This window comes from Allobosea sp. BK604 (assembly GCF_004341515.1).
Classification (GTDB): Bacteria; Pseudomonadota; Alphaproteobacteria; order Rhizobiales; family Beijerinckiaceae; genus Allobosea.
On sequence record NZ_SLZF01000007.1, the window covers coordinates 277249 to 388051 of the forward strand.

Sequence of the window (110803 nt, forward strand, 5' to 3'; positions counted from 1 at the left end):
GCAGCGTGCGCGGCAGCGAGCCGCGCGCCGAGAACAGGTCGACCTGGAAGATCAGCGAATTCAGCGTGTCTTCCTGCGCCAGCAGATGCTGCAGCGGCGTGTTCGAGACGATGCCGCCATCCCAGTAATGGTCGGTGCCGATCTGCACCGTCGGGAAGGCCGGTGGCAGCGCGCCCGAGGCCATCACATGCTCGGGCTCGATATGCTCGCGCATATTGTCGAAATAGACGAAATTGCCCGAAAGCGCGTTCACGGCGCCGACCGAGAAATGCACGCTGCGGCTGTTGATCAGCTCGAAATCGACGAGATCCAGCAAGGTCTCGCGTAGCGGCGCGGTGTCGTAGAAGCTCGTCGCGTCGCTGGCGCCGGCCAGCGCGAACCACGGATTGGTCTTGCGCGGCTCGAAGAAGCCGGGCTGGCCGAGCAGCATCGTGTAGAGCGAGCTCGTGGCATTGCGGGCCTGACGGAAGACGTCGCCCTCCGGCGTGTACCACCAGACCTTGCGGTCGGTGATCCGGTTCCAGAAGCTCTCCAGACGTTCCAGCCGGCGCTCGCGCGGGTTGCCGGCGATGATCGCCGAGTTGATCGCACCGATCGAGACGCCCGAGACCCAGTCCGGCTCGATATCGGCCTCATGCAGCGCCTGATAGACGCCGGCCTGATAGGCGCCGAGCGCTCCGCCGCCCTGCAGCACGAGGGCGACGCGGTCGCAGCGCTCGGGGCGCCAGCCCAGATAGCGGCTCGCGGACAAGGATGCTTTCGGCGGAGCATTCATGACGCAAGTATCCTTGAGTTATCGCACTGCGGCAAAGACAATTGGAGAGGACTGCGAGGTGACAGCCATGTGACGCGGGCAATTGGCGCAGCGGTTGTCATCTTTCCGTCAGACAAGCTTCATCGCTGCGTCAGCTTGCTCTTCCACGCCAGAAGGCATGGTTTTTGCGCCGCACACAAGTGTTCGCCGCGCAACTCGGAGGAGAGCAGGATGCTTAAGGGCAAGACGGCCGTCGTCACGGGCTCGACTTCGGGGATAGGGCTCGCCATCGCCCGCGCCTACGCCGCGCAGGGCGCCAATATCGTCATCAACGGCTTCGGCGCGCCTGAGGATATCGAGAAGGAACGTGCCGGCATCGAGAGTGAGTTCGGCGTCAAGGCGCGCTATTCCGCCGCCGACATGGCCCATGGCGGCGCGATCGCGGCGATGATCGCCGAGGCCGAAGCCGAATTCGGCTCGGTCGACGTGCTCGTCAACAATGCCGGCATCCAGTTCGTCTCGCCGATCGAGGAATTCCCGATCGAGAAATGGGACGCGATCATCGCGATCAACCTCTCCGCCGCCTTCCACGCCATTCGCGCCGCGCTGCCCGGCATGAAGCAGCGGAAATGGGGCCGCATCATCAACACGGCCTCGGCCCACGCGCTGGTCGCCTCGCCCTTCAAGAGCGCCTATGTCGCCGCCAAGCACGGCATTGCCGGCCTGACCAAGACGGTCGCGCTCGAAGCCGCCACGTTCGGCGTCACCGTCAACGCGATCTGCCCCGGCTATGTCTGGACCCCCCTGGTCGAGAAGCAGATCCCGGACACGATGGCGGCGCGCGGCCTGACCCGCGAGCAGGTCATCAACGACGTGCTGCTCGACGCCCAGCCGACCAAGCAATTCGTCACCAGCGAGGAAGTGGCCGATCTCGCCGTCTTCCTCGCCTCCGACTCGGCCAAGTCGATCACCGGCGTCATCCTGCCGATCGACGGCGGCTGGACCGCGCATTGAGGATCTGACGATGAACCGCCAGCAGATCCTCGACCTGCCTTCGATGCCGCTCGCCGGCCCGAGCTACCCGGCCGGCCCGTATCGCTTCATCGACCGCGAATACATGATCATCAGCTACGAGACCGATCCCGAGCTGATCCGTCACCATCTGCCCGAGCCGCTGGAGCCGATCGATACGCCGGTCGTCCATTACGAGTGGATCAAGATGCCGGATTCCTCCGGTTTCGGGAACTACACCGAGACCGGCATCGTCATCCCCTGCAAGTTCGGGGACGAGGAGGTCAATTTCGTCTCGCAAATGTATCTCGATGTCGAGCCGCCGATCTCGGCCGGTCGCGAAATCTGGGGCTTCCCGAAGAAATACGCCCATCCCAAGCTCGAGCTGGTCAAGGATACGCTCACGGGCACGCTCGAATATGCCGGCCAGCAGGTCGCCATGGGCTCGATGGGCTACAAGCACGAGAGCCTCGCCGGCAACGGCGTCAGGACGACTGCGATCCTGACCAAGACCCAGGTCAACCTGAAGATCATCCCGGGCGTCGATGGCGAGCCGGAGATCTGCCAGCTCGTCGCGCTCAACCTGACCGACATCACGGTGAAGGGCTCCTGGATCGGCCCCGGCCGGCTCCATCTCATCCCACATGTCAACGCGCCCGTCGCCGACCTGCCGGTGCGCAAGGTCATCGGCGCGCATCACTTCATCGCCGACCTGACGCTGCCCTTCGGCCGCAAGATCCACGACTACATGAAGGGCTGAGGCCTTTCAGCCATTGGGACTGACTCAACCCTGATCCTGAGACGCGGGCCTCGCCCGCTCCTCGGGACAGGGTTGAGACTTAAGGCGACGCTCCCGATCCCTCAGCGCACTTCATTGATGTAGCGATGGTGCTCCGTGCTGGCCCGATGCCAGCCGAGGATCGTCGGAGCGCCGGCCTGGTCATAGGCGATCTCCTCGATCGTCAGCATAGGCGCCGGCAAGCTCAGGTTCAGCAGCCGCGCATCCTCCGCATCGGCGAAATCGGCTGTGAGCTGCTCACGCACTGCCGAGATCCGGATGCCGTAGCGCTCCAGCAGATGGATATAGAGCAGCTCCGGCAGTTCTGCCGGCTCGTGCGGCAGCCCAGGCACGCGCTCGGCCGCGAGCACGAGTCTGTCATGCATGACCGGCCTGTCGTCGACATGGCGGATGCGGTGGATCTTCACGACCTCGGCCCCGGGCGCGATCTGCAACTGCTCGCTCTCGCGCTCGCTCGCCTTGAGGAGGCCGACGCTCAAGACCTCGGCACGTGAGCGCACCAGGGTGCCGTCGGCCCGGTGCAGTCGGAAATACTGGAAGAAGATGCGCATGCTGTGATGCGGGCTGCGTCCCGTCACCACCGTGCCGGTCTTGCGCCGCCGCGAGAGCAGCCCCTCCGCCACGAGATCGCTCATCGCCCGGCGCACCGTGCCGACGGCGATGCCGAACATTTGCGCAAGCGCCGTCTCGTTCGGCAGCACCGTGCCGGGCGGCCACTCGCCCATCAGGATGGCCTCGGACATGTGCCGCTTGGCCTTTTCGTAAAGCGGAAGCGCCTCGGTCGCCGTCAGGTTCGGGATCGCGCCGCTCGGAATGCCGAGCGGGCTGCCCGCCTCCGAGGCAGGGCTCGACTTTTTTTTGGCATTGACAGCCGGCATGCGCTGCTTCCTATTTCTATATAGTTTATATGAAAGTGGGTTGTCGCCGCAATGGCGTTGTCGTTCTCATCCTCGTCTGTGCCTCGCAGATTGTGGCTGCCAGCCACAATCACGGCCTTGGCCAGCTGAGCGATGGCTCTGCCGGGCCCAGCGCCGATGACCGCGCCGCTCGATGCGGCGCTGGCTGCGATCGGCGAGATCTCTGATGGCGCGATTGCCGATCTCGGCCGGATGATCGCCGTCGACACGACCTTTCCGCCGGGGCAGGGCTACGATGCCTTCGCCGAGCTGATGCAGGAGCTGAGCGCGCCGCTTGGCTTCGTCTCCGAGCGGGTCGTGGTGCCCGACGCGCTCTGGCATGTGCCGGGCGGCCCGGCGTCAGGCCGGCGCACCAACCTCATTGCGACGCGACCCAGCGGCAAGCCGGTCTGCGGCCTCTATTTCCATGTCGATACCGTGCCGGCCGCCCCGGGCTGGTCCTCGGATCCGTTCAGCCTGATCCGCGATGGCGACAAGCTGGTCGGCCTCGGCGCGGCCGACATGAAAGGCAGCATCGCCGCGGTGCTGCTGGCTCTGCAGGCGGCGCGCGAGCATGGCGTCGCGCTGGCCTATGATCCGATGCTGCTCTTCTGCACGGACGAGGAGGGCGGGCTCTATCCCGGCATCCGCTATCTCGCCGAGCAGGGCAGGCTCGAAGGCCATATCCTCAATTTCAACGGCAGTGCCGAGGCGCGGATCTGGGCCGGCTGCTTCGGCCTGTTCAACCTGCTGGTCAGCGTGCGGGGAGAGGCCGTCCATGCCGGCGAGGGCAATCGCAGCGGCGCCGGCCTCAACGCCATCGAGGCGGCTCTTCCGCTGCTGCAGGCGCTGGCCGAGCTCAAGCCGCGCATCGCCGAGCGGGTCTCGGCCCTGCCACCTCCGCCTCATGCGGCCGGGCCGCTCAGAGGCCAGCTCAGCATCGTCACCGCCCATGGCGGAACCGCCGGCGGGCAAGTGCCCTCCCTGTTCGAGATCACGCTCAACCGGCGCTACGCGCCTGAAGAGCGCTTCGAGGACGCGCTTGCCGAAATCCAGGCGGTGATCGATGCGGCGGCTGCGCAGATGCCCGGCCTTGGCATCGAGACCCGGCTGATCGGTCATTTGATCCCGACCGATGATCCGGCTGGGCCGCATTGGCCGCGCTGGCAGCGCGCCATGGGGCAGGGCTTCGGCTATGCGGCAGACCAGTTCCGCAAATGGGGCGCGGCGAGCTGTTCCGATTTCGGCTATGTTCAGCGCACCGGCATGCGCGAAATCCTGCTCGGCGGCCTGGGCCGGCCCAACCGCAACATCCACGCGCCCGGCGAGCACACCACGGTGTCCGATCTCGTCGCGCTCGCGCGTAGCGTCCTTGCCTATCTAGCCGCCGATTTCGCGCCTGAACTGATCCCTGAACGAAGCCACAGCTGAAAGGAGCGCCCCATGCCGACCGTCGATCGTCGCAGTTTCCTGGCCGCCTCCGCCGCCCTAGGCGGCCTCGCCATCTCCGGCCTCGACGTCGGCGCGCAGACGGCGCCACGCCGTGGTGGCACCTTGCGCGTCAGCGTCGACCAGGCCGTCTCCAAGCTGAACCCGCTGCTGACCCGGGTGAATCCCGAATATCTCGTCGCCGAGCTGCTCTATTCCGGCCTGACCCGGCTCGCGCTCGACATGAGCGCCGAGCCCGACCTCGCCGAATCCTGGACCAATTCCGCCGACCTGCTGGAATGGACCTTCAACCTGCGCAAGGGCGTGACCTTCCATGATGGCAGCCCCTGCACGGCGGCCGATGTGGTCGCGAGTTTCGAGGCGATCCTCGACGCCAAGACCGCCTCGCCGGCGCGCCAGAATGTCGGGCCGATCGCCAAGATCGCCGCCAAGGATGACAGCACGGTCGTCTTCACCCTGTCGGCGCCGTTCGCCGACCTGCCTGTGACGCTGGCCTACACCAACGCCAAGATCGTCCCGGCCGCAGTGCTCAAGTCCGGCCTCGAGAAGCTCGACCGCGAGGCTGTTGGTACCGGCCCGTTCAAGCTCGTTTCCTTCGAGCCCGAGCGCCAGATCGTCGTCACCCGCAACGACGCCTATTACGACAAGGCGCGGCCCTATCTCGACCGTGTCGTCGTCGTGGTCTACCCGGACAGCACCGCCGAGGGCTCGGCCCTGATCGCGGGCGATACCGACCTGATCTCGACCGTGCCGCCGACCGAGTTCGCACGGATCAGCAAGGCCTCGGGCGTGAAGGGCTTGCGTGTCGCCTCCGGCCAGTTCTGCAACGTCAATTTCGGCTGCGACCAGAAGCCGTTCAACGATGTCCGTGTCCGCCAGGCGCTGGCGCTGACCGTCGACCGCAACGCCATGGTCGATTTCGTCACCGAGGGGCTCGGCACGGTCGGCAACGACGTACCGCTGAACAGCGCCTATCGCTTCTTCGCCGATCTGCCGCGCAAGGCGCCCGATCTCGCCAAGGCCAAGAAGCTCCTGGCCGATGCCGGCTATCCCAACGGGCTCGAGGTGACGCTGATCGCCTCCGACCGGCCGCCGCTGCGCACGCAGCTCGCCGTCGCGCTGCGTGAGATGGCCAAGCCCGCGGGCTTCACCATCAACGTCCAGACCATGCCGCACGCGACCTATCTCGACCAGGTCTGGAAGAAGGGCTCCTTCTATGTCGGCTTCTACAATATGCAGCCCACGGCCGACGCCATTTTCGCGCTGCTCTACACCTCGAACGCCGCCTGGAACGAAACGCGCTGGAACAACGCGGGTTTCGACAAGCTGGTCAACGAGGCGCGTGCCACCGTCGACGAGGCCAGGCGCCGCGATCTCTATGCCCAGGCGCAGAAGCTGATGCACGAGGAGGTGCCCTCGATCATCCCGGCCTTCTTCGATCTGCTCGCCGCCCAGCGCGACTGGGTCGAGGGCTACAAGCTGCATCCGCGCGGCGCCGTCTTCCGGCTCGACTACGTCTCGCTCGGCGCCGGCGCGCCGAAGCGCGGCTGAGCCGAGGGCAGGGCGGCAGGCGTGTCACCGGCCTATGTTCTCAAGCGCATCGCGCTGATCTGCTACACCCTGTTCGTGGTGTCGCTGATCGTCTTTGCGATCACGCAGATCCTGCCCGCCGACGCGGCGGTGATGCTGCTCGGCGAGAACGCGACCCAGGAGGCGCTCGCCGCCGTGCGCGAGCGGCTCGGCTTGGACGCGCCGCTCTGGCAGCAATATCTGCACTGGCTCGGCGGCGTGGTGCAGGGCGATTTCGGCACCTCGATGCGCACCGGCCAGCCGGTCGGGCCGGCGCTGTTCGAGGCGCTCGGCCGCTCGCTGCTGCTCGCCCTGTTCTCGATCCTGCTGATGCTGGCCCTGGCGCTGCCGCTCGGGATCGTCGCCGCGATCCGGCGCGGCCGCATCGCTGATCTAGTGGTCGGCGTGATCTCCTATATCGGCGTCTCCTTGCCGGAATTCGTCACCGCGACCTTGCTCGTGCTCGTTCTGGCCGACTGGCTGCAATGGCTGCCGGCGACCGGCTATGTGCCGCTGACCGAGAATTTCGGCCGCGGCTTGCTCCATCTCGTCCTGCCGGTGCTGACCGTCTCGCTGATCCTGATCGCCCATGTCTCGCGCATGGTGCGTTCGGAGCTCGTCGACGTGCTGCACACCGACTATATCCGCGCCGCCCGGCTGAAGGGGCTCTCGAACCGCACCGTGTTGTTCAAGCACGGGCTGCGCAACGCGCTCCTGCCGACCATCACCATCGTCGCGCTCGATATCGGCTACCTGCTCGGCGGCGTCATCGTCGTCGAGGAGATTTTCGCGCTGCCGGGGATTGGCCGCCAGCTCATCGTCGCGATCCAGAGCCGCGACCTGCCTTCGGTCCAGGCCGGCGCGCTGATCATGGCGACGACCTACGCCATCGCCAATTTCCTCGCCGACATCGCCTATGCCTGGCTCGACCGGAGGATCCAGTATGACTGAGACCTTCCGCCGGATGCTGCGCTCGCCGCAGGGCGCGCTCGGCCTCCTCATCGTCGGACTGATCCTGCTCGTCGTGATCCTCGGGCCGGCGCTGGCGCCGTACAACCCGGATACGATGGCGCCATTGCAGCGCTACAAACCGCCGAGCGCGCAGTTCTGGCTCGGCACCGACCAATATGGCCGCGACATCCTCAGCCGGCTTCTGAATGGCGCTCGCGCCACCGTCGTGCTCGCCCTGATCGCGACCGGGCTCGGCACACTCGCCGGCGCCATGATCGGAACCGTCTCGGCCTATCTCGGCGGGCGGGCCGACGAGGCGATCATGCGCACCATCGACGCGGTGATGTCGATCCCGAGCCTCCTGATGGCGCTGCTGATCGTCAATCTGCTCGGCAAGAGCAGCCTCAACGCCGTCCTTGCAATTGCCATCGCCTTCACGCCCGGCATGGCGCGGGTGACGCGTTCGGTCGCGCTCGCCGTGCGCAAGCAGGACTATGTCAACGCCGCCATCGCCCGCGGCGAGAGCGCCGGCTTCATCGTCTGGCGCGAGATGCTGCCCAATGTCGTGGCGCCGATCATCGTCGAGATGACGATCCGCGTTGCTTTTGCCGTGATGCTGTTCGCGACGCTGAGCTTCCTCGGCCTCGGCGCCCAACCTCCGGCCTCGGAATGGGGGCTGATGGTCGCGGAAGCCCGCCGCTTCATGCATCTCAGCCCCTGGATGATCCTGTGGCCGAGCCTCGCGGTCGCCCTCGTCGCCATCGGCTTCAACTTGCTCGGCGATGGGCTGCGCGACGTGCTGAACCCGCGGACCTGAGGCCATGGCGACGATCCTAGACATCGCCGGCTATAACCTCGACTACGCGACGCCGACCGGCTTCACCCGCGCACTCGACGCCGTGACACTCAGCATCGGCGGGGGCGAGGTGCTCGGGCTCGTCGGCGAGTCCGGTTCGGGCAAGACCTCGCTCGCCTGGGCGATCATGCGCTACCTGCCGCAGAGCGCGCGCGAGGCGGGCGGCATCAGGCTCCGCGACAAGGACCTGATCGCGGCGAGCCCGGCCGAGATCGGCGCCATTCGCGGCCGCCGCATCGGCATGGTCTTCCAGGATCCGAGCACCTCGCTGAACCCGACCCTGCCGCTCGGCGAACAACTCGCCGAGGTGCTCGAGCGCCATCGCGGGCTGAGCCGGAAACAGGCCTGGGCCGAGGGCGAGGCCATGCTCGCCAGGGTCGGCCTGAAACTCCCGGCGCAGATGATGCGGCGCTATCCGCACGAGGCCTCGGGCGGCGAGAAGCAGCGCGTCGTCATCGCCACCGCCTTCGCCTGCCAGCCGGAATGCATCATCTTCGACGAGCCGACGACGGCGCTCGACGTCATTACGGCCTGCCAGATCCTCGACCTCTTCGCCGAGCTCCAGGCCGAGACCGGCGTCGCCTCGCTCTATATCTCGCACGATCTCGCGCTGGTCTCGCGCGTCGCGACAAGGGTCGCGGTGATCCATCGCGGCCGGATCGTCGAGCAAGGCGCGGTGGCGCAGGTCTTCGCCGCGCCGAGCGACGCCTATACGCAGAAGCTCCTCGCTGCCGTGCCGCGTCCCGACCATCGCCTTGTCGAGACCACGCCCGACCCGGCGGCGAAGCCGCTGGTCGAGGTCGAGAAGCTCAGTGTCCATTATGGCCGCAAGCCCTTCCTCGCCAAGCTCCTCGGGCGCGAAGGCACCCGCTTCACCGGCAATCGCGAGGTCAGCCTCGCCGTCCAGCCCGGCGAGATCCTCGGCATCGTCGGCGAATCCGGCTCGGGCAAGTCGACGCTCGCCAAGGCGTTGACGGGGCTGAACCCGTTCGAGGGTGGCTTGCGCTTCGATGGACGGCCGATCGCCGGTATCGGTGATATGGACCGGGCCTATCGCCGCGATGTCCAGATCATCTTCCAGCATCCGGATTCATCGCTCAATCCGCGCCAGCGCATCCGCGAGATCCTGTCGCGCCCACTGGCGCTCTACGGCAAGCCGGGGCAGGGGCGGGGCGCAGAGGCGATCGGCGATCTGCTCGAGCAGGTCCGCCTGCCGCGCAGCTACGCCGAGCGCTATCCGCACCAGCTCTCCGGCGGCGAGAAGCAGCGCGTCGCCATCGCCCGCGCCTTCGCCTCGCAGCCCAGGCTCGTGATCTGCGACGAGATCACCTCCGCGCTCGACGTGTCCGTGCAGGCCTCGGTGATCGAGCTGCTGGTCGATCTGCAGCGCCGGCACGGCACGGCCTATCTCTTCATCACCCACGATCTCAACCTCGTGCGCCAGATCGCGCACCGGATCGCGGTGATGTATCGCGGCGACCTCGTCGAGCTGGTCGATGTCGCCGCCCTCCCGGCCGGCGCGAGCCATGCCTATACCCGCTCGCTCCTCGACGCGGTTCCCGCCCCGGCCTCTCCCAGCGCTTGAAGGACATGACGATGGATCGCGCCCAGCTTCTGGCCCGCCTCGATGAGAAGGCCGCCCTCGACTTCCTCAGCCAGATGGCCCGTCACAAGAGCTATTCGGAGACCGAGGGTGAGCGCGTGCTGGCCGCCTTCATGGACAAGCAGATGAAAGCGCTCGGGCTCGATTCCGAATTGCAGCCGGTGGTCGGCGAGCGCGTCAACGCCATCGGCCGCTGGAAGGGCACGGGTGGCGGCAAGAGCCTGCTCTTCAACGGTCATCTCGACACCAATCCGGCGACCGAGGGCTGGACCGTCGATCCCTGGGGCGGGCTGGTCGACGACAAGTTCATCTACGGCATCGGCGTCTCCAACATGAAGGCGGGCGACGCCGCCTATTTCTGCGCGGTCAAGACGTTGATCGATGCTGGCGTGAAGCTGAAGGGCGATGTCGTGCTGACCTATGTCGTCGGCGAGCTGCAGGGCGGCGTCGGCACGGTCGCCGCGATCCAGAACGGCGTGACCGCGGATTACTTCATCAATTCCGAGCCGACCGACCTGCAGGCCATCACCATGCATGCCTGCGCCTTCACCTATGTCATCGAGCTCACCGGCAATACCCGCCATCTCTCGAAGCGCGAGCAGGCGGTCGACGCCATCATGGCCGCGACCGACCTGATCCCGCGCCTCAACGCCATGAAATTCTCGGGCGCGCTGAGCGCCGAGCATGAATCGATCAATCGCGTCCATGTCGGCGTCGTCCATGGCGCGCTGGGCAAGGAGCTGCACGAGTGGCGCGCGCCGCAGGTCGCCGATTTCGCCAGGATCAAGGGCTCGGGCCGCTATGCGCCGGGCCAGGACCAGGCCGGCGCCGTCGCCGACATGCGCCGCGAGCTTGATGCGCTCGAGGCGCGCTTCCCCGGTCTCAAGGCGACGATCCGCATCGAGAAGCAGGAGGGCCATCGCTCGATGCCGGCCTTCGAGGTTGCTCGCGGCGCCCGCATCGTCAGGACGATCAACGCCGCCTATGAGACAGTGCGCGGCACGCCGCAGCCGACGGGCGCGATCGCGCCGCCCTGCTTCTTCGGCACCGATGCAGGGCATTTCTACGCGGAGCTCGGCATGGAAGGCATCGTCTGCGGGCCGGGCGGGCGCTACAACACCATGCCCGACGAACGCGTCGACATCGCTGATTATCTCGACATGATCCGTATCTACATCCTCTGCATACTGGATATCTGCGAGCCGGCCTGAGCCGGCTGAAGTGGCCGTGGCCACAACCGGCACGCGATTAACGGAAAAATATCACTGCCAAAGTAGAAGCCCCGCAGGCGCTGATCCACCCTTGCCGCAGCAGTCCTAGGCCTATAGTCGTTGCCCCGACGTAACGTCCGCAGGCCCGCTCGACCGGGTTGTTTCGAAGAGACGCGCATGACGGAATCCGCCTGACCCGACCGGGGATCGGGTGGAAGGATCGCCCATGCCGGGCGATCCCAGCGGGGAGTTCGATGGGGCGCGGCAGTCATCTTCTGGAGACGATGAAGTTCATCGCTCCACTGGCCTTCCTGGTCGCCGTCTGGGCGATCGTCATACCCGTTTTCCAGGTCAATCCGCAGATCTTCCCGAGCGTTCCCGCCGTCGTTAAGGCCGGAATCGAGAGCATCCTCAACGGCACGCTGTTGATGCATGTCGGTGCGAGCATGGGCCGTGTCATCCTCGGCACGGTGCTCGCCGTCATCGTCGCGGTGCCGCTCGGCATCCTGATGGGCATCAGCAAGGGCGTCTCCGACTTCCTGACGCCGCTCCTGCGCTTCTTCTCGGTGCTCGCCGGCATCGCCTGGATCCCGCTGGCGACGCTCTGGTTCGGCTACGGCTTCGGCGCCATCATCTTCGTCATCTTCAACGGCGTGTTCTTCATCGTCGTCTACAACACGCTGCTCGGCGTCTCGACCATTCCGATGTCCCTGCGCAACGCGGCCTATTCGCTCGGCGCCGGACGCTGGTCGGTCTTCACCGAGGTGCTGCTGCCCGGCGCGCTGCCGAACATCGTCACCGGCGTTCGCACCGGGCTCGGCTTCGCCTGGCGCGGGCTGATCGCGGCCGAGATGATCGCGACCAATGTCGGCCTCGGCTACATGCTCTTCGTCGCCCGCGACTTCTACCAGACCGAAGTCATCGTCTTCGGCATGATCGTGATCGGCGTGCTCTGGCTGCTGATCGACCGGCTCGTCCTCGTCCCGCTCGAGCGCGCGACCATCGAACGCTGGGGCCTGGTGCGCTGATGAACCCGCTTCTCCCGCTCTGGTCCTTCTGGGTCCGCGCCTCGAAACTGTTTCCGTTGCTCTCGACGCTGGCGCCCTTCGTGCCGGTCGTGCTGCTCTGGCAGGCCGTGGCGACCTGGGGGCCGTTCCCGCCGGCCTTCTTCCCCGCGCCGATGGATGTCATCCGCAACTTCCAGATGCTGATGTACAAGGGCATCCTGCCCGAATATCTCGGCGACAGCGTCGCGCGGCTCGCGGCCGGCGCCGCTGTCGGCATGGCGATCGGCATCCCGCTCGGCCTGCTGATCGGCCTGAGCAAGCGCGCCTATGCCGCGCTCTGGCCAGTCGTGCTGTTCTTCCAGGCCATCGGCGACATCGCCTGGCTGCCGATCCTGATCATCTGGTTCGGCTTCGGCCTGACCACGATGGCCTTCGTCATCGTCTATACCGTGGTCTTCCCGGTGATCTTCAACACCGTGCTCGGCGTGCGCTCGGTCAAAGTCGACCTCTACCGCGCGGCGCAGAGCCTCGGCGCCCCGCCCTGGCGCATCCTGACCGAGGTCGTGATCCCCGGCGCGCTGCCCAACATCATCACCGGGCTGCGCAACGGGCTGGGCTATGGCTGGCGCGCCCTGATCGCGGCCGAGATGATCGTCGGCACCAGCGGCATCGGCTTCATGATGTTCGATGCCCGCCGCGCCGGCTCCGTGACTGAAATCGTGCTGGGCATGATCGTGCTCGGCATCCTCTGGTACATTGTCGACGCCTGGGTGCTCGCGCCGATCGAGCGCGCGACCGGCCGGCGTTGGGGACTGGTGACACAGTGAAGACGCTGAGCCTCAAGAACCTCTCGAAGACCTATTTCGACCCCTATGCGGGCAGCCATCACACGGCGCTGCACGACATCTCGCTCGACATTCCCGCCGGCGATTTCGTCTCGGTCGTCGGCCCCTCCGGTTGCGGCAAGTCGACCATCCTCAACATGGTCGCCGGCTTCATCCCGCATTCCGGCGGCGACATCCTGGTCGGCGGCCAGCCGGTCAAGGGGCCCGGCCCGGACCGCGGCGTCGTCTTCCAGTCCTTCGCGCTCTTCCCGTGGAAGACGGTGCTCGACAATGTCGGCTTCGGCCCGAAGATGCGCGGAGTGCCCAAGGCCGAGCGCGACGAGATCGCCCGCGAATACCTCGCCATGGCCGGCCTCTCGCATGCCGAGAACCGCTATCCAAACGAGCTTTCGGGCGGCATGCAGCAGCGCGTCGGCGTCGTCCGCGCGCTCGCCAACAAGCCCGACATCCTGCTGATGGACGAGCCCTTCGCCAGCGTCGACGCGCAGACGCGCATGACCTTGCAGGACGAGCTCAGCCGCATCTGGGAGGAGCGCCGGCCGACCGTGCTCTTCATAACCCACGACGTGCCCGAGGCGGTGTTCCTGGCGAACCGCGTCGTCGTGCTCTCCAAGGGCCGTGTCCTTGCCGACGTGCCGGTGCCGATCGCTCGTCCGCGCGTCTGGGACAAGCTGGTCGAGGACGAGGAGTTCAAGGACCTCTCCAACAAGGTGCTCGCGCTGGTGAGGTCGGCATGAGCGTGCTGCGCGCCGCGCTCGGCAATCGGCGCGGTCTGATCCTGCTCGCCTGTATCGCCGCCTGGCTCGCCTGGCAGGCCTGGCTCTTCGCGGTAGCGCCCGCCAAGATCGCCGCAGGCTTTCCGGATCGTCAGCGCGTCAGCGCGCTGATCACCTTGCCGTTCTCGCCCGAGCGCTTCCACGTGCTGATCTTCCAGCGCTATGGCCGCGTCTCCGGAACGGACGGGAATACTGTCGAGCTGCGCAATATCGACAAGGACCAGCTCGGCGCAATCGCCCGGTACTATTGGGTCCAACGCATCGAACCTTTGCAGTAGGGAGGATGGGAATGCTGACACGTAGGACAATACTGGCGGCGGGCGCGGTGCTTGCCACCCCGCACATCGCGCGGGCGCAGAATCTGGTGAAGATGAAGGCCGGCATGGTCACGGCGATCGACCAGCTCGGCCTGCCGATCGCGCTCGAGCGTGGCTTCTTCGAGAAATGGGGCCTGGATGTCGACATCGCCCGGCCCTACGCCACCGGCGTCGATGCGCTGAACGCGCTGCAGGCCGGCGAGAGCAACATCGTCCAGGTCGGCGTGCCGATGATCGGCGCCGTGCTGCGCGGCATGGATCTCGTCGCGCTCGCCAATTACTCGGGCAATGCCACGACCCGCGGCGCCGACGCCACCATGGCGCTGATCGCCGGTGCCGGCTCGGGCATCGCCAAGGGCGACCTTGCCAGCCTCAAGGGCAAGAAGATCGCCGCCTCCTTCGGCACGATCAACCATCTCTACATCCTCGCCCTGCTCGAGAAGGGCGGCCTGACCCCGGCCGACGTCACCCTGGTCAACACCCCGCCGCCGGACATGACGGTCGCGTTGCTGGCCAAGGGCATCGACGCCTTCGTCGGCTGGGACCCCTGGCCGATCGTCGCGCTGAAGGATGTTGCCGGTGCCGTCGAGGTCGTGCGCGGCGGCGGCGTCATCGCCTATGTCGGCTACAATGTCGGGATGCGCTCCTGGGTGGCGGCCAACGGCCCGACCGTCGAGAAGTTCCTCGCGGCGCTCTCCGAGGCCGATCAGTGGATGCGCAAGGAACCCAAGCGCGCCGCGCAGGTCGCGACCCGCTGGATTCCGGGCCTGAAGCAGGATGTTGCCGAGGCCTCGATGGAGTTCAACATCCAGCAGGCCGACCGCCGCCTCTCGGCCAATAACTACCGCGCCCTCTGGGCCGCGACCGACCGGCTGAACCGCCTCGGCTTCGTCAAGGAGACCTTTGACGTCAACAAGCACTTCGAGCCGAAGTACATCCTGAAGGTGATGGCCGACAATCCCGCGCTGTTCAGCGACCTGCCGCCGATCCCGGCGGATGTCGCGATTGGCCCCGGCTTCACCTTCAAGCCCTAAGCGTTCAGCTCCTCGAGAACACGACAGCGGCCGGTCTCCAGGCCGCTGTTTTCGTTTGCGGGGACAGCTCATCCGTCATGGTCGGGCCTGTCCCGACCATCCACGTCGTCCTTTGTCGAAGGCGGTGTTCAAGGCGTGGATGCTCGGCACAAGGCCGAGCATGACGACGCTTCCCAGTTGGCTCAGCGCTCGACGAAGGCCTTCTCGATGACGAAATGGCCGGGCTGCGCGTTGCTGCCCTCGCGGAATTCATGCCCCTTCAGCCAGGTCGTCATGTCCGCCAGCATGGCCGGGCTGCCGCAGAGCATGAAGCGGTCGCGGCTGAGATCGATCGCCGGCAGGCCGATATCATCGGGCAATTGCCCGGTCTCGAAGGCGTGGGTGATGCGGCCGCGATTGCGGAATTCCTCGCGCGTCACCAGCGGGTAGTAGATCAGCTGGTTCGCGACCAGTTCGCCGATGAACTCGTCCTGCGGCAGGACCTCGGTGATCAGCTCCTGATAGGCCAGCTCCGCCTTGAAGCGGCAGCCATGCACGAGCACGACCTTGCTGAAGCGCTCATAGGTCTCCGGGTCCTTGATCACGCTCAGGAACGGAGCGAGCCCGGTGCCGGTGCCGAGCAGGTAGAGCGTCTCGCCGGGCTCGAGCGCGTTATGGACGAGCGTGCCGGTGGGCTTGCGGCCGACGAGGATCTGGTCGCCGGACTTGAGGTGCTGCAGCCGGGAGGTCAGCGGACCCTGCGCTACCTTGATGCTGAAGAACTCGAGCTGCTCCTCGTAATTGGAGCTCGCCATGCTGTAGGCCCGCAGCAACGGGCGGCCCTCGACCTCCAACCCGATCATCGTGAACTGGCCGTTGAGGAAGCGGAAGCCGGGATCGCGCGTCGTCTTGAAACTGAACAGGTTGTCGGTCCAGTGGTGGACGTCCAGCACGGTCTCGGTATTCAGGTTGCTCATCGCAGGTCCGTCATCTGTACCGCGCCAACAGCTCGTCGTCGCGCCGGAGCGCGTCCGATCGATGCTGGCGCGGGGAGGGAAGGCGCCGGGCGGCCGATCACGGCCATCTGCCTGGACGGCGGGGGAGCCGTCCAGCGGATTATCTATGTAATATAGGGACTAATTCGTCAAACCGGCATGAGTGGTACACATGGCCGCATATGCGACGACGATGGACGGATCTTGAGTGACCCGGCAAGGCTAAGGGGAAAGGGCGGAGCGCCGCGCGATCTCGCGGCTGACGGCGTGCCAAAACACCCTGCTTTTTCGGTCGCGGCGTTGCCGGGCGAGGCGGGCGACCTGTTGCGCAACATCATGGGCTGAAGTTCCATGCTGCTCCAGCAAGATGCGTGCTTCCTCTTCCACGACGCATCTCCGGCGATATCGGTATTGCCGGAATTCGAGCGCCATTTCGGCGACGTTCAAAACGAACTGGAGGGTATCGAGTATCCCGGCCATCGAACCCTTCATCCGCTAGGCAATCACGCGCAATCTCGCTGAAGTTGTAGGGCGAGGCAATGATGGCCGATCGATTAGCCAGCCGCATAAAATTCGCGCGTTGGCTGCCGGAAGAAAATGCGTTTCGAAGCGCTCTTGCGTCTTGGCGGAAATGCAGATTGTATAAAATCATCTCCCACGAATGCTGAGATGGGGATGCCGGAATGGTCTTTGGCGCGCCGACACCTGCAAAGAGCGAGATGCTCTCAGGCGAGGGAAAGCGCGTCGGCAAGGGCCTGCTGCACAAGACCATATCGGGCGCCACTGCGGCCGAACTGCGCCAGCGCATTCTCGATGGCGTTCTGCCTGCCGGGCTGGCCTTGCGCCAGGCTGCCCTCGCCGAGGAGTTCGGCATCAGCCGCATTCCCCTGCGCGAGGCCTTGCTCCAGCTCGAAGCCGAGGGCCTGGTCAGGATCGCCCCGCATCGCGGCGCGGTCGTTTCCGAAATCTCCAAAAAGGATGTGACCGAGGTCTTCGAGCTGCGCCTGCTGCTCGAGCCGCGGCTGCTGAAATGGTCGGCGCCGAAGCTCAGGCCGCAGAACTATGCGCGGCTGCGCGCCATCCTGGCCGAATACAGCGCCGAGCTGCGCTCCAACAATCCCAGCCGCTGGGGCGAGCTCAACACCGCCTTCCATTGCGAGCTCTACAGCCAGGCGGGACGCCCTCGCTCGCTCGCGATTTCCACCAATCTGATGCAGGAAAGCGACCGGCTGACCCGCATGCAGCTTGCCCTCACCGATGGGCGCGAGCGCGCCGAGATCGAGCATGCCACGCTCGTCGACCTCTGCGAGGCCGGGCAGGTCGGCGGCGCGGTGACGCTGCTCAAGTCACATATCGAGAACGTCCAGCGGACCTTGCAGGCTTTCCTCGGAAGCCGTCGGCGGGCTCCGGCCGATGACGAGGCTCAAGCCGCCCAAGCCCATCGTTCAACCGACAATAAGGGGAACATGCGATGACTATCCTGACCAGGCCCATTTCCCGCCGTTCGGCCCTGAAGGCCGGCTCGGCCGCCCTGCTCACGCTCGGCATGCCCTCGATCCTGCGGGCGCAGTCCGAGCCGCTGCGGCTCGGCGTGCTGACGCCGCTGACCGGCGCCGGTGGCTTCGACGGGCCGCGCATGCTCAAGGCGATGCAGGCCGTGGCCGAGGAGATCAACAGCGCCGGCGGGCTGCTCGGCAAGAAGATCGAGCTCGTCGTCGAGGATGACCAGACCAATCCGGAAGCGGCCGTCCGCGCCGCCCGCAAGCTGATCGACGTCAACCGCGTGCCGGTGATCATGGGCACCTGGGCCTCGGCCGTGACGACCGCGGTCGCGCCGGTCTGCTGGGAGAGCAAGACCTTCCTGACGACGGTCTCGGGCGCCGACACCATCACCCAGCTGCCGCATCAGGGCTACCTGATCCGGACCCAGCCGAACAACGCGCTCCAGGCGGCCAAGCATGGCGAGTTCATGCTCGGGCTCGGCTGCAAGCGCATCCACATCATGTCGATCCAGTCGCCCTTCGCGGCGCCGACCCAGGCCAAGCTGAAGGAGACCGTGGAGAAGGCCGGCGCCGCCATGGCCGGCAGCCTGATCTACGAGAAGGACAAGACGACCTATCGTTCCGAGGTCGATCAGGCGCTGCGGACCAAGCCGGACATCATCTATGTCAACGGCTATGCGCCCGATGTCAGCGTCATCCTGCGCGACCTCTACCGCGCCGGCTTCACCGGCCCGCGCTTCGCGCAATCCTATTCCGTCACCAGCAAGGTGCTGGAGGCGCTGCCGCAGGAGGTCAGCGAGGGCGTCTACACCGTCGCCCCTTCCGCCGACATCGAGTCGCCGGCCTTCAGCCTCGCCGCCAAGCGGCTGAAGATCGACGCGCCCGATTCCTACGAGACCCAGGCGACCGACTGGATCAGCCTGGTCTCCCTCGCCATCGCCAAGGCCAAGCAGGCCGACGGCACCGCGCTCAAGGACACCGTGCGCAAGATCTCGCAGGGCTCGGGCGAGAAGGTCTACTCCGCCGTCGATGGCCTCAAGGCGATCGCGGCCGGCAAGGAGATCAATTACGAGGGCTCCAGTGGCCCCTGCGACTTCAACGAGATCGGCGACATCATCGACTGCAAGTTCCGCTTCCAGCTTGTCGAGAAGGGCCAGTTCAAGTTCATCAAGGTCGCCTGAGCGCACCTGCTTCCCTTCGCAACTTCCCGGGAGCGCACCCGCGCTCCCGCCTCCGCTTTCTCGTGAGGTGAGATGTCCCTGCTGGAAGTCCGCGGCGTCACGCGCAGCTTCTATGGCGTGCACGCGCTCAACGGCGTCGATCTCGATGTCGAGCCCGGCCGGATCACCGGGCTGATCGGCCCGAACGGCGCCGGCAAGACGACGCTGTTCAACTGCATTTCCGGGCTGGTCCCTGCCGATGGCGGGACGATCCGCTTCGGCGGCACCGATATCACCCGCCTCAGGCCGGATCAGGTCACGCGCCAGGGCCTGGTCAAGACCTTCCAGATCGCGCGCGGCTTCCCGCGCCTCACGGTCCTGGAGAACCTGCTGCTCTACGCGCCGGACCAGCCGGGCGAGCATGTCGGCGCGGCGCTGCTGCGCTCGAAGGCGTCGCTTGCCCGCGAGCGCCAGATCATGGAGCAGGCGACCGGGATCGCCGCCATGCTCAACCTCACCCGCGTGCTCAACGACAAGGCCTCCGACCTCTCCGGCGGGCAGAAGAAGCTGCTCGAGATCGGCCGCGCCCTGATGAGCGATCCCAAGCTGATCCTGCTCGACGAGCCCGCCGCTGGCGTCAACCCGACACTGGTCCGCGAGATCGGCGAGAAGCTGCGCGAGATCGTGGCGCGCGGCGTCACCCTGCTCCTGATCGAACACCAGATGGATATGATCGCCCGCCTCTGCGACCACGTCATCGTCATGGCCGAGGGCCGGCGCCTGCTCGAAGGAACCTTCGAGGAGGTCGCCAGCAACCACGAGGTCCAGCAGGCCTATATGGGGCGCCGCGCATGAGCGTGCTCAGCGTCTCCGGCCTCGTTGCCGGCTATTCCGCCGCCGACGAGATCCTCAAGCAGGTCGGCTTCGAGCTCCAGGCCGGCGAGATCGCCTGCATCATCGGTCCGAACGGCGCCGGCAAGTCGACCTTGCTCAAGGCCATCGCCGGATTGGTGAAGTCCTCGAAGGGCTCGGTCGTGCTCAATGGCGAGCCGATCAATGGCCGCGCCCCGCGCGAGATCACGCGGCTCGGCCTCGCCTATGTGCCGCAGGAGCACAATGTCTTCCCGAGCATGACCATCGTCGAGAATCTCGAGATGGGCGGCTATGTCGAGCCCGGCCGCATCGCCGCGCGCATGGACAATGTCATGCAGCGCTTCCCCGTGCTGCAGCGCAAGCGCAGCCAGGCGGCGCGCACGCTCTCTGGCGGCGAGCGCCAGATCCTCGCCATGGGCATGGCGCTGATGGTCGAGCCCAAGGTGCTCCTGCTCGACGAGCCCTCGGCCGGCCTCTCGCCAGTGGCGGCGCATCGGCTCTTCGAGGACATCCGCGCCATCAACCGCGAGGGCGTCGCCATCGCGCTGGTCGAGCAGAATGCGAGCGATGCGCTCGATATCTCCGACCGCGCCTACATCCTCGTCGATGGCCGCAACCACCGCACCGGTATCGCCAGCGACATCGCCAATGACGCCGAGATCCGGCGCGTCTTCCTGGGAGGCTGAGGACGCATGTCGCCCTTTCTCGCCGAGTTCCTGCAGCTCATCCTCAACGGCGTCATGGCCGGCACGATCCTGGCCGTGCCGGCGATCGGCCTGACCGCCATGTTCGCCGTGCTGCGCTTCCCGAATTTCGCGCTCGCCTCGCATGCGACGGCGGGTGCCTTCGCCGGCTATGTCGCGAATGTCACCTTCGGGCTGCCGCTGATCCCCTCGCTGTTCTTCGCCTTCCTGGTCGCGGGCGCGCTGGGCATCGCCAGCGACGAAATCGTGCTGAAGCCCTTCCGCGCCATGGGCGCGATCACCACCGCGATCGGCTCGATCGCGCTGACCATCGCGATCGAGAATCTCGTCCGTTTCTTCTTCGCCAACGAGCTGCGCGGCTATGACCTGCCGATCGCCCGCGACTGGATCTTCGGTGGCGTCCGCGTCGGCCCGCAGCAGATGCAGAACCTCGCCGTCTCCGTCGTGGTCATGGCGCTGGTCTTCGCCTTCCTGACCTTCACCCGCATGGGCAAGGCGATGCGCGCCGTCGCCGACAACCCCGCGCTCGCCGACATCAAGGGCATCAATGCCGATACGGTGGCGCGGATCGTCTCGTTCGGCGGCATGGGATTGGCGGGCCTGGGAGGCATGCTGATCGGCCTCGACACCTCGATCGACCCGCTCACTGGCTTCCGCTCGATGATGTCGATCTTCGCCGCGGCCGTTGTCGGCGGGCTCGGCAGCATTCCCGGCGCCGTGGTCGGCGCGCTCGTCATCGGCATCGGCGAGGAGCTCTGCCTGCTCGTGCTCTCGCCGAGCTATCGCAGCGCGGTCGGCTTCCTGGCTATCCTGCTCGTCCTGGTGCTGCGCCCGCGCGGCATCCTCGGCCAGCGCGCTTACTAGGGGGCGACGAGATGGAAAACTACCTCATCGCGATGTGCGTCACGGCCGGCGTCTATGCGCTGATGGCGCTCGGCATGAACATCATCTGGGGCATGGCCGGGCTGATCAATCTCGGCCTCGTCGGCTTCTTCGCGGTCGGCGCCTATACCTCGGCGCTGCTGACGGTGAAGCTCGGCTTCCCGATCGTCGTCGGCGTCATCGCCGGCGGCATCACGGCGGCGCTCGTCGGCGTCGTCGTCTCGCTCGTCACGGCGCGATTGCGTGGCGACTATCTCGCCATCGTCACGCTTGGCTTCGCCGAGACGATCCGCGTCTTCGCCACCAACGAGATCTGGCTGACCAATGGCAGCGACGGTATTTCCGGCATTCCCGGTCCGTTTCGTGGCGATCTGACGCCGGTCCAGTTCAATTCGCTCTATCTCGCGATCATGGTCGCGGTGGTCACGATCGCCTTCGTGCTGGTCGAGCGCCTGAGCTATTCGCCCTTCGGCCGGGTGTTGCGCGCCATTCGCGACGACGAGCAGGTCGCCGCCGTCGCCGGCAAGCAGGTGCTTCTCTACAAGGTCCAGGCCTTCGCGCTCGGCAGTGTCGCGCTCGGTGTCGCCGGCGCGCTCTACGCCCACTACACCTCCTATATCGCGCCCGACATCTTCGTCCCGCTGCTGACGCTCTACATCAAGCTCGCGCTGCTTGCGGGCGGTGTCGGCAACAGCAAGGGCGCGGTGCTCGGCGCGGTCGTCGTGGTCTTCTTCCTGGAGAGCACGCGCTTCATCGTGCCGCTGATCCCCTATATCTCGCCGGTCCAGGGCGCTGCCCTGCGCGAGCTCATCGTCAGCGTCTCGCTTCTCGTCATCCTGCGCTTCCGGGCGCGCGGACTCCTGCCGGAGGCGCGCTCGCATCTGGTCGTGCCGGCGGCTCTTCCCGCGCCGGCTCGCGGCTAGATCATCGGGCCGGATATCCGATCCGGCCCGATGATCCAGCACTTTGAATCTGCATCGGCTCTCTCCAAAAACCGCAATCCACTGTTGGGCCGATGCCCTAGCCCAAACCGGCCAACCCTGAGGTCCCAACATGTCGAACCAGAAGCATCCGATCACCGCCGAGGCGATCGCCAAGGTTGCCGAGCTCGTCGCGACCGCCCAGCCGGCCGTGGCCTACAAGGCGATCGATGACCTGGCCCAGCACGTCTTCGGCCATTTGCTGCTGACGATCCTGGCCTATCGGCCCGAGACCGTCGAGGTTGAGCGGCTCTATTCGAGCAACGAGACCGCCTATCCGGTCGGTGGCCGCAAGCCGAAGAAGGGCACCGCCTGGGGCGCGCATGTGCTCGACAAGGGCCAGTTCCACATTTCGCACAATGCCGAGGACATCAAGGCGACCTTCTTCGACCATGAGCTGATCGCCAGCCTCGGCATCAGCGGCATGATCAATATCCCGCTCGTGCTGAGCGGCCGCTGTGTCGGCACGCTCAACATCTCGAATGTCGCCGGCCATTTCGGCGAGGCCGACTTCCCGACCGCGCGCATCCTGGCGGCGCTCGCCCTGCCGCTCGTGCTCAGCCAGGCCTGAGACGGCGTCGAGGCGGCACCTGCCTTACAGCGCTTTCCGGGCCTCGATCATTGTGCGAGCTCCCTCGCGCAAGCCGGCCCGGGACGCGTCGCGCGAATAGAACATGTGGCCGCCGGGAAAGAGCGCGAGCTTCACGCGTTCGGGATCGCCGAGGGCAGGCAGCTGGTCGAGCAGCAGCTTGCTCTCGAAATAGGGCGTGACGAAATCGGTGAAGCCATGCGCTACGATGACGTCGAGGCGCGGATCGAGCGCCAGGGCGCTGCGCAGCTCGCGCATGGATTCGCGGTCGCCCCGGCCCTGGCCGTAGCTCCAGCGCCGGCCGACCTCCTCGTTGAGCAGGAAATAGCGCCCGTCCGGCCGCCAGTTCAGGTCGCTCGCATAGTGGCTGAGCATGGCGCTGGTCAGCGGCGCAGTGATCGCTTCGAGCACCGCATCGGGTGCACGGCTGCGGGCGGCCTCGGGATCGGGATCGAGCGCGGCGACATTGCCGTCATAGGGGCTGCCGACGACGCCCTTGCCGCGGTCGCGCTCGCGCAGGAAGGTCGCCATGTCGATCTTGCCGCCCATGCGTTCCACCAGCCCGCGGTCGAGTCCGGTCAGCGCCGAAACCCGGTCGGCCATGCGCCTGACGGCGTCGCGGTCCCGCGGCCCTTTGAGAAGATCGGCGAGATATTCGCCGGAGGCGTAGGTCTCGGACTCGGCGAGCGCCTGACGCGTAAGCTTGCCCTCGCGCTCCAGCTTGGCTGCAGCCATCGCGGGCAGCGACACCACCCAGCGCAACGGCGAGCCGCTGGCATCGCGCTGATAGGTGAAGTCGAGCACCGGGGAGAGCATCACCATGCCGGAGATGCCGACACCGTCGCTGGTCTGCAGCTCGCTGGCGATCTTGGGCGCGCGGAAGCCGCCATAGCTCTCGCCGACGAGAAACTTTGGCGAGGCGAGGCGGTCGTTCTGCCGCAGCCAGTTGGAGACGAAGCGCGACAGCGATTTGTAGTCGCCCTCGACCGACCAGAGCAGCCCGCGCGCATCGTCATTGCCGGGCGCGAAGCGGCTGAAGCCGGTACCAACCGGGTCGATGAAGACGAGATCGGTGAAGTCGAGCCAGGTATCGGCATTGTCGACGAGCACGGGCGGCATCGAGGGCGTGTCGCCCTGCCGGCCGAAGGGCAGGCGCTTCGGACCCATCAGGCCGAGATTGAGATAGGCCGAGGCGGCGCCCGGCCCGCCATTGACGGCGAAGGTGACGGGACGTGCCGAAGCCGGAGCGCCCTGCTCGCGGTCGAGCACATAGGCGACATAGGCGATCTCGGCGAGCGTCCGCCCGGACTGGTCGCGCACCGGCAGCGAGCCGGCTGTGGCCGTATAGCGCAAGGTGCGGCCGGGAAGGGCAGTCTCATGATGCGTGACCGAGGGCGCCGGCAGGGCCTGGCCCTGCGGCGCCGCGGGACGTGAATCCTGTCGCGCGTCCTGTCCGCGCTCCTGGCCCGAGCCGGGCCGCGACGGTCCGGCCTCCTGCGACCAGCTCGGGTCGATGGCGGCAACGGCCGTCAGGACGAATAGCCCGGCGAGCAGAAATGCCGAAAGTGCGCGAAATCGCATGGTCAGCCTCAATGATCGGTCGGTTCAGCGAAACCTACCCTGCCAACGAGGCGGAACTGGACAAACATCCCATCACGAAGCCGTCAGCACTTGGCTTACGCCGGATCCGGGCTTCCCGCTCAAGGTGCCTGCAATTGGCCGAGCTCATCCAGCAGCGCCGCGCCGGTGCGGATCCCGCTATGGAAACAGTCGAGCGTCAGGTTCTCGTTCGGGGCGTGGTTCGCTTCATCCGGATTGGCATAGGGCGTGACGAAGGCGGGGATGCCGAGGATTTTTGTGAAGACATAGCCCGGTAGGCTGCCGAAGCCGGCCGGGATCAGCAGCGGCTCCACGCCCTGCGCTGCGACGAAGGCACGAACCAGCGGCGCGGTGAAAGGCGAGGCGATCGGCGTCTTCGAGGGCTGCATTCCCATATCGGCCGCGATGAACTCGACCTCCGGCGCATGCTTCGCCACATGCTCGGCGACCTTGCGCAGGATGTCCTGCGGGTCCTGATTGTGCACCAGCCGGATGTCGCATTTCACGAAGGCTTCGTTGGGCAGCACGGTCTTGGTGCCAGGCCCGCCATAGCCGCCGTGGAAGCCGTTGATGGTCAGCGTCGGGCGGAAGCAGAGGCGGTCATAGAAGGGCCGCTCCGCCGGTGCGTCGAGCCGCGCGAGCTTGAGGCTCCCCTTGAACGCTTCGATATCGAGCGGCAGCCGCTCGATCGCGGCGAGCTCCTCGGGCGAGGGCGGCTCGATCCCATCCTCGAAACCGGCAATGGTGATCTCGCCGGCTTCGTTCTTCATGGTGCCGAGCAAGTGCACCAGCGTCCAGATCGGGTTCGGCACCACGCCACCGAAATTGCCGGAATGGACGTCGCGGCTGGCATGGCGGCAGCGCAGCTCGAAGGAGACGACGCCACGCGATCCGAACTTGATCGCAGCCGCTCCGCTCGCATGGCGCGGGCCGTCCGCGGTGACCGCTAGGTCGGCCTTGAGTGCATCCTTGTTGGCGCGCACGAAGCCGGCAATGTTCGGGCTGCCGACCTCCTCCTCGCCTTCCAGCAGCAGGATGACGTTGCAGGGCAGCGCGCCATGCACCTTCAGATGCGATTCGAGCGCCAGGATCTGGGCGAAATGCTGGCCCTTGTTGTCGCCGACGCCGCGCGCATAGAGGCGCCCGTCGCGGATTGTCGGCTCGAAGGGCGGCGAGAGCCATTTGTCGAGCGGGTCGGGCGGCTGCACGTCGTAATGGCCGTAGAGCAGCACCGTCGGCTTGCCCGGGGCCTTCTCCCAGCGTGCCACGACCATAGGGTGCCCCTCGGTCGGCATCAGGCTGGTCTCGAGCCCGATCTCGGTCAGCATCTTGACCAGGAGCTCGCCGACCTCGGTGATGCCGATATTCTCGGCGCTGATGCTGGGATGGCGGAGATAGGCGATCAGACGGTCGAGGAAAGCCGACCGGTTCGTGTCGATGTGCTCGAAAACCGGGGTCAGTTTGTCGGAGGACGCCATAGGCCTGTACCTGTCGGAGATGGACAGCCGGAGGCAGGGGGGCCCTGGCTGGATCTGGATGTTCGGACACGCCCTCCGGTGGAGTGCGCTCATCGGGCCTCGGAGCCTACACTCCGAGCGCCGCAAACTGGAAATGCGATCGGGCTGGCCGGCTCATTCTCGACGCGCAACCCACAGCGCCTGGAGGGTAGACTAACCCCGGCAGATGCTTATGATTGTCGACAATAGGCAATTAGACGACTGGGAGCGAGATCACCGATGAAGACATACAGGATTGCCGCCATTCCCGGAGACGGGATCGGCGTCGAAGTGATCAACGCCGGGATCGAGGTTCTCTCGCTCTGCGCCGCCCGCTCCGGCAGCTTCGCCTTCGACTTCACCCATTTCGACTGGGGCTCGGACTATTACAAGCGTCACGGCCGGATGATGCCCGAGGATGGGCTCGACCAGATCCGCAATCACGACGCGATCTATTTCGGGGCCGTCGGCGCACCCGACGTGCCCGACCACGTCACCTTGTGGGGCCTCCGGCTCGCCATCTGCCAGCCCTTCGACCAATACGCGAATGTGCGCCCGACACGCATCTTGCCGGGCATCCAGGCACCCTTGCGCGGCGTCGCCACGAGCGATCTCGACTGGGTGATCGTGCGCGAGAATTCCGAGGGCGAATATGCCGGGCAGGGCGGGCGCTCGCATCGCGGCCAGCCGGAGGAGATCGCGACCGAGGTCTCGATCTTCACCCGCGGCGGCGTGGCGCGCATCATGCGCTTCGCCTTCGAGCTGGCGCGCTCGCGCCCACGCAAGCTCCTGACCGTCGTGACCAAGTCGAACGCCCAGCGCCACGGCATGGTGATGTGGGACGAGATCGCGGCCGAGGTGGCACGCGAATTCCCCGACGTGACCTGGGACAAGATGCTGGTCGACGCGATGACGATCCGCATGACCCTGAAGCCGCAAAGCCTCGACACGATCGTGGCGACGAACCTGCATGCGGATATCCTGTCGGACCTCGCGGCGGCGCTCGCCGGCTCGATCGGCATCGCGCCCACGGCCAATCTCGATCCGGAACGGCGCTTCCCCTCGATGTTCGAGCCGATCCACGGCTCCGCCTTCGACATCACAGGCAAGGGCATCGCCAATCCGATCGGTACCTTCTGGTCATCGGTGATGATGCTCGAGCATCTCGGCGAGCCTGCCGCCGCGGCGCAGCTGATGCGCGCGATCGAGCGCGTCACGGCCGATCCGGCGAACCACACGCCGGACCTCGGCGGCAAGGCGACCACGCGCTCGGTGACCGACGCGGTGCTCGAAGCGTTGCGCGGCGACAATCTCGCCAGCGCGGCCGGCTGACCGGCAGCTAGCGCATCGGCCCGAAAAGTGGATTGCGGTTTTGGGAATAAGTCGATGCGACAACAAGGAGCTGGATCATCGGACCGGATACGATATCCGGTCCGATGATCAGGCTCAGGCAGCCAGCCGCACCGTCGCGAGGCGGCTGGCGAGTTCGATCGCGGTCTGGAGCGCGCCGGGCGAGGCGACGCCCTTGCCGACAATGTCGAAGGCCGTGCCATGGGCGGGCGTCGTGAACACCACGTCGAGCCCGGCCGTGACCGTGACGCCGCGATTGAAGCCCTTCAGCTTCGTCGCGATCTGGCCCTGGTCGTGATACATGGCGACGACGCTGTCGAATTCCCCGGCGAAGGCGCGGATATAGACCGTGTCGGCCGGATAGGGGCCGGTGCAGGCGATCCCCCCGGCCGCGATCCGCTCCACGGTCGGGCGGATCAGCTCGATCTCGTCGCGGCCGAACAGGCCGTTCTCGCCGGCATGCGGATTGAGGGCGGCGACGGCGATGCGCGGCTGCGCGATCCCGGCGCGCTTCATCATGCGGTTGACCAGTTCGACAGCATCGGTGATCGCGCGCGCATCGATCAGGTCGAGCGCCTCGCGCAGCGAGACATGCGAGGTGACGCGCGACATCCACTGGCCGTCGAGCACGTTCATTTCCGAGAAATAGCCCTCGTGCTTCAGCAGATGGGCGAACATCTTGTGCTCGTCGGGAAAGCGCCAGCCGCCGGCGAACATCGCCGCCTTGTTGAGCGGCGCGAAGGTGATGGCGTCGAGCTGCCCGGCCTGTGCCATGCCGATCGCATGGGCCAGCGTCTCGCCGGTGATCTTGCCGGATTCCGGGGACATCTTGCCGCGTCCGAGCGCGGCCGGATCGGCATTGCCGAGATCGATCAGCGGAACCTCGAGGGAGTCCCAGTCGATCTCCCCGCCCTCCGCGACCTCGGTCCAGCGCAGCTCCACGCCGGCATCGCGCACGCCCTGTTCCAGCACGCGCTTGTCGCCGATCGCGACGAGCCGGACATGCTCGCGATAGCCGCCTTCGGCCAGTACCTTGGCGGCGATCTCGGGGCCGATGCCGGTGCTGTCTCCGAAGAGGAGGCCCAGGCGAGGCTTGTCCTGCATGACGGCCATGACGTTCCCCAATTGCAAGATGCTTATTGTCGACAATATGATATTCATCGCATGGGATTTGGCGAGGAGCAATGCCGATGATGCTGGAACGATCAGACGCTGGCGCGAGCCGGCCGCCGCTATTGCCACATGGCCCGGTGCTGATGGCGGGCTTCGAGCGGCGCAAGATCAGGACGCGCGGCGCCGAGATCGAAGTGGCGATTGCCGGCAACGGCCCGCCGCTGCTGCTGATCCACGGCAATCCGCTCAATCTCGCGAGCTGGCACAAGATCGCGCCGTCGCTGGCGCAGAGCTTCACGGTGGTCGCGACCGATCTGCGCGGCTATGGCGACAGTTCCAAGCCAGATGGCGGCGATGATCATGCGGCCTATAGTTTCCGCGCCATGGGCGAGGATAATTTCGACGTGATGGACGCGCTCGGCTTCGACCGCTTCGCGGTTGCCGGGCATGACCGCGGCGCGCGCGTCGCCTTCCGCATGGCGCTCGACCAGCCGCAACGCGTGACGGCGCTGGCGGCGCTCGACATTGTGCCGACCCATCACGTGCTGACCAATGTCAGCCTCGGCTGGGGGCTCGAATCCTATCACTGGTTCTTCATGGCGCAGAAGGCGCCGTTCCCCGAGCGGCTGATCTGCGCCGATCTCGACTATTACATCCGCTACAAGCTCAACAAGAAAGGCGTCGGCCTGGAGATCTTCACTCCCGAGGCGCTGGCGGACTATGCGCGCTGCACGACCCCGGAGCAGATCCATGCCGTTTGCGAGGATTACCGCGCCACGGTGACGCTCGATCTCGCCATGGACACGGCCGATTACGGCAAGCGCAAGATCGCATGCCCAGTCCTTGTCCTGTGGGGCTCGAACAGCCATTGCGGCCGGCATTTCAAGCCCATGGCAGCGTGGGGCGAATGGGCCGATACCTTGCGCGGCTGGGCGGTCCCGACCGGCCACTATCCCGCCGAACACCGGCCGGACCTGATCTACGCGGCTTTCCATGACTTCTTCTCGGGGCGCGAGCCGGTGCCCTATAGCGAAGCCGCCTGATGCCGGGGCTCGATCCGCACGAAGCGAAGCGGCTGCTGCATGCCGGCGGCGAGATCGCCTGCCTCGATATGCGCGAGCACGGCCAATACGGCGAGGGCCATCCCTTCCTCGCCGTGCCCTGTCCCTATAGCCGGCTTGAGGCGACGGTCGGGGCACTCGTGCCCCGGCGCGACGTGCCGCTCGTCCTGGTGGACGAAGGCGACGGGGTGGCGCAGCGCGCGGCTGAGCGGCTGGCGGCCATGGGGTACGAGCATATCGACTGGATCGAAGGCGGCGCGCCGGCCTGGGCGGCTGCTGGCTACACGCTGTTCAAGGGCGTCAACCTGCCGAGCAAGACGCTCGGCGAACTCGTCGAGGAGCATTGGCACGTGCCGGCCATTGGCGCAGGCACGCTCGACGAATGGCAGAGGCAGGGCCGGCCTTTGCGGGTGCTCGATGGCCGGTCGGCGAGCGAATACGCCAAGATGACCATTCCCGGCTCACGTTCCTTCCCGAATGGCGAGGCGGCGCATCGCTGGGATGCGCTCGCTCCGGGCGGAGCGGCCGTCATCATCAATTGCGCCGGACGCACGCGTAGCATTATCGGCGCTGCCGGCCTGGCGCTGGCGCAGCCAGGCGTGTCGGTTCTTGCCCTGGAGAATGGCACGCAGGGCTGGGCGCTGTCCGGCCGCAGGCTCGCCCATGGCGCCCAAGCGGCCCCCTTGCCGCCGGCTGATCCCGACGCGAGCCGCCTGCGTGCCGACGCCTTCATGCAAAGACATGGCATCCGCCGGATCGATCGGGCCGAGGCCGAGCGTCTCGCCGCCGAGCCCGGACGCACGATCTATCTCCTCGATGTGCGCGATCCTGCCGAGCATGCCGCCGCGCCGCATGCCGCCGCCATTTCCGCGCCCGGCGGCCAGCTCGTCCAGGCGACGGACCAGTGGATCGGCGTGCGCCGGGCCCGGGTCATCCTGGCCGACGATACCGGCTTGCGCGCCGCGCTCGCGGCCTTCTGGCTGCGTCAGCTCGGCTACGAGAGCTATGTGCTGGCGGATATCGACGCCTGGCCGGCCGATTGGCGTCTGCCAGGCTTCGAGCCGCCGCTCGATCTCGCTACGCCGCCAACGATCGGGGCAGTCGAGGCGATCGAGAGAGCACGGGCCGGCGATCTGCCGCTCGACCTGCGCGGCTCGCTGATCTACCGCGCCGGCCACCTGCCGGGCGCCGTCTGGGCGGTCCGGCCACGCCTGCCTGCCGTGACGGGTCGGCGTGTCCTGCTGGCCGGGGACGAGACAGTGACCGCACTCGCCAGCCGCGATCTCTTGGAAGCGGGCGCGACATCGGTTCACCGGATCGAGGGCGACCTGCGCGAATGGCGCGCCGCCGGGCTTACGCTCGACGCCTCACCCGAGGATCCCTCGGACGCCGACGCGATCGACTATCTGTTCTTCGTGCATGACCGGCACGACGGCAATCTCGATGCCGCCCGGCGTTATCTGGCCTGGGAGATGGGGCTGATCGCCCAGCTCGATGCCGCCGAGCGCGGCGAATATCGGCTGGACGCTTTCGATCTCAGCTCTGGCCGATCGCCCTGACGATCGCCTCGGTCATGCCCTTGGTGCCGGTCGTGCCGCGGATGTCACGCGTGCGCGTCTCCGGCGCCGAGAGCGCCGAGGTGATCGCCGTTTCCATCGAGCGGGCGGCGGCGAGCGCCTGCGGCAGGTTCCTGACACGGCCGAGATGCTCGATCAGCATCCGGGTCGACTCGATCATCGCATAGGGATTGGCGATGCCCTTGCCGGCAATGTCGGGGGCCGAGCCATGCGTCGCCTGCGCCATGGCGAGGCCGCCCTCGCCGATGCAGAGGCCGGGCGCCATGCCGAGCCCGCCGACCAGGCCGGCCGCCTCGTCGGTCAGGATGTCGCCGAACATGTTCGTCGTCACCACCGTGTCGAAGCTCTGCGGATCGCGGATCAGGCGCATCGCGAAGGTATCGACGATGACCTCGTCGACGGTGACATCAGGATAGTCCTTCGCCGCCTCGTAGCAGCTCTCGACGAACATGCCGCAGCCGAGCTTGAACACCGTGTTCTTGTGCACCAGCGTCAGGCGCTTGCTTCGCGAGCGGGCGATGTCGAGCGCGGCGCGGGCGACCTTGCGGCTGCCCTTGCGCGAGATCACCCGTACGGAAATGGTGAGATCGTCATTGGGCCGGAACTCGCCCGAGCCCATCACCACGTTGCGGTCCGGCTGGAAGCCCTCGTTGTTCTCGCGGACGATGACGAGGTCGACATCATCATAGATGCAGCCGATCCCGGGATAGGAGCGTGTCGGACGGACATTGGCGAACAGGTCGAAATGCTTGCGCAGGATCGGGTGCGGATTGATCGCGCCCGGACCCTTCGGATAGGCCTGATGCCCGATCGGGCCGAGAATGAAGCCGTCGAAGGTCGCGAGCGTCTCCAGCGTGCCCTCCGGCATGGTCGTGCTGTGGCTGTCGAGCGCGGCACGGCCGATCGGCATCGGCCGCCAATCGATGGCGAGCCCATGCTTGGCGGCCGCCGCGCGCGTCACCTCGACCGCGGCCGGGACGATCTCGTGGCCGATATCGTCCCCGTTGAGAATGCCGATCGTCAGCTGGGTCATGGTCAGAGCCTGAGCTGCGCCATCAGGCGTTCGATCGTGGGCAATGTCTCCAGATCGCGCACCATCCCGATCACGTCCTCGATCCGGTCCTTGCCGAGCCTGGCGAAGCCCGCCGTCTCGCGGAACTTGTCGGAGACCTCGTCATAGCTCATCGGGTTCGCCGGGCTGCCCTTGCCGAAATCGGCCCGGCCCGAGATCGTCCGGCCGTCCTTCAGCGTGATCGTGATCAGCGTGGTCATCTTGTCGTAGCCGGCAGCTTCCGCCTCCTCGTCCACCACGAAATCGACCTTCTCGATCATCGCCTTGACGTCGGGGCGGTTGACCACCTCGTCGGTGAACTCGGCGAGTCCGGCCTTGCCCTCCAGCAGGAGGATTGCCATGCAGAACTCCATCGAGAACTTGGCCTGGAGCTCGTTGGTCGGGCGATGGTGAATCAGCGCGTTCGGCATATTGTGGTTGGTGCCGATGCGGACCTTCGCCACCATATCCGCCGTGAGCTTGTTCTCGCGGATCAGGCGCAGCATCTCGGTCATTCCGGGATGGGTCAGCGAGCCCGAGGGGTGCGGCTTGATCGAGATGCCCGGCTCCGCGAAGGTCCAGGGCGCCCCGAGCTGGTTCAGGATCGCGCCCTCGTCATAGCCGCCGCCGGCGGCGCGGAAGAAGCCGCGCGGCGCCTCCAGGATCTTGTCGGTGGCGCTCCAGCCATATTCGGCGAACTGCGCCGCCGCGACGCCGCTCTCCGACGAGCGCCCGGCATGGAAGGGCTTGGTCATCGTGCCGAAATTCTCGCGCAGCCCCGCCGACTGGCTGCCGGCGATCGAGAGCGCGCGCAGGGTCTGGTCGAGGTCGAGCCCCATCAGCTTGGCGCTGGCGGCTGCCGCCGCGAAGGTGCCGCAGGTGGCGGTGGCGTGGAAGCCGGTCTGGTAATGGCGCGGGTTGATCGCCTCGGCGATCTTGCACTCCACCTCGACGCCGAGGTGATAGGCCAGCATCACGTCGCGCCCGCTGGCGCCCTTCGCCTCGCCCACGGCGAGCGCGGCCGGCAGCGCGGGGGCGGTCGGATGGGTGAGAAGGCCGTAGACCCGGTCCTTGGCCACTGCGAGCTGGGTGTCGTCATAATCGTCGGCATGGATGCCGACGCCGTTGGCGAAGGCGGCGAAGCGCGGCGCGACCTTGAGGCTGGAGCCGATCACCGTGGCGGCGCCGGGAGCGAGGTTGAGATCGGCGAGGTGCCGGCGGACATATTCGCCGCTATGGGCGACCGAGCCCGACAGCGCCAGCCCGAGCCCGTCGAGGATCGATTTCTTGCCGAGCGCGACGACGTCGGCCGGCAGATCCGCCGGCGAGGCCTTGCAGACGAAGGTCGCCACATAGCGCGTCAGGCCGTTATCCGAGGGCGAGAGATTTTCGGGCGTCTTCATGGCGTCCTCCAGTGTGATGATCAGCGTCTAATTGTCTTTTGCTGATTGTCAACAGTTTAAGATCCAGTGGCTTCCGTCTGCGGCGGCTGCTAGATTGTGGCGGCACCACGGAACCCATTGCATGAGTCTCGACATCGATTCCGCCCTGCAGCTGCGCCGCAGCCAGTCCCTCACCTCGATCATCCGACGCGAGCTGGAGCAGATGATCGAGCGCGGCGAGCTGAGCGCCGGCGAGCGCCTCAACGAGAATGCCCTTGCCGCCAAGCTCGGTGTCAGCCGTGGGCCGATCCGCGAGGCCTGCCGGGGGCTGGAGCAGAGCGGGCTGGTCAACGTCATCGTCAACCGCGGCGTCTTCATCCGCGCGCTCGACGGGCGCGAGGCGGCCGAGCTCTACGAGATCCGGGCGGCGCTTTACGGCCTGGCGGGCCGGCTGCTGGCGCCGATCGTCACCGACGAGCAGGTTGCCACCCTCGCCCGCTATGTCGACGAGATGGATGCCGCCATGGCGGCGGGCGACCTCAACAGCTTCTATCCGCGCAACCTGCGCTTCCACGAATCCATCGTCGAGTTCGGCGGCAATGGTCGCCTGGCGGCCGAATGCGCCGCCATCCATCGCGAGATGCATCTCCTGCGCCGGCGTACCCTCGACATGCCCGGCCGGATGGAGACCTCCAATGACGAGCACCGCACGATCCTGGAGCGCATCGCAGCGCGTGATGCGGCCGGGGCCGAGGCGGCGCTGGAGGAGCATGTCCTGATCAGCCGGAATGCGCTGTTCGGCCCGCTCGGCCATTATCCGGAGACCTGACGCTCAGCCGCGGACCGGCCCGACCTTCGCCCCGCCCAGCAGCGGCAGGCGATTGGCGAGGAACACGACCGCGAAGGACACCATCAGCAGCATGATCCCGAGCACCGAGATCGCGCCGAGATCGCCGGATTCGTTGAGGTCGTAGATGATGACCGAGACGAGCTTGGTGTCGGCCGTGGTCAGCAGGATCGTGGCCGAGAGCTCGCGGATCGTGCCGATGAAGACGAAGCACCAGGCCGCCACGACATTCGAGCGCAGCAGCGGCGCGGTGATGGTGCGCAGCGTCGTCATCCGCGTCGCGCCGAGGATGCGCCCCGCTTCCTCCAGCTCGACATGCACGCTCTTGAAGGCGGAGGAGAGCTGCTGGTAGCCCGCCGGCATCTCGATGGTGAGGAAGGCGATCAGCAGGATCCAGAGCGTGCCGTAGAGCGGCAGGATCGGGCTGGAATAGCTGAGGAAGAGGCCAACGCCGAGCACGATGCCGGGGATCGCGACCGGCGCGGTGGCGAGATAGCCGAGCAGCGGCGCGCCGCGCGAGGTGCCGCGGGTGACGAGATAGGCGACGACGAGCGCGATCGCCGTGCCGATCGTCGCCGTCAGGAAGCCGAGCAGGAACGTGTTGCGCAGCGCGAGCTGCGTCGCCGAGAACTCGAAGAAGACGAACCAGATATGGTGGAGCGTGAAGCTCTCGAAGGTCAGCGGCTCGGCCACCGTGCGGGTTAGCGCGGTCTTCACCAGCGCGGCATAGGGCATCAGCACGGTCAGCGACAGGATCAGGAAGGTGAAGCCGAGCGCCAGCCATTTCCAGCGCCCGAGTTCCGTGATGCGCGCCGAACCGCTCTTGCCGCCGACCGTGGTGTAGCCGCGCCGGCCGAGGATGCGTCGCTGCGTCCAGAGCAGCAGGATGGTGACGAGGAGCAGCGGCAGCGCCGCCGCGGCCGCGAGCCCGGGCTTCGGCGGATACTGGAACAGGCTCCAGATCTTGGTGGTGATGACGTGGAAATTCGCCGGCAAGGCGAGGATCGCTGGCGAGCCGAACATGGTCAGCGCCTGCAGCACTGCGATCAGCGAGCCGGCGAGCATGGCCGGCAGGACGAGCGGGACCGTCACCTTGCGCAGCGTCGTCCACAGCCCGCCGCCGAGGATGGCGGAGGCCTCCTCGAGATCGGTCGGCACGCGCTCGAGCGCGTTCGTCACCAGGGTGAAGACATAGGGAAACGTGTAGCAGGCGATGGCGAAGACCAGGCCCGACAGCGTGTAGATGTCGACGAGATACTCGTAGGGGTCGAGGCCGAACAGCCAGCGATAGATCACGTTGATGATGCCGCTATTGGGCGCGGCCAGGATTTCCCAGGCGATGGCGCCGAGGAAGGGTGGTGTCACGAAGGAGGCCATGACGAGCCCGCGCACGAGGGTCCGGCCGGGCATGTCGGTGCGCGCCACGATCCAGGCGAGCGGGGTCGCGATGGCGCAGGAGAGCGCGCCGACGCTGAGCGCCATGGTGATGGCGACGATGAAGGGCCGGCGCAGCGTCGCGTCGGTGACCAGCGCCCTGAAATTGGCGAGGCTCAGATTGCCGGCCTGGTCGGTGATCGCGTAGTAGCCGAGCCAGGCCAGCGGCAGCACGACGAGCACCGACAGGACCACGCTGAGCAGCACGAAGATCGGCCGCGACCAGTCGATGGCGACATGGCGCGCGGGAACCCCGGCCTCGAGCCCAGTAATCGCAGTCATGAGCATCTCCGTGCGCAGCCGCGCTCGACGCGCGGGCGCCGGGCGCAGATCTCGTCATCAGGCGAAGACGCGGCGCGGACCTCCGCACCGCGGGGGTTGGCTCGGAGCCGGATCAGGTGCCGAAATACTCTTCGTATTTCTTCTTGATCATCTCGATATTGGGCTCGAGCTTCACCGGGTCGGAATAGAGCAGCTTGATCTTGGAGAGCGGCGTGCGCGTCTCCTTCTCCTTGACCCGCGGGTGGAAGGAGCGGAGCCCGCCGAAATCGCTGGCGAGCTGCTGCGTCTCCTGGTCGTAGAGGAAGGAGTAGAACAGCTTCGCGGCGTTGGGATGCGGCGCGTTCTTCAGCATTCCGGCATGGCCGATGGCGATCGGCGTGCCCTCGGTCGCGTAGACGATCTCGACGGGAACGCCGCTCTCCTTGAGCATGAACATGTTGTATTCGTTGCCGTCGGCCTCGATGGAGCGCTCGCCCTGCGCCAGCTTCTTCGGCGGTTCGGTCGAGGACTGGACCTGCATGATCCGCTGCTTGCCGAGCTTCTCGAAGAAGTCCCAGCCGAGCGCCTGGCTGAGTACGTCGGTGCCGGTCATCACCGTGCCGGAATAGCCGGGGTGGGCCTTGACGATGCGTCCCCGCCATTTCGGGTTGAGCAGATCGGCATGGCTCTTCGGCGCGTCTTCGGGCTTCACTTGCTTGGTGTTGTAGCCGATGACCGAGAGATGCGCGCGATAGGCGGCGTAGTAGCCGTCCGGATCCCTGGCCTCCTTCGGCCAGTCCTTGGCGACCTCGGCCGGCACGGCCTGGGCGAGCCAGCCATTGCGCTTGAACAGGACGAAATGCACCGCGTCCGAGGTTTCCACCACATCGGCGTTATAGATCGAGCTGCCATATTCCTGGCTGAGGCGCTGGAACACGCGTTCGGAGCCGGAGCGCTCGACCTTCACCTTGATGCCCGGATATTTCGCCTCGAAGGCGCTGCCGACCTTTTCGGAAACCGCCACGTCGGTCGCGGTGTAGAAGGTGACGGTGCCTTCCTTCTTCGCCGCCTCGATCAGCTCCGGCGTCACGTCATAGGGGGCGGGCGCCTGTGCGAAGGCGGGCAGGCTGCCGAGCGCGGTCGAGAGCAGAAGGCCTGCGATAACCGATCGTCTGTCGAACATTGGGCGTGTCATTCTCGTTCCTCCTCATTGTTATGATGTTGGCGAGATGCTTCCGGAGGCCCTCGGTTCAGCGGGAGAGGGCGCGGCAGTGCTCCTGTGGAAAATGCAGCCAGACCGGCTGGCCGCGATCGATGGCGAGATGGGGTTCGGCGACGGTGCGGACCTGCGCACCGCCCGGGAGCTCGATCAGGTAGTCACGATGCGAGCCGAGATAGACCTGGCGCAGGACTGTGCCCTGGGTGCGGTTGAGCCCCTCGTCCTGCGGCTTTGCGTCGAGCACGATATCGTGATGGCGCACGGAGACGACGCCGTCCTCGCGGGCTGAGAAATCGCCGGCGCCGCAGCGCAGCTTCAGCGGGCCGCATTCGACGGTGTCGGCATCGAGCCAGCGGCCCTTGAGGATGTTGGTGCCGCCGAGGAAGCGCGCCACGAACTCCGATTGCGGCCGCTCATAGACCTCTTCCGGACTTCCGACCTGCTCGATCCGGCCCTGGTTCATCACCACGATGAGATCGGCCGTGGTCATCGCCTCGGCCTGGTCATGCGTCACGTAGACGGTGGTGTAGCGATAGGCATCGTGCAGGCGCCGGATCTCGAAACGCATCTCCTCGCGCAGGTTGGCGTCGAGATTGGAGAGCGGCTCGTCGAGCAGCAGGATCTCGGGCTCGACGACGAGCGCGCGGGCGAGCGAGACACGCTGCTGCTGGCCGCCCGAGAGCTCGCCGGGATAGCGATCCGCGAGGGGTTTAAGCCTGGTGACATCGAGGATTTTATCGACCAGCCGCTGGATCTCGGCCGCAGGCATCTTCCGCAGCGCCAGGCCGTAGCCGATATTCTCGCGCACGGTCATGTGTGGCCAGAGCGCATAGCTCTGGAAGATCATCGACATGCCGCGCCGCTCGGGCGGCTCGCTCCAGCCGGCTGACGAGATCGTGCGGCCGCCGACATGGATTTCACCGCCCTTGGGCGTGATGAACCCGGCGATGAGGCGCAGCGTCGTCGTCTTGCCGCAGCCCGACGGACCGAGCAGGCAGACGAGATCGCCCTTCTCGACATTCAGATTGACACGATCGACGACGGTCATTGCGCCGTACCGCATCGTCAGATCGGCCAGTTCCAGAAACGCCATGCACCCTCCCAGACGCGCGATTTTGCCCGGACATCAGCGGTCCGGACTTTGTTCTTCTGGGCCGGCGGCGAGCAGGAACGCCTGCTTCCCCACCGGCACGTGCAGGCGAAGCTAAGGGGCAACTCGGAGGATTGTCAACAATAAGCATTCTTCAATGCGACGTTGGCGGCCGGAGTTCTCGCGCAGGGGTTGAAATTGGTGGTGCAGTGGCCTTTCCGGGGTTGACCTCGTTTCGCGGCGCGACGGCCCGCCGGACAAAGGCATGCGGCCTCCGGTGGGTGGCCAGAATGGCCGCTTGCCGGGTCGGTGCTATACCGAGGTAAGGGGAGCCTAGCGCTCGAGGATGTGAGCCTTGCCGACCACGTCGAGGCGCACGCGCGTGCCGGGCGCGGGCAGCTCGAGGCTCGAGGCGTGGACGAGGATGCGCTGCCTGGCGCCGTTGGCCTCGACCACGACCGTGATGGCGCAGAGCGAGCCGCCGAACTCGATCTCGTCGACCTCGCCATGGCAGGCTGCGGCCTCGCCCTGGCCGATGCCGGCAGGGGATAGCCGGATCTGCTCGGGCCGCAGCATGATGGTTACGGTGCCCGGACGTGCATCGGCCTCGGTCGGGATGCGCCCGAGCGCACAACTGACGAAGCCGTCCCGGAACTCCGCCTCGAGCACCGCCGCGTCGCCGAGGAAGAGCGCCGTATCGCGATCCCTGGGCCGCCAGTAGAGCGCATGCGGTGTGCCGGCTTGCGCCAGCCGCCCTTGCCTGAGCACTGCGACCTGATCGGCGAAGGAGAGAGCCTCGGCCTGGTCATGCGTGACCAGGATCGTGGTGATGCCGGCCTGTTGCAGCACCCGCGCCACCGATTTGCGCACCGCCTCGCGCAGCCCGGCATCGAGCGCGGAGAATGGCTCGTCGAGCAGCATCAGGGCAGGGCGCCGCGCCAATGCCCGGGCCAGCGCCACGCGCTGCTGCTGTCCGCCGGACAATTCGTGCGGCCGGCGTGTGAGCATGCTGCGGTCGAGCTCGATCATGTCCATCAGCTCGGCGATACGCGCACCGCGCCCGGCATCCCCGGCCTCGATGCCGAAGCCGATATTCTCGGCGACGCTCAGATGCGGAAACAGCGCCCCGTCCTGGGGGACATAGCCGATGCCGCGCCGATGCGCCGGGGCGATCAGCGGCCCGTCCGCCAGCACCTGGCCATCGAGCGCGACGCGGCCGGAATCGGGCGTCTCGAAGCCGGCGATGATGCGCAGCAGCGTGGTCTTGCCGGAACCGGAGGGGCCGACGATGGCGGTGCGGCTGCGCGAGGGGACGGCGAGATCGACGTTGTCGAGCGCCGTCTGCTGCCCGTAGCGTTTGCTCAGGCCGGAAATGTCGAGCAGGCTCACTGTCCGCTCGCCCGGCGCGATTGCGCATGCAGGAGTGCGGTGAGGGGCAGGGACAGCACGATCATCAGCGCGGCATAGGGCGCGGCCGCGGCATAGTCGAGTTCGCTGGTCAGGGACCAGAACTGCGTCGCGAGCGTGGTCGTGCCGTTGGGGGCGAGCATCAGCGTCGCGGTCAGCTCGGTGGTGATGCCCATGGCGACGAGCGCCATGCAGGCAGCGACGCCGGGCGCCGCGAGCCGCAACGTCACCGACAGGATCGCGAGCAGCGGCCGGCGGCCGAGGCTGACCGCGGCGCGCTCCAGCTCGACCGGCACCTGCGCGATGCCGGAACGCAGGCCGACGAGCGCACGTGGCAGGAACATCAACGCATAGGCGATGAGCACGGTCGCGACGCTCTGGTAGAGCGGCGCGATCCGGACAGTGACGGTGACCAGCGCGAGCGCGACGACGACGCCGGGCAGCGCGCCGACATAATAGTGGCTGCCTTCCAGCGCGCGCTGCAACCGGCCGGGCGCCCGCACCGAGAGCCAGGCCATCGGCACGGCCGCGAGCGTCGTGACCACTGCGCCGCCCACGGCATAGATCAGCGTCTCGCCGAAGGCCGACGCCAGTTCCGGCGCCTGCCAGACCGCGCCCTGGCCGGCCGCGAGCCAGCGCGCAAGCGCATAAGAGGGAATGCCGAGGCCCAGCGCCGCGAGCGCCAAGGGCAGCAGCAGAGCCGGCAAGGTGGCCCGCCGGAGCTTTCGGAGACTCACCGGGCGCGGCGCGCCGGAGCCGAGCCGGGCATAGCGCGCCTCGCCGCGCAGCACGATCTCCAGCGCGAGCAGGCCGAGGCAGGACAGCACCAGGACGCCCGCCAGCATGTTGGCGGCCGGGCCGTTATAGGACGACTGGAACTGGTCGACGATCGCGGTCGTGAACGTGTCGAAGCGGATCATCGCGTAGAGCCCGTATTCGGCGAGCAGATGCAGGCCGATCAGCAGCGAGCCGCCGCAGATCGCGATCCGCAATTGCGGCAGCACCACGCGCAGGAAGACCCGCCATGGCGCCAGGCCGAGCGAGGCGGCGGCATCCTCGAGAGCCGGGTCGAGCCGGCGCAACTGTGCCGAGACCGGCAAATACAGGAACGGCAAATAGGCCAGCACCGAGACCAGCATGGCCGCGAAGAGCCCGTGCATGCCGGGCGCGACGCCGATCCAGGCATAGGAATGCACGAAGGCCGGGATCGCCAGCGGGGCGACTGCGAGCCAGGACCAGAGCCGCGCGCCCGGCAGGTCGCTGCGCTCGGTCAGCCAGGCCAGCGCGACGGCGAGCACGATGCAGGCCGGCAGCGTCAGCGCCTCCAGCAGCGCGGTATTGAGCAGCAATTCGGCGACGCGCGGCCGGAAGATCAGGCTTGAGGCCGTCTCCCATCCCGTCTGGATCGTGATCCAGATGATGAAGCCGAGCGGCAGCAGCGTGACGAGCGAGACCAGGCCCGCCAGTCCGAACAGGGACTTGGCGCCGAGCTGCCGGTCGCGCCGCAGCGGCAGAGGCTGCGTCGTCAGGGCACGGCTGGCGGGAAAGGGCGGCGTCTGGACACTCATGATTTGGACCGCACGGCTGCGGCGAAACGCAATGGAGGCGGGGGAGCGCCCCGCCTCCTGATGATTGATCTGGCCTTGGCTTTAGAGCAGTCCGGCCGCGGTCATCAAGTCGGAGACCTTCTTGCTGTCGAGCGTGGAGGGCTCGACCTTGGGCGCCTGCAGCTTGGCGATCGGCTCCAGCTTGGCGTTCGAATCGGCGCCGTTGCCGATGGCGTATTCGAAGGAATCGCCGTCGCGCAGCACGGCCTGGCCCTGCTTCCCGCTGACCCATTTCACGAAGGCCTCGGCCTCCTTCTTGTGCTTGCTCGAAGCCAGGACGCCGGCACCGGAGGTGCTGAGGAAGGCGCCGGGGTCATTGCTGCGGAAATAGTGCAGGCCGACATTGGCGCTGTTCTCGGCCGTCTTCGCCTGATCGCCGAAATAGTAATAGTGATAGATCACGGCGCCATCGACCTCGCCGGCATTGACCGCCTTCATGGCGACGCTGTTGCCGCGATAGGCGGTCGAGTTCGCCTTCATCGCCTTCAGCCAGTCCGCCGTGACCGCCTCGCCCTTGAGCTGGAGCAGCGCTCCGACGATCGCCTGGAAATCGGCTCCCGCCGGCGCGGCGGCCCAATGGCCCTTCCACTTGGCATCGGCGAGCTCGAGCAGCGACTTCGGCAGGTCGGCGTCCTTCAGCTTGCGCTTGTCATAGGCGAAGACGGTGCTGCGCGCGGCGACGCCCATCCAGTGGCCGTCCTTCGGCCGGAAATTCTCCGGGACCTGGGCGAGGACATCCTGCGGCAGCGTGGCGAACAGTCCGGCCCGGTCGACCAGCACCATGGCCGGCGAATTCTCGGTGACGAAGACATCGGCCGGCGAGGCGGAGCCTTCCTGGACGAGCTGGTTGGCGAGTTCGGTGTCGCCGCCCTGGCGCATCGTGACCTTGATGCCGGTCTCCTTGGTGAAGCCCTCGGCCCAGGCCTTGGTCAGGCTGGCATGCTGGGCGTTGTAGACCGTGATGCCGGCGCTGTCGGCGCTCTGAGCATTCGCCATGCCTGCGGCCGCGAGCGAGAGGCCCAGCGTCGCGACGCGCGCCAAGGATGCAATTGCGTTGTTCATAGGGGTAGCTCCGCTTGGGCCCGGCAAAGATGGGCCAAGTAACCGCGGTTAGATTCTCATGGCGGCGGGCTGTCAAACGCTCTGTTTTCAAATTAGAAGAATTACAAAGAAGGCATATTGCCAGAATGGCTTGGTCACGGCGAAGAAGAGTGCGCCCCGAAACACGCTGAAAAGCGCGGCGCAGCGTCGCATCGCTTACTGGACTTCGCTGCGGCGGCCGCGCCACGACATTCGCATGAGCCGTCTTGGCTTCGGTCGGGTCCTTGGTCCGCACTGAGCGCAGCAGCTCGCGCCCCCCTCGGCGGCCCGAACTGCATCGGGAACGGCCTTGCGGAACCAGTAGGCGCCTGTCTTGGGATGCTTGAACGGCCGGGCCCTTGAAAGGACCATGTGGATCACCCGGTTGTATCGCTCCGGCGTCCACTAAGCCATCGACGTCAGCTAAGGTGCTGACAAACCACCACTCTGGTAGATGAGTGGTGCCCAGGAGAGGACTCGAACCTCCACGCCCTTGCGAGCGCCAGCACCTGAAGCTGGTGCGTCTACCAATTCCGCCACCTGGGCAACGGCGGTCCGTGTACGGGGGCGGGCGGAGGCTGTCAACGGCGTTGTCGGCATTTTGTCATCGAATTGTGGATGGTCGGCGTTTCCGGCATGAGCGCGGTGCCGCCTGCGACAAGCTTGGTTGCGATTCAGCCGCCAAATAGCGGCGGTTCCGCTTCCCTTTAGAACGATCACATTCTAGGACAGCGGCACGTCCCTAGACGGAGCTTGAGCATCATGGCCACCCTGACCCCGTCCTCGCAGTTGATCACGGTCTTCGGCGGTTCCGGCTTCCTCGGCCGCCATGTCGTGCGCGCGCTGGTCAAGCGCGGCTATCGCGTGCGGGTCGCCGTGCGCCGGCCGGACCTTGCCGGCTTCCTCCAGCCGCTCGGCGTCGTCGGCCAGATCCATGGCGTGCAGGCCAATCTGCGCTATCCCGATTCGGTCATGGCTGCGGTCAAGGGCGCCGCCGCGGTGGTCAATCTCACCGGCATCCTGCAGGAGGGCGGCCGCCAGACCTTCGCCGGCGTCCAGGCCAATGGCGCGCGCGCCGTCGCCCAGGCTTGCGTCGCCCACGGCATCAGCCGGCTCGTCCAGATCTCGGCGATCGGGGCCGACAGCGAATCGGCCTCGGCCTATGGCCGCAGCAAGGCCGAAGGCGAAGCCGCGGCGCTGTCCCTGGTGCCGAGCGCCGTCGTCCTGCGCCCCTCGATCATGTTCGGGCCGGAGGATACGTTCTTCAACCGCTTCGCCGCGCTCGCCCGCATGCTGCCGGTGCTGCCGCTGGTCGGCGCGCAGACCAGGTTCCAGCCGGCCTTCGTCGGCGATGTCGCCGAGGTGATCGCGCGCGCCGTCGACGGCACCGTCCAGGGCGGACGCGTCTATGAACTGGGTGGCCCCGAGGTGAAGACCCTCGAGGAATTCGTCGCCTATGTCTGCGAGGTCACCGACCGCAAACGCTTGCTCGCGCCGCTGCCCTTCCCGCTGGCGCGCGTGCAGGCGCGCATCCTCGAGATCATCCACGCGGTCTCGCTCGGCCTGTTGCCGGCAGAGTTCAGGCTGACCCGCGACCAGGTCGCGATGCTCGAGAGCGACAATGTCGTCTCCGAGGCCGCCAAGGCGGAAGGCCGCAGCTTCGAGGGAATCGGCATCGCGCCGGTCTCGGTCGAGGCGGTCGTGCCCTCCTATCTCTGGCGCTTCCGCAAGACCGGCCAGTTCGACACCGCGCGCGCCGGCGGCTGAGGCGGTCAGGGTATCAGCACGAGCTTGCCGGTCGTCTGCCGGCTTTCGAGCGCCTGGTGGGCTGCCTTGGCCTGTTCGAGCGGATAGCTGCCCCCGGGCAGAACCTCGATCTCGCCGCGCGCCGCCAGCCCGAACAGCTCGGCCAGGTCGGCCTTGACCTCGTCCTGGCGCAGCAGCGGCAGCAGCGTGAAGCCGGCCAGCGACTGGTTGCCGGCGACGAGCGCCTTCAACTCGGGCAGGCCGAGCGCGAAATCCTGCAGGTTGAGGGCGCCAAAGGCCACGATCCGACCGAGCGGAGCAAGCAGCCCGAGACAGGCCGACATCACCGTGCCGCCCGTCGATTCATAGATAATGTCGAAGCCGGTACCTCCGGCAATGGCGCGCGCCTGTCCGGTCCAGCCGGGCTGCGAATAATCGACGCCCTCTTCCGCGCCGAGCCGGCGCGCGACGGCGAGCTTCTCGGCCGAGCTTGCGGCTGCGATGACGCGGGTTGCACTCGCACGCCCTGCGATCTGCACCAGCAGGCTGCCGACGCCGCCCGCAGCGGCGCTGACGAGCACCGACTTGCCGGCCGGCGGCGCCTGCCGGACGAGATGAAGAGCCGTCAGCCCCTGCACCATCAGGGCGGCCGCCCTCGCGAAGGGAAGCTCGTCGGGCAGGGGCACGAGCCAGTTGGCATTGACAGCGACATAGTCGGCATAGCCGCCCGAGAAGTTGCCGGCGGCGAATAATGGCGCCGCGACGCGCTCGCCGATCCGGACCGTGTCGACCCCGGCACCCAACGCCTCGACCGTGCCGGCGACCTCGACGCCCGGGATCATGGGCAGGGTCGGTGTGCCGCCATAGCGGTCCTGCCGCTGCAGGGTCTCGAAGAAATTGACTCCCGCCGCGCCGACGCGGATCAGCGCCTGGCCGGGGTCGGGAAGAGGTCTGGCGACCTCGGCGGGTTCGAGCACCTCGGGGCCGCCAAAGCGGCTGATCTGGATGGCCTTCATGGCTCTCTCGCGGCAGGAGTGATCGTGCCGCGGGTTCTGCGCTATGATCCCGATTGGTGACTACACACCGATTTGTTCCATACAGACCGGAAGGTGACCATGGCTGATCCGATGAAGCGCCTGCCGATGCAGCCGGTCGAGCGCGCGCTCAAGGTGATCTCGGGACGCTGGAAGGCGATCATCCTCTACCAGCTCTTCGACGGGCAAAAGCGCCTGTCGGAGTTGAAGGGGCTGGTGCCGCGCATCAGCCAGAAAGTGCTGATCCAGCAGCTGCGCGAAATGGAGGAGCACGGGCTCGTCCATCGCGAGATCTTCCGGCAGGTGCCGCCGCGCGTCGACTATTCGGCGACTGCGCTGGGGCTGAGCCTCGAGCCGGTCATTCGCTCGCTGTGTGACTGGGGCCGCAAGCACGCGGCCGATCTCGACGAGCTCGACAGCCTCTCAGAGTGCCGGCTGCCGCCGGTCGCAGCGACGAACGAGGCGGCTTGAGTACCGGGCGCGGGGCCATTTGCCCCGCAGCCCTTATCCGTGGAGATGCGATCTTCGATCGCGCGTCGGGATGAAGGCCGAGGGGCCGTCTCCTCAGAGCATGCTGGGCAAGACACGGTCCGGTGGCTTGTGCCCGTCCATGAAGGTCTTGATGTTGACGATGACCTTCTCGCCCATATCGGCGCGGCCCTCATGCGTGGCCGAGCCCATATGCGGCAGCACCACCACCTTGTGCTGGCGCGCCAGCTTGAGCAGGCGCGGGTTCACCGCCGGCTCGTGCTCGAACACGTCGAGCCCGGCCCCGGCGAGCTCGCCTGCCTCGAGCATGCGGGCGAGGGCGGTCTCGTCGACGATCTCGCCGCGGGCCGTGTTCACCAGGATGGCGTCGGGCTTCATCAGCTTGAGCCGGCGCGCCGAGAGCAGGTGATAGGTCGCCGGCGTATGCGGGCAGTTGATCGAGACGATATCCATGCGCGCCAGCATCTGGTCGAGCGAGTCCCAATAGGTGGCGTTGAGCGCCTCCTCGGTGCGGGCATCGACGCGGCGGCGGTTGTGGTAGTGGATCGAGAGCCCGAAGGCGGCGGCGCGGCGCGCCACGGCCTGGCCGATGCGGCCCATGCCGACTATGCCGAGCCGCTTGCCGGTGATGCGCCGCCCGAGCATCCAGGTCGGCGACCAGCCGGCCCATTCATCGTCGGGGATGACGCGCGCGCCTTCCGAGATGCGGCGCGCGACCGCGAGGATCAGCGCGATCGTCATGTCGGCGGTGTCGTTGGTCAGCACGCCCGGCGTATTGGTGACGGTGATCCCGCGCTGCACGGCGCTGGCGACGTCGATATTGTCGACGCCATTGCCGAAATTGGCGATGAGCCGGAGCTGGTCGCCTGCCTGGGCGATGACGGCGGCGTCGATCTTGTCCGTCACGGTCGGCACCAGCACGTCGGCCGACTTCACCGCCTCGACCAGGGCGGCCTGGCTCATCGGCGTATCGTCGATATTGAGCTTGGCGTCGAAGAGTTCGCGCATGCGTGTTTCAACCACGGCGGGCAGCTTGCGTGTGACCACGACCAGCGGCTTCTTCTTCGTCATCGGCGGCTCCTCTCCTGCGAGTCCCCGCGACAATGCCGCCATTCCGCCTCAACCCCTCATTAACCGAGGCGCTTCAGGAATGAAGGCAGCGTGATCGCGCGCGCTGACACGTTGTTAAGTGGCGCCGTGCCGGATGACAACATGACCCTTCGGCGGGCGCATGCCGTCCCGGCCGGGCGGAACAGGACGAGGATTGAGCGGATGGGTGGCCCTGCGATGCGTGTTGTTCTGCTTGCGACGGCGCTCCTGGCCGGCTTGGGTTCTTCCGCTTCGGCCCAGGATATGACGGCGGGCTCGGTGACCGGCCTGCCGATCCCGCGCTATGTCAGCCTCAAGTCGGACCGCGTGAACCTGCGCGAGGGGCCCTCGAAGGAGCATCGCACCCGCTGGGTCTTCCAGCGCGCCGGCCTGCCCGTCGAGATCACCGCCGAATTCGAGACCTGGCGGCGCGTGCGCGATGCCGATGGCTCGGAAGGCTGGGTGCTGCACAGCCTGCTCTCGGGCCGGCGCACGGCACTGGTCGCGCCCTGGTCCAAGGTCAAGGACGAGACTTTCCCGCTTTTCGGCAGCGCCAATGACGGCTCGTCGGTGGTCGCCCGGCTGCAGCCCGGCGTCATCGCCAACGTCACCTCCTGCGCCAATGCCTGGTGCCATGTCACCGTCGCCAAGATGGATGGCTACATCAAGCAGGAGCGGCTCTGGGGCGTGTATCCGAACGAGAAGGTAGACTGACGCGGTCCCCGCTGCGGAGTTCACAAGGCTCCAACGTCATTGCGAGGAGCATAGCGACGAAGCAATCCAGGGGGCGTAGAGTTCTGCCGCCCTTGGATTGCTTCGCTTCGCTCGCAATGACGATGGAGCTGTAGCTATTTGGAGTGATTCAGCCGTCGGTCTTGCGCAGCCGCACCACGACATCGACCCGGGCGATCTCGTAGCCCTCCGGCGGCTCCGGCAGCGCGGCGACATCGACGGCCGAGGCGGGGATGTCGATCACCGTGTTCTCGCCGTCGACGACGAAATGGTGGTGCTCGCTGTTGTCGGTGTCGAAAAAGGTCTTGGCGCCGTCGATCGCGAGCTCGCGCAGCAGGCCCGCTTCCGTGAACTGATGCAGCGTATTGTAAACCGTCGCGAGCGAGACCGGCACGCGCGCCTTCATCGCCTCCTCGTAGAGCATCTCGGCGCTGATATGCCTGTCGCCCTTGGCGAAGAGCAGCCAGCCGAGCGAGACGCGCTGCCGCGTCGGGCGCAGCCGGACACGTCGCAGCCGCTGGCGCACGTCATGGAACGGGCAACCCTGGCGTCCGCTCGATCCGTAGCCCTGCTCGGGAGCGATCTGGTCGGTCATGCGTCGGGTCGGCCTTTCCGGTTGCTGGCGCCATGTCGCCAGGCTGGCGACGCGAATTCACAGCTCAAATGTAAGGCCTGGGCCCGACAGCCGCAAGCATTGGCGGGCGGCCTCTCGCCATGACCTTCCGGTGAATGCCGCGCCTTGCGCCCTTTTGTTTCGGCGCAAGCCCGTGTTACGCACGCACCGGGATAGGACCGCCGTTGCTGCCATGTGAGAGCAGCGGCGGGCGGCCGATACGGAGCGAGGAAGTATGGAGCGGCAGTCGTCATTCAGCTACGAGGAGATCCTCGCATGCGGACGCGGGGAGCTTTTCGGGCCGGGCAATGCGCAATTGCCGCTGCCGCCGATGCTGATGTTCGATCGCATCACCGAGATCTCCGAGGATGGTGGTCCGCACGGCAAGGGCTTCGTGCGCGCCGAGCTCGATGTCCGCCCCGATCTCTGGTTCTTCGACTGCCATTTCAAGGGCGATCCGGTGATGCCGGGCTGCCTCGGGCTCGATGCGCTCTGGCAGCTCACCGGCTTCTTCCTGGGCTGGCTCGGCCTGCCGGGCCGCGGCCGGGCCCTCGGTGTCGGCGAGGTCAAGTTCGCCGACCAGGTGCTGCCATCGGTCAAGAACGTGGTCTATGGCGTCGAGTTCAAGCGCGTCTTCAAGTCCAAGCTCGTGCTCGGCATCGCCGATGGCTGGCTGGAAGCCGACGGCAAGCGGATCTACACGGTGGCGGACATGCGTGTCGGCCTGTTCGTGCCGCAATGAACTGATCGGCGGCGGGACTTCGAAAGGTGATGGCCCGCGCGTCCGATCTGACCGGCGTCTGGCACGGCCTCTACACCTATGAGATGGCGGCCGAGCCGATCTATTTCGTCGCCACCCTGATCGAATCGGGGCGATGGCTCACCGGCTCGACCCATGAATCGGAGATCGGGCGCAATGGTGCGCCGCTGACGCTCTTCGCGATGCTCGAGGGCGGGCGTGACGAGCTATCGGTCCGCTTCACGAAGACCTATGATGGTACGGGTGGCTGGTCGCACAGCGTCGCCTATGACGGCACGCTGAGCGCGTACGCGACCGAGATCGAAGGCCGCTGGACGATCGGACGGGAAGCCTCGGGCCGCTTCCTGATGATCCGCTCCGCGGGAGCGAGCGAGAGCGTCGTCAGGCGGGCTTTTGCCAAGGTTTGAGTTGGACGCGAACGCGGTTCATTGTGGTGAAGAGCGGCGTTGCCCTTGCGTCTGCGTCATTCCCGGTCCATCTCCGGGGCGCAAATTGATCGGAACGGGCGCTTGAGCAGTCCCGACATGCGAAGCGGAGTGAACGGTATGAGGCGCGTAGTGGTCACCGGGATGGGCATCGTCTCGTCCATCGGCAACAATACGCAGGAAGTGCTGGCCTCGCTGCACGAGGCCAAATCGGGCATCTCCTTCGTGCCGGAATTCGCCGAGCACGGCTTCCGCAGCCAGGTCGGCGGCGTGCCGACTCTCGATGCCGCCAGCGTGCTCGATCGCCGCGCCATGCGCTTCCACGGTGGCGGCTCGGCCTGGAATCAGGTCGCGATGGAGCAGGCCATCACCGATTCGGGGCTGGAGCCGGGCGAGATCAGCCATGAGCGCACCGGCATCATCATGGGCTCGGGCGGCCCCTCCACCCGCGCCCTGATCGACGCCTATGACAAGGCGCGCGAGAGCGGATCCTCCAAGAAGGTCGGCCCCTTCGCCGTCCCCAAGGGCATGTCCTCGACCGCCTCGGCGACGCTCGCCACCTGGTTCAAGATCAAGGGCGTCAACTATTCGATCTCCTCGGCCTGCGCGACCTCGAACCATTGCATCGGCAATGCCTATGAGCTGATCCAGTGGGGCAAGCAGGACGTCATCTTCGCCGGCGGCTGCGAGGAGCTCGACTGGACGCTCTCCGTCCTGTTCGACGCGATGGGCGCGATGTCGACCGATTTCAACGCGACCCCCTCGGTGGCCTCGCGGGCCTATGATGCCAAGCGCGACGGCTTCGTCATCGCCGGCGGCGCCGGCGTCGTCGTGCTGGAGGAGCTGGAGCACGCCAAGGCGCGCGGCGCCCGCATCTACGGCGAGATCGTCGGCTACGGCGCGACCTCGGACGGCTACGATATGGTCGCTCCCTCCGGTGAGGGCGCGGTGCGCTGCATGAAGATGGCGCTCGAGACCGTGAAGACCAGGATCGACTACATCAATCCGCACGGCACCTCGACCCCGGTCGGTGACGGCAAGGAGATCGAGGCGATTCGCGAGGTGTTCGGCGCAGGCGAGAAGAGCCCGCCGATCTCCGCCACCAAGTCGCTGACTGGCCATTCGCTCGGCGCGACCGGCGTGCAGGAGGCGATCTACTCGCTCCTGATGCTGAACAACGACTTCATCTGCGAGAGCGCGCATATCGAGGAGCTCGATCCCGCCTTCGCCGACATGCCGATCGTGCGCAAGCGCATCGACAATGCCGGCCTTGGCACCGTGCTCTCCAACTCCTTCGGCTTCGGTGGCACCAACGCCACCATCGTGATGAAGCGCCTGGAAGCCTGAGCGCCATGCTCTTCATGGTGATCGAGCATTTCGACCAGGCGCGGGTGAAGGAGATCTATGCCCGCTTCCATGAGCGCGGCCGGATGGCTCCGGATGGCCTGCGCTATGTCGACAGCTGGATCTCCGCCGATTTCGCCCGCTGCTTCCAGATCATGGAATGCGATGACGTCACCCTGTTGCAGGAATGGGTGCTGGCCTGGGGCGATCTCGCCCGGTTCGAGATCGTGCCGCTGGCAACCTCCAAGGCGACCGCCGCAGCGGTGAAGAAGCATCTCTAGAGCATTTTCGAGCGACGTGGACACCGGTTCGCGTGAAGAAAATGCGTCGAAACAAATGATGGAGAATTTTCGCGATTCGAAGAAACGCGGAAATGCTCCAGCCGCTGGCGGGGAGAAGATTGTGGTTGAAGAGCTTCAGCCCGCCGTTGCCGAATTCGTATCCGCCCTCCTAAATTCCTGAATCAGTCGCCGAGACAGGCCCATGCCCTCCCTGATGCACAAAAAGCGCGGCCTCGTCATGGGCGTCGCCAACCAGAACTCCATCGCCTGGGGCATCGCGCGCACGCTGCACGAGCACGGCGCCGAGATGGCCTTCACCTATCAGGGCGATGCGCTCGGCAAGCGCGTCAAGCCGCTGGCCGAGAGCATCGGCTCCAAGCTCGTGCTGCCCTGCGATGTCGAGGATGTCGCGACGGTCGATGCCGCTTTCGCCGCGATCGACGAGGCCTGGGGCGGCGATCCCGAGCGCAACACGCTCGACTTCCTGATCCATGCCATCGGCTTTTCCGACAAGAACGAGCTGAAGGGCCTCTACGCCGACACCACGCGCGAGAATTTCTCGCGCACCATGGTGATCTCCTGCTTCTCTTTCACCGAGGCGGCCAGGCGCGCCGCCGAGCGCATGCCCAAGGGCGGCAGCATGATCACGCTGACCTATAGCGGCTCCACCCGGGTGATGCCGAACTACAATGTCATGGGCGTCGCCAAGGCAGCGCTCGAGGCGAGCATGCGTTATCTCGCTGCCGATTACGGCCCGAAGGGCATCCGCGTGAACGCACTCTCGCCTGGACCGGTGCGCACGCTCGCCGGCGCCGGTATCTCGGATGCGCGCGCCATGTATTCCTGGCAGCGCGCCAACTCGCCTTTGCGCAAGTCCGTGACGCTGGAGCAGATCGGCGGCTCGGCGCTCTACTATCTCTCCGACCTCTCCGGCGGCGTGACCGGCGAGATCCACCATATCGATGCCGGCTATCACATCACCCAGATGCCAGTGCTCGAGGGCCTGCGCGCGGCCGACACCGGCAACGGCGAGTAGGCGGCTTCAGAGCATTTTCGAGCGAAGTGGATACCGGTTCGCGTGAAGAAAATGCGTCAACACAAATAGAGAGAGCATTTCCGCGATTCGGAGAAACGCGGAGATGCTCTAGCGCTGGGTGAAGAAGGTCAGGAGCACCTTGCCCTTCTCGCCCAGCAGGCAGAGGAAGCGCCGCGGCTTGTCGGATCGGTCGGTGCGCAAATAGGCCTCGCCCATGATGATGCGCGTGACCGGGATATCCTCGATCTTGGTCTCGGAGACTGCGATCGTCAGCCCGTCTTCATCGATAAAGATGTCCTTGATCTCGGGCTCCCGCGCCGTGATCACGGTCATCGCCGCCGATTTGCAGGAGGCGACCTCCGGAGAGGCCGGCTTTTCGCTTGGCGTCGGTGCCTGGGCCAGCGCCGGGGCCGCGAGCAGGAGAAGCGAGAAGGCGAGGGGGGCTTTGCGGAGCATGTCAGGGCCTCTGTTGAGATAGAGGCTCAACGCTTCGAAGAAGGCGACGGTTCACCGTGGGGTGTAATCCCGTGTCTGCGCAGCGGCATTTCATGCCGCAGCGCGCACGGGATGACGCCCTTCACGAGCGGCTCAGAGCCCCAGCTTCTTCTTGCGCTGGCCGAGCGTCCGCAGCCGCAACGCGTTGAGGCGGATGAAGCCGGCTGCGTCGCGGTGGTCATAGGCGACGGCGCCCTCTTCGAAGGTCACCAGATCCTGGTCGTAGAGCGAGTAGGGGCTGGAGCGCCCGACCACATGCACGCCGCCCTTGTAGAGCTTGAGGCGGACCTGGCCGGCGACGAATTCCTGGCTCTTGTCGATCAGTGCCTGCAGCATCTCGCGCTCGGGCGAGAACCAGAAGCCATTATAGATCAGCTCGGCATATTTCGGCATGATCTCGTCCTTGAGATGCGCCGCGCCGCGGTCGAGCGTGATCGACTCGATGGCGCGGTGCGCCACGTGCAGGATCGTGCCGCCGGGCGTCTCGTACATGCCGCGCGACTTCATGCCGACATAGCGGTTCTCGACCAGGTCGAGCCGGCCGATGCCGTTGGCGCGGCCGAGCTCGTTGAGCTTCGCCAGCAGGGTGGCCGGCGAGAGCTGCTCGCCGTCGATCGCGACGGCATCGCCCCTCGCGAAGTCGATGGTGATGTAGGTCGGCTTGTCCGGCGCGTCCTCGGGCGAGATCGTGCGGGAATAGACGTAATCGGGCACTTCCTGCGCCGGGTCCTCCAGCACCTTACCTTCCGAGGAGGCATGCAGCAGGTTGGCGTCGACCGAGAACGGCGCTTCGCCGCGCTTGTCCTTGGCGATCGGGATCTGGTGCTGCTCGGCGAAGGCGATGAGCTGCTCGCGCGAGCGCAGGTCCCATTCGCGCCAGGGCGCGATCACCACGACGTCGGGCTTCAGTGCATAGGCGGTCAGCTCGAAGCGGACCTGGTCGTTGCCCTTGCCGGTCGCGCCATGGGAGACGGCGTCGGCGCCGACCTTCTCGGCGATCTCGATCAGCTTCTTGCCGATCAGCGGCCGGGCGATCGAGGTGCCCAGCAGGTAGACGCCCTCATAGGCGGCATTGGCGCGGAACATCGGGAAGACGTAGTCGCGCACGAATTCCTCGCGCAGGTCCTCGATATGGATGTTCTCGGGCTTGATGCCGAGCAGCAGCGCCTTCTGGCGGGCGGGCTCGAGTTCCTCGCCCTGGCCGAGATCTGCGGTGAAGGTCACGACCTCGCAGTTATAGGTGGTCTGCAGCCATTTCAGGATGATCGAGGTGTCCAGCCCGCCCGAATAGGCGAGCACGACCTTCTTCACGTGCTTGTCGGCCATCGATGGTCTTCCTGCTGCGGCGGCATGAACATGCCGATTGGATAAGGTTCTGCGTGCCGTGTTTTCGGCTCAATGGCGCACTATCGCAGGCCTTGGGGCGACGCAATCGGAACCTTCTGATCGGTTCGACGTCTCCATGTGATGGATCGTGTCGGGGCACGGGTCCTGGGGAGCAAGGCCGCATTGTGCTTGCGGTCGTGCTGCGACGGGACGAAGCTGGGCTTGCGACTCAAATATCCGATGACTGACCTGGAGGCTGAATGCCGAATCGTCCCGTCCTCGACTTCTGGTACGAGTTCGCCTCCCCTTATTCCTTCCTGAGCGCGTTAAGGGCTGAAAGCTTGGCAGAAGAGGCTGGCGTATCCTTGCGCTGGCGCCCGTTTCTGCTTGGGCCGATCTTTGCCGGACAGGGCTGGACGACATCGCCGTTCAATCTCTTCCCGAACAAGGGGCGTTATATGTGGCGCGACCTCGAGCGCCAGACCGCACGCTCCGGCGTCAAGCTGGTGCGGCCCAACCCGTTCCCGCAGAATTCGCTCGTCGCCGCGCGTGTCGCGCTGGCCGGCCGCGAGGCCGGCTGGATGCCCGCTTTCTCTCAGGCACTATTCAGGGCTGCCTTCTGCGAGGGGCGCAATATTGCCGAGGAGGCGGTGCTGGTCGCTGCGCTGAAACAGGCCGGCGCCGATCCCAGCCACGCCCTGCCGGCTTCGCGCAGCGAGGAGGTCAAGGGCCGGCTCAAGGCGGAGACCGAACTCGCAAAATCGCTCGGCATCTTCGGCGCGCCGACCTTCGTCACCGGCGACGGCGAATTGTTCTGGGGCGATGACCGGCTGGAGGAAGCCCTCAACTGGGCCCTGCACGGCCGCTGAGGCCGATAGCCGGTCTGGTCTTGTCTCCATCGGGCGCGGCGCGCGCACCCGATGGAACGTGTTTGCGGGCCTGGCCTCAGTAGCAGGGTGGGTAGGGGTAATAGCCGCAGGCCGGCCGGGCATAATAGGGATAGGCTGCAGCCGCTCCGATCGCGGCGCCGGCAGCCACCGCTCCGACCGGATAGGCGGGGTGGGCATACCAGGCGCCGTGATAGACCGGCGCGTGCCAGTATGCGCCGCCGAAGCCGCCGACATGGGCATAGCCACCGCCCCAGCCGCCGACATGCGCAAAGCCGCCGCCGCCAGGGCCACGGAACGCGAAGGCGTCGATGAAGACGGCGGCGGGGCCGCCACTGATCGTCGAGCCCTCCAGGACCGACACGTCGAAGCTCAAAGTGGTGCCGTCGAGCTTGGGGGCTTTCAGCACGACGACCGCATCCGCGACTTCGCCCGGCTTGGCGCCGAGCACCGAGACCGTGGCGTTGGGCGGATCCTTGGCGAAGCTGTCCTTGCCCTCATCCCATTGCTGAAGGAATTGCTGGATCATCTCATGGCCGGCCGCGCGAGTGGGGCGGTCGGCGAAGACGATGATGTTGGGCGTGACGCCGGTCAGGACGAGCTTTCCGCCCTCCAGCTTCGCTCCGGCGGCATTCATGACCGCGAGGGAGGGGATGGGGCGGCTCGCATGTGCTTGCCCGATCGTCTTTTCGAGCGGCACGTGAGGCGTGGGCGAAGGTTGCTGTGCCCAAGCACTGCATATGGATAGGGCGAGGGTCACGGCCGTACCGAGAATAAGATGCGGGCGCTTCGACATGCGTTTGCTCCCAATTTGCAAAAGGTTGCGAATGAACACCGACGGACCCGTCGCCCTGGGAATGATCTGCTTGAAGACTGTGTCGTGAAGCGATGAGGATCGTCCGGCCACAGGTGTCGGCGATCGCTAGGCGATAAGTAGGCGCGAGGCTGTCGTCCGAGACACTTCGAAATTCGACGGTCAAAGCCGACGGGAATTCATCCCGGCGGGTCGTAACGCGAGGCATTCCGGACCCGGCCCTCAAGTGCGGTGCATTGCCGGCACCTTGCCAGATCCGGGCGCCACTCATCCATAGCACGGCACCTAAAGCAAGATGTGAGCGCCGCGACTTTGCCTATACTTGCGAGCGGCCAGGGCCTGCCCGCGTCATCGATGTCAGGGCGAGGGCATTTTCGAGCGAAGTGGGTACCGGTTCGCGTGAAGAAAATGCATCAAAACAAATAGATAGAGAATTTTCGCGATTCGGAGAAACGCGGGAATGCTCTAGGACGATCCCCCCGTCGGCCGTGACCACGGTCCGCCGCGCGCCGATTCCTCGACCATGGTCGGCAGGTCCGGCCGCTGCGCGACTTTCGGTGGATGCGGCGGCATTGCCGGCATGCGTCCTCCCGCCGTCTCGACCAGCGCCTGCACCCGCTTGGTGATCGAGGGATGGGTCGAGAACAGGTCGGCGAAATCGTCGGGATCGTTCTCGAAACACATGTCCATCACGCCGGAGGGCACGCCGTCGATATCGGCGCGGCCGGAGATCTTGAGCAGGGCCGAGATCATCGCATCCGGGTTCTTGGTCAATTCGACCGCGCCGGCATCGGCGAGATACTCGCGCGAGCGCGACAGCGAGAGCCGGATCAGCACGGCGAGCAGCCAGGAGATCGCGATCACCGCGATGCCGATGACGATCGCGACGCCGCTGCCCTTCTTGGCGTCGTCGGAGGAGATGCGCACCCGCCCGAAATTGCGGAAGACGATCTCGCCGACGAAGGAGATCACGCCGGCGATGACCACGGCGATGATCATCAGCCGGACATCGCCATTGCGGATATGCGTCAGCTCATGGGCGAGGACGGCCTCGACCTCGTCGTCGGTCAGTGCCTCCAGCAGGCCCGAGGTCACCGTCACCGTGAACTGCTTGTCGTTGACGCCGCTGGCGAAGGCGTTGAGCGCATCGTTCTGGACGATCGCGAGCTTCGGCATGGTCAGCCCGCGCGAGATGCAGAGGTTCTCCAGCATCCGGTAAAGCTTCGGATTGGCCTCGCGCGTCACGCCCTGCGAGCCGGTCACCGCGCTGATCAGCCCGACATTCATCTTGAAGCCGATGAAGACCCAGGCTCCGGCCGCCATGGTGATGAAGGGCAGCCAGTTCCAGAACAGCCGCCAGGTTTCGCCGGAGACGGTGCGCCCGCGCGGCACCCCGCCATAGCCGTAGCCCATCAGGATCAGCCCGTAGCTCGTCAGGTAGACGAGCAGGAACAGCCCGGCGATCAGGAAGCCTGACCTGATCCGGTTGTTGCGCTGATGCGTGTAGAGCCCGAAGGCCTGGCCGACCATCGCGACTGCTCCCCGCCGCCGTCAGGCGACGTCAGAACTTCACGCTCGGCGGCGCCTCGAGCTGGGTGCGCGCCTGCTCGCCGACATCGAAGAACTCGCGCGGCGAGAAACCCATCTGCGGGGCGAAGAACACCGCCGGGAAGGCCTGGATCGCCGCGTTGAACTCGCCGACCGCGTTGTTGAAGAAGCGCCGGGCCGCCGCGAGCTTGTCCTCGACATTGCTGAGCTCGCCCTGGAGCTGCTGGAAATTGGCGCTGGCCTTGAGGTCCGGATAGGCTTCGGCGAGGGCGAGCAGCCGGCCGACGGCGCCCGATAATTGCTGCTCGGCCTGGGCCTGGGCCTGCGGGCCATGCGCGCTCTGCGCGTCGTTGCGCGCCTTGATCACCGCATCGAAGGTCTCGCGCTCATGGGTCGCGTAGCCCTTCACCGTCTCGACCAGGTTGGGGATCAGATCGTGGCGCTGCTTCAGCTGGACATCGATATCGGCGAAGGCCTGATTGGTGCGCTGGCGCATCGAGACCAGGCCGTTATAGGTCATGATCAGGTAGATGGCGATGGCTGCAATCAGCCCGAAAACAATCCAGCCCATACTCGGCTCCTTCCCCCGGCGAAACCCGGCCGCAAGGTGGCACGAAGCGCGACCGCGGGAAAGCCGGTTTCCAGGTTGGGCAAGGCTGGAAGAGACCTGAGCTGCCCTCTCCCGGCAAGGAGAGGGCAGGTGAGATGTCGATCCCGTGACCTGAGCGGCGACGCCGCCCCTCAGGGCCGCTTCGGGATCTCCAATCCGCGCTGCACGGCGGGGCGGGCGAGGCCGCGCTCCAACCAGGCCGGGACGTTCTTCAGGCTGGCGAAATCGACCAGCTCGCCGGCTGCGTAGAAGCCGTTGATGTTGCGGACCCAGCCGAGCAGGGCGATGTCGGCGATCGTGTAGTCATCGCCCATGATCCACTGGCGGCCGGCGAGCCGGGTCTCCAGCACGCCGAGCAGGCGCTTGCTCTCGCTGGCGTAGCGATCGCGCGGGCGCTTGTCCTCATATTCGCGGCCGGCGAACTTATGGAAGAAGCCGAGCTGCCCGAACATCGGGCCGACCGCGGCCATCTGGAAGAACACCCACTGGATGGTCTCGTAGCGCTGGGCCGGATCGGCCGGCAGCAGCTTGCCGGTCTTCTCGGCGAGATAGAGCAGGATCGCACCGGATTCGAAGAGGCCGAGCGGCTTTCCGCCGGGGCCGTTGGGATCGATGATCGCCGGGATCTTGCCGTTTGGATTCAGCGACAGGAATTCCGGCCCCCAGGTCTCGTTCTTGCCGATATCGATGGTGTGCGGCTCGTACGGCAGCCCGAGCTCCTCCAGGGCAATCGAGACCTTCACGCCGTTCGGGGTCGGCAGGGAGTAGAGCTGGATGCGGTCGGGATGCTGCGCCGGCCAGCGCTTGGTGATCGGAAAGGCGGAGAGATCGGCCATGGGGTATCCTCGAAGCTGAAGCGCAGGCTTGCGCCGTCGCGGCATGTGTAGCGGTCGCCACCGACGAGAGCGAGCGACGCTGCTCGTGCCCGACGCGCCTCTGCTGCATGGCGCCGATCATTCCCGCCGCAACGCCAGGGCGTGTCAGGGGTCCGTCAGTGACCTCCCTCACAGTCCGCTGGCGGCCACGGCCTAAGGTGGTCTGGGTCTTCCAGCATGATCGGGGCGAGCGGCTGATGGGCAATGTTGTCGACCTAGGGATGGTCAGGTACCTGATCCAGCAATTCGGCCTGCCGGTCGCCGAGGCGGTGCGGGTCGACATGGTGATCGCAGCCGAATACGGGCTCGTTCCCGCCCCGCCGCCGCCCGCGCGCGATCAGGGAAGCCGCCGCGGCTTCAAGCCGGCACGGAGGGTGCGGGCGTGACGATGGCGGATCTGGCCTTCTACCTGTTCAGCTTCTTCAATGGACTGCGGGTCTTCTCCTATTTGCCGCAGATCGTCAGGGTGATGCGCGACACCCAGGGAGCGGTCGCGATCTCCTATTCGACCTGGGGACTCTGGACGGCGGCGAACGCGTCGACCTCGCTCTATGCCGCCGTGAGCCTTCACGACGTCGCCCTGGCGCAAATCAACGCGCTGAATGCCCTGTTCTGCACGATCGTGATCGGCGTGACCGCGTTCAAGCGTCACCAGCTGCGCCTGGCCTGCGCGAGGGCGACGCCGACGAAGCTGCGGCCCCTGACGGATGTCGCGCGATAGTTTCGTCCGCGTCGGCCCGGCTTTGGCCATTGATGCAGGCAAGCGCCCCATAGCGGCAGCGCTCGCCGCTAGAGCACCCGCCAATCTGATCGCGAGGCGAGCAGATCGGAACATGCGTTCTCTATCAATCGTTGAGAGGCGGATTCACCGATCGGGTTGGTTCAACCTGATCGGTGAATCCGCGTCTTGCGGAAGGAAACCAGATGCCTTTGACCTTACGCGGCTCGTGCCGCTGCGGCGCGGTCGGCTTCTCCCTGGAGAGCCACACGCCCGTGCCCTATCAGCTCTGCTATTGCTCCATTTGCCGCAAGACCGCCGGAGGCGGTGGCTACGCCATCAACATCATGGGCGACGCCGGCACCCTGAAGGTCGAGGGCGAGACGTCGATCGGCGTTTTCCGGGCCGAGCTTTGCGACGATGACGGCGCCTGCGAGACCTCGAGCGGCCAGCGCCGCTTCTGCACGGGCTGTGGCACGGCGCTCTGGATGTACGATCCGAGCTGGCCGGAACTCGTCCATCCCTTCGCCTCGGCGATCGATACCGACCTGCCGGTGCCTGAGGAGAAGACCCATCTCATGCTGCGTTTCAAGGCGAGCTGGGTCGAGCCGGATATCGGCCCCAACGACCAGCGCTTCGACGAGTATCCCGTCGAGTCGATCGAGGCCTGGCACCGCAAGCGCGGGCTTTGGATCGACTGAACGGCGGTCAGCTTCAGCCGGATAGATGCTCGTGCAGGAAGGCGCCGACGGAAGCGATGGCCATTCGTCCTGCCGTCAGCCGTTTCGCCCAGAGCGGCCATGCGTGGATCATCTCCGGCCAGATCTCGACACGGGTCGAGACATCCGCCGCACCCAGCCGGCCAGCGATGCGCACGGCGTCGTCGAGCAGCGTTTCGGCCGAGCCGACGATGATCAGGCAGGGCGGCAGGCCGGACAGATCGGCATGGAGCGGCGAAGCCAGCGGATCGACGGCGCTGGTGCCGTCCAGATAGGCCGCGGCCAGCTCTTCCAGATATTCGCGATGGATCAGCGGGTCGATCGCCGCCTTGCTCGCCATGCTCGCCCCGGTCATGGCGAGATCGACCCAGGGCGAGGCCAGCCAGGCGCAGCCGGGCAGGGCGCGGCCGCCATCCCGCAGCCGGAGCATTGTGGCGAGCGATAGTCCCCCGCCGGCACTGTCGCCGCTGATTGCGATGCTGCCGGCGGGAATGCCGAGCCCGAGCAGATGGTCGAAAGCCGCAAGCGCATCCTCGATCGCCGCGGGAAACGGATGTTCCGGCGCCAGCCTGTAGCCGAGCGCCAGCGTCCGGACCTTGGCTGCCCGTCCAACCTCGGAGACCATGCCGCGATGGCTCTTGATCGAGCCGGAGCAATAGCCGCCGCCATGAAGGAAAAGCAGCACCTTCGATGCGTCGCTGCCGGGGGCGAGCGACCACTCTGCGTCGCATGGGCCGATGCGGACCTGTTCGAAGCTGATATCTGCGGCGACACCGTCGATGGAGGCCACGGCATCGAGCCGTTCCCGCCGCTGCGCCCAGCCGACCGGCCGCGGCTGAGAGCTCAGCAGCGCCCTGACCGCCTGAATCTCCTGATCCGCCATCATGCCCCCCGCTTCCTGATGTGGACGATCCGTCGTTACCCGGTCGCCATGTCAATCGTCGCTGTAGCGCTGCTCCGCCCAGGGATCGCCGCGGTCGTGATAGCCGCGCACCTCCCAGAAGCCGGGCTTGTTGCGCATCACGAACTCGATGCGCTTCAGCCATTTCGCGCTCTTCCAGAAATAGAGCTTCGGCAGCACCAGCCTGACCGGCCCGCCATGCTCTGCCGCCAGCGGCTTGCCCTCCCAGCTATGGGCGAGCAGCGCGTCCTCGCTGGCGAAATCCTCCAGCGTCAGGTTGGTGGTGTAGCCGTCATAGCTGTGCAGCACGACGAAATCGGCGCCGGGCTTGGGCCTGACGACATCGAGCAGATGCTGCGTCGAGACGCCCTGCCAGCGATTGTCGTAGCGCGACCAGGTCGTGACGCAATGGATGTCGGAAATCTCCTCGACCTGCTCCTGCGCCAGGAAATCGGCCCAGCGCCAATGCATGCGCTCGCCGACCGCACCGTCGATGTCGAGCGTCCAACTCGGCAAGGCGATCGCGGGCTGCAGGCCGAGATCGAGCACCGGCCATTCCTTCACCAGGTGCTGGCCCGGCGGCAGCCGCTCCTCCTCGGGCCGGGTGATCCGCCCGGTGATGAACTTGCCCTCGACAGCCCATTTCTGCTTGGTGCGGGTGAGCTTGCTGTCCTCGGGCGTTTCGGGATCGTCGGTCATCGCCATCTTCCGCTCGCTAGAGCCGTCCTGTCCGCAAGGATCGGCCTGCGGAGCGGCGATCGCAAGCGCAATTGCCCGGGTTGGGTCGAGGAACGACACTTGCCCTCGACCGGCCTATCGACTACATCCCGCTCGTCCGAAGGGCCGTGATCGATCACAGCCGGGGGCGGCCTTCCTGGTCGGCTCCCGTTTCGTGTTGGGGCGAGCCTTGCGGATGCGGATCATGTCCGGCGGCTCAGCGCCGCCCATCCTCGCCCGATGCAACGGCATCGCGGCATGGACGCCTCGATGAGGCGCCGTCGGAGACGGTCCGGATCGCAGCACCAACCCAAGCGGCGCTTGCCGGATCGCGCGAGACGCGACCGGCCCCAGGAGAACATATGTCAGCAGTTGAAAGCTATCACGCGGGCCGCGAGGATTTCGCCGCTCTGCTCGAAGAGTCCTTCTCGCGTAACGACGCGCTCGAAGGCTCCGTCATCAAGGGCATCGTCGTCGCCATCGAGAAGGATATGGCGATCATCGATGTCGGCCTGAAGACCGAAGGCCGCGTCGCCCTCAAGGAATTCACCGGCCCCGGCCGCGACCAGGACATCAAGGTCGGCGACGAGGTCGAAGTCTATCTCGACCGGATCGAGAACGCGCTCGGCGAAGCCGTCATCTCGCGCGACAAGGCTCGTCGCGAGGAGAGCTGGGTCAAGCTCGAGAAGGCCTTCGAGGCCCGCGAGAAGGTTACCGGCGTCATCTTCAACACGGTCAAGGGTGGCTACACCGTCGATCTCGACGGCGCCGTCGCCTTCCTGCCGCGTTCGCAGGTCGACATCCGCCCGATCCGCGACGTCGGCCCGCTGATGGGCCAGCCGCAGCCGTTCGAGATCCTCAAGATGGATCGCCGCCGCGGCAACATCGTCGTCTCGCGCCGCACGGTTCTCGAAGAGACCCGCGCCGAGGCTCGCTCCGAGCTGGTCGCCTCGCTTGAAGAGGGCCAGGTCATCGACGGCGTCGTCAAGAACATCACCGAGTACGGCGCGTTCGTCGATCTCGGCGGCATTGACGGCCTGCTGCACGTGACCGACATGGCCTGGCGCCGCGTCAACCATCCGTCCGAGGTCGTGACCATCGGCCAGACGGTCAAGGTCAAGATCATCAAGATCAACCAGGAGACGCACCGCATCTCGCTTGGCATCAAGCAGCTGCTGGCCGATCCGTGGGATGGCATCGCTGCCCGTTATCCGGTCGGTGCGCGCCTCAAGGGCCGCGTCACCAACATCACGGACTACGGCGCGTTCGTCGAAGTGGAGCCGGGCATCGAAGGCCTCATCCACGTCTCCGAGATGTCCTGGACCAAGAAGAACGTCCACCCCGGCAAGATCGTCTCGACCTCGCAGGAAGTCGACGTCGCGATCCTCGAGGTCGATCAGGTCAAGCGCCGCATCTCGCTCGGTCTCAAGCAGACCCTCCGCAATCCCTGGGAGGTCTTCGCCGAGCAGCACCCGGCCGGTTCGGTGGTCGAGGGCGAGGTCAAGAACAAGACCGAGTTCGGTCTGTTCCTGGGCCTCGAGGGCGATATCGACGGCATGATCCACCTCTCCGATCTCGACTGGAACCGTCCGGGCGAGCAGGTCATCGAGGAATACAAGAAGGGCGACATGCTCCAGGCTGTCGTTCTCGATGTGGACGTCGAGAAGGAGCGTATCTCGCTCGGCCTGAAGCAGCTCGCGGGTGATCCCTTCGTGGATGCCGGCGAGTTCAAGAAGGGCCAGGTCGTCACCTGTGAGGTGATCGAGGTCAAGGAAGCCGGTCTCGACGTCAAGATCGTCGGCACCGACATGACCACCTTCATCAAGCGCGCCGAGATCGCCCGCGATCGCGCCGAGCAGCGCCCCGAGCGCTTCGCCGCCGGCGAGAAGGTCGATGCCCGCGTCATCCTGTTCGACAAGAAGGCTCGCAAGATCCAGGTGTCGATCAAGGCGCTGGAAATGGCCGAGGAGAAGGAGGCGATCGCCCAGTACGGCTCGTCCGACTCCGGCGCCTCGCTCGGCGACATTCTCGGCGCGGCCCTCAAGAAGGCCAACACCGAGAAGAAGTGATTGTCGGGCCGCGTCACGCGGCCTGACCAGACCATCGGCCCGCGCGGAGAAATCCGCGCGGGCTTTTGTTTCGGTTCCACCCGTCCCCCGGGCGGAGCGAAGCGCAGGCCCGAGAAACTCAAGACCAGAGTGCACTGGTTTCCGAGTTGGTCGGGTCAAGCCCGACCATGACGGTGAATCCAGGAGCTCCGACAATGACCCCCGCGGCGATCGGCATCGATTTCGGCACCACCAACAGCGTGGTGGCGTTGGCGCGGGCTGACGGCTCGGTGACGACGCGGAGCTTCCCGACGAAGCAGGGCGCCGTCGATGCCTACCGCTCCGCGCTGATGTTCTGGCGCGAGGGCCGGCCGCCGCAGGCGAAGATCGTCCATGTCAGCGGCCCCGACGCGCTCGACATGGCCTTGGGCATGACGACCGAGCACCGCTTCCTGCAATCGCTGAAGACCCATCTCTCCAGCCGCGCCTTCCAGGAGACGCGCCTCTTCGGCAAGCTCTACCGGCTCGAGGACCTGATCGGCACCTTCCTCTCCGACCTCACGACCGGCCTCGACGGTGTCGGCTCCGTGCCGCTGGTCTCGGGCCGCCCGGTCGTCTTCGCCGGCGATCGCCCGGACGAGGAGCTTGCTGTCGGCCGCCTCGCCACCTCCTATGCCAAGGCCGGCATGGCCAAGGTCGATTTCGCCTATGAGCCGCTCGGCGCCGCCTACTGGTACGCCCGCGACCTGAAGGAGCCGCAGACCATGCTCGTCGCCGATTTCGGCGGCGGCACCAGCGACTTCTCGGTGATGCGCTTCGAGCCCGGCGGGGCAGGGCGGCTGGAGGCGATCCCGCTCTCCCATGCCGGCGTCGGCGTCGCCGGCGACACGTTCGACTATCGCATCATCGAGCACGCCGTCTCGCCGCGGCTCGGCAAGGGCACGCAATACCGCTCCTTCGAGAAGCTCCTGCCGATCCCGGCGCATTACCACGCCGCTTTCGCGCAATGGCACCGGCTCTCGCTGATGAAGAGCCGCGAGACCATGGCCGAACTCAAGGCGCTGATCCGCGACGCGGTCGAGCCCGGCAAGCTCGAGGATCTGCTCACCGTGATCGAATACGATCTCGGCTACGAGCTCTACCGCGCCGTCTCCGCCGCCAAGATCGCGCTCTCCGGTGCGGACGAGACCCGGTTCAGCTTCCGCCAGATGGATGTGGCGATCGAGGGCACGATCAAGCGCACCGAGTTGGAGCGCTGGATCGCCGAGGATGTCGGCGCGATCGAGACAGCGCTCGACAAGGCGCTGGCCGAAGCCGGCATTGCCGGCAGAGAGGTCGAGGCCGTGTTCATGACCGGCGGCACCTCGCATGTCCCAGCGGTGCGGGCGCTGTTCGACCGGCGCTTCGGCGCCGAGCGTGTCCATATCGGCGATGCCTTCCGCTCGGTGGCGAGCGGCCTTGCATTATTGGCGCTCGACCGGCAGCGGGCGGCCATGCCAGCCTGAGTGTTGTTGTCGCCTTGCCGGGCCGAAGGCGGGGGGCTACATCACGGCACCGCGGAAGCATCCCAGTTCACTGGAGCCCCACCATGTCATCCGATGCCGATATGCTTGCCGACCGTCGCAGCTTGAGACGCAAGCTGACGGCCTGGCGGCTCCTGGCCGTGCTCGCCGTCATCGCCGTCGCGGTCACCGCGGGCCTCGCCTGGAGCGGGCGCACGCCCGGCTCGCTCTCCTCGGCCCATATCGCGCGCATCACCATTTCCGGCTTCATCTCCGGCGACCGGCGCACGCTCGACCTGATCAAGTCGCTCGAGGACAGCAGGGCCGAGGCCGTGCTGGTCAAGATCGACAGCCCCGGCGGCACCGTGACCGGCTCTGAAGCGCTCTATGATGCGCTGCGCAAGCTCGCCGCCAAGAAGCCGATGGTCACCGTCGTCGACGGGCTCGCGGCCTCCGGCGGCTTCATCGCCGCGATGGGGGCCGATCGTATCGTCGCGCGCCAGACCTCGCTGATCGGCTCGATCGGCGTGCTCTTCCAGATTCCCAACGTGGCGCGCCTGCTGGATACGGCTGGCGTCAAGGTCGAGGAGATCAAGTCGAGCCCGCTCAAGGCCGCTCCGAACGGTTTCGAGCCGACTTCGCCGGAGGCGCGCGCCGCGCTGCAGGAGGTCGTCAACGACAATTACGACTGGTTCAAGCGGCTGGTGCGCGAGCGCCGCAAGCTGGCCGAGGCCGATATCCCGGTCGTCTCCGATGGCCGCGTCCATTCCGGCCGCCGCGCGCTCGATCTCAAGCTGATCGACCAGATCGGCGGCGAGCCGGAGGCGATCGCCTGGCTCGAGCGCGAGAAGAATGTGGCCAAGGATCTGCCCGTGCGCGACTGGCGCCGCCGCAGCGAATCCTCGTCCTATGGTCTCTGGAGTGCCAGCGAAGCGCTGGCCCGTGCCGCCGGCCTTGATGCCGTTGCGACACTCATTGCCCGCGCTGCGGACCAGCCGGTCGGTTTGCGGCTTGACGCGCCCTTGGCGCTCTGGCAGCCTGTCGCCGAAAAATGATGTTGATACAAGCGGTTATACTGGACACATGATAAAATCCGAACTCGTTCAACGCATCGCCGAGCGCAACACTCACCTTTACCAGCGCGATATCGAGAACATCGTCACGTCGATCCTCGATGAGGTCGTCAAGGCGCTGGCGCGCGGGGACCGGGTCGAGCTGCGCGGCTTCGGCGCATTCTCCCGCAAAGCCCGCGCCGCCAGGGTGGGCCGCAACCCGCGCACCGGCGATGCGGTCGAGGTCGAGGAGAAGTACGTCCCCGTCTTCAAGACGGGCAAGGAGCTCCGCTTGCGGCTCAACGGCAAGCACTGATAGTCCTGACGGCGCTGACGCCGCAGGACTCGGGAAGACCGATGAAAACCTTCTTCAAGGCGCTGATCCTCGTGCCGATCGCCCTCGCGATCGTGCTATTCTCCGTGGCGAACCGCGGCGCGGTGCAGGTCTCGCTCGACCCGATCAGCCGTGACGCGCCGCAACTCGTCTACAGCCTGCCGCTCTTCGCCGTCGTGCTGGGCTCGATCGCCATTGGCGTGCTGATCGGCGGCCTCGCCTCCTGGATCGCCCAGGGCAAGCACCGCAAGGCCGCCCGCCGCAGCCGCCGCGAGGTCGAGGCGTTGCGCAGCGAGACGCAGTCGCTGCGTGCTGCCGTGCCGGATTCCGCCCTGCCGGCCCTGACCCGCGGGAACGGCTGATGCGGCTGTTCGACGCCGCGCAGATCGACGCGGCCCTCAGCTTCCCCGCCCTGATCGATACGCTGGCCGAGGCCTTTCGCAGCGACGGCGTCATGCCGCCACGCAACCATTACACGGTCGAGCGCCCGACGGAGAAAGGCGTGCTGCTGGTCATGCCGGCCTGGAGCGCTCCGAACGCCGAGAAGGGCTATATCGGCACCAAGGTCGTCTCGGTCTTCTTCGAGAACGGCAAGCGCAACCTGCCGGGCGTCATGGGCGCCTATTTGCTCATGGATGGCGATACCGGCCAGCCGCTTGCGGTCTTTGACGGCAACCGTCTCACCGTCTGGCGCACGGCCGCCGCCTCGGCGCTGGCCTCACGCGCCATGTCCAACGAGCACGCCTCGCATATGCTGATGGTCGGCGCGGGTGCGCTCGCGCCCTTCCTGATCAAGGCGCATCGCAGCGTCAGGCCGCTGACCGATATCGCCATCTGGGCGAGGCGGCCGGAGGCGGCGATCGAGCTGGCGGAGAAGCTGACAGCCGAGGGCATTCCGGTCCGCGCCACTACCGATCTCGAGGGCGAGGCGCGTACGGCCGACATCATCTCCTGCGCCACCAATGCGACCGAGCCGCTGATCCACGGTCACTGGCTGAAGCGCACCGCCCATCTCGATTTGATCGGCGCCTTCACGATGCAGATGCGCGAGGTCGATGCCGACGCGTTGCACCGCGCCCGCGTCGTGGTCGACAGCGCCAAGGCGATCGAGGAGGGCGGCGATGTCGCCGTGGCGATCAAGGAAGGCAGCTACAGTGCGGATCAGGTTGCCGGCACCCTGACCGATCTCTGCCGCGGCACGATTGCCGGACCGGCGGAGGATGGCGGCATCACGCTGTTCAAGTCGGTCGGCGTCTCCATCGAGGATCTCGCCGCCGCGACCGCCGTCTGGGAGAACAGCCAGACCGGCTGAGCGGTCTGGCTGTTGGTTACGAGATGATCGGACCGGATACCGTATCCCGCCCGATCATCCAGCTTCTTGTTTTCGCATCGGCTTTTCCGAAAACCGGAATCCACTTTTCGGGCCGAGGCACTAGAGCATTTCCGCGTTTCTTCGAATCGCGAAAATTCTCTATCTACTTGTTTTGACGCATTTTCTTCACGCGAACCGGTATCCACTTCGCTCGAAAATGCTCTAGACCCTGACCGGCGCTCCGCCGATAGCGCCGAGCAGCCATAGGACCAGCACGACGACGAGCACGAGGCCGACGACGCCGCCGAGGCCGCTCGGACCATAGGCGCGGTGGCCGTAATATCCGCCGCCGCCGAGCAGCAGAATGAGTAGCAGAACGATCAAAAGAGTGGACATCTGACGCCCTTCCCGCATTGGGTACGGTCTTCGCGACCGGGAATGCGGGAAAAACGTCAGAGGCGCCGCTCTGGTTCCGGCGCCGTTACTTGCGGCGTTCTACTCCGCCTTCGCGCCAACCTCGCGGATCAACTCGCCCCATTTCTGCATCTCGCTCTGCAGGAAGGCTCCGAGCTCGGCCGGCGTGTTGCCGACCGGCTCGGCCGCGAGCGCATCCATCTTGCCGCGCAGCACCGGGTCCGTGAGCCCGGCCTTGGTGTCGGTATGGATCTTCTCGATTACGGCCGGCGGTGTCTTCGCCGGAGCGAAGAGCGCGAACCAGGAGGAGACGTCGAAGCCCGGCACCGTCTCGGCGATCGGCGCGAAATCCGGCGCGGTCGGCGCGCGCTTGGCGGTGGTGATGCCGAAGCCGCGGATCGAGCCGGCCCGGACATGCGGCAGGGCTTGGGTGATATTGTCGAAGATCAGGTCGATGCGCCCGGCGATCAGGTCCTGCGTCGCCTGGGCCGTGCCGCGATAGGGCACATGCACCATCTTGGTGCCGGTCAGCTTCTGGAACAGCTCGCCGCAGAGATGCACCGAGGTGCCGATGCCGGAGGAGCCATAGGTCAGCTTGCCGGGATTGGCCTTGGCATAGGCGATCAGCTCGGCCGTGTTCTTCACCGGCAGCTGGTTGTTGACGATCAGCAGGTTCGGCACCAGCGCGATCATGGTGATCGGCGCGAAATCCTTGACCGGATCGTAGCTCAGCTTGGCGTAGAGATATTGGTTGGTCGCCATGCCGACCGAGGCGATCAGGAAGGTGTCGCCGTTGGGCTCGGCCTTGGCGACGGCGTCGCTGCCGATATTGCCGCCGGCGCCCGGCTTGTTCTCGACGACGATATTGGTGCCCCATGCATGGCCGAGCTTGTCGGCGACGAGCCGCGCCAGCACGTCGGTGGCGCCCGCCGGCGGGAACGGCACGACGAGCCTGAGGGTGCGCCCCTGCGGCCAGTTGCTCTGGGCCGAGCCGGCGCGCGGGACGGCAAGGCTCGCGCCGAGGCCGCCGAGCAGCGCGCGGCGGTCGATCGTCATCATCGTCATGGTCCGTCCCCTCCGGTCACGCAATTTTCGCTGCGGGTCAGGCCCGATTGCTGTGATGGGTGGGAAGCTGCCGTCTCGCGCCGGGATTGTCCATTCGCCATCCGGCTGAGGCCGCTTGACCCGGCTCGCCAGCCATGGCGATCTGCTGCCATGCCTCGTTCGTACCGCCGATTCGTCCTTGCCGCCGCGCTGGCGGTGGCCGCGCTGGCGCCATGCCTCGCCCGCGCCCAGGATACAGCGTCCGAGGAGTCCAGGCGCCGCGCTGCCAATCTCGCCGCCTATCCCGAGGCGGCGCGGGCGCTTTTCGGCCAGAAGACCACGCCGGCGCATATGCCGCCGCAATCGATCGGCTCCTATGCCCGCGGCTGCCTTGCCGGCGGTGCCGCCCTGCCGCTCGATGGCGATGCCTGGCAGGTGATGCGGCTCAACCGCAACCGCAACTGGGGCCATCCCGAGCTCATCGCCTATCTCGAGAAGCTCGCTCGCGACGTTCCCAGGATCAATGGCTGGCCGGGGCTGCTCGTCGGCGACATGTCCCAGGCGCGCGGCGGCCCGATGCTGACCGGCCATGCCTCGCATCAGATCGGGCTCGATGCCGATGTCTGGCTGACGCCGATGCCGCGCGACCGACTCGATCGCGACCAGCGCGAGAACATGCCGGCGGTCAACATGGCGCGGGCCGACTGGCGCGACGTCGACCCCAGGAACTGGACGCCGGCCCATACCAGGCTGTTGCGCGCGGTGGCGGCCGAGCCGCGCGTCGAGCGCATCTTCGTCAACCCGGCGCTCAAGGTCGCGCTCTGCCGCGAGTCAGGCTCGGACCGGGACTGGCTGAAGAAGGTCCGGCCGATCTGGGGCCATAACTATCATTTCCACATCCGCCTGAGCTGCCCGCGCGGCATGGAGAGCTGCTCCGGCCAGGAACCGCCGAATTTCGGCGATGGCTGTGGCGCCGAGCTCGATGGCTGGATCCATCGCCAGCACGAGGCGATCTTCAACCCGCCGAAGCCCAAGCCCGGCCCCAAGCCGAAGCCCAAGCCGCCGATGTCCCTCGACGCCCTGCCGCCGGAATGCCGGCAGGTGCTGAACGCGCGCTGATCAGTAGCGAGGCCGGCTCGGGCCGCGCTGGTTTGCGCCATAGGCGAACGGATCGCTCTGCGGCGTGATCTCCTCGGCCTGTTCCTGACCGGGCACGTCGACGACGCCGTTGCCATCGTCGTCGCCGACGATCAGCTCTTCGGTCGGTGGCACTGAGCCCGGCAGCATCAGCGGCCCGCGCGCCTCGCTCGGCAGAGCCTCCGGCTGGTAGCGCGGTGTCATCTGCTGGGTGCGTTGCGGCGCTTGCTGGAGATAGCGGCGCTGCGTGTCGAGATTCTGCGGCGCATCCTGATGCGCGATCGGATAGCCGCCATTGCCGCCATTGACCGATCCCGGCGGGCGCAGGCCCGAGCTCGGCTGGCGCAGCAGCCCGCCCGAGGTGCCGGCGACCATCGGCGGCGGCAGGGTCTGGCGCGTTGCCGGCTGCTGCTGTTGCAGCGCCATCCGGTCCGGACGCGCCGGATCGGGCGGCGGCAGGTTGTAGTTCGGCTCGTATTTGATGATCGGCTTGCAGATATGCCGGCCCTTGGAATGGCGGGCGAGGTCGATATGGATATGGTCGTAATGCATCGGATCCGCGCCCGGCCCGAGCACGGTCGAGAAATGCTGGCAGGCGCCGACGAAGACCTCGCGCAGGAAGTTCTGCTCCTCGGGCGAGCCACGCCAGCCATCCTTCACGGTAACGACGCGCCCGTCATTCAGCCGGAAGGAGAAGACGTCGACGGCATTGCCATAGGCGTGCTCGGAGGTGCGGGTCGTCGCCGTGCCGTTATTCATGGCGCGGCAGGAATAGGATCCGGCGCGCAGCTCGATCACCTGGGCGCCGAGGACGTTCATCGCCGCAGGCTGCACCACCTCGGCCAGCCATTTATCGGTGGTCGCCACCACCGGGCAGCCGAGCGTGGCGTTGCTCGTGAGATGCACGCCGCCCCCGGAGAAGGCCGAGACCTTGAGCGGCTGCGTCATGCCGCAGGTGCCGGGACCGTCGATCGGCTTGTCGCGCAGGCTGACATAGGAGGAGAGCTGCACCTGCCGCGAGGAGAGGCAGGCGGCTTCCGCCTGGTCGCGCCAGGCCGCACGCTGCGGCTTCTGGAACTTGCCGCAGCCGGCGAGACCGGCGCCGATGACGCCGAGGGCGATGAGGGCGAGGTGTGAGCGTCGCATGACCATTCAAATGCGAACGGTCAGATGAACGGTTTATTGACCGGGTGAGCCCCGGCCGCCACAGGCGGGCTATCTTTGCCGACGCGGTTAAGCCAGCGCTAACGGCCGGCTTCCGCCATTAAGTCGTGAGATGGCTGCTGCGTTGAAATCACAGCATTTTCCGGCGCATCCGCCCTATTCCTTAATGCCGCTTGGCCGGCTTCGCCTTGCCGTGCCAGATAGGCCGGACAGCAGGGATGGCGGCGAGCCCTGCTGCCCAAGGGGGATCGGAGAGCGGAATGCTGAGAGCGCGTGAGATCGCCCGCCGGGCTGCGGTGGGACAGGATGCGGCTGCGGCCGAATTGAAGCGCAGCGCCGAGTTGATTTCCGCGAAGGACGGCGATGTCCGCGCCTTCGCCAGCCGGCCGGCCATGCTCGCGCCCGGCACAGGCCCGCTTGCCGGCATCGCCTGCGGCGTCAAGGACATCATCGACACCGCCGGCCTGCCGACCGGCATGGGCTCGCCGATCTATGACGGCTGGCAGCCGCGCGCCGATGCGCCGATCGTCATGGCCCTCAAGGCTGCCGGCGCCACAGTCGCAGGCAAGACCCAGACGACCGCCTTCGCCTTTCTCGATCCGGCCCCGACCCGCAATCCTCATGAGCTCGACGCGAGCCCGGGTGGTTCTTCCGCCGGCTCGGCGGCTGCGGTCGCGGCCGGCATGATCCCGCTCGCGCTCGGCACGCAGACCGGTGGCTCGGTCATCCGCCCCGCCGCCTATTGCGGTGTCGCCGCGATCAAGCCGTCCTACGCGCTGCTCCCGACCGTCGGCGTCAAGCCCTTCTCCTGGTCGCTCGACACGGTCGGGTTGATGGCGGCGAGCGCCGACGATCTCGGCTTCGCGCTGGCAGCGCTGACCGGCCGCTCGGACCTTGATGCCTCCCCCGCAGAGCTCAAGGGCCTGCGCATCGGCATCTCCCGCCAGGACTTCGCCGGCGCGTCCGATCCGGCCTCCGATGCCGCGCTGAAGCGCGTCGCCGATCTCGCTGCCTCGGCCGGCGCCAAACTGGTCGACCTCGCCAGCCCGGCGGCTCTGGCCGAAGCCTTCCAGGCCCATGGCCCGCTGCAGGATTTCGAGGCGGTGCAGGCGCTGGCCTGGGAATATGCCGAGCATCGCGCCAGCCTTCCGCCCAAGCTCCGCGCCTATCTCGAAAGCGCCCGGGCGACGACCCCGCGTCAATATGACGAGGCGAGGCGGCTCTCGCGCCGCGGCCGCGACGCCTGCCGCGATGTCTTCGCCGAGGTGGATGTCGTCATCAGCCATGCCGCACCCGGCGAAGCACCAGCCACTCTGGCCTCGACCGGAGATTCGAAATTCAACCGGCTCTGGACCTTGCTGGGTACTCCCTGTGCCACAATTCCCCTGATGAGGGGTCCGCGGGGCCTGCCCGTGAGCTTTCAGATCATCGGACGTTTTGGCCATGATGACCATGTCATTGCAGTGGCGAAGGCCCTGGAAAAGCTTGTCGGTTCAATCGGCTGAGTGCTTTTATCCCCAAATCAATTCAATGATTTAACCAAGAATTAGGCATACTCTAGGCTCCGCTGCTGCACTGCCACATGTTTGCCCCCTTGCGGCCATCGCCAATTCTGCTAGCGTCGGTGACAGGTCAATGACAAAGGAGGATGAGATGAGCCTCACGCTAAGTCTCGACCGGTTGGCGATGGGCGCGGCCTTCGTGTTCATGATTGCCATTGTGTTGGGAGCGTTCTGACAGACGTCAGTCTCAAGTCGAAAAGACCGCAGGAGCCATTGAACAGAACGCCGCCGGACAAGGGTCCGGCGGCGTTTCTCATTGTTCGGCTTGTTCCGCCCCAGCGGGCGATCAGCTCTCGGGGCAGGGGTTCTCGGTCACCTCCCAGGACATCATGTTGATGACCCGGCCGCAATTGGCGAGCCGCCGGCCTTGGTTCGTCCGGATGCAGGCGCTCGCGCCCTCGGCGATCTTGCGGCCGTCGCTCCAGCAGAAGCAGAGCGGCTCGGGCGCTTGCGCCAGCCGCGGCGGATCGACCGGAACCGGCTGCTCCTGCGCGGGACTTGCCGTGGCGGGATTTGCCGTGAATGAGGCCAGCGACAGAGCGCTGGCGAGAGCGAGGCTGCGCAGCATGCGCGGTCCGTCGCGGTGTGGCCTCGGTGCGATCCTTGTCATAGGCTCACTCCCCTCGCCGATAGGGCCAACGGCGAGACTTGAGCGTAGCACGGCCAACGGAATCGTCCAGAAAACAAGTTGTAACATTATAACTTCGACTTAAGTCGATAGACCTTGTCCTCTTCGAAAGTAGAGGCCATATTCGGCGCGCAGAGAGCCCAGGGGGGGCTCCGGGAGGAAACATGTCCCTGATTTCGCTTGCCCGTCATGGTCGCTTCGTCGCCTTGCTCGCCGGCGCACTTGTACTCGTTCCAATCATCGCCGAGGCGCGTCCCGGCGGCGGCCGTAGCGTCGGCAGCCGCGGCGCCCGCACCGAGTCGGCCCCGGCCCCGACCAATACCGCGCCGAATGGCGCCCAGACCTTCCAGCGCAGTGCGACGCCGTCTCCGGCGCAAGCTGCTCCGGCGGCTGGCGCGGCTGCCGCTGCTCAGGCAGCCCGGCCGTCCATGGCCCGTAACCTGATGATGGGTCTCGGGGCTGGCCTGCTCGGCGCCGGCCTGTTCGGCATGCTTTCGGGCTCCGGCTTCTTCAGCGGTCTCGCCTCGTTCGCGGGCTTCCTCGGCTTCCTGCTGCAGATCGGCCTAATCGCCGGCCTGATCTTCCTGGCGGTGCGCTTCTTCCGTCGGCGCTCCGAGCCGCAGCTCGCCACGGCCAACGGCCCGATGGCGCGCGAGGCTTATCAGCCCCAGCAGCCGCAGGCTCCGCGTCCGATGTTCGGCGGTCTCGGTGGCGGCATGGCGCGCGCGCCGAAGCCGATCGAGTTCGATCCGGCCCCGGAGGACTTCAATAGCTTCGAGCGCCTGCTCGGCGAGGTCAACGCGGCCTATTCGAACGAGGATCAGCAGGCTCTGCGCCGGCTCCTGACGCCGGAAATGGTCGGCCACTTCGCCGATGACCTGGCCGAGAACGCCCGTAAGGGCCTCGTCGACCGTGTCTCGGACGTCAAGCTGCTCCAGGGCGATCTCGCCGAGGCTTGGCGTGAGGGCAACGTCGAGTACGCCACTGTCGCGATGCGCTTCAGCGTGATCAATGCGCTGACCGAGCGCACCACCGGCCGCGTCGTCGAGGGCCATGCCAGCATCGCCCAGGAGGCGACCGAGCTCTGGACCTTCGTGCGCGAGCGCAGCGGCGACTGGAAGCTCTCGGCGATCCAGTCCGCGGGCTAAAGGCGGCACATTCGGAATAACAGGACGGCCGGGGCAACCCGGCCGTTTTTGTTTCGTGGGTTACGCGACCTCTTGTTTGGACGCGCTGGCGGGTCTTCCCTGCGCTCTATCGCAATGGTCGCCAGCTATCGGGTGGTTCCGCTCCCCGGCCGCTTGTTCTATAGCCGCTGTCCGATCCTTGCCTTGCCCGGAGTGAATTCCCCATGAGCGACATGCGTCTCGTCGTTGTCGGCGCCGCCGGGCGCATGGGCCGGATGCTGATCAAGGCGATCGCCGCGACCGAGGGCTGCACGCTCTCCGCCGCGATCGAGCGCCCGGGCTCGAACGCGCTCAGGCAGGATTCCGGTGTGCTCGCCGGCCTGCCGGCCAATGGCATTCTCGTCAGCGACGATGCGCTCGCCGCCTTCGTCGAGGCCGAGGGGGTGCTCGATTTCACCGCGCCCGAGGCGACGGTCGCCTTCGCCGGGCTCGCGGCGCAGGCCCGCATCGTCCATGTCGTCGGCACGACCGGGATGGAGCCGAGCCATCTCGCCAGGCTCGAAGCCGCCGCGCGCCATGCCGCGATCATCCGCTCCGGCAATATGAGCCTCGGCGTCAATCTGCTCGCCGGGCTGGTGCGCAAGGTCGCGGCGACCCTCGGCACCGACTGGGACATCGAGATCGTCGAGATGCATCACCGCATGAAGGTCGATGCGCCCTCCGGCACCGCCGTGATGCTCGGCGAGGCGGCGGCGCAGGGCAGGACGGTCGAGCTCGCGCAGCATCGCGTCGCCTCGCGTGACGGCCAGGTCGGCGCCCGTCCGCCCGGCGCGATCGGCTTCGCCGCGCTCCGCGGCGGCACGGTTGTGGGCGACCACAAGGTCGTCTTCGCCGGACAGGGCGAGCGGCTGGAATTGAACCATATCGCCGAGGACCGCAGCCTGTTCGCCCAGGGCGCGGTCAGGGCGGCACTCTGGGGGCGCGGCCGCAAGCCCGGCCTCTATGCGATGACCGACGTGCTCGGCCTCGACAATCTCTGACGGGACGATGACGCGCCTCGCCGTCGCACCGGGCGTCGTCCATTGGCCGGCCTATCTGTCGGCGCAGGCCCAGGCAGCGCTGGTGGCCGAGTTGCGCGAGGTCGCCAGGCAGGCGCCGTTCTTCGCGCCGCGCATGCCGAAGACGGGAAAGCCCTTTTCGGTCCGGATGACCAATTGCGGCTCGCTCGGCTGGGTCTCCGACGTCAATGGCTATCGTTACCAGCCGCTCCATCCCGAGACCGGCGCGCCCTGGCCACCGATGCCAGCTGTTTTGCTCGACGCCTGGCGCGAGCTCGCCTCCTACCCGCACGAGCCGGAGGCCTGCCTGGTGAATTTCTACGAGTCCAGCGCGAAGATGGGCCTGCATCAGGACCGCGACGAGCAGGATTTCGAGGCGCCGGTGCTCTCCCTTTCGCTCGGTGACAGCGCGATCTTCCGGATCGGCGGCAGCACGCGCGGCGGCAAGACCCAGTCGCTCAAGCTGAGTTCGGGCGATGCACTGCTCTTCGGCGGCGAGGCCAGGCTGGCCTATCACGGCATCGACCGCATTTTGGCCGGCTCATCGGCGCTGCTGCCGCAGGGCGGCCGGATCAATCTGACGCTGAGGCGCGTGACGAAGCCGGTCGGCTGAGTTGCTCTCGCCTGCGAGGCCGGCGCATCGGCCCGAAAACTGGATTGCGGTTTTCGGAAAAGCCGATGCGAAAACAAGAAGCTGAAGCGACGTTCACGCCTTGTCGGGGCCTGAGCCCGGCAGGCTCGGAAACGACCAGCCGAAGAGGATCGAGCCGGCGCGCAGGCCGAAGCCGGCGGCGATGCCGCCGAGCATCACTACCGTCGGATTGACGTCGAAATGGGCAAGGGCGGCCGTGACGGTCGCGCCGGTCGCCGCCGCTGTGACATAGAAATCCCGGCTCCACAGGACCATCGGGCGATCGCCGGCGAGGATGTCGCGGATGATGCCGCCGAACGCGGCCGTGATCGCGCCGAAGGCGATGGCCGAGGGATTGGGCGCGCCGACCGCAAGCGCCTTCTGCGTGCCGATCACGGCAAAGAGCGCCATCCCTGCCGCGTCGGCCCAGATCAGCAGCCGCTTTCCGCCCCAGCCGTCGAGCATGCCCGGCCGCCGGTAGGCGAGGGCCCAGCATGCCAGCGCCACGAGCGCGCAGAGGATCACGTCGAACGGATCCTGCACCCAGAACACGCCGCGCCCGAGCAGCAGGTCGCGCAAGGTCCCGCCGCCGACGCCAGTGACGGTGGAGAGCAGGATGAAGCCGAATGGGTCCATGCCCTTGCGGGCCGCCACCAGCGCGCCAGTCAGAGCAAAGACGGCGACGCCAGCAGCTTCGAGCACGGTCTACTGGCTCTCGGCCGAGCCGTTTCCGGCATCGCCGGCCGGGGCCTCCGGCTGCTTCGGCGCGCCGGCCGAGACGCCGACCAGCGCCGGCCGCAGCACGCGCTCGCCGATCTTGTAGCCGACCTGGACGACCTTCGAGACCAGCCCCTTGGCGAGAGCCGGGTCTGGCGCCTCGAACATCGCCTGATGCAGGTTCGGATCGAATTTCTCGCCCTGCGGGTCGATCAGGCGCACGCCGTGACGCTCGAGCGTCTTGAGCAATTCGCGCTCGGTCAGCTCGACGCCTTCGGTCAGCGTCTTCAGTGCGGGGCTGCCATCGCCCGCCGGCACGCTCTCCAGCGCCCGGCGCAGATTATCGGCCGAGCCGAGCATGTCGCGGGCGAAGCTCGTCACCGCATAGGCCTTGGCGTCGGCGATCTCGCGCTCGGTGCGGCGGCGCAGGTTCTCCATGTCGGCAAGCGTGCGCAGCAGCTTGTCCTTCAGGTCGTCGCGCTCGCTCTCGATATTGGCGATCAGCGCCTCGACTGCCTCGCGCGGGGCCATTTCGTTCGTAGCCTCGGCGGCGGTATCCGGGTTCGGTTCGCCCGTCGCAGGTTTCTGCGTCATTGCCTCATCCAATGTTTTCAAATGGCTGGCCGGGAAAGTCGCGCAAGACCGCCGCCGTCAGCGTTCGTGGCCGATATCGGACTTATGGCGCGTGAAATCAAGCGCGAGCGGGTGCGCGTGCCTTCTGCGGCTGCGCCTTTTCGTGGTCGAAGACGAAGACCTCCATCAGCGCCTTGCGGATGGAGAGCTGGCGCGCCGTGCCGGTGATCTTCGCATTGGTGAGATCGGTGACGTAGAACACGTCGACCGCCTTCTCGCCGAAAGTGGCGATATGGGCCGAGGCGATGTTGAGGTTGAGCTTTCCGATCGCAGTGGTGAGATCGTAGAGCAACCCCGGCCGGTCGAGGCCGGAGACCTCCAGCACCGTGTGGCGGGCCGAAAGCACATTGTCGATGATCACTTCCGGCGCGACCTGGAAGGTCTGGCCGCGCGGTGGCGGCGCCCGGCGCTGCGCCACGAGGTCGGCGATCTTGATCTCGCCCTTGAGCGCGCGCTCGATCGCGGCCGCGATCCGCTCGGCCCGGCGCAACTCGTCGTCGTCGCGCTCGAAGGCGCGCGAGATCGAGATCGTGTCGAGCACCAGCCCGTCCGTCGTGGTGAAGATCTGCGCATCGGCGATGTTGCCGCCGGCAGCCGCGCAGGCGCCGGTGACGATGGCGAGCAGGCGCGGATGGTCCGGCGCCAGGATGGTGAGTTCGGTGATGCCGCGGAACTGGTCGGTCTCGACCATGGTCGCGGTCGTCCGGCCCTCGCTCTCGGCCTGGCGCAGGAAGCGGGCGTGTTTCTCCTGGCGCGGCAGGTCGACCTTGATCCAGTAGGCCGGGTAGTGCCGGGCTAGATAGGCGTCGCGCTCGGCCTCGCTCCAATCGGCGAGCCGCTCCTTGAGCGCATCCTGCTTGCGCTCGACCCGGGCCCGGCGCTCGATCGCGGAATGGCCGCCGGCGAGCACGATCTCGGTCTCGTAATAGAGCGTGCGCAGCAATTGCCCCTTCCAGCCGTTCCAGACCCCGGGGCCGACCGCCTTGATGTCGGCGACGGTCAGGATCAGCAGCAGCTTCAGCCGCTCCAGCGTCTGCACCGTGGCGGCGAAACTCTCGATCGTCTTGGGGTCGCCGAGATCGCGGCTCTGCGCCACCGTGGACATGTCGAGATGGTGCTCGACCAGCCAGGCGGCGGTCTCGGTCTGAGCCTCCGTCAGGCCGAGCCGCGGCCCGAGCTTGCGGGCGATCCTCGCCCCGGCAACCGAATGGTCCTCCGGCCGCCCCTTGGCGATGTCGTGCAGGAAGAGCGCGACATAGAGCGCGCGCCGGTTGCTGATCGTCGAAACGATCGAGTTGGAGAGCGGGTGCTCGGCCTCCAGAGCGCCTGCGTCGATCTCGGCCAACACGCCGATCGAACGGATCAGATGCTCGTCCACCGTATAGTGGTGATACATGTTGAACTGCATCATCGCGACGATGCGGCCGAAATCCGGAATGAAGCGGCCGAGCAACCCGGATTCGTTCATCCGCCGCAGCACGGCTTCCGGAGAGCGACGTGCCGTCAGGATTTCCAGGAAGATGCGGTTGGCATCGGCGTCGTTGCGCAACTGGCCGGTGACGAGCCTGAGCGACTGCGTCACCAGCCGGCTGGTATCGGGGTGGATAGCAAGGTCGTCGCGGCTCGCGATCTCGTAGAGCCTGAGAAGGTTGACCGGGTCGCGCTCGAAGGCGTCGTCGTCGATCACCGCGAGCCGCTGGCTCTTCAGCGTGAAATCGGGATGGCCGAGCGCGCGCACGCGCTTGCGCTTGGTGAAGCTGCCGATCAAGCGCGTCAGCGTCGCACGCGGCTTCTGCTGGCGCGCCTCCAGCGCCGCGCAGACGATCGCGGTCAGGTCGCCGACATCCTTGGCGACGAGGAAATAGGCCTTCATGAAGCGCTCGACCGGCGCCTGACCGCTGCGGCCGGCATAGCCGATCGCCGCAGCGACCTGCCGCTGCAGATCGAAGGAAAGCCGCTCCTCGGACCGGCCCGTGATGAAATGCATCCAGCAGCGCACGCGCCAGAGGAACTCCTCCGAGCGCTGGAACACTTGCATTTCCTTGCGGTCGAACAGCCCGGCCGCAACCAGATCTTCCGGATCCTCGACGCGATAGGAATATTTCGCGATCCAGAACAGGGTGTTGAGGTCGCGCAGGCCGCCCTTACCGTCCTTGACATTGGGCTCGACCAGATAGCGCGAGGTGCCGGCTCGGGTAACGCGGGTCTCGCGCTCGGCGAGCTTGGCCTCGGTGAAGGCCTGCGCAGTGCCCTCGACCACCTCGGCCCCGAAGCGGCGCTTCATCTCCTCGAAGAGCGGGCGGTCGCCGCACAGGAAGCGCGCCTCCAGCAGCGCGGTGCGGATCGTCATGTCCGCCCGCGCCTCGCGGATGCAGTCATCGACCGAGCGCACGGAATGGCCGACCTTCAGCTTCAGGTCCCAGAGCGGATAGAGCATCGCCTCGACCACGCTCTCGCCCCAGGCGGTCTGCTTGTGCGGAAACAGGAAGAGCAGGTCGACATCGGAGCCCGGCGCCAGCGTGCCGCGGCCATAGCCGCCGACGGCGACCACCGCGATGCGCTCGGATTGCGAGGGGTTGATCGCGGGGTAGAAATGCTCGCTCGCCGCGGCATGCAGGCAGGCGATGATGCCGTCCATCGCTGCCGAGAGGCGCTTGGCGCAGGCGAACCCGTTACGGGTCTGGATCAGGATGTCCTTGGCCGAGGCATGGCCTTGATCGAGCGTTCGGCGCAGGCCGGCGACCAGCTCCTGCCGCAACTCGCCGTTGGAGGCCTTGCCCATCCCTTTGGCCAGCCGTGCGACGGCGCCGGTCGGGCTCTCCAGGACTTCGTCAAGCGCGAGATAGGGCTGATCAACCACGGTCGACACGGGCAGCGGCACTTTCGATCTTCGGGCGGAGCGGAACTCTGCCACTGCCGCTCCTAGCATGCTGAAGGGATTCACAGAAATCGCAATTTACACGAAGAATATGTGTGAAATTGGCTATTCAACATGCCCCTTCGGATTGTTTGACATACAGAACGGGCGGACCTAAAAGACGGATACGCGCCGATTTGAGCCAGCAGCTTGCGGGCGCGAAACAAGTGCAGCTAAAGCGTGGGGCGCCGGAGTGGCCAGGCCTTCTCCCGATCCCTTCGCCCAACGAAGAACAAAGGGATCGATCATGTCCGTCATTGCCAGTCTCAGCCGCCGCCTCGTCCTTGCCGGCCTCGCCGCGACGACGCTCGCCTTTGGTGCCGCCGCGCAGGCGCCCAAGGAAATCCGCATCGACTATGCCACCTATAATCCGGTCGGCCTCGTGCTGAAGGAGAAGGGCTTCCTCGAGAAGGCGCTCGCCGCAGACGGCATCACGGTGCGCTGGGTCCTGTCCGCCGGATCGAACAAGGCGCTCGAATTCCTCAATGCCGGCTCGATCGATTTCGGCTCGACCGCCGGCGCCGCGGCGCTGATCGGCAAGATCAACGGCAACCCGATCAAGTCGATCTACGTCTATTCCCGTCCCGAATGGACCGCGCTCGTCACCGGCGCCAAGAGCGAGATCACCAAGGTCTCGGACCTCAAGGGCAAGCGCGTCGCCGTCACCCGCGGCACCGATCCCCATATCTTCCTGGTCCGCGCGCTCGCCGATGCCAAGCTGACCGAGAAGGACGTCAAGCTCGTCCTGCTCCAGCATGCCGACGGCCGCCTCGCCCTCGAGCGCGGTGATGTCGACGCCTGGGCCGGGCTCGACCCGCTGATGGCAGCGGCCGAGGTCGAAAGCGGCGCCAAGCTGTTCTACCGCAAGGCCGAGGACAATACCTGGGGCGTCCTCAACGTGCGCGAGGCCTTCGCCAACGAGAATCCGGCGCTCGTCCGCAAGGTCATCGCGGCCTATGAGGAGGCGCGCGCCTATGCCATCGCCAATCCGGCCGAGCTCAAGAAGATCCTGGTCGATTACACCAGGCTCTCCGAGCCCGTGATCGAGCGCCAGCTCCAGCGCACCGAGCTGACGCATTCGACCATCGGCCAGGCCCAGGCGGACACGATCACCGCCGCCGGCCTCGCGCTGCAGCAGGCGGGTGTCCTGCCGGCCGATGCCAATATCAAGTCGGTGGTCGACAACCTGCTCGACCGGCGCTTCCCTGCGGCCGCGGCCAAGTAAGCCCGATCGAGGCATGACCGGAGGCCGATGAGCGCGCTCGAGATCGAAGCGTCCGCGACCGGGGAGGGACGGCCGACGACTGGCCGGACATCCCGCCGCTTCGGGCTTGCCGGCCTGCTCCTGCCGATCGCGCTCGCCGCGCTCTGGGAGTTCCTGGTCGGCATGGGCCTCGCCAATGGCCGGCTGATGCCGCCGCCCAGCGTGGTCGGCAAGACGCTCTGGCAATTGGCGGCTTCGGGCGAACTCCTGACCCATGCCACGGCGACGCTCTGGCGTGTCGCGGCGGGTTTCGGGCTCGGCGCGGCCGTCGGCACGGTGCTCGGCGCGTTGACGGGGGCTCTACCCATCGCCCGCAGCCTGCTCGATCCGACCTTGCAGGCCCTGCGCTCGATCCCCTCGATCGCCTGGGTTCCGCTCTTCATCCTCTGGTTCGGCATCTTCGAGGCCTCGAAGGTCGCGCTGATCGCGGTCGGCGTCTTCTTCCCGGTCTATCTCGGGGTCGCCGCCGCGATCCTTTCGATCGACCGCAAGATCATCGAGGTCGGCCGCGTCTTCCGGCTCAGCCGCTTCGCCATGGTCAGGCGGGTGCTGCTCCCGGCGATCCTGCCGGCCTGGATCGTCTCGCTGCGCTCCGGCCTTGGCCTCGGCTTCATGTTCGTGGTCGCGGCCGAGATCATGGGGGCGAGCGAGGGCCTCGGCTATCTCCTGGTGGACGGCCAGCAACTCGGACGTCCCGACACCATCATCGCGGCCATCATCGCCTTTGCCGTGCTCGGCAAGCTGGCTGACGGCCTGCTTCTCGCCATCACGCGGCCTTTCCTCACCTGGCAGGATCTCGGTCGCGACAAGCTCTGAAAGCCGACGTCGATGCTGAGCTTCGACAATCTCTCGAAATCCTATGCCGACGGCACGCATGCGCTCTCGGCCATCACCACCAAGGTCGCGCCCGGAGAGATCCTTGCCCTCGTGGGCGGCTCCGGCTGCGGCAAGACCACGCTGCTGCGCCTCGTTGCCGGGCTCGACCATCCGAGCGCCGGTAGCATCGTGCTGAATGGCGAGACGATCATCGAACCGCGTGCGGATGTCGGTGTCATCTTCCAGGAGCCCAGGCTCTTTCCCTGGCTCAGCGTCGCCGACAATGTCGCCTTCGGCCTCTCGCATCTCTCGGCCTTCGAGCGCGAGGGGCTCACCGCCAACGCACTCGTGCGCGTCGGCCTCGGCGGCTACGAGAAGCGCTGGCCGCGTGAGCTCTCCGGTGGCCAGCAGCAGCGCGTCGCCATCGCTCGCGCGCTGATCACGCGGCCGAAGCTGCTGCTGATGGACGAGCCCTTCTCGGCGCTCGACGCCACCACGCGGGCGAGCCTGCACGGCCACCTGCTCTCGCTCTGGGAGGAAAGCCGGCCGACCGTCGTCATGGTCACGCATGATGTCGAGGAGGCGGTGAGCCTGGCCGACCGCATCATCGTGATGCAGCCGCGCCCCGGCCGCATCTTCGACGAGCTCGACAATCCGCTCGCACGTCCGCGCGATCGGCTCTCGCCGAGCTTCGAGGCCGCCAAGCGCGAGGTGCTGCGTTCGCTCGACCGCTCGCTCAGCGATGGCGAGCCGCAGCAGCACAAGGCCGCCGAGACGGCAGGCATGTGGTGGTAGGCCGCATCGCCGGCCCTCGCGTCGCGATGCTGGTGCGGAGCGGCAAAGGCGCTTAAGTCAGCGGCGACATCGCCCGCATCTCCCGCAGAGGTAACAGACATGGACGTCACCGCTCTTCGCGCCCTCCAGGCCCCGCTCAAGGACAAGTATCGCGAGACGCCCGACGCCGCCGTGATCACGCTCAAGGCCCATGGCGAGCTCGACGATCAGCACATCGCCTGCAAGGTCGAGACCGGCCGCGCCATCGCGCTCGCCGGCCTGCACCCGGCGACGGGCGGCACGGGCGCCGAGCTCTGCTCGGGCGACATGCTGCTGGAGGCGTTGGTCGCCTGCGCCGGCGTGACGCTCAAGGCGGTCGCGACCGCGCTCGAGATCGAGCTGAAGAAGGGCACGGTCCGGGCCGAGGGCGATCTCGACTTCCGCGGTACGCTCGGCGTCGCCAAGGACGCGCCGGTCGGCTTCAAGGCGATCCGCCTCTCCTTCGATGTCGAGACCGACGCGCCGCAGGAGAAGCTCGACAGCTTGCTGAAGCTCACCGAGCGCTATTGCGTCGTTTTCCAGACGCTCAACGTCAAGCCGGAACTCTCGGCGGCGCTGAATCGCGGCTGAGCACGCCCCGCGCAATCTCCCCACCGAATCCGCGTCTGGACGGATCATGGAACTGTAAAGCCGAGAGGCTAGGTCTCGTCGCCGAGAGAGTGGCGAGCCCGCAAGAGCTGCCGGAGCGGCCTGTCTTGGGCTCCGGTGGCTGGTTTCATGGTGGAGAGATTGCAATGCCCGTTCTTGCCGCGATCGTGACCGCGATCATCAGTGGTGTGGCCTACTGGCTGGTCTGGGGCAGGGGGATGGAGCATCTCGACCACTGGCTGAGCGACCGCCGCAACAGCAAGCGCCGCCTCGTCGCCAGGGATCAGCAGCAGCGGGCGCCGCTGAAGGCGATGACCGAGAGCCGCGAGGGCGCCGTCGCCCTGATGCTGCTCGTGGCCAAGGATCGTGGCGAACCGACGGTCGAGCAGGTCGAGGCGATCAAGGCCGAGATGCGCGGAGTGCTCGAATTCGAGAGCGAGATCGAGACGCGGCTGATCCTTGCCGGGCACGCCGTCGACTCGGTTCCCTCGGCCCAGACCGCTATCGACGACCTCAAGGATCTCTTGCGCAAGAACCTGTCCAAGGCCGAGCTCAACGAGCTCTTCATCATGCTGCGCAAGATCGCGGCCCTGCATGGCGGCCCGACCGAGGGCCAGGAGCGCATCATCGGCTATGCCGAGCGGGTGCTGCGGGCGCCTCAAGGCTAGAGCATTTCCGCGCTTCTCCGAACCGCGAAAATCCTCTAACCTCTTGTTTTGACGCATTTTCTTCACGCGAACCGCTATCCACTTCGCTCGAAAATGCTTTAGCCGCCAAGCTCATGCGGCGACGGCGCGGGGCGTGCCGTCCGCATCCGTGGCCTCGGGCTCCTGCGAGATCGGTGCCGCCAGCGGGTCGATGATCTCGAAGGGCCGCTCGACCCGCTCCGGCGGCGCCTTGACCCGGATGCGCAGGATGACGACGGCGGCGAGCAGCGCGGTCGCTGTCGCCATGAAATAGAGCAGCCCGTTGATGTCGAACCGCGCCATCACGCCGGCGCCGACGATCGGCCCCAGTGCCGAGCCGAAGCCGCTGACCAGGATCAGCCGGCCGCTGACCGCGACGACCCGGTCCGCCGGCATGCGGTCGAGCGCATGGGCGACGCAGACCGGGTAGAGCGTCGACATGAAGCCGCCCAGCAGCGCCGCCACAGGCAGCACGGCCGCAAGCCGCGTCGGGAGCAGCACGAGCAGGATCGCGGCGGCCGAATATCCGAGCGCCAGCCCGGCCAGGACGATGCGGCGGTCGCCGCGGTCCGACAGACGGCCGACCGGCACCTGCAGCGCCAGCCCGCCCAGCACTGCGACCAGCATGAACAGGGCGATCGTCTCCTGCGGAATATGGTTGCTGAGCATCCAGGCCGGCACGAGTGCGTAGAAGGCGCTGCTGATCATGCCGCTGATGACGCAGCCCGCGACGGCGACCGGCGCCTGCCGTGTCAGGTCGCCATAGCGCAGCGAGGCCTCCGGCGTGATCATCGGCGCTTCCGCGCGCGTCGTGCTCACCATCACCAGCGCGAGCGCGAAGAGCGCGATGATCATGTTGAACGGCGTCGCCGACTGGATCGCGAGCTTGCCGATCAGCAATTGTCCGGCCGCGAGCGCGAGGAACGTCCCGACCATGTAGATCGAGAACACCCGGCCGCGCTGGTCCGCCTGCGCCTTGGCGTTGAGCCAGCTCTCGGTCGTGATGAACAGGCCGACGCAGCCGATGCCGATGACGGCGCGGCACAGGATCCAGGCCAGCGGCGAGATGAAGAGCGGCATCGCGGCGGTCGCAACCACGACCATACCGGCAAAGGCCGTATAGGCGCGGATATGGCCGATCCGCTGGATCACCCCGCCGCAACCGACCGCGCCGATGGTGAAGCCGATGAAATAGGCGCTGAGGACGATGCCGGTCAGCGTCGCGCCGAAATCCTCGACGGTCAGGCGCAGCGACAGGAAGGTGTTGAAGAAGCCATTGGCCAGCTGGACGAGGCTCGTGGCGGCGATGAGCGTTCCGATCTGCACGAGCATCCGTCGTTCCCTCGCAATGCCGGTTGCAGGAACGACTAGCCTCGAAATGTGGATGGAGTGCGGTCCCTTGCGGCCCGGCTCACTCGGCCGCGGCCTTCAGCGGCAAGCCCTTCGCGAAAGGCAAGGACGGCTCGCCCTTGGCGTCGTCGAATTCGAGCGCGCCGATCTTCTCCGCCCGGCTGGTGACCTTGCCGGCCGAGGTCTTGATCTGGCCGACATCCTCCTGCGCCTGGCGGAAATGCGTGTCGAGCTTGTCGACGCGCTCGCCGAGCCGGCGCACGTCGTCGAGCAGCTTGCCGACCTCGCTCTGGATCACCTGCGCCTCCTCGCGCATGCGCGCGTCGCGGATCAGCGACTGCATGAGCTGGATCGCCAGCGCCAGCAGCGAGGGCGAGACCACCATGACGCGGGCGCGATGCGCCTTCTGGATGACGTCGTCGAAATGCTCGTGCAGGTCGGCATAGATCGATTCCGACGGCACGAAGAGCAGCGCCATGTCCTGCGTCTCGCCCGGCAGGAAATAGCGCTCGGAAATGTCCTTGACGTGCTGGCCGACATCGCCGCGCACGCGGGCCGAGGCCTGCTTCTTCGCCTCCTCGCCGCGCGCCTCGCGCAGCATGGTGAAGCTCTCCAGCGGGAATTTCGCGTCGATCACCAGGCCGCGCCCGTCGCCCGGCAAGGTGACGAGGCAGTCCGGCCGCTTGCCATTGGTGAGCTGCGGCTGGAAGGCGAAGAATGCGGCGGGCAGGCCGTCGCGGATGATCGCCTCCATCCGGCCCTGGCCATAGGCGCCGCGCGCCTGCTTGTTGGCGAGCACGTCCTTCAGCGTCACCACTTCCGAGGTGAGGTCGGTCAGGTTCTTCTGGGCGGCGTCGATGACGGCGAGCCGCTCCTGCAGCTTGCCGAGGCTCTCGGTGGTCTGCTTGACGTTCTGCTCCAGCCCGCTGCCGACCTGCTGGCGCAGCCCGTCCATCCGCTCGGCGACGAGCCGGGCGAGGTCGCCCTGCCGGGTCGAGAGGATTTCGGCCATGGTCTGCATCCGGCCGGTGAGCTCCGCCTGCATGCGGTTCATCTCGGCGACCTTGTCGTCCATCTCGCGGGCCCGTTCGGCCGCCATGCCGGCTTCCACCGCCCGCCGCCGCGAGCTTCGCCACAGCGAAAGCGTGACGCAAGCGAGCAGGAACAGGCTGATGCCGGCGAAGCCGAACGCGGCCTCGGCCCAGGTCACGGGCCGCTCGAGCAGGACGAAGGCGATCTCTTTCATGGTCGAACACTACCCGATTCGCCTGGAATTTCCGAACGAAAGCGGAACAGTTTGACCGCTTGCCCACAAGCGCTTATGTCCGCCAAATCAGCACGAAAACCCAGTTCGAGCCCCTTATGGCCATCCGTGACCTTGTAATCCTGCCTGATGCCGTCCTGCGTCAGGTATCCGCCCCTGTCGAGGCGATCACGCCCGAGATCAAGGCGCTCGCTTCAGACATGCTGGAGACGATGTATGACGCGCCGGGCATCGGCCTGGCCGCGATCCAGATCGGCGTGCCCACGCGCGTGGTGACGATCGATCTCGCCAAGCAGGATGAGGAGAAGACCCCGATCGTCTTCATCAACCCGGAAATCACCTGGTCCTCCGAGGAGATGAACGTGCATGAGGAGGGCTGCCTCTCGATCCCCGAATATTACGAGGAGGTCGAGCGGCCGGCGCGCGTGAAGATCCGCTATCTCGATCTCGACGGCAAGGAACAGGAAATAGAGGCCGACGGGCTGCTCGCCACCTGCATCCAGCATGAGATCGACCATCTCAACGGGGTGCTCTTCATCGATCATCTCTCGCGCCTCAAGCGCGAGCGCGTCACCAAGCGCTTCGCCAAGCAGGCGCGGCGCGAGAGCGCGGCCTGACTGGGGATGGAAGCGGCACTGAACGCATGAGTTTGCGCGTCATCTTCATGGGCACGCCCGACTTCGCCGTGCCCACCCTGACCGAGATCGTCGGCCAGGGCCACGAGGTCGTCAGCTGCTACACCCGCGCTCCGGCCCAGGCTGGTCGCGGCCTCGATCTGAAGCCCTCGCCGGTGCACCGCGCCGCCGAGCGTTTCGGCATTCCCGTCTTCACGCCGAAGACGCTGAAGAGCGAGGAGGCGGCCGAGATCATCGCCTCGCACGAGGCCGATGTCGCGGTCGTCGTCGCCTATGGCATGATCCTGCCCCAGGCGATCCTCGATCTCCCCGAGCTCGGCTGCCTCAACCTTCATGCCTCGCTACTGCCGCGCTGGCGCGGCGCCGCGCCGATCCAGCGCGCCGTCATGGCCGGCGATGCCGAGAGCGGCATCTGCGTCATGAAGATGGAGGCCGGGCTCGATACCGGCCCGGTCGGCATGGTCGAGAAGGTCGCGATCGACCGCGACATGACGGCCGGCGAACTGCATGACCGTCTCGCCTCGCTCGGCGCCGACCTGATGGTGCGTGCGCTTGCCGCGCTCGGCCGCGGCGGCCTGCGCTTCACGCCGCAGCCGGAGGCGGGCGTCACCTACGCCGCCAAGATCGCCAATGCCGAGGCCAGGCTGAACTGGGCGCGGCCCGCGCGGCAGGTGCATGATCTCGTGCGCGGCCTCTCGCCCTTTCCCGGCGCCTTCGCCGAGGTCGATCTCGGCAAGGGGCCGGAGCGGCTGAAAGTCCTGCGCACGGCGCTTGCCGGCGGCGCGGCCGAGCCCGGCACCTTGCTCGACGGCGAGGGCACGATCGCCTGCGCCGAGGGCGCGGTGAAACTGCTCCAGGTCCAGCGCGCCGGCGGCCGCGGGCCGATGAGCGGCGCCGAGTTCCTGCGCGGCGCCCGGTTGGAACCGGGCCACAGGTTTTAGGGCATGCCAGTGCCAGAAAGCCGGTTCCCTCTTTTCGGCATCATGCCCTGATGCCCCGCTACAAGCTCGTCATCGAATATGATGGCACGCCCTTCTCGGGCTGGCAGCGCCAGCTCAACGGGCCGTCCGTGCAGCAGAGCGTCGAGGAGGCGATCGAGGCCTTCTGCGGCCATTCCGTGCGCCTGCACTGTGCGGGGCGAACCGATGCCGGCGTGCACGCGACGCACCAGGTCGCCCATGTCGATCTCGACAAGGAGTGGCGCAGTGACGTCGTGCGCGACGCCAGTAACGCGCGGCTGAAGCACATCCCCGTCGCCGTGTTGAGCGCCGAACCGGTGCCGGACACGTTCGACGCCCGCATCTCGGCGACGCGGCGCTATTACATCTACCGCATCCTCGACCGGCGGGCGCAGCCGGCGCTCGAGTTCAACCGTGTCTGGCATGTGCCGGTGAAGCTCGATCACGAGGCGATGGACCGCGCCGCCAAGGCGTTCATCGGCCATCACGACTTCACCACCTTCCGCGCCGCCGAATGCCAGGCCAACAGCCCGCTGCGCACCATCGATCGCTTCGACGTCAGGCGCGAGGGCGCGGAGATCGTGGCCTATGTCCATGCCCGCTCCTTCCTGCATCATCAGGTTCGCTCCATGGTCGGCTGCCTCAAGATGGTCGGCATGGGCCGCTGGCCGGAGAACAAGGTCGGCAAGGTGCTGGCGGCGCGCGACCGCTCGCAATGCGCCGCACTGGCCCCGCCCTGCGGGCTTTATCTCGCCGGCGTCGACTACTGAGCCTCTTCCCTCAGGCCTCCCCAGGATAAGCGCTGGGAAGCGACAATGTCGCGCGTGTCCAGCTCGCATCACGTCTTCCGAACAGCCTTCACGAGCCCGTGAGAACGGCTGGCGCGAGCGCCGGCATTTTTCAACTCTGCGACCCATTCGGAACAGGTCGTAGAACTTTTGTCGCGCGACTCAGTTTGCTTCCGATCCAGGCTTGAGCGGGGAAGCGCATGACGAGCGAGACGATGTCGGCACCGAAGCCGACGCTCAACGTAATCGACGCCGTGGCCATCATGGTTGGGATCGTCGTCGGCATCGGCATTTTCAAGACACCGCCGCTGGTTGCGGCCAATGTCGGGAGCGAGGCCGCCTTCATCGGCGCCTGGGTCTTCGGTGGTTTCGTCACGCTGATCGGCGCGCTCTGCTATGCCGAGCTGGCCTCGGCCTATCCTCATGCCGGCGGCGAGTATCACTTTCTCTCGCGGGCCTATGGCCGCCCGGTCGCGGTCCTGTTCGGCTGGGCCCGGGGCGCGGTCATCCAGACCGGCGCGATCGCCGCCGTCGCCTTCGTCTTCGGCGATTATGCCGCGCAAATCCTGCCGCTCGGCGCCAACGGCCCGGCCATCTACGCCGCGCTCGGCATCGCCATCCTGACCGGGCTCAACGTGCTCGGCACCTTGCAGAGCAAGACCGCGCAGAACGCCATGACCGTCCTCACGGTTTTTGCCGTCGCGCTCGTCATTGTCGCTGGCCTGTTCGGTGGGGCCGAGCCGGCAGCGACGCCGGCGCCGGTTGCGCCGAGTTCGGCCTCGGGAGCCTTCGGCATGGCGATGATCTTCGTTCTGCTGACCTATGGCGGCTGGAGCGAGGCGGCCTATCTCTCGGCCGAGCTCAAGGATGCGCCGCGCAACATGAGCCGCGTCCTGCTGATCGGCACGGCCGTGCTCGTCGCCATCTACGCGCTGGTCAATCTCGCTTTCCTCACCGGCCTCGGTCTCGAAGGGCTGCGCGGCTCCAGTGCCGCCGGAGCGGACCTGATGCGCGCCGTCGCCGGCGATTCCGGTGCGCTGATCCTGAGCCTGATCGTCGTGGCGGCTGCGCTCTCGACCCTCAACGGCACGATCTTCACAGGCGCGCGTGTTTACTACGCCATGGCGCGGGATCTGTCCGTGCTGCCCCAGGTCGGGCAATGGGACGATCGCGGCGGCACGCCGGCGAACGGGCTCCTGCTGCAAGGCACGGTCGCGCTGGCGCTGGTCGGCATGGGGGCTGCGGCCCGCGACGGTTTCCAGTCGATGGTCGACTACACCGCGCCGGTCTTCTGGTCCTTCCTGTTCCTGGTCGGGCTGTCGCTGATCGTGCTGCGTTGGCGCGAGCCGGGCCGGACCTTGCCCTTCCGTGTCCCGCTCTATCCGCTGACCCCGATCCTGTTCTGCCTGACCTGCCTGTTCATGCTCCATGCCAGCCTTGCCTATACCGGCATCGGCGCGCTGATTGGGCTGGCCGTCATCGCCGCCGGTACGCCGCTGCTGCTGCTCGGCCGGGCCGAGCGTAAGACCGCGGACGCCAGCGAGCAGGGTGCGGGCGGGGCCTGAGCATCATCCGAGACTGCCAACCCAGGAGAATGAGATGAGAATGTTCCGCACCATGGCCGCGGCCGGCATCGCCTCGGTTCTTTGCATCGGCCTCGCCGCGGCCCAGACGGCCGCGAAGCCGGCGCCTGCCTACGAGCCGCAATCGGGACAGGCCGGCAAGGATGTCGTCTGGGTGCCGACCCATCAGGCGCTCGTCGACCGCATGCTCGACATGGCCAAGGTCACGGCGGCTGACTACGTCGTCGATCTCGGCTCGGGCGATGGCCGCACCGTGATCACCGCGGCCCAGCGCGGCGCGCGCGCGCTCGGCATCGAGTACAATCCGGATCTCGTCGCGCTTTCGCAGCGCAATGCCGCGAGCGAGGGCGTCGGCGACAAGGCCCGCTTCGTCCAGGCCGACATCTTCGAGAGCAATTTCTCGGACGCGACCGTCGTGACGCTGTTCCTGCTGCCCGATCTCAACGTCAAGCTGCGCCCGATCATCCTGAAGATGAAGCCCGGCACGCGCGTCGTCTCGAACTCGTTCAACATGGGCGAATGGACGCCGGACGAGACCATCCAGGCCCAGGGCGAATGCCGCAACTTCTGCCGCGCACATTTCTGGGTCGTGCCGGCCCAGGTCGGCGGCACCTGGAAACTGTCCGATGGCGAATTGGTGCTGCAACAGGACTTCCAGATGCTGGCCGGAACGCTGAAGCGCGGCGGCAACGAGATGTCGATCACCGATGCCAAGATGAACGGCACCGAGATCGTCTTCACCGCCGGAGGAAGGCGCTTCACCGGCAAGCTGGAAGGCGGTCGCTTCGAAGGGCAGAGCCAGGCTGCCGATGGCGGCAATCAGGCCTGGAGCGCGGTGCGCGGGAACATGTGAGCCGCTGCGGCCGAGGAAACGGGGCGGGGCGTCTCAGAACCCCGCCAGCCCGAACAGCCGCACGATCGAATAATCCGCGATCACGCTCGCCAGCACGATCACCCCGGCGCCGCCGCCGGGGCCGAACGCGGCCTTGGCGACGCAATAGCGCAGCCGCAGCACGATGGCCGCGAAGCCGAGAGTCTGCACGATGGCGAGCGTCGGCGGGGCCCAGCCGATGGCGAAGATCGTGGCGGGCACCGCCATCAGGCTCACCGAGACGATGCCGGCCCAGTTCCAGGCGATGACGAAGCTGGTGAAGCGGGGCGTCTGGACGAGATTGGGCGCAAGGCCGATCAGCAGCACCGGCACGAGGATGACGGCGAGGCTCTCCGCACCGATGACGCTGGCGACGAGCCAGGGTGAATCGAACAGGTTGCCGGCATTGGGCAGGCCGTCGATGACCCGCTCCGCCGCCAGGATCGTCACCATGGCCGGCAGGGTCAGGATCAGCGCCGCGAAGGACCGCCAGAAACCTTTCGAGCTGAGATCGAGCTCCTTGAGCGCCTCGGCTCCCTGCGTCATCAGGCGCCAGGACCCGCGCAGGGAACGCGTCACATCATCGGTGGCCAGCCACATGACAGATTACCCGTATTAGACTTTCGTCTAACTGGATTAAGCGCCCGATGTTCCGCCAGCGTCAAGTATGTTGCGCTGCGGCAAAATAGTCCGTCAGCAGCCGATGCGTGATCCGCTCCAGTGCAAGCAGATCGGCGATGGCGACGCGCTCGTCGACCTGGTGCATGGTCTGGCCGACCACGCCATATTCGACGACCGGGCAATAGTTCTTGATGAAGCGGGCATCCGAGGTGCCCCCGGTCGTGGAGAGGGCCGGGCGCTTGCCGGTCACGGCCTCGACCGCCTCGGTCACCATGGTCACGAATGGGCCGGGCTTGGTCAGGAAGGCGACCGCATTGGTCGGCTCGAAGGCGATCTCGTAGCGCACCTTGTTGCCGGCCGCGTCGCGCAGGCGCCGCTCGATCTCGGCGGCGAGCGTCTCCGGCGTCCAGAGATCGTTGAAGCGGATATTGAACACGGCTTTCGCCTGGGCCGGCACGACATTGGTCGCGGGATTGCCGACATCGAGCGTCGTCACCTCGAGATTGCTGGCGTCGAAATGCTCGGTGCCGGCATCGAGCGGCGAGGCGTCGAGCGCCGCCAGCAGCCGCACCATGCCGCGGATCGGATTATCGGCGAGATGCGGATAGCCGACATGGCCCTGCGTGCCGTTGACGGTCAGCTTGCCGGTCAGCGAGCCGCGCCGGCCGATCTTGATCATGTCGCTCATCGTCGCCGGATTGGTCGGCTCGCCGAGCAGGCAATGGTCGAAGCGCTCGCCGCGCTCACGCGCCCATTGCAGCAGCTTGACCGTGCCGTTGATCGCCGAAGCCTCCTCGTCGCCGGTGACCAAGAAGACGATCGAGCCGGGCGCATCGGGCTGCTCGCGCCGGAAGCGCAGCGCCGCCGCGATCATCGCCGCGAGCCCGCCCTTCATATCGCAGGCGCCACGGCCATAGAGGATGCCGTCAACGATCTCGCCGCCGAACGGCTCATGGGTCCAGCGCGCTGTGTCGCCCGGCGGCACCACATCGGTATGGCCGGCGATCACCAGCACGGGACCTTCGCTGCCGATCCGGGCGTAGAGGTTCTCGATCTCCGGCATGTCCGGTTCCGAGAAGCGCGGACGCTGCACCGCAAAGCCCTCCGCGCTCAGCACGGCGTCGAGCAATGAAAGCGCGCCGCCTTCGGCAGGCGTCACCGAGGGGCAGCGGACCAGCGCCTGGGTCAGGGCGACGGGATCGCGGGGGTCGAAGGCGAGGGAGGAAGGCGTGTTCGGGCTCATGGCGCCGGTTTAACAGCACGCTCCTGCTCTGCAAGCTCTGCCTCCGGGTCGATGCCGGGCATCAGGCCGAGATCGATCAGGGCGATCAGCCAGGCGATCGTCGATATCGCGACCAGCGAAGGCTCCCAGAGCGAGCCGAGGACAGGTCGCAGCTCTCCCGGCAGGACGATGGCACAGACCAGGAGGATGCCGAAGAGCGAGGAGCTGCCGCGGTCGGTGGCGCGCTTCGCGGCGAGAGCAGCCCAGGGAAACAGGGCGAAGGCTTTGGCGAAGGCAAAGATCATCGCTCCCGTGTACCTGTCGGTCAGGCGCGGCGCGCCCCACTGGATCGCCAGCAGGCAGAGCGCGAGGGCGATGCTGCCGAGCCAGAACTGGCGCAGGCCGATGCGGCCATCGAAATCGACGAACAGGCGGATGGGAGACATGGGCGAACTCCGATCCTGCATCGTCGCATGCGACGGCGCTCGAATGAAGCTTATGGTGAAGAAAAGGTTAACGGCGCCGCAGACCACTCCGTCCACGGGCAGAAAAGGCTTGAACCCCGTCCGGCTGGCCGCTAGCTGCGGGCAGGCCGTCCTTGCATCGGCCGAGAAAGGTTTTCGACATGACCATCCGTCTCCATCGCGGCGACCTGCCTGACGATTTCCGGGCTGCTCCCATCGTTGCGATCGACACGGAGACTCTCGGCCTCAATCCGCATCGCGACAGGCTTTGCGTGGTGCAGCTCTCGAACGGGGATGGCTCGGCCGAGGTCGTGCAGATTCTGCGGGACGGCCCGGCGCCGGCTAATCTGATCCGGCTCCTCACCGATCCCTCGGTCCTGAAGCTGTTTCATTTCGCCCGCTTCGACGTCGCCGTGCTGCGCCAGGCCTTCGGCATCGTCACCGGCCCGGTCTATTGCACCAAGATCGCCTCCAAGCTGGTCCGCACCTATACCGACCGGCACGGCCTGAAGGATCTGGTGCGGGAGCTGCTCGGGATCGAACTCTCGAAGCAGCAGCAATCATCCGACTGGGGGGCGGAGACACTCAGCGACGCACAATTGAGCTATGCGGCATCCGATGTGCTGCATCTTCATGCACTGCATGCGCGGCTGGAGAGCTTGCTGGTGCGCGAGAACCGCACGCATCTGGCCAAGGCCTGCTTCGACTTCCTGCCGGTCCGCGCCGAGCTGGACCTGGCCGGTTGGGCGGAAACCGATATCTTCGCTCATACTTGACAAATTCTAAGTCTTCTTGCGTCAGTCTCGCGCGAGCGGATGGCATAGGGGCTGCAAGAGCATCCGCAGGTCAGCCGGCAATTCGAGGTTTCCTCTGGCGGTTTGGCCGATGGCTACCCAGTTGAGGGCTCGAGGGGCTCTGACACAAAAAGGCCGTTAGCGGCTGGCATTGCGCGGGGCATGACAGTGGCGATGACATCTGGCGATTGGGTCGCTCCCGAACCGAGGCGCGAAACCCGCAGCCGTGCGGCCTTCCGGGCCGCGCGCCGGCACACGTTTCTCGTGCGCTTCCTCAGGCGCGCGATTCCGATCGGCTCGGTCGTGGCCGTAGTCGGTCTGATCGTGACGCCGTTCCTCACGCCGCTGCAGTCCGTGGGCGGCCTGTCGATCAGCTCGGTCGGCATCACCGGCGGCAAGGTCAAGATGGAATCGCCGCGGCTGACCGGCTATCGCAAGGACAACCGGCCCTACGAGGTCACCGCCGAGACGGCGCTGCAGGACATCCGCAACCCCACGCAGATCGAGCTCGCCACCATGACGGCGCGCATCCAGATGCAGCAGGAGGGCTGGGTGACCGTGAACGCGCGCACCGGCTTCTTCGACTCGCAGAACGAGAAGCTCAAGCTCGTCGACGACGTGAAGGTCCATACCGAGTCCGGCTACGACATGTTCATGCGGACGGCGGACATCAATTTCAAGGCGGGCACGGTCAATTCGCAGGAACCGGTCAAGGTCAATCTCGGTTCGACGAAGATCGACGCGAACACGCTCGACGTGAAGGATAACGGCGCGCTGATCGTTTTCGAGGGCCGTGTCCGCGTCGTCATCGAGAACGCGCCGGCGCGTTCGCTGGCCGGGCCCGAGCGCGAAGGCAGCACGCCGGCGCCGGAATTGCTGAGATCGGGACTTGCGCCCGCCGCCGGCACGGCGCAAACGCAAGCGACCGAAGCACCCGAAACCGGAACGAGGCGGTGACATGACCTGCGCCATCGAGCCCTTCCCCGCCGATGCCGGCTTCACCCGGAGCCGTGGAGCCACGGCCCTGCTGCTGGCGGCCGGGCTCGCCTTTGTCTCCATCGCGCATGAGACGGCGCAGGCTCAGCAAGCGCGGCCGGGCGTCGCTCAGGCCCAGCCCGCCCAGCCGCAGGGCGGGCGAGGTGGCCGTGGCGGTGCCGGCGGGGCTTTTGGTGGCCTCGGCGGCGACAGCAAGGAGCCGATCAAGATCGACGCCGACAAGCTCGACGTGCTCGACAAGGACAACAAGGCGATCTTCACCGGCAATGTCGTGGCGGTTCAGGGCGAGACCACCGTGCGCTGCTCGGTCATGACCGTGTTCTACGAGGGGCGTGGCGGTGGCCAGGGCGCGCGCGGCGCTGCCGCGCCGGCGCCGGCTGCCACGCCTGCTCCCGCCGCGGGCGGCCAGTCGAACGACAGCAGCATCAAGAAGATCGATTGCGCCGGTCCGGTCACGGTCGTCTCGAAGACGCAGGCCGCGACCTCCGATCATGCCGAGTTCGACCGTGCCAACAACCAGGTCATCATGACCGGCAATGTCGCGCTGAACGACGGCCCGAACATCACCCGCGGCGACAAGCTCGTCTACAATACCCAGACCGGCATCGCCAATGTCGAGACCAAGAAGGGCGGAAGGGTGCAGGGCTTCTTCGTGCCGAACTCCGACGCCGCAAAGCCGGGCAGCACGCCGGCGGCCCCGGCCCGTCCGGGCGCGACGCGTCCCGGCACGCCGACCAACTGATCCAGCCGGCAGCATCCGCTTTGACCGCTTCCTACCCGTCGCAATCCCAGGCTGAGGCCATGCCGCTCCAGAGCGGCACGGCACGGCGCGGTTTGTTCGGCCGGCTCTTCGGCGCGCGAGCGCGCAAGGAGGAGGCGACGGGAGCGGCCACGAGCGCGGTCGGCGGCCAGGGCGTCCTTGCTGTCAGCGGCCTGCGCAAGAGCTATGGCGGGCGCAACGTCGTCAGCGAGGCGAGCCTCTATGTGCGCCAGGGCGAGGCCGTCGGGCTGCTCGGCCCCAACGGCGCCGGCAAGACCACGATCTTCTACATGATCACGGGACTGGTCGCGGCCGATCTCGGCGTGATCTCGCTGGAAGGCCATGACATTACCGGCCTGCCCATGTATCAGCGCGCCCGGCTCGGCATCGGCTACCTGCCGCAGGAGGCCTCGATTTTTCGCGGCCTCAGCGTCGAGGACAACATCCGCGCCGTGCTCGAGGTCGTCGAGCCGAACCGCAAGAGCCGCGAGCGCCAGCTCGATACGTTGCTCGAGGAATTCAACATCGCCCGCCTGCGCAAGGCGCCCTCGATCGCGCTCTCCGGCGGCGAGCGCCGCCGCTGCGAGATCGCCCGCGCGCTCGCCGGCCGCCCCTCCTTCATCCTGCTCGACGAGCCTTTCGCCGGCATCGACCCGATCGCCGTCGGCGACATCCAGGCCCTGGTGCGGCAATTGACCGATCGCGGCATCGGCGTGCTGATCACCGACCACAATGTCCGCGAGACGCTCGGCCTCGTCGACCGCGCCTATATCATCCATTCCGGCCGCGTGCTGACCGAGGGCTCGCCGGCCGAGATCATCGCCAATCCCGATGTGCGCCGGGTCTATCTCGGCGAGGATTTCCGGCTCTAACAGACTGCTCCAGCCGATCGGGGAGGGCGATTGCGCAGCTTTCTTGCGCGGTCGGGGCCTCGACGCGACATTATGCTGCACTGCATTAACTTCTTCGACGAAACCTGCCGCAAGGGCTTTGACGCGCTCCGGCGCTGACGCTACGGTTCCTGCCAACGCAAGAAGCGTGCCGAAAAGCTTGGGGATCGGAGTGGGGTCTTTAGCGTCATGGCGATGATGCCGCGCATGGAGCTGCGCCAGGGCCAATCCCTGGTAATGACGCCGCAGCTGCTGCAGGCCATCAAGCTGCTTCAGCTCTCGCATCTCGAACTGCAGAATTTCGTCGAAGGCGAGCTGGAGCGGAACCCGCTGCTGGAGCGCGACGACGCGGCCGATCTGCCTGTTCATGCCAATGGCGGCGACGGCCCGCACGCCGCCGATGCCGAGAGCTTCGCCCGCGCCGAGAGCCTGAACACCCAGGACGGCATGGAAGGCAGGCTCGGCACCACGCTCGACAATGTCTTCCAGGGCGAGCAGCCGACAGTGGCGCGACTGGACACCCAGGGCGCCGACAGCCTGCCGGTCACCGGTGGGTCTTATGGCGGCTCGGGTGGCTCCTTCGACGAAGGGCAGGAGGGGTTCGAGTCGAGCCTGACGGCCGAGCTCTCGCTGCACGACCATCTCGGCGCCCAGCTCGACCTCGCCGTCACCGACCCGGCCGACCGCATCATCGGCCAGCATCTCATCGATGCGGTCGACGATTCCGGCTATCTCGGCGAGCCGGTCGGCGAGATCGCCGAGCGGCTCGGCGTCGCCCCGGCGCGCATCGAGCGTGTGCTCGGCATCATCCAGGGCTTCGATCCCTCCGGCGTGGCCGCGCGCGACGTCTGCGAATGCCTCTCGATCCAGCTGCGCGACCGCAACCGCTTCGACCCGGCGATGCAGGCGCTGGTGGCCAACCTGCACCTTGTCGCCAAGCGCGATTTCGCCGCGCTCAAGCGCATTTGCGGGGTTGATGACGAGGATATCGCCGACATGGTCGCCGAGATCCGCCGGCTCGACCCCAAGCCCGGCCGCGCCTTTGGCAGCTCGGCGGCGGAAACCGTGGTGCCGGACGTGTTCATTCGCGCCGCGCCCGATGGCTCCTGGCTGGTCGATCTCAACCCCGACACCTTGCCGCGCGTGCTCGTCAACCAGACCTATCATGCGCGCGTCTCCAAGGCCGCCCGTAGCGACGAGGAGAAGGCCTTCATCGCCGAATGCCTGCAGACGGCGAACTGGCTGACGCGGTCGCTGGAGCAGCGTGCCCGCACCATCCTGAAGGTCGCGAGCGAAATCGTGCGCCAGCAGGACGGCTTCTTCGCCCATGGCGTCGAGCACCTGCGCCCGCTCAACCTCAAGACCGTCGCCGACGCGATCGGCATGCATGAATCGACCGTCTCGCGCGTGACCTCGAACAAGTACCTGACCTGCTCGCGCGGCGTCTTCGAGATGAAGTATTTCTTCTCGGCCGCGATCGCCGCGACCGGCTATGGCGAGGCCCATTCGGCGGAAGCCGTGCGCTTCCGCATCAAGCAGATGATCGACGACGAGAAGCCGGCCGAGGTGCTCTCCGACGACGCGATCGTCGCCCGCCTGAAGGATGGCGGCATCGATATCGCCCGGCGGACGGTGGCGAAATACCGCGAGTCGCTGCGCATCCCCTCCTCGATGGAGCGACGCCGCGAGAAGGTGGCGATGGCCGCCGGAGGGCGGTGAACTCGGCCGTCATTGCGAGCGGAGCGAAGCAATGACGGCTGCGGTCAATCCCCGCCGAACATCAGGTTCGGCACGAACAGCACGATCTGCGGGAAGAAGATCAGCAGGAAGCTGACCAGAGAGACCGCGATCAGGAACGGCATCGACTCGCGCGTGTACTCGCCGATCGGGCAGCGCAGCACCTGGCAGACCACGAACATCGCCGCGCCCACCGGCGGCGTGTAATTGCCGATCGTCGCCGCGATGATGAAGACCAACCCGAAATGCACGGGGTCGATGCCGTATTCGGTGACGAGCGGCAGGAAGATCGGCGTCAGCATGATGATCAGCACCGAGCCTTCCATGAAGGTCCCGGCAATGAGGATGAAGGCGACGATCAGCACGAGCACGACGTTCCGGCTATCGGTCAGGCCCAGCATCCATTCCGAGATCACCTCGGGAATGCGCTCGAAGACGATGCCGTAGCCGAAGATCGCGGAGAGGGCGAGCAGGAACATCACCGCCCCGACATCGACCAGGCTGCCCTCGACCGCCTCGATGAAGCTGCGGAAGGTGAGCACGCGATAGGCGAAGAAGCCGATCACCACTGCATAGATCACCGCGAAGGCGCCGATCTCGGAAGGAGTGAAGATACCGAAGCGCAGGCCGAGCAGCAGGATGATCGGGAACAGGATCGCCCAGATTCCGCCCCAGGAGGCGAGCGCGACCTCCTTCACCGTCGGCGCCTTCTCGCGCTCCGGCCCGTAGCCGCGGCGCTTGGCCGTGATCGAGATCGCGATGGCGAGCGCGCCCCAGAGCATGAAGCCGGGGATGATGCCGGCGGCGAAGAGCCGGCCGATCGAGACCTGGCCGACCGTGCCGTAGAGGATGAAGCCGATGCCCGGCGGGATGATCGGCGCCATCAGCGAGCCGTAGGACAAGACGCCCGCCGCATAGCCGCGCGAGAAGCCGCGCTTCAGCATCTGGTGGCCGAGGATGCGCGCGTTCATCGCAGCATCCGCGATCGAGGAGCCGGTGACGCCGCTCATCAGCGTCGAAAGAGCGATCGAGACCTGCGCCAACCCGCCGTTCAGCCGCCCGGTCAGCACCGTCGCGAGCTTGAGCAGGTTCTGCGAGATGCCGGAATTGTTGAGAAAGTTGCCGGCCAGGATGAAGAGCGGCACCGCCAGAAGCGCGAAATTCTGGGTCTCGGTGACCGTGATCTGGATCGGAATGGTCGAGGGCAGGCTCGGATTCTGCAGGAAGAAGACCATGCCGGAAATGCCGATGGCGAAGGCCATCGGCATGCCGATCACGACGAGGATGGTGAAGGCGATCAGGACGAGGAGCATCGCTTGCGGCCTCGCTCAAAGCACGTCGACGGCGCGGTTGGCGTCGTGTAGCCCGCGCCATTCGTCGCGCAGCTTCAGCACCGTCGTGATCAGCAGAAGCGCTGCGCCGACCGGCAGGCTCATCGTCACCCAGGAATAGCTGATCTCCGGAATGCCCTGGAAGCTGCGGATGCGGCTGATCCAGGAGAGATAGAGCCCCATCGCGATCAGGTAAATCAGGAAGGCGAGGATCAGCGCATAGTTCACATAGCGCAGCGCCACTTGCAGGCGCTGCGGCAAACGCTCGGTCACCACCTCGATCGCCATCAGGCTGTTCTTGCGCCAGGCGATGTCGGCACTGAGGAAGCAGGCCCAGGCGAAGAGGCAGGTCGCGGCATCGCCGGTCCAGTTCAGCGGCTCGCCGAGCATGCGGGCGATGCCGCCGGCGAAGATCAGCACAACCATGAGGACGAGGAATGTCCCGGCGATGATGGTTTCGAGCTTCCAAACGAGGTGCAGGGCGGATTTCATCGGTAGGCCTTGGAGCTTCGATCGCAATAGGCGAGGCGCGGAGATTCTCGCCTGCCCGGGACAGGCGGCGTGATCGGGCGGTCTTCCCGCTCTCTCTTCCCCTCTCCCGTCCGGGAGAGGGGGGCGCCTCGTTCGACGAGGGTCGCGTTCGCTACTTCCCGATCTCCTTGTGGATCGCGGCCTTCACATCGGCGATCTTCAGCACCTCGTAGGCCTTGTCGCCGGCCGCCCGGAACGCCGCGAGATCGACATCCTCGACGATGGTCATGCCGCGCTTCTTGAGCTGCTCCTCGACCTCGGCCTCGAGCTTGAAGATGCGGTTGGAGGTTGCTTCGCCCGCCTTCGCGCATTCCTCGGTCAGGGCCGCCTGGTAGTCGGCCGGCAGGCTGTTGAAGAAGGCCGAGCTGACCACCTGGAAGTTGATCAGCATGATGTGCTTGGTTTCGTTGGCGTATTTCAGCACCTCGTAGAAGCGCCCGCCCGGGATGTTGTTGTAGACCAGCTCGACCCCGTCGATCGCCCGCTGCTGCAGGCCGGGATACATGTCGCCAAAACCCATCGCGACCGGGGCGGCACCGAGCGCGCGCACCGATTCCTGCCAGATCGGCGCCGGCGGCGTGCGGATGCGCTGGCCACGTAGGTCCTCGGGCTTCTTCACCGGCTTGTTGGTGAAGAAATGCCGGTAGCCCTGCACCCAGTTGAAGCAGACGACCTTGAGCCCGTGCTTGCTCGCGAGCTCCTCCTGGAACTTCACGATGGTCGGCGCCTTCTGCAGCTTGGCGACATCCTCGAGCGTCTCGGCGAAATAGGGGCCGTTCATCACGGCGATGCCGGGCACGTAATTGCCGAGCCGGGCCGAGTCGGTGTTCTGGCCGAGATTGGCACCCTGGCGCAGCTGCTCGATGATGTCCTCTTCCTTGCCGAGCTGCGAGGAATGGAACACCTCGATCTTCAGCCCGCCATTGGTGCGTTCGGAGACGCGCTTGGCCCACTCGTTGAAGCCGTCATGGAACGGCTCTTTCGGACCGAGCACGTGGTTGAACTTCAGTGTGAAACTTTTCGCCTGCGCCAGCGCGGGCGACTGCCCCGCAAACAGCAGGCCGAGCGCGGCCTGCGCCAGAACGAGCGTCTTCGTCAGCGTCTTCATCAAGTCCCTCCCGGATCTGCCTGTGCGGGCCGCGCGATCGTTCGTCGATCGTCTCCGGCATCTCGCTCATTTGGGATGTCCAGTGTGTACACTATACATAAACCTCGGTGCTGCAACCGTGCAGACGCGCATTGCCGGCGGAGGAACGGCGCGCCATGGTGGTGATCGAGCGGGGAGAAGCGCGTGAGTCGGGGCATGGACGAGACACCGCCGGCCGCTGGCAATGTGGTCGCCGCACAGAGTGGCGCGGCGCCACGGCTTTATGAGCGCGCCTTCCGGATCCTCGCCGGCCGGATCGCGCAGGGCGCCTTGGTTTCCGGCGAGCGCCTGCTCGAATCGCGCGTCGCGCTCGAATTCGGCATCAGCCGCGCCCCGGCCCGCCAGGCTTTGGCGGAGCTTGAAGCGGCAGGCCTGGTTCGCAAGATCGACGGTCACGGCTATGCCGTTGTCGATGCGCCGGCCGCGCTCGCCTCTGCGGCCGTTCCTCATCCTTTAGCAGGGGGTGAGCGCCTGACCGCGGCTCCGAGCTGGGAGCGCATCTATCGCGACGCCGAGGCCGAAATCGCCGCGCGCATCGCCTTCGGCTCATGGCGCATCACCGAGACCGAACTGGCGGCAGCCTATGGCGTCAGCCGCACCGTGGCGCGCGAGGTCCTGGCCCGGTTGCAGCAGAGCGGCCTCGTGCGCAAGGACGACAAGTCGCGCTGGTTCGCGCCGGCCCTGACGCCCGATTATGTCGCCGAGCTCTATGAGATGCGCCGCCTGCTGGAGCCTGTCGCCTTGACCAAGGCCATGCCCCGGGTGCCGCCGGGCACGATCGGCGCGATGCGCGGCCATCTCGATGCCGCGCTCGCCCAGGCTACGACCATCGACAGCGCGGTGCTCGATTCGCTGGAGGAGGAGCTGCATGTCGGCCTGCTCGGCCATTGCGGCAACGGCACGCTGATGGAGGCGCTCGGCCGCTACCAGTCGCTGCTGATCGCGCATCGCTTCCTCTACGGCGCCGCGCCGCGGCTCTACGAGATCGAGCCTTTTCTGCCGGAACATATCGCCATCGTCGAGCGTCTGGAGATAGGGGCCGTGGTCGCGGCGGCAGAGCTTCTTGCCGAGCATCTGGCCTGTGCCAGCGAGCGCGCCATCGCGCGAATCGCCCTGGTTGCAGGCAGCTTCGATCCGCAACCGCTGCCCTATCTCGAGCCGCTCTAGCGGGCGGCGATATCTCCTGCGGCATCCTGCGCCGCGCATTGACAAGCCGGACTCGCCGTCCTTACCTCCCTAAGATGGCCGGCTACAGGTCATGACTACGATAAGGGGAAGCACTCAATGAGCTTGCGCATCTCCGGCAAGAACCTCGATGTTGGCGAAGCCCTGCGGGGACAAGCCGAAACCCGCGTCGCGGCAGCGCTCAGCAAATATTACGAGGGTGGCTACCAAGGGCATGTGACGGTCGACAAGGACGGCACGGCGTTCCGGACGGATGGCGTGCTCCATCTTTCCTCCGGCATCACGCTGGAGGCCTCGGCGATCGCGCATGATCCTTATGCCAGCCTCGACAAGATGGCCGAGCGCATCGAGAAGCGGCTGCGCCGCTACAAGCGCCGGCTGAAGGACCGCTCCGCCGCAGCGGCGAATGGACGCGAGCCGGTGATGGAAATCCCCAGCTATGTGATCGCCGCCCCCGATGACGAGATCGAGGAGATCGACGGCGCAAATCTGGGCGATCATCCCGTCATCGTGGCGGAATCGACCAAATCCCTGCATGAGATGACCGTCAGCGACGCGGTTGCGGAGCTGGACCTGACCGGAGCGCCCGTCGTGATCTTCCGTCACGCTGGCAATGGCCGAATGAACGTCGTATACCGCCGCCGCGATGGCAACATCGGCTGGATTGACCCGCCGGCCTCGCTGTCTTGAGCCCCGGCCGGCGATAGCCCCGGTTATCACTCATTGACCCGAGGCCGGGACGCAGAATTCCGGCACGGGACATGCATGGACTGGCGCATGACGCTCACCGACCTCCTCGCGCCCGCAGCGGTGATCTCGCCGCTGAGGGCCAATGGCAAAAAGCAGGCGCTGCAAGAGCTGGCTCAACATGCAGCCCTGCTCACTGGCCTACCGGAGCGAGAACTCTTCGAGGCGCTGCTGCAGCGCGAGCGGCTCGGCTCGACCGGGATCGGTGACGGCATCGCCATCCCGCATGGCCGCATGCCCGGCATCGAACGGCTGGTCGGGCTCTTCGCCCGTGCCGAGAAGCCGATCGATTTCGAGGCGCTCGACGGCCAGCCCGTCGACATCATCTTCGTGCTGATCGCCCCTGAAGGGGCCGGCGCCGACCATCTCAAGGCGCTCGCCCGCGTCGCCCGCGTGCTGCGCAATCAGTCGGTGCTCGAGCAGGTGCGCCATGCCCACGACCCGGCGGCGATCTACGCCATCCTCGCCGAGTCGGCCGCCAAGGCGGCCTGAGACTGGAAGCATTCCAAGCCTGCACTTGGAGAGCGCGCCCTGAGGCGCTAAGACGCCCGGCGAAATGGGGCGTCACGCAGCGGCGAACTGCGATCACGCCCGTCGCTTCGGAGCCGCATTCATGGCCTATCAGCATGTCGATCTCTTCCCGCTCGGCGAGGACACCACGCCCTATCGCAAACTTGGCGACGGGGGCGTCTCGATCGAGACCATCGCTGGGCGCGAGGTCCTGACCGTCTCGCGCGAGGCCATCCGCCAGCTCAGCGAGCAGGCTTTCATCGACATCAACCACCTGCTGCGCCCCGGCCATCTCGCCCAGCTCGCAAAAATCCTCGATGATCCCGAGGCGACCTCGAACGACAAGTTCGTCGCCTACGACCTGCTGAAAAACGCCAATATCGCCGCCGGCGGCGTGCTGCCCATGTGCCAGGACACCGGCACCGCGATCATCATGGGCAAGAAGGGCCGCAAGGTCTGGACCGAGGGCGAGGACGAGGCAGCGCTCGGCGAGGGCGTCGCCGACGCCTATTTCAAGCGCAACCTGCGCTATTCCCAGCTCGCGCCGCTCTCGATGTTCGAGGAGAAGAACACGGCGACCAACCTGCCGGCGCAGATCGACATCTATGCCGAGGGCGAGGACGCCTACAAATTCCTCTTCGTCTCCAAGGGCGGCGGCTCCGCCAACAAGACCTTCCTGTTCCAGGCGACGCCCTCGCTCCTGACCAAGGACCGCATGATGGCGTTCCTGAAGGAGAAGATCCTGACGCTCGGAACGGCGGCCTGCCCGCCCTACCATCTCGCCATTGTCATCGGCGGAACCTCGGCCGAGCAGAACCTCAAGACCGTCAAGCTTGCCTCGACCCGCTATCTCGACGCGCTCCCGACCAAGGGCTCGCCCTCCGGCCACGCCTTCCGCGACCTGGAGATGGAGGAGGAGGTCCACAAGCTGACGCAGGCGCTCGGCGTCGGCGCGCAGTTCGGCGGCAAGTATTTCTGCCATGACGTGCGCGTCATCCGCCTGCCTCGCCACGGCGCCTCGCTGCCGATCGGGCTCGGCGTCTCCTGCTCGGCCGACCGCCAGGCAAAGGGCAAGATCACCCGGGACGGCATCTTTCTGGAGGCGCTGGAGACCAACCCGGCCAAGTACCTGCCGGAGGTCGAGGACGCCTCGCTCGGCGGCGACGTCGTCAAGATCGACCTGAACCAGCCGATGAGCGAGATCCTCGCCACGCTGAGCAAGCATCCGGTCAAGACCCGGCTCTCGCTGACCGGCACCATCGTCGTCGCCCGAGACCTTGCCCATGCCAAGATCCGCGAGCGGCTGGAGAGCGGGCAGGGCATGCCCGACTATTTCAAGAACCACCCGATCTACTATGCCGGCCCGGCCAAGACGCCGCAGGGCATGGCGTCCGGCTCCTTCGGCCCGACCACGGCCGGGCGCATGGATTCCTTCGTCGACCAGTTCCAGTCCTTTGGCGGCTCGAAGGTCATGCTCGCCAAGGGCAATCGCTCGTCGGCCGTGCGCGAGGCCTGCGCCCGTCATGGCGGCTTCTACCTGGGCTCGATCGGCGGGCCGGCGGCGCGCCTGGCGCAGGACTGCATCAAGAAGGTCGAGGTCCTGGAATATCCGGAGCTCGGCATGGAGGCGGTCTGGCGCATCGAGGTCGAGGATTTCCCGGCCTTCATCGTCATCGACGACAAAGGCAACGACTTCTTCAAGGAGTTGAACCTCGGATGATCCGCCTCGCTTCCGCCCTCGCTCTGGTGCTGCTCTCGGCCGGCACGGCCGCCGCGCAGGGGCGTCCCGCGACCTGTTCGCGCGATCTCTTCCAGAACGAGGCGGCGATGCGCCTGCGGCAGACCAGGATGCAGCAGGTCGCCACGGCCGATCAGGCGACACAATGCAAGGCCTGGCGCGATCACGTCGCCTTCCTGCAGAGCTCGCGGGCGGTGTTCGCGACCTGCCAGACCGGTCGCGAGCGCGAGGAGAATGTCGGCCAGATGGACCAGGCGCTGTCCGAATACAGGGTCCTGATCGGCAATCGCTGCAAGACCCGCTGAACCCGTCATTGCGGGCGCAGAGAAGCAATCCAGGGGGACGTGGAGCGCTGCCGCCCTGGATTGCTTCTCTGCGCTCGCAATGACGGCGAAGCTGCGCTCAAACGACGAAGGTCACACTCGGAAAGGTCAGCTCATGTCCGAACAGGTTGCCGCCCCGCTCAATGTCGCCGTCGTGCCGGTGACGCCTTTCCAGCAGAATTGCTCGATCGTCTGGTGCACGCTCACCAAGGAAGCGGTGGTGGTCGATCCCGGCGGCGATGCCGACCGTATCCAGGGCGCGCTCAAGGAACTCGACGTCAAGCCGGTCGCGATCTGGCTGACGCACGGCCATCTCGACCATGCCGGCGGAGCGACCGAGTTGTCGGAGGCGCTGTCGCTGCCGATCATCGGGCCGCACGAGGCCGACAAGTTCCTGCTCGACGACCTGCCGACGCAGGGCCTGCGCTTCGAAATCCACGGTATGAAGGCGGTGACGCCGTCGCGCTGGCTCACCGAAGGCGAAACCGTGCAGGTCGGTCAGTCGAATTTCTCGGTCCAGCACGTGCCCGGCCATACACCCGGCCACGTCACCTTCTTCAACAAGGAAGCGCAGTTCCTGCTGGCCGGCGACACCGTCTTCGCCGGCTCGGTCGGCCGTACCGATTTTCCCTATGGCGACCACGATACCCTGATCAGGGGCATCAAGGAGAAGCTGCTGCCGCTCGGAGACGAGGTGCAGTTCCTGCCGGGCCACGGCCCAGCCAGCACGCTCGGCGAGGAGCGTCGGAGCAACCAGTTCCTGCAGGGCTGAGGCTTGCAAGGGCTAGCACTGGCTGCCCTGAGCAACTCGCCGTCATGCTCGCCCGTGCGGCGAGCATCCCCGTCTTCACCACGGTCCTCCACCGGCAAAGATGTCGGTGGTCAGCACGAGACCGGCCGTGACGGAAGAAGCGGGCGCTGGAAATGCCAACGGCCATGTCCGGAACGGTGCGCGTACATCCGGCGTCACACGTTCGGCCCATGGCCGTCTTCAAACGGCGCGGAGGACTGTGGAACGCCCTCGACACGCCGCGATGGATGGTAGATGGGGATGCCCTTGCGAATTGCAAGGGCCAAGATCGCAAGGCGAAGCCTGGATCAGGCTTCGAAGACGTCGCCGAGGAAATCCATCTTGCCGATCTGGATGCCGTTCTCGCGCAAGATCGCGTAGGCGGTAGAGGCGTGGAAATAGAAATTCGGCACCGCGAAGCGGGCCATGTAGACTTCGCCCTTCATCACTGCCTCGCCCTTGCCGCGCGGGAAGGTGATGTCCTTGGCGAGGCCGGCATCCAGCGCCGCCTGATCGGCCTTCTGGATGAAGTCGAGCGTCCAGGCGATCCGCGCCTTCAGCTCGTCGAAGCTCTTTTCCTCATCCGGCTTGCGCGGGTTCTCGATGCCGCTGAGCCGGGCGGCGACGTTCTTGGCGAAGTCGCAGCAGAGCTGAATCTGCTTGCTGAAGGGCAGCATGTCGGGCGCGAGCCGCGCATTCAGCAGCACCTCGGGCGCGATCTTGCGGGCTTCCGCCTGCTCGACGGTCTTGTCGAGGATGGTGTTGAGCGAGGTGAGCGTCTGGATGAAGCCGGGGAAGGCGGCTGCATAAGCGGAAAGCGGCATGGCGCGATGTCCTGTGAAACGACAACGGGCCCGGAAAGGGCCCGCCGCAGATCGCTATAGAGCATCGCCTTCCAAATCGGCGTGCGTTTTTAGATCAATCTTTCGCGCGCTCGACATAGGAGCCGTCGGCGGTCATCACGACGATCCGGGTGCCGACGCCGATATGCGGGGGAACCGCGGTGCGCACGCCGTTGGAAAGGATCGCCGGCTTGTAGGAGGAGGAGGCCGTCTGGCCCTTGGTCACCGGCTCGGTCTCGGTCACCTCGAGCGTGACGCGCTGCGGCAGCTCGATCGCCACAGCCCTGTCGTCGAACACCGAGAGCGTGACCTTCATGCCTTCCTGGAGATAGGGGGCGACATCGCCGACCACGTCGCCATCGACATGGAGCTGGTCATAGGTCTCCGGGTTCATGAAGACGTATTGCTCGCCGTCCTGGTAGAGATAGGTGAAGTCGCGGTCCTCGACATAGGCACGCTCGACCTGCTCGGTCGTCTTGTAGCGCTGGGTCACCTTCACGCCGTCGGCGATGCGGCGCATGTCGATCTGCGTCGTCGGCGTGCCCTTGCCCGGGAAGAAGCTTTCCGCCGAGAGAACCGAGCAGAGATGCCCGTCGACTTCGAGGACGTTGCCCTTGCGGACGGAGCTGGCGATGACCTTGACCACGTGACGGCTTCCTTGCTGGTGCGCGCTGCTTTCGCGCGCTATGCGAATTCGTTGCCGCGCAACTACCGCATTTGCGCCGGAAACGGAAGCCGAAGAGCAGTTTCAGCAGAGGATCGATGAGCGAGGCTCCTTCGCCCTTTTGGCGGCCGGACATCCATGCCGATCGCAGGCCGGCGCTGCTGGCGCGCGCCCGCATCAAGGCGGCGTTCAGGCGCTGGTTCGAGGCGCGCGAATTCGTCGAGGTCGAGGCGGCGATCCTACAGGTCTCGCCGGGTAACGAGACGCATCTGCACGGCTTCGGCACGGCGCTGATCGACAATGATGGCGCGAGCCATCCCTATTACCTGCACACTTCGCCTGAATTCGCGGCGAAGAAGCTGCTCGCGGCCGGGGAGTCGCGCATTTTCGATTTCGCCCGCGTCTTCCGCAATCGCGAGCGCACGGCGCTGCACCACCCCGAATTCACGATGCTGGAATGGTACCGGGCAGGTGAGGGCTATGAGGTCCTGATGCGGGATTGCGCCACGCTGCTGGCTCAAGCGGCGCGGGCTGCCGGGGCGTCCACACTGCAATGGCGCGGTACGATCGTGGACCCTTTTGCCGAGCCCGAGCGCCTGACCCTGCACGAGGCCTTCGCCCGCCATGCCGGCATCGACTTGCTCGCGACCGTCGCTGCCGATGGCTCGACCGATCGCGCGGCCTTCGCCGCGGCGGCGCAGCGCGCCGGCATCCGACTCGCCTCCGACGACACCTGGTCGGATATCTTCAGTCGCATCCTATCCGAGAAGATCGAGCCGCAACTCGGCCGCGGCCGGGCCACCATCCTCTGCGAATACCCGATCTCGGAGGCGGCGCTCGCACGCCCGAAGCCCGGCGATCCGCGCGTCGCCGAGCGCTTCGAGCTCTATGCCTGTGGTGTCGAGCTCGCCAATGCCTTCGGCGAGCTGACCGATCCGGCCGAGCAGCGCCGGCGCTTCGAGGCCGACATGGACGAGAAAGCCCGCATCTATGGCGAGCGCTATCCGATCGACGAGGATTTCCTCGCCGCACTCGCACAGATGCCGCAATCATCGGGCATCGCGCTCGGCTTCGACCGGCTGGTCATGCTCTGCACCGGCGCGCGCCGGATCGAGGAT

At 66.6% G+C, this 110803-nt stretch carries 112 protein-coding genes and 1 tRNA gene (2 of these 113 running past the window's edge); 69 read left to right on the forward strand and 44 right to left on the reverse strand.

The features are described 5' to 3' along the window. Positions 1-775, reverse strand: partial view of a patatin-like phospholipase family protein gene (locus EV560_RS22455; RefSeq protein WP_131858047.1) — the 5' portion only. The gene continues 392 nt to the left of window position 1, outside the view; only the first 775 of its 1167 coding nucleotides appear in the window; its start codon is at positions 773-775; its stop codon lies off the left edge, out of view. A 210-nt stretch (positions 776-985) separates the two neighbouring features. Between EV560_RS22455 and EV560_RS22460 the strand changes: the two genes are divergently transcribed. Next, the gene (locus EV560_RS22460; RefSeq protein WP_131858048.1) at positions 986-1768 is read left to right on the forward strand and encodes a 3-hydroxybutyrate dehydrogenase; all 783 of its coding nucleotides are present in this window, start codon (positions 986-988) and stop codon (positions 1766-1768) included. Positions 1769-1778: 10 nt separating this feature from the next. After that, positions 1779-2525, forward strand: coding sequence for an acetoacetate decarboxylase (locus EV560_RS22465; protein WP_131858049.1), 747 nt, complete (start codon positions 1779-1781; stop codon positions 2523-2525). Positions 2526-2626: 101 nt separating this feature from the next. On the opposite strand, the gene EV560_RS22470 is transcribed toward EV560_RS22465, so the two are convergent. Then, complete coding sequence (locus EV560_RS22470) at positions 2627-3442, reverse strand: GntR family transcriptional regulator (protein ID WP_131858050.1); 816 nt, start codon at positions 3440-3442, stop codon at positions 2627-2629. 156 nt (positions 3443-3598) lie between these two features. Between EV560_RS22470 and EV560_RS22475 the strand changes: the two genes are divergently transcribed. The 11 genes from EV560_RS22475 (at position 3599) to EV560_RS22525 (ending at position 15078) form a co-directional block, all read left to right on the forward strand. Then, positions 3599-4891: a M20 family metallopeptidase gene (locus tag EV560_RS22475; RefSeq protein WP_248312158.1), complete on the forward strand. Its 1293-nt coding sequence runs from the start codon at positions 3599-3601 to the stop codon at positions 4889-4891. Between the two features lie 12 nt (positions 4892-4903). Then, on the forward strand, positions 4904-6460 hold the full coding sequence (locus tag EV560_RS22480; protein ID WP_131858052.1) for an ABC transporter substrate-binding protein: 1557 nt from the start codon (positions 4904-4906) through the stop codon (positions 6458-6460). Positions 6461-6481: 21 nt separating this feature from the next. Next, a complete protein-coding gene (locus EV560_RS22485; RefSeq protein ID WP_131858053.1) occupies positions 6482-7429 on the forward strand; it encodes an ABC transporter permease in 948 nt (315 codons plus the stop codon). Then, complete coding sequence (locus EV560_RS22490) at positions 7422-8246, forward strand: ABC transporter permease (RefSeq protein ID WP_131858054.1); 825 nt, start codon at positions 7422-7424, stop codon at positions 8244-8246. The genes EV560_RS22485 and EV560_RS22490 overlap by 8 nt, the downstream gene beginning before the upstream one ends. Before the next feature lie 4 nt (positions 8247-8250). Continuing rightward, positions 8251-9870 (forward strand): dipeptide ABC transporter ATP-binding protein, encoded by a 1620-nt coding sequence (locus EV560_RS22495; RefSeq protein ID WP_131858055.1) that lies wholly within the window; start codon positions 8251-8253, stop codon positions 9868-9870. Between the two features lie 11 nt (positions 9871-9881). Continuing rightward, on the forward strand, positions 9882-11099 hold the full coding sequence (locus tag EV560_RS22500; RefSeq protein ID WP_131858056.1) for a M20 family metallopeptidase: 1218 nt from the start codon (positions 9882-9884) through the stop codon (positions 11097-11099). 284 nt (positions 11100-11383) lie between these two features. Further along, positions 11384-12127 carry an ABC transporter permease gene (locus EV560_RS22505; protein WP_248312159.1) on the forward strand — a complete coding sequence of 248 codons (744 nt, stop codon included), beginning with the start codon at positions 11384-11386 and terminating at the stop codon, positions 12125-12127. Continuing rightward, complete coding sequence (locus EV560_RS22510) at positions 12127-12933, forward strand: ABC transporter permease (protein ID WP_131858058.1); 807 nt, start codon at positions 12127-12129, stop codon at positions 12931-12933. Before EV560_RS22505 ends, EV560_RS22510 begins: the two co-directional genes overlap by 1 nt. Then, a complete protein-coding gene (locus tag EV560_RS22515) occupies positions 12930-13688 on the forward strand; it encodes an ABC transporter ATP-binding protein (protein WP_131858059.1) in 759 nt (252 codons plus the stop codon). Before EV560_RS22510 ends, EV560_RS22515 begins: the two co-directional genes overlap by 4 nt. Then, positions 13685-14005: a hypothetical protein gene (locus EV560_RS22520; RefSeq protein ID WP_131858060.1), complete on the forward strand. Its 321-nt coding sequence runs from the start codon at positions 13685-13687 to the stop codon at positions 14003-14005. The genes EV560_RS22515 and EV560_RS22520 overlap by 4 nt, the downstream gene beginning before the upstream one ends. 11 nt (positions 14006-14016) lie before the next feature. Further along, the gene (locus tag EV560_RS22525) at positions 14017-15078 is read left to right on the forward strand and encodes an ABC transporter substrate-binding protein (protein ID WP_131858061.1); all 1062 of its coding nucleotides are present in this window, start codon (positions 14017-14019) and stop codon (positions 15076-15078) included. A gap of 182 nt (positions 15079-15260) precedes the next feature. On the opposite strand, the gene EV560_RS22530 is transcribed toward EV560_RS22525, so the two are convergent. Both EV560_RS22530 and EV560_RS22535 read right to left on the reverse strand, forming a co-directional pair. Beyond that, on the reverse strand, positions 15261-16034 hold the full coding sequence (locus EV560_RS22530; protein ID WP_131858062.1) for a ferredoxin--NADP reductase: 774 nt from the start codon (positions 16032-16034) through the stop codon (positions 15261-15263). 240 nt (positions 16035-16274) lie between these two features. After that, positions 16275-16532 carry a hypothetical protein gene (locus EV560_RS22535; RefSeq protein ID WP_131858063.1) on the reverse strand — a complete coding sequence of 86 codons (258 nt, stop codon included), beginning with the start codon at positions 16530-16532 and terminating at the stop codon, positions 16275-16277. A gap of 203 nt (positions 16533-16735) precedes the next feature. Here EV560_RS22535 and EV560_RS22540 point away from each other — a divergent pair, with 203 nt between their 5' ends. The 7 genes from EV560_RS22540 (at position 16736) to EV560_RS22570 (ending at position 22724) form a co-directional block, all read left to right on the forward strand. After that, on the forward strand, positions 16736-17527 hold the full coding sequence (locus EV560_RS22540) for a GntR family transcriptional regulator (protein WP_248312160.1): 792 nt from the start codon (positions 16736-16738) through the stop codon (positions 17525-17527). Next, positions 17524-18735, forward strand: coding sequence for an ABC transporter substrate-binding protein (locus EV560_RS22545; RefSeq protein WP_207908092.1), 1212 nt, complete (start codon positions 17524-17526; stop codon positions 18733-18735). Before EV560_RS22540 ends, EV560_RS22545 begins: the two co-directional genes overlap by 4 nt. 72 nt (positions 18736-18807) lie before the next feature. Further along, positions 18808-19569, forward strand: a complete 762-nt coding sequence (locus EV560_RS22550) for an ABC transporter ATP-binding protein (RefSeq protein WP_131858064.1) — start codon at positions 18808-18810, stop codon at positions 19567-19569. Next, on the forward strand, positions 19566-20273 hold the full coding sequence (locus EV560_RS22555) for an ABC transporter ATP-binding protein (RefSeq protein ID WP_131858065.1): 708 nt from the start codon (positions 19566-19568) through the stop codon (positions 20271-20273). Before EV560_RS22550 ends, EV560_RS22555 begins: the two co-directional genes overlap by 4 nt. Before the next feature lie 6 nt (positions 20274-20279). Continuing rightward, entirely contained in the window at positions 20280-21155 is an 876-nt protein-coding gene (locus EV560_RS22560; protein ID WP_131858066.1) for a branched-chain amino acid ABC transporter permease, read from the forward strand. Positions 21156-21166: 11 nt separating this feature from the next. Then, positions 21167-22096, forward strand: a complete 930-nt coding sequence (locus EV560_RS22565) for a branched-chain amino acid ABC transporter permease (RefSeq protein ID WP_131858067.1) — start codon at positions 21167-21169, stop codon at positions 22094-22096. A 130-nt stretch (positions 22097-22226) separates the two neighbouring features. Next, on the forward strand, positions 22227-22724 hold the full coding sequence (locus tag EV560_RS22570; protein WP_131858068.1) for a GAF domain-containing protein: 498 nt from the start codon (positions 22227-22229) through the stop codon (positions 22722-22724). Between the two features lie 24 nt (positions 22725-22748). On the opposite strand, the gene EV560_RS22575 is transcribed toward EV560_RS22570, so the two are convergent. Together EV560_RS22575 and EV560_RS22580 are read right to left on the reverse strand one after the other, a co-directional pair. After that, on the reverse strand, positions 22749-24323 hold the full coding sequence (locus EV560_RS22575; protein ID WP_131858069.1) for a S10 family peptidase: 1575 nt from the start codon (positions 24321-24323) through the stop codon (positions 22749-22751). A gap of 119 nt (positions 24324-24442) precedes the next feature. Beyond that, positions 24443-25819: a M20/M25/M40 family metallo-hydrolase gene (locus EV560_RS22580; RefSeq protein ID WP_131858070.1), complete on the reverse strand. Its 1377-nt coding sequence runs from the start codon at positions 25817-25819 to the stop codon at positions 24443-24445. 258 nt (positions 25820-26077) lie between these two features. Here EV560_RS22580 and EV560_RS22585 point away from each other — a divergent pair, with 258 nt between their 5' ends. Next, positions 26078-27169 (forward strand): tartrate dehydrogenase, encoded by a 1092-nt coding sequence (locus tag EV560_RS22585; protein ID WP_131858071.1) that lies wholly within the window; start codon positions 26078-26080, stop codon positions 27167-27169. A 114-nt stretch (positions 27170-27283) separates the two neighbouring features. Here EV560_RS22585 and EV560_RS22590 read toward each other — a convergent pair whose 3' ends face one another. Continuing rightward, entirely contained in the window at positions 27284-28300 is a 1017-nt protein-coding gene (locus EV560_RS22590) for a PdxA family dehydrogenase (RefSeq protein WP_131858072.1), read from the reverse strand. Positions 28301-28380: 80 nt separating this feature from the next. On the opposite strand from EV560_RS22590, the gene EV560_RS22595 reads away from it, so the two are divergent. Further along, the gene (locus tag EV560_RS22595; RefSeq protein WP_131858073.1) at positions 28381-29343 is read left to right on the forward strand and encodes an alpha/beta fold hydrolase; all 963 of its coding nucleotides are present in this window, start codon (positions 28381-28383) and stop codon (positions 29341-29343) included. Further along, entirely contained in the window at positions 29343-30920 is a 1578-nt protein-coding gene (locus tag EV560_RS22600; protein ID WP_131858074.1) for a rhodanese-like domain-containing protein, read from the forward strand. The genes EV560_RS22595 and EV560_RS22600 overlap by 1 nt, the downstream gene beginning before the upstream one ends. Here EV560_RS22600 and EV560_RS22605 read toward each other — a convergent pair. Together EV560_RS22605 and EV560_RS22610 are read right to left on the reverse strand one after the other, a co-directional pair. Then, positions 30898-31971 carry an isocitrate/isopropylmalate dehydrogenase family protein gene (locus EV560_RS22605; RefSeq protein WP_131858075.1) on the reverse strand — a complete coding sequence of 358 codons (1074 nt, stop codon included), beginning with the start codon at positions 31969-31971 and terminating at the stop codon, positions 30898-30900. The genes EV560_RS22600 and EV560_RS22605 overlap by 23 nt on opposite strands. Before the next feature lie 2 nt (positions 31972-31973). Beyond that, entirely contained in the window at positions 31974-33392 is a 1419-nt protein-coding gene (locus EV560_RS22610; RefSeq protein WP_131858076.1) for an MmgE/PrpD family protein, read from the reverse strand. A gap of 121 nt (positions 33393-33513) precedes the next feature. Here EV560_RS22610 and EV560_RS22615 point away from each other — a divergent pair, with 121 nt between their 5' ends. Beyond that, the gene (locus tag EV560_RS22615) at positions 33514-34200 is read left to right on the forward strand and encodes an FCD domain-containing protein (RefSeq protein ID WP_131858077.1); all 687 of its coding nucleotides are present in this window, start codon (positions 33514-33516) and stop codon (positions 34198-34200) included. A 3-nt stretch (positions 34201-34203) separates the two neighbouring features. Here the strand turns inward: EV560_RS22615 and EV560_RS22620 are convergent, their stop codons facing one another. From EV560_RS22620 to EV560_RS22650, 7 genes are all read right to left on the reverse strand, one after another. After that, positions 34204-35934, reverse strand: a complete 1731-nt coding sequence (locus tag EV560_RS22620) for an ABC transporter permease (protein ID WP_131858078.1) — start codon at positions 35932-35934, stop codon at positions 34204-34206. Positions 35935-36046: 112 nt separating this feature from the next. Next, positions 36047-37108, reverse strand: coding sequence for an ABC transporter substrate-binding protein (locus tag EV560_RS22625; protein ID WP_131858079.1), 1062 nt, complete (start codon positions 37106-37108; stop codon positions 36047-36049). Between the two features lie 55 nt (positions 37109-37163). Next, positions 37164-38225 carry an ABC transporter ATP-binding protein gene (locus EV560_RS22630; RefSeq protein ID WP_131858080.1) on the reverse strand — a complete coding sequence of 354 codons (1062 nt, stop codon included), beginning with the start codon at positions 38223-38225 and terminating at the stop codon, positions 37164-37166. Positions 38226-38555: 330 nt separating this feature from the next. Then, positions 38556-39611, reverse strand: a complete 1056-nt coding sequence (locus tag EV560_RS22635) for an ABC transporter ATP-binding protein (protein WP_131858081.1) — start codon at positions 39609-39611, stop codon at positions 38556-38558. Continuing rightward, positions 39608-41197 (reverse strand): ABC transporter permease, encoded by a 1590-nt coding sequence (locus EV560_RS22640; RefSeq protein ID WP_131858082.1) that lies wholly within the window; start codon positions 41195-41197, stop codon positions 39608-39610. The genes EV560_RS22635 and EV560_RS22640 overlap by 4 nt, the downstream gene beginning before the upstream one ends. Before the next feature lie 81 nt (positions 41198-41278). Beyond that, positions 41279-42298, reverse strand: coding sequence for an iron ABC transporter substrate-binding protein (locus tag EV560_RS22645; RefSeq protein ID WP_131858083.1), 1020 nt, complete (start codon positions 42296-42298; stop codon positions 41279-41281). Positions 42299-42775: 477 nt separating this feature from the next. Next, a tRNA-Leu gene (locus EV560_RS22650) sits at positions 42776-42862 on the reverse strand. Positions 42863-43078: 216 nt separating this feature from the next. Here EV560_RS22650 and EV560_RS22655 point away from each other — a divergent pair. Continuing rightward, positions 43079-44083 (forward strand): complex I NDUFA9 subunit family protein, encoded by a 1005-nt coding sequence (locus tag EV560_RS22655; protein WP_131858084.1) that lies wholly within the window; start codon positions 43079-43081, stop codon positions 44081-44083. 5 nt (positions 44084-44088) lie between these two features. Here the strand turns inward: EV560_RS22655 and EV560_RS22660 are convergent, their stop codons facing one another. After that, positions 44089-45078, reverse strand: a complete 990-nt coding sequence (locus EV560_RS22660) for a quinone oxidoreductase family protein (RefSeq protein ID WP_131858085.1) — start codon at positions 45076-45078, stop codon at positions 44089-44091. A 99-nt stretch (positions 45079-45177) separates the two neighbouring features. Here EV560_RS22660 and EV560_RS22665 point away from each other — a divergent pair, with 99 nt between their 5' ends. Then, a complete protein-coding gene (locus EV560_RS22665; RefSeq protein ID WP_131858086.1) occupies positions 45178-45567 on the forward strand; it encodes a winged helix-turn-helix transcriptional regulator in 390 nt (129 codons plus the stop codon). Positions 45568-45660: 93 nt separating this feature from the next. On the opposite strand, the gene EV560_RS22670 is transcribed toward EV560_RS22665, so the two are convergent. Further along, positions 45661-46656, reverse strand: coding sequence for a 2-hydroxyacid dehydrogenase (locus tag EV560_RS22670; protein ID WP_131858087.1), 996 nt, complete (start codon positions 46654-46656; stop codon positions 45661-45663). A gap of 216 nt (positions 46657-46872) precedes the next feature. On the opposite strand from EV560_RS22670, the gene EV560_RS22675 reads away from it, so the two are divergent. Next, positions 46873-47388, forward strand: a complete 516-nt coding sequence (locus EV560_RS22675; RefSeq protein ID WP_131858088.1) for an SH3 domain-containing protein — start codon at positions 46873-46875, stop codon at positions 47386-47388. Between the two features lie 148 nt (positions 47389-47536). Here EV560_RS22675 and irr read toward each other — a convergent pair whose 3' ends face one another. Next, entirely contained in the window at positions 47537-48001 is a 465-nt protein-coding gene (gene irr, locus EV560_RS22680) for a Fur family transcriptional regulator Irr (RefSeq protein WP_131858089.1), read from the reverse strand. 253 nt (positions 48002-48254) lie between these two features. Here irr and fabA point away from each other — a divergent pair, with 253 nt between their 5' ends. The 5 genes from fabA (at position 48255) to fabI (ending at position 51865) form a co-directional block, all read left to right on the forward strand. Then, positions 48255-48761 carry a 3-hydroxyacyl-[acyl-carrier-protein] dehydratase FabA gene (fabA, locus tag EV560_RS22685; RefSeq protein ID WP_131858090.1) on the forward strand — a complete coding sequence of 169 codons (507 nt, stop codon included), beginning with the start codon at positions 48255-48257 and terminating at the stop codon, positions 48759-48761. Between the two features lie 29 nt (positions 48762-48790). After that, positions 48791-49186, forward strand: a complete 396-nt coding sequence (locus tag EV560_RS22690; protein WP_131858091.1) for a hypothetical protein — start codon at positions 48791-48793, stop codon at positions 49184-49186. 138 nt (positions 49187-49324) lie between these two features. Then, positions 49325-50551 (forward strand): beta-ketoacyl-ACP synthase I, encoded by a 1227-nt coding sequence (fabB, locus tag EV560_RS22695; protein WP_131858092.1) that lies wholly within the window; start codon positions 49325-49327, stop codon positions 50549-50551. A gap of 5 nt (positions 50552-50556) precedes the next feature. Then, positions 50557-50829, forward strand: a complete 273-nt coding sequence (locus EV560_RS22700; RefSeq protein WP_114829046.1) for a DUF3303 domain-containing protein — start codon at positions 50557-50559, stop codon at positions 50827-50829. 202 nt (positions 50830-51031) lie between these two features. Continuing rightward, positions 51032-51865 carry an enoyl-ACP reductase FabI gene (gene fabI, locus EV560_RS22705; protein WP_131858093.1) on the forward strand — a complete coding sequence of 278 codons (834 nt, stop codon included), beginning with the start codon at positions 51032-51034 and terminating at the stop codon, positions 51863-51865. A gap of 108 nt (positions 51866-51973) precedes the next feature. Here the strand turns inward: fabI and EV560_RS22710 are convergent, their stop codons facing one another. Together EV560_RS22710 and EV560_RS22715 are read right to left on the reverse strand one after the other, a co-directional pair. Beyond that, entirely contained in the window at positions 51974-52321 is a 348-nt protein-coding gene (locus EV560_RS22710) for a hypothetical protein (RefSeq protein WP_131858094.1), read from the reverse strand. 132 nt (positions 52322-52453) lie between these two features. Further along, complete coding sequence (locus tag EV560_RS22715) at positions 52454-53686, reverse strand: argininosuccinate synthase (protein WP_131858095.1); 1233 nt, start codon at positions 53684-53686, stop codon at positions 52454-52456. A 260-nt stretch (positions 53687-53946) separates the two neighbouring features. Between EV560_RS22715 and EV560_RS22720 the strand changes: the two genes are divergently transcribed. After that, on the forward strand, positions 53947-54555 hold the full coding sequence (locus tag EV560_RS22720) for a 2-hydroxychromene-2-carboxylate isomerase (RefSeq protein WP_131858096.1): 609 nt from the start codon (positions 53947-53949) through the stop codon (positions 54553-54555). Between the two features lie 76 nt (positions 54556-54631). On the opposite strand, the gene EV560_RS22725 is transcribed toward EV560_RS22720, so the two are convergent. The 4 genes from EV560_RS22725 to EV560_RS22740 all read right to left on the reverse strand — a co-directional run bounded on the left by EV560_RS22725 (position 54632) and on the right by EV560_RS22740 (position 58381). Beyond that, positions 54632-55369 carry a hypothetical protein gene (locus tag EV560_RS22725; RefSeq protein ID WP_131858097.1) on the reverse strand — a complete coding sequence of 246 codons (738 nt, stop codon included), beginning with the start codon at positions 55367-55369 and terminating at the stop codon, positions 54632-54634. A 483-nt stretch (positions 55370-55852) separates the two neighbouring features. Then, positions 55853-56917: a M48 family metallopeptidase gene (locus EV560_RS22730; protein WP_131858098.1), complete on the reverse strand. Its 1065-nt coding sequence runs from the start codon at positions 56915-56917 to the stop codon at positions 55853-55855. A gap of 31 nt (positions 56918-56948) precedes the next feature. Further along, the gene (locus EV560_RS22735; protein ID WP_131858099.1) at positions 56949-57506 is read right to left on the reverse strand and encodes a LemA family protein; all 558 of its coding nucleotides are present in this window, start codon (positions 57504-57506) and stop codon (positions 56949-56951) included. Positions 57507-57676: 170 nt separating this feature from the next. Further along, complete coding sequence (locus EV560_RS22740; RefSeq protein WP_131858100.1) at positions 57677-58381, reverse strand: glutathione S-transferase N-terminal domain-containing protein; 705 nt, start codon at positions 58379-58381, stop codon at positions 57677-57679. Positions 58382-58539: 158 nt separating this feature from the next. Between EV560_RS22740 and EV560_RS22745 the strand changes: the two genes are divergently transcribed. From EV560_RS22745 to EV560_RS22755, 3 genes are all read left to right on the forward strand, one after another. After that, positions 58540-58806, forward strand: a complete 267-nt coding sequence (locus EV560_RS22745; protein WP_131858101.1) for a hypothetical protein — start codon at positions 58540-58542, stop codon at positions 58804-58806. Further along, positions 58803-59141: a hypothetical protein gene (locus EV560_RS22750; protein ID WP_131858102.1), complete on the forward strand. Its 339-nt coding sequence runs from the start codon at positions 58803-58805 to the stop codon at positions 59139-59141. Before EV560_RS22745 ends, EV560_RS22750 begins: the two co-directional genes overlap by 4 nt. Before the next feature lie 203 nt (positions 59142-59344). After that, a complete protein-coding gene (locus tag EV560_RS22755; protein ID WP_131858103.1) occupies positions 59345-59839 on the forward strand; it encodes a GFA family protein in 495 nt (164 codons plus the stop codon). Positions 59840-59852: 13 nt separating this feature from the next. Here the strand turns inward: EV560_RS22755 and EV560_RS22760 are convergent, their stop codons facing one another. Next, entirely contained in the window at positions 59853-60740 is an 888-nt protein-coding gene (locus tag EV560_RS22760) for an alpha/beta hydrolase (protein ID WP_131858201.1), read from the reverse strand. Positions 60741-60791: 51 nt separating this feature from the next. After that, complete coding sequence (locus EV560_RS22765; protein ID WP_131858104.1) at positions 60792-61457, reverse strand: sulfite oxidase-like oxidoreductase; 666 nt, start codon at positions 61455-61457, stop codon at positions 60792-60794. Between the two features lie 380 nt (positions 61458-61837). Between EV560_RS22765 and rpsA the strand changes: the two genes are divergently transcribed. The 6 genes from rpsA (at position 61838) to lhpI (ending at position 67723) form a co-directional block, all read left to right on the forward strand. Beyond that, positions 61838-63544, forward strand: a complete 1707-nt coding sequence (rpsA, locus tag EV560_RS22770) for a 30S ribosomal protein S1 (RefSeq protein WP_131858105.1) — start codon at positions 61838-61840, stop codon at positions 63542-63544. Positions 63545-63738: 194 nt separating this feature from the next. Continuing rightward, a complete protein-coding gene (locus tag EV560_RS22775) occupies positions 63739-65028 on the forward strand; it encodes an Hsp70 family protein (RefSeq protein ID WP_131858106.1) in 1290 nt (429 codons plus the stop codon). A gap of 83 nt (positions 65029-65111) precedes the next feature. After that, entirely contained in the window at positions 65112-66080 is a 969-nt protein-coding gene (gene sppA, locus EV560_RS22780; protein WP_131858107.1) for a signal peptide peptidase SppA, read from the forward strand. Between the two features lie 28 nt (positions 66081-66108). Further along, a complete protein-coding gene (ihfB, locus tag EV560_RS22785) occupies positions 66109-66393 on the forward strand; it encodes an integration host factor subunit beta (protein WP_131858108.1) in 285 nt (94 codons plus the stop codon). A gap of 41 nt (positions 66394-66434) precedes the next feature. Continuing rightward, positions 66435-66773, forward strand: coding sequence for a LapA family protein (locus EV560_RS22790; RefSeq protein ID WP_131858109.1), 339 nt, complete (start codon positions 66435-66437; stop codon positions 66771-66773). Then, complete coding sequence (gene lhpI / locus EV560_RS22795) at positions 66773-67723, forward strand: bifunctional Delta(1)-pyrroline-2-carboxylate/Delta(1)-piperideine-2-carboxylate reductase (protein WP_131858110.1); 951 nt, start codon at positions 66773-66775, stop codon at positions 67721-67723. The genes EV560_RS22790 and lhpI overlap by 1 nt, the downstream gene beginning before the upstream one ends. A 222-nt stretch (positions 67724-67945) precedes the next feature. On the opposite strand, the gene EV560_RS22800 is transcribed toward lhpI, so the two are convergent. Continuing rightward, on the reverse strand, positions 67946-68119 hold the full coding sequence (locus tag EV560_RS22800) for a DUF3309 family protein (protein ID WP_131858111.1): 174 nt from the start codon (positions 68117-68119) through the stop codon (positions 67946-67948). 99 nt (positions 68120-68218) lie between these two features. Next, a complete protein-coding gene (locus tag EV560_RS22805; RefSeq protein WP_207908093.1) occupies positions 68219-69202 on the reverse strand; it encodes a Bug family tripartite tricarboxylate transporter substrate binding protein in 984 nt (327 codons plus the stop codon). Positions 69203-69352: 150 nt separating this feature from the next. Here EV560_RS22805 and mepA point away from each other — a divergent pair, with 150 nt between their 5' ends. Next, positions 69353-70300, forward strand: a complete 948-nt coding sequence (gene mepA, locus EV560_RS22810; protein WP_131858112.1) for a penicillin-insensitive murein endopeptidase — start codon at positions 69353-69355, stop codon at positions 70298-70300. Here mepA and EV560_RS22815 read toward each other — a convergent pair whose 3' ends face one another. After that, positions 70301-71464, reverse strand: a complete 1164-nt coding sequence (locus EV560_RS22815) for an extensin-like domain-containing protein (protein ID WP_131858113.1) — start codon at positions 71462-71464, stop codon at positions 70301-70303. 278 nt (positions 71465-71742) lie between these two features. Here EV560_RS22815 and EV560_RS22820 point away from each other — a divergent pair, with 278 nt between their 5' ends. After that, on the forward strand, positions 71743-72987 hold the full coding sequence (locus EV560_RS22820; protein ID WP_131858114.1) for an amidase: 1245 nt from the start codon (positions 71743-71745) through the stop codon (positions 72985-72987). A gap of 343 nt (positions 72988-73330) precedes the next feature. On the opposite strand, the gene EV560_RS22825 is transcribed toward EV560_RS22820, so the two are convergent. Then, on the reverse strand, positions 73331-73654 hold the full coding sequence (locus EV560_RS22825) for a hypothetical protein (protein ID WP_131858115.1): 324 nt from the start codon (positions 73652-73654) through the stop codon (positions 73331-73333). A 182-nt stretch (positions 73655-73836) separates the two neighbouring features. Here EV560_RS22825 and EV560_RS22830 point away from each other — a divergent pair, with 182 nt between their 5' ends. The 3 genes from EV560_RS22830 (at position 73837) to EV560_RS22840 (ending at position 76470) form a co-directional block, all read left to right on the forward strand. Then, the gene (locus tag EV560_RS22830; RefSeq protein ID WP_131858116.1) at positions 73837-74820 is read left to right on the forward strand and encodes a Tim44 domain-containing protein; all 984 of its coding nucleotides are present in this window, start codon (positions 73837-73839) and stop codon (positions 74818-74820) included. A 212-nt stretch (positions 74821-75032) separates the two neighbouring features. Next, positions 75033-75839, forward strand: a complete 807-nt coding sequence (dapB, locus tag EV560_RS22835; RefSeq protein ID WP_131858203.1) for a 4-hydroxy-tetrahydrodipicolinate reductase — start codon at positions 75033-75035, stop codon at positions 75837-75839. Positions 75840-75846: 7 nt separating this feature from the next. Next, a complete protein-coding gene (locus tag EV560_RS22840) occupies positions 75847-76470 on the forward strand; it encodes an alpha-ketoglutarate-dependent dioxygenase AlkB family protein (RefSeq protein WP_131858117.1) in 624 nt (207 codons plus the stop codon). Positions 76471-76563: 93 nt separating this feature from the next. Here EV560_RS22840 and EV560_RS22845 read toward each other — a convergent pair whose 3' ends face one another. The 3 genes from EV560_RS22845 to EV560_RS22855 form a co-directional block, all read right to left on the reverse strand. After that, a complete protein-coding gene (locus EV560_RS22845; RefSeq protein ID WP_207908094.1) occupies positions 76564-77190 on the reverse strand; it encodes a trimeric intracellular cation channel family protein in 627 nt (208 codons plus the stop codon). Between the two features lie 3 nt (positions 77191-77193). Beyond that, positions 77194-77799, reverse strand: a complete 606-nt coding sequence (grpE, locus tag EV560_RS22850; RefSeq protein ID WP_131858118.1) for a nucleotide exchange factor GrpE — start codon at positions 77797-77799, stop codon at positions 77194-77196. A gap of 97 nt (positions 77800-77896) precedes the next feature. Beyond that, positions 77897-80620 (reverse strand): [protein-PII] uridylyltransferase, encoded by a 2724-nt coding sequence (locus EV560_RS22855; RefSeq protein ID WP_131858204.1) that lies wholly within the window; start codon positions 80618-80620, stop codon positions 77897-77899. Positions 80621-81011: 391 nt separating this feature from the next. Between EV560_RS22855 and EV560_RS22860 the strand changes: the two genes are divergently transcribed. The 5 genes from EV560_RS22860 to EV560_RS22880 all read left to right on the forward strand — a co-directional run bounded on the left by EV560_RS22860 (position 81012) and on the right by EV560_RS22880 (position 84925). Further along, positions 81012-81980, forward strand: a complete 969-nt coding sequence (locus EV560_RS22860) for an aliphatic sulfonate ABC transporter substrate-binding protein (protein ID WP_131858205.1) — start codon at positions 81012-81014, stop codon at positions 81978-81980. A 27-nt stretch (positions 81981-82007) separates the two neighbouring features. Continuing rightward, complete coding sequence (locus EV560_RS22865) at positions 82008-82835, forward strand: ABC transporter permease (protein WP_131858119.1); 828 nt, start codon at positions 82008-82010, stop codon at positions 82833-82835. A 12-nt stretch (positions 82836-82847) separates the two neighbouring features. Beyond that, positions 82848-83630, forward strand: a complete 783-nt coding sequence (locus EV560_RS22870; protein WP_131858120.1) for an ABC transporter ATP-binding protein — start codon at positions 82848-82850, stop codon at positions 83628-83630. Between the two features lie 99 nt (positions 83631-83729). Further along, the gene (locus tag EV560_RS22875; RefSeq protein ID WP_131858121.1) at positions 83730-84239 is read left to right on the forward strand and encodes an OsmC family protein; all 510 of its coding nucleotides are present in this window, start codon (positions 83730-83732) and stop codon (positions 84237-84239) included. 164 nt (positions 84240-84403) lie between these two features. Next, positions 84404-84925: a hypothetical protein gene (locus EV560_RS22880; RefSeq protein WP_131858122.1), complete on the forward strand. Its 522-nt coding sequence runs from the start codon at positions 84404-84406 to the stop codon at positions 84923-84925. A gap of 111 nt (positions 84926-85036) precedes the next feature. On the opposite strand, the gene EV560_RS22885 is transcribed toward EV560_RS22880, so the two are convergent. Both EV560_RS22885 and EV560_RS22890 read right to left on the reverse strand, forming a co-directional pair. After that, positions 85037-86275 carry an MFS transporter gene (locus EV560_RS22885; RefSeq protein ID WP_131858123.1) on the reverse strand — a complete coding sequence of 413 codons (1239 nt, stop codon included), beginning with the start codon at positions 86273-86275 and terminating at the stop codon, positions 85037-85039. A 79-nt stretch (positions 86276-86354) separates the two neighbouring features. Next, positions 86355-87539, reverse strand: a complete 1185-nt coding sequence (locus EV560_RS22890; protein WP_131858124.1) for a DNA recombination protein RmuC — start codon at positions 87537-87539, stop codon at positions 86355-86357. A 116-nt stretch (positions 87540-87655) separates the two neighbouring features. Here EV560_RS22890 and EV560_RS22895 point away from each other — a divergent pair, with 116 nt between their 5' ends. The 5 genes from EV560_RS22895 (at position 87656) to EV560_RS22915 (ending at position 92375) form a co-directional block, all read left to right on the forward strand. Beyond that, positions 87656-88174 carry a peptide deformylase gene (locus tag EV560_RS22895; RefSeq protein WP_131858125.1) on the forward strand — a complete coding sequence of 173 codons (519 nt, stop codon included), beginning with the start codon at positions 87656-87658 and terminating at the stop codon, positions 88172-88174. 26 nt (positions 88175-88200) lie between these two features. Beyond that, complete coding sequence (fmt, locus tag EV560_RS22900; protein ID WP_131858126.1) at positions 88201-89133, forward strand: methionyl-tRNA formyltransferase; 933 nt, start codon at positions 88201-88203, stop codon at positions 89131-89133. 50 nt (positions 89134-89183) lie between these two features. After that, positions 89184-89921: a tRNA pseudouridine(38-40) synthase TruA gene (gene truA, locus EV560_RS22905; RefSeq protein ID WP_131858127.1), complete on the forward strand. Its 738-nt coding sequence runs from the start codon at positions 89184-89186 to the stop codon at positions 89919-89921. Between the two features lie 218 nt (positions 89922-90139). Next, complete coding sequence (locus EV560_RS22910) at positions 90140-91504, forward strand: APC family permease (RefSeq protein WP_131858128.1); 1365 nt, start codon at positions 90140-90142, stop codon at positions 91502-91504. A gap of 34 nt (positions 91505-91538) precedes the next feature. Then, positions 91539-92375 carry a class I SAM-dependent methyltransferase gene (locus tag EV560_RS22915; RefSeq protein ID WP_131858129.1) on the forward strand — a complete coding sequence of 279 codons (837 nt, stop codon included), beginning with the start codon at positions 91539-91541 and terminating at the stop codon, positions 92373-92375. 33 nt (positions 92376-92408) lie between these two features. Here the strand turns inward: EV560_RS22915 and EV560_RS22920 are convergent, their stop codons facing one another. From EV560_RS22920 to EV560_RS22930, 3 genes are all read right to left on the reverse strand, one after another. Continuing rightward, positions 92409-92993 carry a hypothetical protein gene (locus EV560_RS22920; protein ID WP_131858130.1) on the reverse strand — a complete coding sequence of 195 codons (585 nt, stop codon included), beginning with the start codon at positions 92991-92993 and terminating at the stop codon, positions 92409-92411. A gap of 61 nt (positions 92994-93054) precedes the next feature. Next, positions 93055-94257: a succinyl-diaminopimelate desuccinylase gene (gene dapE / locus EV560_RS22925; RefSeq protein ID WP_131858131.1), complete on the reverse strand. Its 1203-nt coding sequence runs from the start codon at positions 94255-94257 to the stop codon at positions 93055-93057. Beyond that, a complete protein-coding gene (locus EV560_RS22930; protein WP_165923585.1) occupies positions 94254-94682 on the reverse strand; it encodes a DUF805 domain-containing protein in 429 nt (142 codons plus the stop codon). The genes dapE and EV560_RS22930 overlap by 4 nt, the downstream gene beginning before the upstream one ends. Before the next feature lie 179 nt (positions 94683-94861). On the opposite strand from EV560_RS22930, the gene EV560_RS22935 reads away from it, so the two are divergent. The 5 genes from EV560_RS22935 to rpoN all read left to right on the forward strand — a co-directional run bounded on the left by EV560_RS22935 (position 94862) and on the right by rpoN (position 99859). Beyond that, positions 94862-95476: a ribonuclease D gene (locus tag EV560_RS22935; protein ID WP_131858133.1), complete on the forward strand. Its 615-nt coding sequence runs from the start codon at positions 94862-94864 to the stop codon at positions 95474-95476. Positions 95477-95668: 192 nt separating this feature from the next. Further along, on the forward strand, positions 95669-96451 hold the full coding sequence (lptC, locus tag EV560_RS22940) for an LPS export ABC transporter periplasmic protein LptC (RefSeq protein WP_165923586.1): 783 nt from the start codon (positions 95669-95671) through the stop codon (positions 96449-96451). A 1-nt stretch (position 96452) separates the two neighbouring features. After that, positions 96453-97232 (forward strand): LptA/OstA family protein, encoded by a 780-nt coding sequence (locus tag EV560_RS22945; RefSeq protein ID WP_131858135.1) that lies wholly within the window; start codon positions 96453-96455, stop codon positions 97230-97232. Positions 97233-97291: 59 nt separating this feature from the next. Further along, positions 97292-98122, forward strand: a complete 831-nt coding sequence (gene lptB / locus EV560_RS22950; RefSeq protein ID WP_131858136.1) for an LPS export ABC transporter ATP-binding protein — start codon at positions 97292-97294, stop codon at positions 98120-98122. Positions 98123-98329: 207 nt separating this feature from the next. Continuing rightward, positions 98330-99859, forward strand: coding sequence for an RNA polymerase factor sigma-54 (rpoN, locus tag EV560_RS22955; RefSeq protein ID WP_131858137.1), 1530 nt, complete (start codon positions 98330-98332; stop codon positions 99857-99859). A gap of 44 nt (positions 99860-99903) precedes the next feature. Here the strand turns inward: rpoN and EV560_RS22960 are convergent, their stop codons facing one another. From EV560_RS22960 to EV560_RS22970, 3 genes are all read right to left on the reverse strand, one after another. After that, positions 99904-101190, reverse strand: a complete 1287-nt coding sequence (locus tag EV560_RS22960; protein ID WP_131858138.1) for a TRAP transporter large permease — start codon at positions 101188-101190, stop codon at positions 99904-99906. A 15-nt stretch (positions 101191-101205) separates the two neighbouring features. Continuing rightward, on the reverse strand, positions 101206-101700 hold the full coding sequence (locus EV560_RS22965) for a TRAP transporter small permease (protein WP_131858139.1): 495 nt from the start codon (positions 101698-101700) through the stop codon (positions 101206-101208). A gap of 151 nt (positions 101701-101851) precedes the next feature. Continuing rightward, positions 101852-102847: a C4-dicarboxylate TRAP transporter substrate-binding protein gene (locus EV560_RS22970; RefSeq protein WP_131858140.1), complete on the reverse strand. Its 996-nt coding sequence runs from the start codon at positions 102845-102847 to the stop codon at positions 101852-101854. 195 nt (positions 102848-103042) lie between these two features. Between EV560_RS22970 and EV560_RS22975 the strand changes: the two genes are divergently transcribed. The 6 genes from EV560_RS22975 to EV560_RS23000 all read left to right on the forward strand — a co-directional run bounded on the left by EV560_RS22975 (position 103043) and on the right by EV560_RS23000 (position 108161). Continuing rightward, entirely contained in the window at positions 103043-104053 is a 1011-nt protein-coding gene (locus EV560_RS22975) for a GntR family transcriptional regulator (protein ID WP_131858141.1), read from the forward strand. A 117-nt stretch (positions 104054-104170) separates the two neighbouring features. Continuing rightward, positions 104171-104761, forward strand: a complete 591-nt coding sequence (gene hpf / locus EV560_RS22980; protein ID WP_131858142.1) for a ribosome hibernation-promoting factor, HPF/YfiA family — start codon at positions 104171-104173, stop codon at positions 104759-104761. A gap of 87 nt (positions 104762-104848) precedes the next feature. Further along, on the forward strand, positions 104849-105310 hold the full coding sequence (gene ptsN, locus EV560_RS22985) for a PTS IIA-like nitrogen regulatory protein PtsN (RefSeq protein ID WP_131858143.1): 462 nt from the start codon (positions 104849-104851) through the stop codon (positions 105308-105310). A 121-nt stretch (positions 105311-105431) separates the two neighbouring features. Next, positions 105432-107048 (forward strand): fumarate hydratase, encoded by a 1617-nt coding sequence (locus EV560_RS22990; RefSeq protein WP_131858144.1) that lies wholly within the window; start codon positions 105432-105434, stop codon positions 107046-107048. Beyond that, positions 107045-107371 (forward strand): hypothetical protein, encoded by a 327-nt coding sequence (locus tag EV560_RS22995; RefSeq protein WP_131858145.1) that lies wholly within the window; start codon positions 107045-107047, stop codon positions 107369-107371. The genes EV560_RS22990 and EV560_RS22995 overlap by 4 nt, the downstream gene beginning before the upstream one ends. A gap of 133 nt (positions 107372-107504) precedes the next feature. Continuing rightward, positions 107505-108161, forward strand: coding sequence for an MBL fold metallo-hydrolase (locus tag EV560_RS23000; RefSeq protein WP_131858146.1), 657 nt, complete (start codon positions 107505-107507; stop codon positions 108159-108161). Positions 108162-108487: 326 nt separating this feature from the next. On the opposite strand, the gene EV560_RS23005 is transcribed toward EV560_RS23000, so the two are convergent. Both EV560_RS23005 and efp read right to left on the reverse strand, forming a co-directional pair. Further along, positions 108488-109003, reverse strand: coding sequence for a DUF1993 domain-containing protein (locus EV560_RS23005; protein ID WP_131858147.1), 516 nt, complete (start codon positions 109001-109003; stop codon positions 108488-108490). 94 nt (positions 109004-109097) lie between these two features. Then, on the reverse strand, positions 109098-109667 hold the full coding sequence (efp, locus tag EV560_RS23010) for an elongation factor P (protein ID WP_131858148.1): 570 nt from the start codon (positions 109665-109667) through the stop codon (positions 109098-109100). A 116-nt stretch (positions 109668-109783) separates the two neighbouring features. Here efp and epmA point away from each other — a divergent pair, with 116 nt between their 5' ends. After that, positions 109784-110803, forward strand: partial view of an EF-P lysine aminoacylase EpmA gene (gene epmA / locus EV560_RS23015; protein WP_131858149.1) — the 5' portion only. It continues 45 nt past the right edge of the window; 1020 of the gene's 1065 nt are visible here — the first part of the coding sequence; it begins with the start codon at positions 109784-109786; the stop codon falls past the right edge of the window.

Bases quoted from the DNA above. Each gene is read 5' to 3' on its own strand.
- EV560_RS22460 (WP_131858048.1), top strand. From the start codon at position 986: ATGCTTAAGGGCAAGACGGCCGTCGTCACGGGCTCGACTTCGGGGATA.
- EV560_RS22465 (WP_131858049.1), top strand. From the start codon at position 1,779: ATGAACCGCCAGCAGATCCTCGACCTGCCTTCGATGCCGCTCGCCGGC.
- EV560_RS22470 (WP_131858050.1), bottom strand. From the start codon at position 3,442: ATGCCGGCTGTCAATGCCAAAAAAAAGTCGAGCCCTGCCTCGGAGGCG.
- EV560_RS22475 (WP_248312158.1), top strand. From the start codon at position 3,599: ATGACCGCGCCGCTCGATGCGGCGCTGGCTGCGATCGGCGAGATCTCT.
- EV560_RS22480 (WP_131858052.1), top strand. From the start codon at position 4,904: ATGCCGACCGTCGATCGTCGCAGTTTCCTGGCCGCCTCCGCCGCCCTA.
- EV560_RS22490 (WP_131858054.1), top strand. From the start codon at position 7,422: ATGACTGAGACCTTCCGCCGGATGCTGCGCTCGCCGCAGGGCGCGCTC.
- EV560_RS22495 (WP_131858055.1), top strand. From the start codon at position 8,251: ATGGCGACGATCCTAGACATCGCCGGCTATAACCTCGACTACGCGACG.
- EV560_RS22500 (WP_131858056.1), top strand. From the start codon at position 9,882: ATGGATCGCGCCCAGCTTCTGGCCCGCCTCGATGAGAAGGCCGCCCTC.
- EV560_RS22505 (WP_248312159.1), top strand. From the start codon at position 11,384: ATGAAGTTCATCGCTCCACTGGCCTTCCTGGTCGCCGTCTGGGCGATC.
- EV560_RS22510 (WP_131858058.1), top strand. From the start codon at position 12,127: ATGAACCCGCTTCTCCCGCTCTGGTCCTTCTGGGTCCGCGCCTCGAAA.
- EV560_RS22520 (WP_131858060.1), top strand. From the start codon at position 13,685: ATGAGCGTGCTGCGCGCCGCGCTCGGCAATCGGCGCGGTCTGATCCTG.
- EV560_RS22525 (WP_131858061.1), top strand. From the start codon at position 14,017: ATGCTGACACGTAGGACAATACTGGCGGCGGGCGCGGTGCTTGCCACC.
- EV560_RS22530 (WP_131858062.1), bottom strand. From the start codon at position 16,034: ATGAGCAACCTGAATACCGAGACCGTGCTGGACGTCCACCACTGGACC.
- EV560_RS22535 (WP_131858063.1), bottom strand. From the start codon at position 16,532: ATGGCCGGGATACTCGATACCCTCCAGTTCGTTTTGAACGTCGCCGAA.
- EV560_RS22540 (WP_248312160.1), top strand. From the start codon at position 16,736: ATGGTCTTTGGCGCGCCGACACCTGCAAAGAGCGAGATGCTCTCAGGC.
- EV560_RS22545 (WP_207908092.1), top strand. From the start codon at position 17,524: ATGACTATCCTGACCAGGCCCATTTCCCGCCGTTCGGCCCTGAAGGCC.
- EV560_RS22550 (WP_131858064.1), top strand. From the start codon at position 18,808: ATGTCCCTGCTGGAAGTCCGCGGCGTCACGCGCAGCTTCTATGGCGTG.
- EV560_RS22555 (WP_131858065.1), top strand. From the start codon at position 19,566: ATGAGCGTGCTCAGCGTCTCCGGCCTCGTTGCCGGCTATTCCGCCGCC.
- EV560_RS22560 (WP_131858066.1), top strand. From the start codon at position 20,280: ATGTCGCCCTTTCTCGCCGAGTTCCTGCAGCTCATCCTCAACGGCGTC.
- EV560_RS22565 (WP_131858067.1), top strand. From the start codon at position 21,167: ATGGAAAACTACCTCATCGCGATGTGCGTCACGGCCGGCGTCTATGCG.
- EV560_RS22570 (WP_131858068.1), top strand. From the start codon at position 22,227: ATGTCGAACCAGAAGCATCCGATCACCGCCGAGGCGATCGCCAAGGTT.
- EV560_RS22575 (WP_131858069.1), bottom strand. From the start codon at position 24,323: ATGCGATTTCGCGCACTTTCGGCATTTCTGCTCGCCGGGCTATTCGTC.
- EV560_RS22580 (WP_131858070.1), bottom strand. From the start codon at position 25,819: ATGGCGTCCTCCGACAAACTGACCCCGGTTTTCGAGCACATCGACACG.
- EV560_RS22585 (WP_131858071.1), top strand. From the start codon at position 26,078: ATGAAGACATACAGGATTGCCGCCATTCCCGGAGACGGGATCGGCGTC.
- EV560_RS22590 (WP_131858072.1), bottom strand. From the start codon at position 28,300: ATGGCCGTCATGCAGGACAAGCCTCGCCTGGGCCTCCTCTTCGGAGAC.
- EV560_RS22595 (WP_131858073.1), top strand. From the start codon at position 28,381: ATGCTGGAACGATCAGACGCTGGCGCGAGCCGGCCGCCGCTATTGCCA.
- EV560_RS22600 (WP_131858074.1), top strand. From the start codon at position 29,343: ATGCCGGGGCTCGATCCGCACGAAGCGAAGCGGCTGCTGCATGCCGGC.
- EV560_RS22605 (WP_131858075.1), bottom strand. From the start codon at position 31,971: ATGACCCAGCTGACGATCGGCATTCTCAACGGGGACGATATCGGCCAC.
- EV560_RS22610 (WP_131858076.1), bottom strand. From the start codon at position 33,392: ATGAAGACGCCCGAAAATCTCTCGCCCTCGGATAACGGCCTGACGCGC.
- EV560_RS22615 (WP_131858077.1), top strand. From the start codon at position 33,514: ATGAGTCTCGACATCGATTCCGCCCTGCAGCTGCGCCGCAGCCAGTCC.
- EV560_RS22620 (WP_131858078.1), bottom strand. From the start codon at position 35,934: ATGACTGCGATTACTGGGCTCGAGGCCGGGGTTCCCGCGCGCCATGTC.
- EV560_RS22625 (WP_131858079.1), bottom strand. From the start codon at position 37,108: ATGACACGCCCAATGTTCGACAGACGATCGGTTATCGCAGGCCTTCTG.
- EV560_RS22630 (WP_131858080.1), bottom strand. From the start codon at position 38,225: ATGGCGTTTCTGGAACTGGCCGATCTGACGATGCGGTACGGCGCAATG.
- EV560_RS22640 (WP_131858082.1), bottom strand. From the start codon at position 41,197: ATGAGTGTCCAGACGCCGCCCTTTCCCGCCAGCCGTGCCCTGACGACG.
- EV560_RS22645 (WP_131858083.1), bottom strand. From the start codon at position 42,298: ATGAACAACGCAATTGCATCCTTGGCGCGCGTCGCGACGCTGGGCCTC.
- EV560_RS22655 (WP_131858084.1), top strand. From the start codon at position 43,079: ATGGCCACCCTGACCCCGTCCTCGCAGTTGATCACGGTCTTCGGCGGT.
- EV560_RS22660 (WP_131858085.1), bottom strand. From the start codon at position 45,078: ATGAAGGCCATCCAGATCAGCCGCTTTGGCGGCCCCGAGGTGCTCGAA.
- EV560_RS22665 (WP_131858086.1), top strand. From the start codon at position 45,178: ATGGCTGATCCGATGAAGCGCCTGCCGATGCAGCCGGTCGAGCGCGCG.
- EV560_RS22670 (WP_131858087.1), bottom strand. From the start codon at position 46,656: ATGACGAAGAAGAAGCCGCTGGTCGTGGTCACACGCAAGCTGCCCGCC.
- EV560_RS22675 (WP_131858088.1), top strand. From the start codon at position 46,873: ATGCGTGTTGTTCTGCTTGCGACGGCGCTCCTGGCCGGCTTGGGTTCT.
- irr (WP_131858089.1), bottom strand. From the start codon at position 48,001: ATGACCGACCAGATCGCTCCCGAGCAGGGCTACGGATCGAGCGGACGC.
- fabA (WP_131858090.1), top strand. From the start codon at position 48,255: ATGGAGCGGCAGTCGTCATTCAGCTACGAGGAGATCCTCGCATGCGGA.
- EV560_RS22690 (WP_131858091.1), top strand. From the start codon at position 48,791: ATGGCCCGCGCGTCCGATCTGACCGGCGTCTGGCACGGCCTCTACACC.
- fabB (WP_131858092.1), top strand. From the start codon at position 49,325: ATGAGGCGCGTAGTGGTCACCGGGATGGGCATCGTCTCGTCCATCGGC.
- EV560_RS22700 (WP_114829046.1), top strand. From the start codon at position 50,557: ATGCTCTTCATGGTGATCGAGCATTTCGACCAGGCGCGGGTGAAGGAG.
- fabI (WP_131858093.1), top strand. From the start codon at position 51,032: ATGCCCTCCCTGATGCACAAAAAGCGCGGCCTCGTCATGGGCGTCGCC.
- EV560_RS22710 (WP_131858094.1), bottom strand. From the start codon at position 52,321: ATGCTCCGCAAAGCCCCCCTCGCCTTCTCGCTTCTCCTGCTCGCGGCC.
- EV560_RS22715 (WP_131858095.1), bottom strand. From the start codon at position 53,686: ATGGCCGACAAGCACGTGAAGAAGGTCGTGCTCGCCTATTCGGGCGGG.
- EV560_RS22720 (WP_131858096.1), top strand. From the start codon at position 53,947: ATGCCGAATCGTCCCGTCCTCGACTTCTGGTACGAGTTCGCCTCCCCT.
- EV560_RS22725 (WP_131858097.1), bottom strand. From the start codon at position 55,369: ATGTCGAAGCGCCCGCATCTTATTCTCGGTACGGCCGTGACCCTCGCC.
- EV560_RS22730 (WP_131858098.1), bottom strand. From the start codon at position 56,917: ATGGTCGGCCAGGCCTTCGGGCTCTACACGCATCAGCGCAACAACCGG.
- EV560_RS22735 (WP_131858099.1), bottom strand. From the start codon at position 57,506: ATGGGCTGGATTGTTTTCGGGCTGATTGCAGCCATCGCCATCTACCTG.
- EV560_RS22740 (WP_131858100.1), bottom strand. From the start codon at position 58,381: ATGGCCGATCTCTCCGCCTTTCCGATCACCAAGCGCTGGCCGGCGCAG.
- EV560_RS22755 (WP_131858103.1), top strand. From the start codon at position 59,345: ATGCCTTTGACCTTACGCGGCTCGTGCCGCTGCGGCGCGGTCGGCTTC.
- EV560_RS22760 (WP_131858201.1), bottom strand. From the start codon at position 60,740: ATGGCGGATCAGGAGATTCAGGCGGTCAGGGCGCTGCTGAGCTCTCAG.
- EV560_RS22765 (WP_131858104.1), bottom strand. From the start codon at position 61,457: ATGACCGACGATCCCGAAACGCCCGAGGACAGCAAGCTCACCCGCACC.
- rpsA (WP_131858105.1), top strand. From the start codon at position 61,838: ATGTCAGCAGTTGAAAGCTATCACGCGGGCCGCGAGGATTTCGCCGCT.
- EV560_RS22775 (WP_131858106.1), top strand. From the start codon at position 63,739: ATGACCCCCGCGGCGATCGGCATCGATTTCGGCACCACCAACAGCGTG.
- sppA (WP_131858107.1), top strand. From the start codon at position 65,112: ATGTCATCCGATGCCGATATGCTTGCCGACCGTCGCAGCTTGAGACGC.
- ihfB (WP_131858108.1), top strand. From the start codon at position 66,109: ATGATAAAATCCGAACTCGTTCAACGCATCGCCGAGCGCAACACTCAC.
- EV560_RS22790 (WP_131858109.1), top strand. From the start codon at position 66,435: ATGAAAACCTTCTTCAAGGCGCTGATCCTCGTGCCGATCGCCCTCGCG.
- lhpI (WP_131858110.1), top strand. From the start codon at position 66,773: ATGCGGCTGTTCGACGCCGCGCAGATCGACGCGGCCCTCAGCTTCCCC.
- EV560_RS22800 (WP_131858111.1), bottom strand. From the start codon at position 68,119: ATGTCCACTCTTTTGATCGTTCTGCTACTCATTCTGCTGCTCGGCGGC.
- EV560_RS22805 (WP_207908093.1), bottom strand. From the start codon at position 69,202: ATGACGATGATGACGATCGACCGCCGCGCGCTGCTCGGCGGCCTCGGC.
- mepA (WP_131858112.1), top strand. From the start codon at position 69,353: ATGCCTCGTTCGTACCGCCGATTCGTCCTTGCCGCCGCGCTGGCGGTG.
- EV560_RS22815 (WP_131858113.1), bottom strand. From the start codon at position 71,464: ATGCGACGCTCACACCTCGCCCTCATCGCCCTCGGCGTCATCGGCGCC.
- EV560_RS22820 (WP_131858114.1), top strand. From the start codon at position 71,743: ATGCTGAGAGCGCGTGAGATCGCCCGCCGGGCTGCGGTGGGACAGGAT.
- EV560_RS22825 (WP_131858115.1), bottom strand. From the start codon at position 73,654: ATGACAAGGATCGCACCGAGGCCACACCGCGACGGACCGCGCATGCTG.
- EV560_RS22830 (WP_131858116.1), top strand. From the start codon at position 73,837: ATGTCCCTGATTTCGCTTGCCCGTCATGGTCGCTTCGTCGCCTTGCTC.
- dapB (WP_131858203.1), top strand. From the start codon at position 75,033: ATGCGTCTCGTCGTTGTCGGCGCCGCCGGGCGCATGGGCCGGATGCTG.
- EV560_RS22840 (WP_131858117.1), top strand. From the start codon at position 75,847: ATGACGCGCCTCGCCGTCGCACCGGGCGTCGTCCATTGGCCGGCCTAT.
- grpE (WP_131858118.1), bottom strand. From the start codon at position 77,799: ATGACGCAGAAACCTGCGACGGGCGAACCGAACCCGGATACCGCCGCC.
- EV560_RS22855 (WP_131858204.1), bottom strand. From the start codon at position 80,620: ATGGGCAAGGCCTCCAACGGCGAGTTGCGGCAGGAGCTGGTCGCCGGC.
- EV560_RS22865 (WP_131858119.1), top strand. From the start codon at position 82,008: ATGAGCGCGCTCGAGATCGAAGCGTCCGCGACCGGGGAGGGACGGCCG.
- EV560_RS22870 (WP_131858120.1), top strand. From the start codon at position 82,848: ATGCTGAGCTTCGACAATCTCTCGAAATCCTATGCCGACGGCACGCAT.
- EV560_RS22875 (WP_131858121.1), top strand. From the start codon at position 83,730: ATGGACGTCACCGCTCTTCGCGCCCTCCAGGCCCCGCTCAAGGACAAG.
- EV560_RS22880 (WP_131858122.1), top strand. From the start codon at position 84,404: ATGCCCGTTCTTGCCGCGATCGTGACCGCGATCATCAGTGGTGTGGCC.
- EV560_RS22885 (WP_131858123.1), bottom strand. From the start codon at position 86,275: ATGCTCGTGCAGATCGGAACGCTCATCGCCGCCACGAGCCTCGTCCAG.
- EV560_RS22890 (WP_131858124.1), bottom strand. From the start codon at position 87,539: ATGAAAGAGATCGCCTTCGTCCTGCTCGAGCGGCCCGTGACCTGGGCC.
- EV560_RS22895 (WP_131858125.1), top strand. From the start codon at position 87,656: ATGGCCATCCGTGACCTTGTAATCCTGCCTGATGCCGTCCTGCGTCAG.
- fmt (WP_131858126.1), top strand. From the start codon at position 88,201: ATGAGTTTGCGCGTCATCTTCATGGGCACGCCCGACTTCGCCGTGCCC.
- truA (WP_131858127.1), top strand. From the start codon at position 89,184: ATGCCCCGCTACAAGCTCGTCATCGAATATGATGGCACGCCCTTCTCG.
- EV560_RS22910 (WP_131858128.1), top strand. From the start codon at position 90,140: ATGACGAGCGAGACGATGTCGGCACCGAAGCCGACGCTCAACGTAATC.
- EV560_RS22915 (WP_131858129.1), top strand. From the start codon at position 91,539: ATGAGAATGTTCCGCACCATGGCCGCGGCCGGCATCGCCTCGGTTCTT.
- EV560_RS22920 (WP_131858130.1), bottom strand. From the start codon at position 92,993: ATGTGGCTGGCCACCGATGATGTGACGCGTTCCCTGCGCGGGTCCTGG.
- dapE (WP_131858131.1), bottom strand. From the start codon at position 94,257: ATGAGCCCGAACACGCCTTCCTCCCTCGCCTTCGACCCCCGCGATCCC.
- EV560_RS22930 (WP_165923585.1), bottom strand. From the start codon at position 94,682: ATGTCTCCCATCCGCCTGTTCGTCGATTTCGATGGCCGCATCGGCCTG.
- EV560_RS22935 (WP_131858133.1), top strand. From the start codon at position 94,862: ATGACCATCCGTCTCCATCGCGGCGACCTGCCTGACGATTTCCGGGCT.
- lptC (WP_165923586.1), top strand. From the start codon at position 95,669: ATGACATCTGGCGATTGGGTCGCTCCCGAACCGAGGCGCGAAACCCGC.
- EV560_RS22945 (WP_131858135.1), top strand. From the start codon at position 96,453: ATGACCTGCGCCATCGAGCCCTTCCCCGCCGATGCCGGCTTCACCCGG.
- lptB (WP_131858136.1), top strand. From the start codon at position 97,292: ATGCCGCTCCAGAGCGGCACGGCACGGCGCGGTTTGTTCGGCCGGCTC.
- rpoN (WP_131858137.1), top strand. From the start codon at position 98,330: ATGGCGATGATGCCGCGCATGGAGCTGCGCCAGGGCCAATCCCTGGTA.
- EV560_RS22960 (WP_131858138.1), bottom strand. From the start codon at position 101,190: ATGCTCCTCGTCCTGATCGCCTTCACCATCCTCGTCGTGATCGGCATG.
- EV560_RS22965 (WP_131858139.1), bottom strand. From the start codon at position 101,700: ATGAAATCCGCCCTGCACCTCGTTTGGAAGCTCGAAACCATCATCGCC.
- EV560_RS22970 (WP_131858140.1), bottom strand. From the start codon at position 102,847: ATGAAGACGCTGACGAAGACGCTCGTTCTGGCGCAGGCCGCGCTCGGC.
- EV560_RS22975 (WP_131858141.1), top strand. From the start codon at position 103,043: ATGGACGAGACACCGCCGGCCGCTGGCAATGTGGTCGCCGCACAGAGT.
- hpf (WP_131858142.1), top strand. From the start codon at position 104,171: ATGAGCTTGCGCATCTCCGGCAAGAACCTCGATGTTGGCGAAGCCCTG.
- ptsN (WP_131858143.1), top strand. From the start codon at position 104,849: ATGACGCTCACCGACCTCCTCGCGCCCGCAGCGGTGATCTCGCCGCTG.
- EV560_RS22990 (WP_131858144.1), top strand. From the start codon at position 105,432: ATGGCCTATCAGCATGTCGATCTCTTCCCGCTCGGCGAGGACACCACG.
- EV560_RS22995 (WP_131858145.1), top strand. From the start codon at position 107,045: ATGATCCGCCTCGCTTCCGCCCTCGCTCTGGTGCTGCTCTCGGCCGGC.
- EV560_RS23000 (WP_131858146.1), top strand. From the start codon at position 107,505: ATGTCCGAACAGGTTGCCGCCCCGCTCAATGTCGCCGTCGTGCCGGTG.
- EV560_RS23005 (WP_131858147.1), bottom strand. From the start codon at position 109,003: ATGCCGCTTTCCGCTTATGCAGCCGCCTTCCCCGGCTTCATCCAGACG.